This is a genomic window from Paenibacillus sp. J22R98 (genome assembly GCF_059383835.1).
Genome location: NZ_JBXENW010000005.1, coordinates 230,687 through 346,029 on the forward strand (window position 1 = coordinate 230,687; position 115,343 = coordinate 346,029).

114 protein-coding genes and 3 pseudogenes (2 of these 117 running past the window's edge) are annotated in these 115,343 nt (G+C 48.6%); 21 read left to right on the top strand and 96 right to left on the bottom strand.

Annotated elements, in window-relative coordinates; genetic code table 11:
* A protein-coding gene (locus tag AC50Y3_RS16525) for an extracellular solute-binding protein (protein WP_494819825.1) crosses the window boundary here: on the bottom strand, positions 1 to 577 show its 5' end (the start). It extends 1,049 nt beyond the left edge of the window; the window shows 577 of its 1,626 coding nt (coding positions 1-577); the start codon lies at positions 575 to 577; its stop codon lies beyond the left edge, outside the window.
* A 221-nt stretch (positions 578 to 798) separates the two neighbouring features.
* Here AC50Y3_RS16525 and AC50Y3_RS16530 point away from each other — a divergent pair, with 221 nt between their 5' ends.
* Positions 799 to 3,051 (top strand): helix-turn-helix domain-containing protein, encoded by a 2,253-nt coding sequence (locus AC50Y3_RS16530; protein ID WP_494819826.1) that lies wholly within the window; start codon positions 799 to 801, stop codon positions 3,049 to 3,051.
* 52 nt (positions 3,052 to 3,103) lie between these two features.
* On the opposite strand, the gene AC50Y3_RS16535 is transcribed toward AC50Y3_RS16530, so the two are convergent.
* The 5 genes from AC50Y3_RS16535 to AC50Y3_RS16555 all read right to left on the bottom strand — a co-directional run bounded on the left by AC50Y3_RS16535 (position 3,104) and on the right by AC50Y3_RS16555 (position 8,600).
* On the bottom strand, positions 3,104 to 4,078 hold the full coding sequence (locus AC50Y3_RS16535; protein WP_494819827.1) for a Gfo/Idh/MocA family protein: 975 nt from the start codon (positions 4,076 to 4,078) through the stop codon (positions 3,104 to 3,106).
* Positions 4,078 to 5,535 (bottom strand): hypothetical protein, encoded by a 1,458-nt coding sequence (locus AC50Y3_RS16540; RefSeq protein ID WP_494819828.1) that lies wholly within the window; start codon positions 5,533 to 5,535, stop codon positions 4,078 to 4,080. Before AC50Y3_RS16540 ends, AC50Y3_RS16535 begins: the two co-directional genes overlap by 1 nt.
* 176 nt (positions 5,536 to 5,711) lie before the next feature.
* Positions 5,712 to 6,959 (bottom strand): Gfo/Idh/MocA family protein, encoded by a 1,248-nt coding sequence (locus tag AC50Y3_RS16545; RefSeq protein ID WP_494819829.1) that lies wholly within the window; start codon positions 6,957 to 6,959, stop codon positions 5,712 to 5,714.
* 32 nt (positions 6,960 to 6,991) lie between these two features.
* Positions 6,992 to 7,717 carry a DeoR/GlpR family DNA-binding transcription regulator gene (locus tag AC50Y3_RS16550; RefSeq protein ID WP_494819830.1) on the bottom strand — a complete coding sequence of 242 codons (726 nt, stop codon included), beginning with the start codon at positions 7,715 to 7,717 and terminating at the stop codon, positions 6,992 to 6,994.
* Between the two features lie 16 nt (positions 7,718 to 7,733).
* Entirely contained in the window at positions 7,734 to 8,600 is an 867-nt protein-coding gene (locus AC50Y3_RS16555) for a class II fructose-bisphosphate aldolase (RefSeq protein ID WP_494819831.1), read from the bottom strand.
* A gap of 213 nt (positions 8,601 to 8,813) precedes the next feature.
* Between AC50Y3_RS16555 and AC50Y3_RS16560 the strand changes: the two genes are divergently transcribed.
* Entirely contained in the window at positions 8,814 to 9,860 is a 1,047-nt protein-coding gene (locus AC50Y3_RS16560; RefSeq protein WP_494819832.1) for an SIS domain-containing protein, read from the top strand.
* 321 nt (positions 9,861 to 10,181) lie between these two features.
* Here AC50Y3_RS16560 and AC50Y3_RS16565 read toward each other — a convergent pair whose 3' ends face one another.
* The 21 genes and pseudogenes from AC50Y3_RS16565 to aroA form a co-directional block, all read right to left on the bottom strand.
* Complete coding sequence (locus tag AC50Y3_RS16565; protein ID WP_494819833.1) at positions 10,182 to 11,129, bottom strand: hypothetical protein; 948 nt, start codon at positions 11,127 to 11,129, stop codon at positions 10,182 to 10,184.
* A gap of 202 nt (positions 11,130 to 11,331) precedes the next feature.
* Entirely contained in the window at positions 11,332 to 11,823 is a 492-nt protein-coding gene (locus AC50Y3_RS16570) for a 3'-5' exonuclease (protein WP_494820035.1), read from the bottom strand.
* A 168-nt stretch (positions 11,824 to 11,991) separates the two neighbouring features.
* The gene (locus tag AC50Y3_RS16575; RefSeq protein WP_494819834.1) at positions 11,992 to 12,168 is read right to left on the bottom strand and encodes a Spo0E family sporulation regulatory protein-aspartic acid phosphatase; all 177 of its coding nucleotides are present in this window, start codon (positions 12,166 to 12,168) and stop codon (positions 11,992 to 11,994) included.
* Positions 12,169 to 12,380: 212 nt separating this feature from the next.
* Entirely contained in the window at positions 12,381 to 13,127 is a 747-nt protein-coding gene (locus tag AC50Y3_RS16580) for a phytanoyl-CoA dioxygenase family protein (RefSeq protein WP_494819835.1), read from the bottom strand.
* Between the two features lie 240 nt (positions 13,128 to 13,367).
* Positions 13,368 to 13,766 (bottom strand): VOC family protein, encoded by a 399-nt coding sequence (locus AC50Y3_RS16585; RefSeq protein WP_494819836.1) that lies wholly within the window; start codon positions 13,764 to 13,766, stop codon positions 13,368 to 13,370.
* 113 nt (positions 13,767 to 13,879) lie between these two features.
* Entirely contained in the window at positions 13,880 to 14,194 is a 315-nt protein-coding gene (locus tag AC50Y3_RS16590) for a Rieske 2Fe-2S domain-containing protein (RefSeq protein WP_494819837.1), read from the bottom strand.
* Entirely contained in the window at positions 14,194 to 15,285 is a 1,092-nt protein-coding gene (locus AC50Y3_RS16595) for a fatty acid desaturase family protein (RefSeq protein ID WP_494819838.1), read from the bottom strand. The genes AC50Y3_RS16590 and AC50Y3_RS16595 overlap by 1 nt, the downstream gene beginning before the upstream one ends.
* Positions 15,286 to 15,349: 64 nt before the next feature.
* Positions 15,350 to 16,375, bottom strand: a complete 1,026-nt coding sequence (locus tag AC50Y3_RS16600; protein ID WP_494819839.1) for a LacI family DNA-binding transcriptional regulator — start codon at positions 16,373 to 16,375, stop codon at positions 15,350 to 15,352.
* A gap of 75 nt (positions 16,376 to 16,450) precedes the next feature.
* Positions 16,451 to 17,353 carry a sugar phosphate isomerase/epimerase family protein gene (locus tag AC50Y3_RS16605; RefSeq protein WP_494819840.1) on the bottom strand — a complete coding sequence of 301 codons (903 nt, stop codon included), beginning with the start codon at positions 17,351 to 17,353 and terminating at the stop codon, positions 16,451 to 16,453.
* Between the two features lie 30 nt (positions 17,354 to 17,383).
* Positions 17,384 to 18,478, bottom strand: a complete 1,095-nt coding sequence (locus AC50Y3_RS16610) for a Gfo/Idh/MocA family protein (RefSeq protein ID WP_494819841.1) — start codon at positions 18,476 to 18,478, stop codon at positions 17,384 to 17,386.
* A gap of 13 nt (positions 18,479 to 18,491) precedes the next feature.
* Positions 18,492 to 19,493, bottom strand: a complete 1,002-nt coding sequence (locus AC50Y3_RS16615; protein ID WP_494819842.1) for an aldose 1-epimerase — start codon at positions 19,491 to 19,493, stop codon at positions 18,492 to 18,494.
* 195 nt (positions 19,494 to 19,688) lie between these two features.
* Positions 19,689 to 20,675: a phosphotransferase enzyme family protein gene (locus AC50Y3_RS16620; RefSeq protein WP_494819843.1), complete on the bottom strand. Its 987-nt coding sequence runs from the start codon at positions 20,673 to 20,675 to the stop codon at positions 19,689 to 19,691.
* A gap of 311 nt (positions 20,676 to 20,986) precedes the next feature.
* Entirely contained in the window at positions 20,987 to 21,898 is a 912-nt protein-coding gene (locus AC50Y3_RS16625; RefSeq protein ID WP_494819844.1) for a phytanoyl-CoA dioxygenase family protein, read from the bottom strand.
* 179 nt (positions 21,899 to 22,077) lie between these two features.
* The gene (locus AC50Y3_RS16630; protein ID WP_494819845.1) at positions 22,078 to 22,692 is read right to left on the bottom strand and encodes a pentapeptide repeat-containing protein; all 615 of its coding nucleotides are present in this window, start codon (positions 22,690 to 22,692) and stop codon (positions 22,078 to 22,080) included.
* A 27-nt stretch (positions 22,693 to 22,719) separates the two neighbouring features.
* Positions 22,720 to 23,745, bottom strand: a pseudogene (locus AC50Y3_RS16635) (DUF2332 domain-containing protein).
* Between the two features lie 138 nt (positions 23,746 to 23,883).
* The gene (locus tag AC50Y3_RS16640) at positions 23,884 to 24,687 is read right to left on the bottom strand and encodes an ABC transporter permease (RefSeq protein WP_494819846.1); all 804 of its coding nucleotides are present in this window, start codon (positions 24,685 to 24,687) and stop codon (positions 23,884 to 23,886) included.
* Positions 24,688 to 24,689: 2 nt separating this feature from the next.
* Positions 24,690 to 25,499, bottom strand: coding sequence for an ABC transporter permease (locus tag AC50Y3_RS16645; protein ID WP_494819847.1), 810 nt, complete (start codon positions 25,497 to 25,499; stop codon positions 24,690 to 24,692).
* The gene (locus AC50Y3_RS16650) at positions 25,496 to 26,524 is read right to left on the bottom strand and encodes an ABC transporter ATP-binding protein (RefSeq protein WP_494819848.1); all 1,029 of its coding nucleotides are present in this window, start codon (positions 26,522 to 26,524) and stop codon (positions 25,496 to 25,498) included. Before AC50Y3_RS16650 ends, AC50Y3_RS16645 begins: the two co-directional genes overlap by 4 nt.
* Before the next feature lie 169 nt (positions 26,525 to 26,693).
* Positions 26,694 to 27,263 (bottom strand): GNAT family N-acetyltransferase, encoded by a 570-nt coding sequence (locus AC50Y3_RS16655; RefSeq protein ID WP_494819849.1) that lies wholly within the window; start codon positions 27,261 to 27,263, stop codon positions 26,694 to 26,696.
* Between the two features lie 45 nt (positions 27,264 to 27,308).
* Positions 27,309 to 28,364, bottom strand: a complete 1,056-nt coding sequence (aroC, locus tag AC50Y3_RS16660) for a chorismate synthase (protein WP_494819850.1) — start codon at positions 28,362 to 28,364, stop codon at positions 27,309 to 27,311.
* A gap of 18 nt (positions 28,365 to 28,382) precedes the next feature.
* On the bottom strand, positions 28,383 to 29,729 hold the full coding sequence (gene aroA, locus AC50Y3_RS16665) for a 3-phosphoshikimate 1-carboxyvinyltransferase (protein WP_494819851.1): 1,347 nt from the start codon (positions 29,727 to 29,729) through the stop codon (positions 28,383 to 28,385).
* Between the two features lie 109 nt (positions 29,730 to 29,838).
* On the opposite strand from aroA, the gene AC50Y3_RS16670 reads away from it, so the two are divergent.
* On the top strand, positions 29,839 to 30,723 hold the full coding sequence (locus AC50Y3_RS16670; protein WP_494819852.1) for a LysR family transcriptional regulator: 885 nt from the start codon (positions 29,839 to 29,841) through the stop codon (positions 30,721 to 30,723).
* Here AC50Y3_RS16670 and AC50Y3_RS16675 read toward each other — a convergent pair.
* From AC50Y3_RS16675 to AC50Y3_RS16735, 13 genes are all read right to left on the bottom strand, one after another.
* Positions 30,716 to 31,339 (bottom strand): polysaccharide deacetylase family protein, encoded by a 624-nt coding sequence (locus tag AC50Y3_RS16675; protein WP_494819853.1) that lies wholly within the window; start codon positions 31,337 to 31,339, stop codon positions 30,716 to 30,718. The two genes, AC50Y3_RS16670 and AC50Y3_RS16675, sit on opposite strands and share 8 nt — an antisense overlap.
* 90 nt (positions 31,340 to 31,429) lie before the next feature.
* On the bottom strand, positions 31,430 to 32,266 hold the full coding sequence (locus tag AC50Y3_RS16680; protein WP_494819854.1) for a phytanoyl-CoA dioxygenase family protein: 837 nt from the start codon (positions 32,264 to 32,266) through the stop codon (positions 31,430 to 31,432).
* 1,022 nt (positions 32,267 to 33,288) lie between these two features.
* The gene (locus tag AC50Y3_RS16685; RefSeq protein WP_494819855.1) at positions 33,289 to 34,266 is read right to left on the bottom strand and encodes a cysteine-rich CWC family protein; all 978 of its coding nucleotides are present in this window, start codon (positions 34,264 to 34,266) and stop codon (positions 33,289 to 33,291) included.
* 155 nt (positions 34,267 to 34,421) lie between these two features.
* Entirely contained in the window at positions 34,422 to 36,917 is a 2,496-nt protein-coding gene (locus tag AC50Y3_RS16690; protein WP_494819856.1) for a WG repeat-containing protein, read from the bottom strand.
* Positions 36,918 to 37,056: 139 nt separating this feature from the next.
* Entirely contained in the window at positions 37,057 to 37,494 is a 438-nt protein-coding gene (locus AC50Y3_RS16695; RefSeq protein WP_494819857.1) for a DUF1761 domain-containing protein, read from the bottom strand.
* Between the two features lie 195 nt (positions 37,495 to 37,689).
* Entirely contained in the window at positions 37,690 to 38,601 is a 912-nt protein-coding gene (locus AC50Y3_RS16700) for a DMT family transporter (RefSeq protein ID WP_494819858.1), read from the bottom strand.
* Between the two features lie 20 nt (positions 38,602 to 38,621).
* Positions 38,622 to 40,067 carry an MFS transporter gene (locus AC50Y3_RS16705; protein WP_494819859.1) on the bottom strand — a complete coding sequence of 482 codons (1,446 nt, stop codon included), beginning with the start codon at positions 40,065 to 40,067 and terminating at the stop codon, positions 38,622 to 38,624.
* 19 nt (positions 40,068 to 40,086) lie between these two features.
* Positions 40,087 to 40,536 (bottom strand): MerR family transcriptional regulator, encoded by a 450-nt coding sequence (locus AC50Y3_RS16710; protein ID WP_494819860.1) that lies wholly within the window; start codon positions 40,534 to 40,536, stop codon positions 40,087 to 40,089.
* Positions 40,537 to 40,681: 145 nt separating this feature from the next.
* Positions 40,682 to 41,110, bottom strand: coding sequence for a cupredoxin domain-containing protein (locus tag AC50Y3_RS16715; RefSeq protein WP_494819861.1), 429 nt, complete (start codon positions 41,108 to 41,110; stop codon positions 40,682 to 40,684).
* A gap of 20 nt (positions 41,111 to 41,130) precedes the next feature.
* Positions 41,131 to 41,328, bottom strand: a complete 198-nt coding sequence (gene tatA / locus AC50Y3_RS16720; protein ID WP_494819862.1) for a twin-arginine translocase TatA/TatE family subunit — start codon at positions 41,326 to 41,328, stop codon at positions 41,131 to 41,133.
* Between the two features lie 27 nt (positions 41,329 to 41,355).
* The gene (gene tatC, locus AC50Y3_RS16725; RefSeq protein ID WP_494819863.1) at positions 41,356 to 42,120 is read right to left on the bottom strand and encodes a twin-arginine translocase subunit TatC; all 765 of its coding nucleotides are present in this window, start codon (positions 42,118 to 42,120) and stop codon (positions 41,356 to 41,358) included.
* A complete protein-coding gene (locus AC50Y3_RS16730) occupies positions 42,117 to 43,838 on the bottom strand; it encodes a GMC family oxidoreductase (protein WP_494819864.1) in 1,722 nt (573 codons plus the stop codon). Before AC50Y3_RS16730 ends, tatC begins: the two co-directional genes overlap by 4 nt.
* 12 nt (positions 43,839 to 43,850) lie before the next feature.
* Positions 43,851 to 44,618 (bottom strand): gluconate 2-dehydrogenase subunit 3 family protein, encoded by a 768-nt coding sequence (locus AC50Y3_RS16735; RefSeq protein ID WP_494819865.1) that lies wholly within the window; start codon positions 44,616 to 44,618, stop codon positions 43,851 to 43,853.
* Between the two features lie 160 nt (positions 44,619 to 44,778).
* Here AC50Y3_RS16735 and AC50Y3_RS16740 point away from each other — a divergent pair, with 160 nt between their 5' ends.
* Positions 44,779 to 44,949: a hypothetical protein gene (locus AC50Y3_RS16740; RefSeq protein ID WP_494819866.1), complete on the top strand. Its 171-nt coding sequence runs from the start codon at positions 44,779 to 44,781 to the stop codon at positions 44,947 to 44,949.
* Positions 44,950 to 45,103: 154 nt separating this feature from the next.
* Positions 45,104 to 45,856 carry an SDR family NAD(P)-dependent oxidoreductase gene (locus tag AC50Y3_RS16745; RefSeq protein ID WP_494819867.1) on the top strand — a complete coding sequence of 251 codons (753 nt, stop codon included), beginning with the start codon at positions 45,104 to 45,106 and terminating at the stop codon, positions 45,854 to 45,856.
* Here the strand turns inward: AC50Y3_RS16745 and AC50Y3_RS16750 are convergent, their stop codons facing one another.
* The 5 genes from AC50Y3_RS16750 to AC50Y3_RS16770 all read right to left on the bottom strand — a co-directional run bounded on the left by AC50Y3_RS16750 (position 45,857) and on the right by AC50Y3_RS16770 (position 51,008).
* Positions 45,857 to 46,084 carry a hypothetical protein gene (locus tag AC50Y3_RS16750; RefSeq protein WP_494819868.1) on the bottom strand — a complete coding sequence of 76 codons (228 nt, stop codon included), beginning with the start codon at positions 46,082 to 46,084 and terminating at the stop codon, positions 45,857 to 45,859.
* An 849-nt stretch (positions 46,085 to 46,933) separates the two neighbouring features.
* Complete coding sequence (locus AC50Y3_RS16755) at positions 46,934 to 47,917, bottom strand: hypothetical protein (RefSeq protein ID WP_494819869.1); 984 nt, start codon at positions 47,915 to 47,917, stop codon at positions 46,934 to 46,936.
* A 5-nt stretch (positions 47,918 to 47,922) separates the two neighbouring features.
* On the bottom strand, positions 47,923 to 48,699 hold the full coding sequence (locus tag AC50Y3_RS16760; RefSeq protein ID WP_494819870.1) for an RNA polymerase sigma factor: 777 nt from the start codon (positions 48,697 to 48,699) through the stop codon (positions 47,923 to 47,925).
* A 181-nt stretch (positions 48,700 to 48,880) separates the two neighbouring features.
* Positions 48,881 to 50,575, bottom strand: a complete 1,695-nt coding sequence (locus AC50Y3_RS16765; RefSeq protein WP_494819871.1) for a M3 family oligoendopeptidase — start codon at positions 50,573 to 50,575, stop codon at positions 48,881 to 48,883.
* A 139-nt stretch (positions 50,576 to 50,714) separates the two neighbouring features.
* Entirely contained in the window at positions 50,715 to 51,008 is a 294-nt protein-coding gene (locus tag AC50Y3_RS16770) for a hypothetical protein (RefSeq protein WP_494819872.1), read from the bottom strand.
* 133 nt (positions 51,009 to 51,141) lie between these two features.
* Between AC50Y3_RS16770 and AC50Y3_RS16775 the strand changes: the two genes are divergently transcribed.
* The 3 genes and pseudogenes from AC50Y3_RS16775 (at position 51,142) to AC50Y3_RS16785 (ending at position 56,007) form a co-directional block, all read left to right on the top strand.
* Positions 51,142 to 52,554 carry a sigma-54 interaction domain-containing protein gene (locus tag AC50Y3_RS16775; protein ID WP_494819873.1) on the top strand — a complete coding sequence of 471 codons (1,413 nt, stop codon included), beginning with the start codon at positions 51,142 to 51,144 and terminating at the stop codon, positions 52,552 to 52,554.
* A gap of 150 nt (positions 52,555 to 52,704) precedes the next feature.
* A pseudogene (kamA, locus tag AC50Y3_RS16780) lies at positions 52,705 to 53,733 on the top strand (lysine 2,3-aminomutase); the annotation flags it as partial.
* Positions 53,734 to 54,372: 639 nt separating this feature from the next.
* Positions 54,373 to 56,007, top strand: coding sequence for a hypothetical protein (locus AC50Y3_RS16785; protein ID WP_494819874.1), 1,635 nt, complete (start codon positions 54,373 to 54,375; stop codon positions 56,005 to 56,007).
* Between the two features lie 558 nt (positions 56,008 to 56,565).
* Here AC50Y3_RS16785 and AC50Y3_RS16790 read toward each other — a convergent pair.
* The 7 genes from AC50Y3_RS16790 to AC50Y3_RS16820 form a co-directional block, all read right to left on the bottom strand.
* Complete coding sequence (locus tag AC50Y3_RS16790; protein WP_494819875.1) at positions 56,566 to 57,966, bottom strand: spore germination protein; 1,401 nt, start codon at positions 57,964 to 57,966, stop codon at positions 56,566 to 56,568.
* A gap of 182 nt (positions 57,967 to 58,148) precedes the next feature.
* Positions 58,149 to 58,502, bottom strand: a complete 354-nt coding sequence (locus AC50Y3_RS16795; protein WP_494819876.1) for a hypothetical protein — start codon at positions 58,500 to 58,502, stop codon at positions 58,149 to 58,151.
* Between the two features lie 218 nt (positions 58,503 to 58,720).
* Entirely contained in the window at positions 58,721 to 58,855 is a 135-nt protein-coding gene (locus AC50Y3_RS16800) for a plasmid mobilization protein (RefSeq protein ID WP_494819877.1), read from the bottom strand.
* Between the two features lie 76 nt (positions 58,856 to 58,931).
* A complete protein-coding gene (locus AC50Y3_RS16805) occupies positions 58,932 to 60,098 on the bottom strand; it encodes a phage major capsid protein (protein WP_494819878.1) in 1,167 nt (388 codons plus the stop codon).
* Between the two features lie 693 nt (positions 60,099 to 60,791).
* On the bottom strand, positions 60,792 to 61,013 hold the full coding sequence (locus AC50Y3_RS16810) for a hypothetical protein (RefSeq protein WP_494819879.1): 222 nt from the start codon (positions 61,011 to 61,013) through the stop codon (positions 60,792 to 60,794).
* Between the two features lie 79 nt (positions 61,014 to 61,092).
* Positions 61,093 to 61,860 carry a hypothetical protein gene (locus AC50Y3_RS16815; protein ID WP_494819880.1) on the bottom strand — a complete coding sequence of 256 codons (768 nt, stop codon included), beginning with the start codon at positions 61,858 to 61,860 and terminating at the stop codon, positions 61,093 to 61,095.
* Positions 61,861 to 62,714: 854 nt separating this feature from the next.
* Positions 62,715 to 64,256, bottom strand: coding sequence for a recombinase family protein (locus AC50Y3_RS16820; protein WP_494819881.1), 1,542 nt, complete (start codon positions 64,254 to 64,256; stop codon positions 62,715 to 62,717).
* Here AC50Y3_RS16820 and AC50Y3_RS16825 point away from each other — a divergent pair.
* Complete coding sequence (locus AC50Y3_RS16825; RefSeq protein ID WP_494819882.1) at positions 64,189 to 64,806, top strand: hypothetical protein; 618 nt, start codon at positions 64,189 to 64,191, stop codon at positions 64,804 to 64,806. The two genes, AC50Y3_RS16820 and AC50Y3_RS16825, sit on opposite strands and share 68 nt — an antisense overlap.
* Before the next feature lie 719 nt (positions 64,807 to 65,525).
* On the opposite strand, the pseudogene AC50Y3_RS16830 reads toward AC50Y3_RS16825, so the two are convergent.
* From AC50Y3_RS16830 to AC50Y3_RS16845, 4 genes and pseudogenes are all read right to left on the bottom strand, one after another.
* A pseudogene (locus tag AC50Y3_RS16830) lies at positions 65,526 to 66,782 on the bottom strand (peptidase); the annotation flags it as partial.
* A 21-nt stretch (positions 66,783 to 66,803) separates the two neighbouring features.
* Positions 66,804 to 67,466 (bottom strand): 3-oxoacid CoA-transferase subunit B, encoded by a 663-nt coding sequence (locus tag AC50Y3_RS16835; RefSeq protein WP_494819883.1) that lies wholly within the window; start codon positions 67,464 to 67,466, stop codon positions 66,804 to 66,806.
* Positions 67,409 to 68,134, bottom strand: coding sequence for a CoA transferase subunit A (locus AC50Y3_RS16840; RefSeq protein WP_494819884.1), 726 nt, complete (start codon positions 68,132 to 68,134; stop codon positions 67,409 to 67,411). Before AC50Y3_RS16840 ends, AC50Y3_RS16835 begins: the two co-directional genes overlap by 58 nt.
* The gene (locus tag AC50Y3_RS16845; protein ID WP_494819885.1) at positions 68,134 to 69,468 is read right to left on the bottom strand and encodes an aspartate aminotransferase family protein; all 1,335 of its coding nucleotides are present in this window, start codon (positions 69,466 to 69,468) and stop codon (positions 68,134 to 68,136) included. The genes AC50Y3_RS16840 and AC50Y3_RS16845 overlap by 1 nt, the downstream gene beginning before the upstream one ends.
* Before the next feature lie 153 nt (positions 69,469 to 69,621).
* On the opposite strand from AC50Y3_RS16845, the gene ablB reads away from it, so the two are divergent.
* Complete coding sequence (gene ablB / locus AC50Y3_RS16850; protein ID WP_494819886.1) at positions 69,622 to 70,500, top strand: putative beta-lysine N-acetyltransferase; 879 nt, start codon at positions 69,622 to 69,624, stop codon at positions 70,498 to 70,500.
* Here the strand turns inward: ablB and rpoN are convergent, their stop codons facing one another.
* The 5 genes from rpoN to AC50Y3_RS16875 form a co-directional block, all read right to left on the bottom strand.
* On the bottom strand, positions 70,501 to 71,835 hold the full coding sequence (gene rpoN / locus AC50Y3_RS16855; protein ID WP_494819887.1) for an RNA polymerase factor sigma-54: 1,335 nt from the start codon (positions 71,833 to 71,835) through the stop codon (positions 70,501 to 70,503).
* Positions 71,836 to 71,884: 49 nt separating this feature from the next.
* On the bottom strand, positions 71,885 to 73,312 hold the full coding sequence (locus AC50Y3_RS16860) for an aldehyde dehydrogenase family protein (RefSeq protein WP_494819888.1): 1,428 nt from the start codon (positions 73,310 to 73,312) through the stop codon (positions 71,885 to 71,887).
* Positions 73,313 to 73,326: 14 nt separating this feature from the next.
* The gene (gene gabT / locus AC50Y3_RS16865; RefSeq protein WP_494819889.1) at positions 73,327 to 74,688 is read right to left on the bottom strand and encodes a 4-aminobutyrate--2-oxoglutarate transaminase; all 1,362 of its coding nucleotides are present in this window, start codon (positions 74,686 to 74,688) and stop codon (positions 73,327 to 73,329) included.
* Positions 74,689 to 74,848: 160 nt separating this feature from the next.
* Positions 74,849 to 75,139 carry a chorismate mutase gene (locus AC50Y3_RS16870; RefSeq protein WP_494819890.1) on the bottom strand — a complete coding sequence of 97 codons (291 nt, stop codon included), beginning with the start codon at positions 75,137 to 75,139 and terminating at the stop codon, positions 74,849 to 74,851.
* Between the two features lie 141 nt (positions 75,140 to 75,280).
* Positions 75,281 to 76,081 (bottom strand): hypothetical protein, encoded by an 801-nt coding sequence (locus AC50Y3_RS16875; RefSeq protein ID WP_494819891.1) that lies wholly within the window; start codon positions 76,079 to 76,081, stop codon positions 75,281 to 75,283.
* Between the two features lie 333 nt (positions 76,082 to 76,414).
* Between AC50Y3_RS16875 and AC50Y3_RS16880 the strand changes: the two genes are divergently transcribed.
* Positions 76,415 to 76,780: an MmcQ/YjbR family DNA-binding protein gene (locus AC50Y3_RS16880; protein WP_494819892.1), complete on the top strand. Its 366-nt coding sequence runs from the start codon at positions 76,415 to 76,417 to the stop codon at positions 76,778 to 76,780.
* On the opposite strand, the gene AC50Y3_RS16885 is transcribed toward AC50Y3_RS16880, so the two are convergent.
* The 22 genes from AC50Y3_RS16885 to AC50Y3_RS16990 all read right to left on the bottom strand — a co-directional run bounded on the left by AC50Y3_RS16885 (position 76,777) and on the right by AC50Y3_RS16990 (position 94,977).
* Positions 76,777 to 77,370, bottom strand: a complete 594-nt coding sequence (locus tag AC50Y3_RS16885) for a YdeI/OmpD-associated family protein (protein WP_494819893.1) — start codon at positions 77,368 to 77,370, stop codon at positions 76,777 to 76,779. The two genes, AC50Y3_RS16880 and AC50Y3_RS16885, sit on opposite strands and share 4 nt — an antisense overlap.
* Positions 77,371 to 77,448: 78 nt before the next feature.
* Entirely contained in the window at positions 77,449 to 77,859 is a 411-nt protein-coding gene (locus AC50Y3_RS16890) for a VOC family protein (protein ID WP_494819894.1), read from the bottom strand.
* 20 nt (positions 77,860 to 77,879) lie between these two features.
* Positions 77,880 to 78,356: a DinB family protein gene (locus AC50Y3_RS16895; RefSeq protein ID WP_494819895.1), complete on the bottom strand. Its 477-nt coding sequence runs from the start codon at positions 78,354 to 78,356 to the stop codon at positions 77,880 to 77,882.
* 154 nt (positions 78,357 to 78,510) lie between these two features.
* A complete protein-coding gene (locus tag AC50Y3_RS16900) occupies positions 78,511 to 79,035 on the bottom strand; it encodes a DinB family protein (RefSeq protein ID WP_494819896.1) in 525 nt (174 codons plus the stop codon).
* Between the two features lie 87 nt (positions 79,036 to 79,122).
* Positions 79,123 to 79,851, bottom strand: a complete 729-nt coding sequence (locus AC50Y3_RS16905; RefSeq protein WP_494819897.1) for a hypothetical protein — start codon at positions 79,849 to 79,851, stop codon at positions 79,123 to 79,125.
* A 134-nt stretch (positions 79,852 to 79,985) separates the two neighbouring features.
* Positions 79,986 to 81,557: an MDR family MFS transporter gene (locus tag AC50Y3_RS16910; RefSeq protein WP_494819898.1), complete on the bottom strand. Its 1,572-nt coding sequence runs from the start codon at positions 81,555 to 81,557 to the stop codon at positions 79,986 to 79,988.
* A gap of 17 nt (positions 81,558 to 81,574) precedes the next feature.
* Complete coding sequence (locus AC50Y3_RS16915; protein WP_494819899.1) at positions 81,575 to 82,018, bottom strand: MarR family winged helix-turn-helix transcriptional regulator; 444 nt, start codon at positions 82,016 to 82,018, stop codon at positions 81,575 to 81,577.
* A gap of 250 nt (positions 82,019 to 82,268) precedes the next feature.
* The gene (locus AC50Y3_RS16920) at positions 82,269 to 82,925 is read right to left on the bottom strand and encodes an HAD family hydrolase (RefSeq protein ID WP_494819900.1); all 657 of its coding nucleotides are present in this window, start codon (positions 82,923 to 82,925) and stop codon (positions 82,269 to 82,271) included.
* 23 nt (positions 82,926 to 82,948) lie between these two features.
* Entirely contained in the window at positions 82,949 to 83,290 is a 342-nt protein-coding gene (locus tag AC50Y3_RS16925; RefSeq protein WP_494819901.1) for a DUF1801 domain-containing protein, read from the bottom strand.
* Between the two features lie 20 nt (positions 83,291 to 83,310).
* Complete coding sequence (locus AC50Y3_RS16930) at positions 83,311 to 83,787, bottom strand: cytochrome c biogenesis protein CcdC (protein WP_494819902.1); 477 nt, start codon at positions 83,785 to 83,787, stop codon at positions 83,311 to 83,313.
* Positions 83,784 to 84,446, bottom strand: coding sequence for an MBL fold metallo-hydrolase (locus AC50Y3_RS16935; protein ID WP_494819903.1), 663 nt, complete (start codon positions 84,444 to 84,446; stop codon positions 83,784 to 83,786). Before AC50Y3_RS16935 ends, AC50Y3_RS16930 begins: the two co-directional genes overlap by 4 nt.
* A gap of 111 nt (positions 84,447 to 84,557) precedes the next feature.
* The gene (locus tag AC50Y3_RS16940; RefSeq protein ID WP_494819904.1) at positions 84,558 to 85,415 is read right to left on the bottom strand and encodes an AraC family transcriptional regulator; all 858 of its coding nucleotides are present in this window, start codon (positions 85,413 to 85,415) and stop codon (positions 84,558 to 84,560) included.
* Positions 85,416 to 85,485: 70 nt separating this feature from the next.
* Positions 85,486 to 85,710 carry a hypothetical protein gene (locus AC50Y3_RS16945; RefSeq protein WP_494819905.1) on the bottom strand — a complete coding sequence of 75 codons (225 nt, stop codon included), beginning with the start codon at positions 85,708 to 85,710 and terminating at the stop codon, positions 85,486 to 85,488.
* The gene (locus AC50Y3_RS16950; protein ID WP_494819906.1) at positions 85,707 to 86,432 is read right to left on the bottom strand and encodes a phytanoyl-CoA dioxygenase family protein; all 726 of its coding nucleotides are present in this window, start codon (positions 86,430 to 86,432) and stop codon (positions 85,707 to 85,709) included. Before AC50Y3_RS16950 ends, AC50Y3_RS16945 begins: the two co-directional genes overlap by 4 nt.
* Positions 86,433 to 86,552: 120 nt before the next feature.
* Entirely contained in the window at positions 86,553 to 87,446 is an 894-nt protein-coding gene (locus AC50Y3_RS16955) for a LysM peptidoglycan-binding domain-containing protein (protein WP_494819907.1), read from the bottom strand.
* Between the two features lie 97 nt (positions 87,447 to 87,543).
* On the bottom strand, positions 87,544 to 88,104 hold the full coding sequence (locus AC50Y3_RS16960; RefSeq protein WP_494819908.1) for an FAD-dependent oxidoreductase: 561 nt from the start codon (positions 88,102 to 88,104) through the stop codon (positions 87,544 to 87,546).
* A gap of 90 nt (positions 88,105 to 88,194) precedes the next feature.
* Positions 88,195 to 89,073, bottom strand: a complete 879-nt coding sequence (locus AC50Y3_RS16965; protein ID WP_494819909.1) for a GNAT family N-acetyltransferase — start codon at positions 89,071 to 89,073, stop codon at positions 88,195 to 88,197.
* A 15-nt stretch (positions 89,074 to 89,088) separates the two neighbouring features.
* A complete protein-coding gene (locus tag AC50Y3_RS16970; RefSeq protein WP_494819910.1) occupies positions 89,089 to 90,453 on the bottom strand; it encodes a DUF6298 domain-containing protein in 1,365 nt (454 codons plus the stop codon).
* 526 nt (positions 90,454 to 90,979) lie between these two features.
* The gene (locus AC50Y3_RS16975) at positions 90,980 to 91,465 is read right to left on the bottom strand and encodes a hypothetical protein (protein WP_494820036.1); all 486 of its coding nucleotides are present in this window, start codon (positions 91,463 to 91,465) and stop codon (positions 90,980 to 90,982) included.
* 121 nt (positions 91,466 to 91,586) lie between these two features.
* Positions 91,587 to 92,867, bottom strand: a complete 1,281-nt coding sequence (locus tag AC50Y3_RS16980) for an erythromycin esterase family protein (RefSeq protein WP_494819911.1) — start codon at positions 92,865 to 92,867, stop codon at positions 91,587 to 91,589.
* Between the two features lie 476 nt (positions 92,868 to 93,343).
* Positions 93,344 to 93,955, bottom strand: a complete 612-nt coding sequence (locus AC50Y3_RS16985) for a nucleotidyltransferase family protein (RefSeq protein WP_494819912.1) — start codon at positions 93,953 to 93,955, stop codon at positions 93,344 to 93,346.
* A complete protein-coding gene (locus AC50Y3_RS16990; RefSeq protein WP_494819913.1) occupies positions 93,946 to 94,977 on the bottom strand; it encodes an aminoglycoside phosphotransferase family protein in 1,032 nt (343 codons plus the stop codon). The genes AC50Y3_RS16985 and AC50Y3_RS16990 overlap by 10 nt, the downstream gene beginning before the upstream one ends.
* 134 nt (positions 94,978 to 95,111) lie before the next feature.
* On the opposite strand from AC50Y3_RS16990, the gene AC50Y3_RS16995 reads away from it, so the two are divergent.
* The 4 genes from AC50Y3_RS16995 to AC50Y3_RS17010 all read left to right on the top strand — a co-directional run bounded on the left by AC50Y3_RS16995 (position 95,112) and on the right by AC50Y3_RS17010 (position 97,709).
* Positions 95,112 to 95,930, top strand: a complete 819-nt coding sequence (locus AC50Y3_RS16995; protein WP_494819914.1) for a DeoR/GlpR family DNA-binding transcription regulator — start codon at positions 95,112 to 95,114, stop codon at positions 95,928 to 95,930.
* Positions 95,917 to 97,212, top strand: coding sequence for a UDP-N-acetylglucosamine 1-carboxyvinyltransferase (murA, locus tag AC50Y3_RS17000; RefSeq protein WP_494819915.1), 1,296 nt, complete (start codon positions 95,917 to 95,919; stop codon positions 97,210 to 97,212). Before AC50Y3_RS16995 ends, murA begins: the two co-directional genes overlap by 14 nt.
* Positions 97,213 to 97,281: 69 nt before the next feature.
* Positions 97,282 to 97,623 carry an HAD family hydrolase gene (locus tag AC50Y3_RS17005; RefSeq protein ID WP_494819916.1) on the top strand — a complete coding sequence of 114 codons (342 nt, stop codon included), beginning with the start codon at positions 97,282 to 97,284 and terminating at the stop codon, positions 97,621 to 97,623.
* A complete protein-coding gene (locus tag AC50Y3_RS17010; protein WP_494819917.1) occupies positions 97,590 to 97,709 on the top strand; it encodes an HAD hydrolase family protein in 120 nt (39 codons plus the stop codon). Before AC50Y3_RS17005 ends, AC50Y3_RS17010 begins: the two co-directional genes overlap by 34 nt.
* A gap of 10 nt (positions 97,710 to 97,719) precedes the next feature.
* On the opposite strand, the gene AC50Y3_RS17015 is transcribed toward AC50Y3_RS17010, so the two are convergent.
* Together AC50Y3_RS17015 and AC50Y3_RS17020 are read right to left on the bottom strand one after the other, a co-directional pair.
* On the bottom strand, positions 97,720 to 98,610 hold the full coding sequence (locus tag AC50Y3_RS17015; protein ID WP_494819918.1) for a polysaccharide deacetylase family protein: 891 nt from the start codon (positions 98,608 to 98,610) through the stop codon (positions 97,720 to 97,722).
* A 13-nt stretch (positions 98,611 to 98,623) separates the two neighbouring features.
* Positions 98,624 to 99,490: a LysR family transcriptional regulator gene (locus AC50Y3_RS17020; RefSeq protein WP_494819919.1), complete on the bottom strand. Its 867-nt coding sequence runs from the start codon at positions 99,488 to 99,490 to the stop codon at positions 98,624 to 98,626.
* Positions 99,491 to 99,599: 109 nt separating this feature from the next.
* Between AC50Y3_RS17020 and dapA the strand changes: the two genes are divergently transcribed.
* Positions 99,600 to 100,484, top strand: coding sequence for a 4-hydroxy-tetrahydrodipicolinate synthase (gene dapA, locus AC50Y3_RS17025; protein ID WP_494819920.1), 885 nt, complete (start codon positions 99,600 to 99,602; stop codon positions 100,482 to 100,484).
* 11 nt (positions 100,485 to 100,495) lie between these two features.
* Here the strand turns inward: dapA and AC50Y3_RS17030 are convergent, their stop codons facing one another.
* Positions 100,496 to 101,233 carry a WecB/TagA/CpsF family glycosyltransferase gene (locus AC50Y3_RS17030; RefSeq protein WP_494819921.1) on the bottom strand — a complete coding sequence of 246 codons (738 nt, stop codon included), beginning with the start codon at positions 101,231 to 101,233 and terminating at the stop codon, positions 100,496 to 100,498.
* 147 nt (positions 101,234 to 101,380) lie between these two features.
* Here AC50Y3_RS17030 and AC50Y3_RS17035 point away from each other — a divergent pair, with 147 nt between their 5' ends.
* Positions 101,381 to 102,103: an SDR family oxidoreductase gene (locus AC50Y3_RS17035; protein ID WP_494819922.1), complete on the top strand. Its 723-nt coding sequence runs from the start codon at positions 101,381 to 101,383 to the stop codon at positions 102,101 to 102,103.
* Positions 102,104 to 102,128: 25 nt separating this feature from the next.
* Positions 102,129 to 102,770, top strand: coding sequence for a ThuA domain-containing protein (locus AC50Y3_RS17040; RefSeq protein ID WP_494819923.1), 642 nt, complete (start codon positions 102,129 to 102,131; stop codon positions 102,768 to 102,770).
* Positions 102,771 to 102,883: 113 nt separating this feature from the next.
* Here the strand turns inward: AC50Y3_RS17040 and AC50Y3_RS17045 are convergent, their stop codons facing one another.
* The 6 genes from AC50Y3_RS17045 to AC50Y3_RS17070 form a co-directional block, all read right to left on the bottom strand.
* The gene (locus AC50Y3_RS17045) at positions 102,884 to 103,567 is read right to left on the bottom strand and encodes an ABC transporter permease (RefSeq protein ID WP_494819924.1); all 684 of its coding nucleotides are present in this window, start codon (positions 103,565 to 103,567) and stop codon (positions 102,884 to 102,886) included.
* On the bottom strand, positions 103,536 to 104,486 hold the full coding sequence (locus AC50Y3_RS17050) for an ABC transporter ATP-binding protein (protein ID WP_494819925.1): 951 nt from the start codon (positions 104,484 to 104,486) through the stop codon (positions 103,536 to 103,538). The genes AC50Y3_RS17045 and AC50Y3_RS17050 overlap by 32 nt, the downstream gene beginning before the upstream one ends.
* A gap of 18 nt (positions 104,487 to 104,504) precedes the next feature.
* Positions 104,505 to 105,443, bottom strand: coding sequence for a sensor histidine kinase (locus AC50Y3_RS17055; RefSeq protein WP_494819926.1), 939 nt, complete (start codon positions 105,441 to 105,443; stop codon positions 104,505 to 104,507).
* Positions 105,436 to 106,149 carry a response regulator transcription factor gene (locus tag AC50Y3_RS17060; RefSeq protein ID WP_494819927.1) on the bottom strand — a complete coding sequence of 238 codons (714 nt, stop codon included), beginning with the start codon at positions 106,147 to 106,149 and terminating at the stop codon, positions 105,436 to 105,438. Before AC50Y3_RS17060 ends, AC50Y3_RS17055 begins: the two co-directional genes overlap by 8 nt.
* Before the next feature lie 75 nt (positions 106,150 to 106,224).
* Positions 106,225 to 107,004, bottom strand: a complete 780-nt coding sequence (locus AC50Y3_RS17065) for a DUF2705 family protein (protein ID WP_494819928.1) — start codon at positions 107,002 to 107,004, stop codon at positions 106,225 to 106,227.
* Positions 106,991 to 107,749: an ABC transporter ATP-binding protein gene (locus AC50Y3_RS17070; protein WP_494819929.1), complete on the bottom strand. Its 759-nt coding sequence runs from the start codon at positions 107,747 to 107,749 to the stop codon at positions 106,991 to 106,993. Before AC50Y3_RS17070 ends, AC50Y3_RS17065 begins: the two co-directional genes overlap by 14 nt.
* Before the next feature lie 359 nt (positions 107,750 to 108,108).
* Between AC50Y3_RS17070 and AC50Y3_RS17075 the strand changes: the two genes are divergently transcribed.
* From AC50Y3_RS17075 to AC50Y3_RS17085, 3 genes are read left to right on the top strand one after another with little or no spacing between them, the layout of a single operon-like run.
* Entirely contained in the window at positions 108,109 to 109,191 is a 1,083-nt protein-coding gene (locus AC50Y3_RS17075) for a tetratricopeptide repeat-containing glycosyltransferase family 2 protein (RefSeq protein WP_494819930.1), read from the top strand.
* Positions 109,192 to 109,210: 19 nt separating this feature from the next.
* Entirely contained in the window at positions 109,211 to 109,918 is a 708-nt protein-coding gene (locus tag AC50Y3_RS17080) for a glycosyltransferase family protein (RefSeq protein ID WP_494819931.1), read from the top strand.
* 14 nt (positions 109,919 to 109,932) lie between these two features.
* Positions 109,933 to 111,285 carry a glycosyltransferase family 2 protein gene (locus AC50Y3_RS17085; RefSeq protein WP_494819932.1) on the top strand — a complete coding sequence of 451 codons (1,353 nt, stop codon included), beginning with the start codon at positions 109,933 to 109,935 and terminating at the stop codon, positions 111,283 to 111,285.
* Here the strand turns inward: AC50Y3_RS17085 and AC50Y3_RS17090 are convergent.
* From AC50Y3_RS17090 to AC50Y3_RS17105, 4 genes are all read right to left on the bottom strand, one after another.
* Positions 111,272 to 112,087 carry a GNAT family N-acetyltransferase gene (locus AC50Y3_RS17090; protein ID WP_494819933.1) on the bottom strand — a complete coding sequence of 272 codons (816 nt, stop codon included), beginning with the start codon at positions 112,085 to 112,087 and terminating at the stop codon, positions 111,272 to 111,274. The genes AC50Y3_RS17085 and AC50Y3_RS17090 overlap by 14 nt on opposite strands.
* Before the next feature lie 182 nt (positions 112,088 to 112,269).
* Entirely contained in the window at positions 112,270 to 114,060 is a 1,791-nt protein-coding gene (locus tag AC50Y3_RS17095; RefSeq protein ID WP_494819934.1) for an AAA family ATPase, read from the bottom strand.
* A gap of 261 nt (positions 114,061 to 114,321) precedes the next feature.
* Positions 114,322 to 115,134, bottom strand: a complete 813-nt coding sequence (locus AC50Y3_RS17100) for an AAC(3) family N-acetyltransferase (protein ID WP_494819935.1) — start codon at positions 115,132 to 115,134, stop codon at positions 114,322 to 114,324.
* Positions 115,121 to 115,343: the final stretch of a proline iminopeptidase-family hydrolase gene (locus tag AC50Y3_RS17105; protein ID WP_494819936.1), read on the bottom strand. 677 nt of this gene lie beyond the right edge of the window; only the last 223 of its 900 coding nucleotides appear in the window; its start codon lies off the right edge, out of view — the gene reads right to left on this strand; the stop codon is at positions 115,121 to 115,123. Before AC50Y3_RS17105 ends, AC50Y3_RS17100 begins: the two co-directional genes overlap by 14 nt.

Sequence of the window (115,343 nt, forward strand, 5' to 3'; positions counted from 1 at the left end):
GCAAACCTAAATTGTCCAGCCAATCTTTGCGAATCACCGGTTGTTTGCCGTATTTCTTCGTAAACCATCTTGGAATCGCGTAGATATTCCCATCGACTGAAACAGATTGCCATACGTTTTGCGGGATTTTGGATAACGTCGGGTAATTCTTTATGAAGTCATTAAGAGGCAGGAACGCACCTTGCTTCGCCCATCTGATGAAACCGGCATCGGGATTCTCTAGACCGATCATATCCGGTAAATCGCCGCCTGCCATAGTGACCGCGAGCTTATCCGGGTATTCCTGCATGTAATAGAATTGAGGGTTGAAATCAATGCCGAATTTCTTGTTGATCGCTTGAACTGCGGGACCATCCGGAGAAGGAATGACTGCATCCCATAAGCCGTCCATATAGGATACGCGGACTGCATCGCCAGCCTTGGCTTCGGTGTCGGTCTCCCCAGACGTATTCGTCATTGCAGCTGCCTGTTTACTTGCAGAATCATGCATTTTCGTAGCATCTTCCTCACCATTACATGCTGCAAGGAGCGCGAACATGGTGATGATGAGCATGCCTGCTATCCCGTTCTTCTTCACACGATTGCCCTCCTTCAACCTAGCTCGGTGCTACCATTTTGCTATGGTATTCGACAGAATGTGCCCCGATCTCCTCCTATCTATCAAGGAAGTTTTCCTGTATAAGTAAATATTGTGCGGTTTTCCAATAAGATGTAATTACAAATTTCTACCTTGATTTAACAGTTTTACGATGCTACTATGGGGACATCTCATGTATTCCAAAGAATAGGAGGAAAACAATGGGAAAAATCGGGCTCCTCAAGCACGCTGCAGGTTCCCTGTTCATTCAGCTATTACTGAGCTTTCTAGCCATTGTCATCCCTCTCATCTCATTCTTTTTCTTCTCCTTCACCCTACTGAAGAATCACGCCACTGACGAAGTTATCAAATACAATACCTTAAGCATGAATAAAACCATTGAGAAATACGAGAATCATTTCAATCAAATTCGGAATATTGGATTTGATCTGCTGCTGGACGAGAAATTGACTACGCTGAACCGCCCCACACTCGACTATTTGAATGCACGGTCACTCATGCGATCCATTAACAGCTACTTAGGCCATAAAGATATCGCGGTGCAAAATATATTCATCTATTTCAAGAATAGCAACTTTGTCATATCAGGTGACCGCGGTGTAGGCGCTAATGAAATGTTTGCCCAATACTACCAAAGCGCGGACTATTCACCGGCGTTCTGGGCGGAACAATTCAGCAAGCCGGGCAGCTACAGCATTCTGCCTTCCTCCACGTTCAAAGAGAAGACAATCAATCAACTGACGGCCAAAGGCCGATATTTGCCGGTTATTGTCCGGAACAAATTCCTCCCGGATTATCAAGTGATCATTATGCTGGATGTAAACAAAATGCTTCGAGAGTTCCACGATTCCTCGCAAGACCAATTCATCCTCCTAGATGCAGCCGGTAATGCATTAGCAGCTGATAACGTCGACGAGAAGATTGAAACCTCTCTGCCTGCATGGGAGAAAGGCAAGAATTATGTGAACCAGAACGATATCTATTATTTCAACAAAACAGGCTTGGTCACCGGGATTCGATACGTCAAGATCGTTCCGGACAATCTGCTTTCAGCACAAATTAGCCATATCAACTCGTTTCTACTCACATTACTGATCGCGTTCGCCATTATTAGCATCTGTGCGGCTTGGTTCTTCACGAAACGATTCCATAATCCGGTCAAAAGCATCATGCAGTCCATCCAGACGCTAAACGCCCCCTCCGCAGTTCAGAGCAGCATTCACGAATTCAACTACATAAACGATCAAGTCAGACACCTCGTTCAGACCAACAACACGATCGATCAAGCCAATAGCCGCAAAAACTCCCTGCTCAGCTACTATGCTTTTATGAACAAAATCAAAAATATTAAGCTGAAGGATCAGGAGTTGTATGACTTCTCCATTCAGGAGCCGTATCGCCTTCTGCTGTTCCGGCTGCAGTTTACGCCCGCGTTCTTCCGTGACATTGATGCAGATGAAGGCAAAGCCTCCTTCTTTGTACGCGAGTATATCGACTCTCATTTGAAGACTTACGTGCAGACGCAAACGATACAGCTGGAGCATGATCTCATTCTATCGCTTGTCATCGGAGATTCAATTCAAGAGGAGATTCCGTCCTTTCTCAGCAGCTTGAAGTCCGTATTCGATCTGGACCAGCGTTATTGGTCCATTACGATCGGCGTCGGCAGCCTATATCGGAATTCATCTGATTTGACGCGGGCTTACGAACAAGTACAAGCTCTAATCGACTACCGTAAGCTTGATCATGTAACCCAAATCATAACAGCTGACGAGCCTCTGCCGGATTGGCAAGCAGCAATGACAGGCGGTCAAGAGCAGGAGCTGTATACGAATTTGTCAGCGGGAAATGAGGAATTCGTGCTTCGCATCATCTCCAAGGTACTCGGCCAGCTAGAGAAGAAGAACGCAACGGCAAATCAGTATTATGATTTTGCAGAGAACATCGTCCAAGTGGTAACCAAAACATTCGCCTCGCTTCATCTGGATATGCAAGTTCTTCAGAGCTATCTGGCGCTATCCGGCAAAGCGCGCAACTGTTCCAATCCAGATGAGCTGCAGCACTATTTGATCGAACTGCTCACCTTTGCAATGGCTCGCGTGAATGAGAAGAAGGCAGCGCGAGACAATATCATTGAGTTTGTGATGAAATATATGGAGCAGCATTACCGGGACGATATAACGCTTGATATATTGTCCGACAAGCTTAATATTTCCGCCAGCTATCTATCGACCTATTTTAAGACGAAGACGGGCATGAACTTTATCGATTACATCAACAATTACCGAATTGATCTGGCTAAGTCGCTTCTGAAAGGCGCTGATCTGCGCATTCAAGATGTGGCCTCGCAGGTCGGGTATCAGAACATTAATTCGTTTAACCGGATGTTCAAGAAAATTAGCGGCGTGACGCCAAGCGAATTCCGCAAACAGCAGTATCTCCTTGAAGGATAAGAAAAGCCGCTTCGATTCACGATAATCGTGAAGGAAGCGGCTTTCTGTTTGTTTATCCATGATACGTTTCTGCGCGATTACGAATGGCTTCCATGACTGCGACCGATTGAATCGATGAGCTCAGATCCTGATTCAAATTCGCTCCCGATTGCAACGCATCCAAGAAACCGGCATTCTCGTGATAGAAGCCAAATGCCGTCGTCCACTCCCGTTCTTCGCGGATGACTTCAACCTTCCCCTTCTCCGAACAAATGAGTCCGGCGAAGCTGCCTAGGCTCTCCATTAGCGGCAAATGTAGCTCATAGGAGAAGCCCTCCCCCCGAACGGTGACCATCTCTCGGGCTGACCCTGAATAGGGATAACAGTTCAGATTCACACGCACGCCGTTGCGGAAGAAGCCTTCTGCCATGATATTGATAAGCCCGGGAGCGACTCCTGACAAATCATCGTATTGAAATCGCAGCACCGCATAATCGGAGCCGGCGATAAACTTTGCGGCATCAATGGCGTGAATTGCCGTTGTAGAGAAATCAGCGTCCTTGCGATTAATTCGGATCATGTCGTAGGAGATACTGTAGATTTGTTTATCTTGCGCATGTGCCCGCAGTTTCTCGATGAGTAGGGCCGCCATCGGGACAAACCTGCGATTAAATGCTACACGGTGACGAATACTTAACTTAGCTGCAAGTTCTTTGAGCTGTATGACGTCTGAGGTGTTGATACCCGGCGGTTTCTCCAAGAAAACCGCCACACCGGTATTCATGACCTGCATCGAGATGGGTACGGTAAGATGCTCCGGAACGATGACCCATACGGCATCCAATTGTTCGTTCTCAAGCATCTGTGAAAGACTGGTATAGGCTCGTTCAAAGCCGAAATCCAACCGATAGGCCTCTGCTGCCACCAATTCTAAATCACAGCAAGCGGCAAGACGAACCCCGCCTATCGTTTCTTTGTATTGCTTTAAGCAAGGTCCATGCGTTGCCCTTGAATGCCAGCCACAGCCGATTATTCCGATCGTTAGCATTAGACTCCGCACCGCCAATCGGTATCCTCATGTGCTTTCAATTGAATCGACAACGAGCCATCCTTGTTTACTTTCTGGGCGCACGCCCAGTTCACTTGTTTAAACTGATCTGGCATGACTTCAAGCTCTATGGAAAGCCTAATCTCTTGATCTCGCCAAGATGGAGGGAGAATCATTGAAGCAAGACCCACTTTACCGGACAGCGGACTTCCCTTATCCAGCTTGCCGCGCACCTTTTCCCTTCCATCTGAGCTGACAGCCTCCAGCCACAACGTACCTGGAACACCGGAAACGCCGTCATTGGCGAGCGCGATGACAAGCTCATCTGTCCCCTGTCGTTTCCGCTGCCACACCCAGGATGGGCGAAGCCGGTAACCTAATCGGCGCTGAAGCGTCTCGATGCCCTCCGGGTACTTCTCATGATAGCTCGCTATCGCTTCGGCCTCTGTCCATAATCCCCAATAGTTCCCCCCGACATCGAGCGCATGCAGCATGGAGTTTGCAATAACATCGACGTTCCCGCTATCAAATTTAAGCTTATCCTGTTTGAAATGCCGGTAGTAACCATCCTCAATCACGGCTGCTGTCCAAGCCGCGCGACCTGTGATCACTTCGATTTGTTCCGGCTCTTCGATAATGATGCTGTCCGTCCGTACCCAACAATCCTCATTCATTGCGTACTCTCTAACTGTACGATTCCCGGTATGGCTAATGTCAGGCTGTGTGTTGACTGCAAGCGGGGTATACTTCCAACGCTCAATTTGCTGCCTCGTCATCGACATGAACGTGTGCTCTGCCGTTGCATAGTCAGGGAATGGATTCTTCAGATCATTCGTATGACCCTCACCCCAGAAGCCATACATCATCAGATCCACAAACTCGATGATCGGATTACCGTCGAATCGTTCAGCCAGCAGCTCATTCAACTCCGTGAATGCAGCTTGGAATGCAGGATGATCATAACGAGGCTCGTAATAATCAAAGTCCTGCTCATGGAATCGCCCGATATTGACCAGTGGCACTTGATCATGCAAGAAGTCCGGCATGGCAATCCTTGCCGGCTGGATATTCGGACTCGACAGCTGAATGCGGAAAGCAACACGGAGACCATTGCGTTCAGCGGCTGCAAACGTCGCTTCCCAGATCGGATGAAAGTCGAGCTGGCCGGGACGAGATTGTACATCCCTCCAATCACAGCGAATATAGAGTACATCGACATACGGAAGCTTTGCCAGCTTCTCTACATGTTCTTCAATTGTCTCCAGCACTTGCCTCGCCTTAATGGATGGCCCATTCTCCTCCCAAGCGTATGCGATCAATCCAAGCCCAGGATTACGGACAGGTTTGCTTGATGGGGTCGTCGTAAAGATCGTATACCAGCCGTCATCCTGTTCAATTTGAAATGGTCCTTGATACAAGCGACCCAAGTTAATCGCCTTCGCTGCCCCTTTTTCCACCAGCAGTTCAACTCCCCCGATTGGATGTAAAACCTTACTCCCTATTTCCAAAATATAAGAAGACTCGCGGAAAAGATATCTACGATATTTTCGCACCTTCATCATTTTATTGATTTTCACAATTCCTGTAGCAAAACAAAAAAAGCGACAAGCATCGCTTGCGCCTTTTCCCATCCCTATGCGTCTTTCAACTGTTCGATATAATCCTCGAATTGAACGGTCTTACCGGTTAATCGCGATTGTTCCGCAGCGAATACCAGCAGATGACTGTGTGCCGACTCCATACCCGAGCTGACGCCGTTGCTCTGCGTTTCCACTTGTCTAACAAAGCTCTGCATTAGCACCGAATCGGCCCCGCTGTGCGATCCTTCTTGCTGCTCCGGACGAATGATCTCCGTTCTTCCGGAGAAATGCCGGATTTCGATTTCATTGGTGCCCGAATGCCCGAGCATCTCACCTGTTGTTCCCATAATTTTGAACGAACGGCTGGTGTCCCGCGTAAAGGCGGTCATGGTGAAAGCAACGGTTACTTCATTATCGAAGAGCAGATTGACGACCTGATGGTCGACGACATCATTGTCGCAGCGATACACGCATCTGCCATAGGGTCCATGCTGCAGGGCATGAAGACGCGCGGCTAAGGTAGGCTCGAGAGAAACGACATTTTGCGGCCATTCGTCTTTCTCATTCAAGTACAGTTTAATGGCTGATAACGAACACTCATGCTCGACTTTACAACCATCGGTGCATCGTGCGGTTGACCCAACAGGCGCATTCTCCTCGCGGAAGTAGGACAAGCTGCCAAAGGAGGATAGGCTCTTGCAGTTGGCACCAATGATCCATTTTAGATAATCAAGATCATGGCAGCATTTTTGCAGCAGCATTGGACTGGATAAGGCCGTATTACGCCAGTTTCCCCGAACGAAGCTATGGGCTTGGTGTGCATACCCAACGTTCTCCGTCCACTGGATCGTCATTAATCGCCCGACAGCACCCTGATCCAATAATCGTTTCACGCTGCTAAAATAATTCGAGTACCGCATGCTATGGCAAATCGTCAGAATCCGATTGCGACGCTGTGCTTCCTCTGCCATTAGCAACGCTTCCTTCGGATCAGGCGACATGGGCTTCTCCAGCAATATGTGATACCCGACCTCGAGCGCCTTCATCGTCGGCTTGTAATGCTCCCTGTCCATCGTACAAATCAGCAACGCTTCGCAGAGCTTCGGTTGATTAAGCAGCTCCTCCCAGCTCGCAAATTGCAGTTCAGGCGCGATGCCATACATTTCAGCAAACTTGCGGCGTCGCTCTTCGTTTGGTTCTGCCACGGCAATGAATTTAATTTCATGGGGTTTGCGTAAAGCATAAGAGCCTAAGCCGAACATCCCTCTACTACCCGCTCCGATTACTGCAGCATGGATCATCGCAATGCCCTCCAATGAATTAGAATGTACTTCTATTCCTCTTCCAGATCTGTGATTACACCTGTCACTTTATCGTAGGGAATGATGGTAAACAGCGCTGTTTTCTGCAGCTTTGCCTGATCGTACACGGCGTACACTTTGCTGGAGCGCGCGATGAAGAGCTGCGCGATACGAGCCTCCAGCTCATTATGAGTCGTAAACCCATGCTCCTGCGAAACGCCGTCAACGCCGAGGAACATTTTCGTAATGTTCAGCTTCTCTATGACGCTCTCCGCAAGCGGGCCGATAAGCTCATAGCTCTTATGCCGCATCACTCCGCCCGATACAACAACCTGCACGCCTTCGGCATCGAACAATTCGTTCGCGATGTTGACCGCATTGGTGACGACGGTGATGTTTTGATGGTTTTTGAGCGCTCTGGCAATCATGAACGTGGTTGTGCCCCCGGTAAGGCAGATGATATCGCCTTCTTCCACTAAAGAGGCAGCAGCAGCAGCAATTCGCTCCTTACCTTCACGGCTGACATCCCGTTTCTCGGCAAAAGCCAGCTCTGCATTTCTGCCGCTGCCTTCATCATAAATCGCTCCGCCTATCGTACGGATGATTTTATTCGATTTCTCAAGCCATTCCAGATCCCGCCGAACCGTAGCAATGGAACTGTCCGTTGCTTCCATTAAATCTCCAATCGAAGCTTTGCCAGATTCCTTAATTCGCTCCAGCAGTTTAGTTCTGCGAAGCTCGCCTTTCGATTGCATCATGCTTTTTCCTCCATCATCAGCGCATATCTATAGCTTTGCCTACACAACCGCATAGCTGCATTTTCTCCATGGCGAGTCGCTTAACGGCTTGTTTGGCCGGCACCATGTAGGTGCGCGGATCATTCTCGTTTGGTTTATTTGCAAAAACATCCTTGATCGCATCCGAGAATACAATGCGAAGCTCGGTCGCTATATTCATCTTCGCCATGCCAAGAGAAACCGCCAGCTTCACTTGTTCTGCCGGAATGCCTGAACCGCCATGCAGCACAAGCGGTGCGGCAACGCGCTCTGCAATGGATGCGATTCTTGCAAAATCAATATTTGGCGTACCTTTATAAATGCCATGTGCGGTACCGATAGCAGGTGCGAGTGTATGGACACCTGTTGCTTCCATGAATTTTACGCATTCATCCGGATCGGCAAGGAATGCATCATGCTCATCCACGATAATATCGTCCTCTACGCCTCCAACCTTGCCTAACTCCGCTTCCACGTTAACGCCGGCCGCTTCCGCAATTTCCATCACTTTCTCGGTTCGCCGCACATTCTCTTCGAATGGATGCATGGAAGCATCCATCATAACAGAGGTGTAGCCTGCGCGGATACATCTGACAATGAGATTAAAATCCGTACAATGATCGAGATGCAGCGCAATCGGCAATCCGGTTTGATTGGCGGCAACCGTAGCTGCTGCGACGATGTATTCCGGGCCTAAATGTTTGACCGTACCTACCGTTGATTGAATGATTAGCGGTGATTGCGTCTCCATTGCCGCTTCGGTTACCGCTTGGAGCATCTCCAAAGTGTGCACATTGAAAGCGGCTACGGCGTAGTTACCTGCTCTGGCTTGTTGAAGCATGCGGGTAGATGAAAGAAGTGGCATAAGGAAGAGGCCTCCTGTCGTTTCTGAATGACTGCTGTACATACAAAAACTAGCATTGGAAGTAATGACTCTGATAAGGTAATCATATCGGGTTATTTTGATCTTTACAATCAATTTTTGATCGTTACAATCAAATAATGATTGATGACATCAGATAAACGATCTATTATAGAGGCATACCCATCGTCAACACCTATTAAGAGGAGGATTCCGATGAGCTTGACCTATGAGGAAATAAAATCGCAATATTCGGCCCTGCAGCAAACATACGACTATATGCTGAAGAATCGCACCGTGATTACCGATTTCTTTCATTCGCAAGGCAAACGCTCAGTTACGTTTATCGGATGCGGTTCGAGCTATACGCTCAGCAAATCGGCGGCGTTCTCCGTTCGCTTACGTGCTGGGATTCCCGCTACTGCACTTGCGGGCGGGGATTTGCTGCTCCATGCTGAAGCCTACGCCTCCCTTCTCAGCGGTACTCTTCTCGTTGCTCCATCGCGCTCGGGCTCGACAAGCGAGATCGTAGAGTCGGTTCGGCTGCTGAAAGCACGCGGCGATGCGCCGGTACTGGCGATCTCATGCAACATCATCGACTCCGCCTTATCCGAAATCGCAGATCTCACCCTTTCCCTGCCATGGGCGTTTGACCACAGCGTGTGCCAGACAAGAACCGTTACCAATTTATATACGGCTAATCTCATGATCGCCGCCTTTCTTGGCAACGACGAGCACGTTCTCGCCGACATCGCCGCAGCGATTAGCCAAGGGGAAGCTTATATGGAACGCGCCGAATCCGCAATCCGTGAGACGAGCGACTATGGCTGGACGAATGTTGTCCTCCTCGCCGACGGAGAGCTGCACGGCCTAGCGGCCGAAGGCGCAATCGCGTTGACGGAAATAGCTAAAGTGCAGGCTCACGCGTATCATGTGCTCGATGTACGCCATGGTCCGATGGTGACCGTTGGTCCGGACACGCTCGTAATTGCTCATCTCACTAGCGCAGGAAGCGAGCATCAACGTAAGCTGATGCATGATATTCGTGCACGCGGTGCGAAGGTAATCGCATTTGGCGATGCAACTGCAAGCATCTCAGCAGGTGATGTTGACCTCGCCGTCATGACAGAAACGCAGCTTCGTCTGCCGGTTCAAGGTATCCCGTTCCTATTCATTCCTCAAATCGTGGCCGTCTGCAGCGCGGAACGTCAGGGCATCAACCCCGATGAGCCGGACGGCTTAACGGCATGGGTTAAGCTTTAATGGTAGAAGCGCAGCGCCTCCTCACGAAATTCTAACGAACTCTGGAGGCCTTATTTGCCCCAAATTGGGCCATTTAAAAATCTAACGAATCCTACAGGCCTTATTCAGCCGATATCCCATGCCCAACTGCCTATTTGGGCTAAATAGCGTCTCTACGATTCGTTAGATTTTTCGTGAGGCCAATTTCACGAAAATAAGACCTGTACGGTTCGTTAGAATTTCTGATGTCGCAGCTGCCGCTTCCACAGCTACTTTCGCCCCATCTGAGCATAAAAAAAGATGGCCTTCACATCATGAAGGAGCCATCTTTCTTCAAATCCATTACCCGCTCGTCGTATCTTCAATCCAACTTTGACGCTTCGTGACGAAGCCGGCACGAGCCGCTTCAGCTTTGGAATACTCCGCTTCGAGCTGTTTGATTACTTGGCGAACGTTATGAATAGCGTCCAAGGTTTGTTGTTGCGAATCCTTGATGCGACCTTGGACAATCCAATCCGTAATCAGGCCGTCAAACCAATAGTCGGCCATCTTCAGCGTTCCGCTAATATCGATCACGATGTTCATGCTGCGATCAAGATCCTTTAACTCATCGCGGAAATCGAGCAATTGATGATTCGCTTGATGGATAAATCCTTTGGCATCATCTACATGGCCATGTTTGATATGCGTACTGATTGCTCCGCCGCCGCCCCATAAATCCCAGTTGCCCCAATTTTCCGCTTTATCCAAACTTTCCGAAGCATCCTCCAGCGAAGCCATGACACGTTTACCAGCCGTTACCGCTTCTTTAATTTCCTTTACTAAGAGAGTTTGTACGGCAATTTGATCCTCCATCTTTCTTAGCTCCTCAGATCCGAAACTGCCGCTGCGCAGTGCTTCTTCCTTCGCCTTCATCAGCTCTTGATACTCGTATTCTGCATTGCTAAATGCAGCAAGCGCATCGCCAATTAGCTTCAATTCTGCCTGCGTATCGGATAATCGCTGCTTTTCCTCCTGCAACTTGAGCGCGGCTTGCAACGCCTGCTGTCTTTCCATTTCAAGCTGTTCATCCTTGCTGCGAAGAATCGTATGAAAAATATTAGTCAACGTCAAACCCGTTAAACGCTCGACATCTGCTTGTTCAGATTCCAACTGTAATTCATATTGGATAATAAGACGTTCCTGCGAATGGAGTCTCTTCATGAGCTCCTCTCTTTTGCGCTGCGCCTTATGAAGATGATGAACGCGTTCCTTCGCTTCAAGCAATTGACGATTCAAGATTTCAGACATAAGATCTCCTCACTTCATCGTTTTTTCTTTGAATTGGCGGATAGCCATTTCTCTTACGATCGGGTGCCCATTGGTCACAGCGTATTTCTCATCCAGCATCGCTAATGATTTCCCATACGTTCAACGAGCGGTAGAAGTTTCAACCTCATCTAGGTCAAATACATCGGTGTAATAATGAACCTCCGCACTTTCAAACCTTCCGTCAGATCAAAATCGTGCGATATTCAGCTAGAATATGCATCAGTATGCGGCTAATCAGCACACAATCTCCTGCCGCATCATGACGTTTAATATCGTGATCATCGATGCGATGATAATCGATCAGATAATCTGTAGAGAACACATCATCAAGCTCCGGATGAATAGCAGCAAACAACGCTTTCGTATCGAGAACGGTGCGCTCCACATAGGGAATATCGTCCAGGAGACAATGCTTCTTCAGCATGGGGAGATCATACTCATAACCAGCCTGGGTAACCAGAACAGCATCCCCGCAAAAATCAACAAAGCGACGATAAACCTCCGAATACGATGATGCGTCTATTAAACTTTCATTTGAAATTCCGGTTAACTGCTGGACGGCATCCGGAATAAGCTTAGGGGACTTCACCAACGATGTGAGCGTATTTAGCACCCGGCCATTTTGAAATAAAATAGCACTCGATTGCCATCTACCAAATATTCTTCTTTTGATAGGAACCTTAAATTCATTAGCTGCTCCTTGTTTTGTAAAATAATAACAGCTTTAGTTTACCATTATTATTTCAGTCATTGCCAGAACTCGCGCGCCAACATAAAAAAACCCAAACCATGACCGACAACCGCTCGGTATAGTTTGGGGTCTATTCGACCAAATCGATGATTACGATTTGCGTTTATATCGTTTTCGCTGCAGCTTCTTCTGATAAACAAATATGTATCTGTCCAACTGTTGACTCACATAGACGACTCTCTCATCTGTGAGGCTTCCGTGCTGGCATGCCCGTTCATTCATTTCAAAACGTAATGATTCAATTTTCTCTTGCAAATAAGATTCCATTGCACCATTCTCCGTTCCATGATTTAGTTTGGGCAATGCTATTGCACCAGATATACATCCATAATAACAAGGAAATTTTAGGAATATATTAGAAGTTTATTAGATGGGGTCATTTATTTCATGCTAAGTTTCATTTATTTATTGATTTATAAACAAAGAAAAGCCGCCCGAATTAATGGGCGGCTTAAACAACACGATTATTTCGTTGCGGCTTAGAACTTCTTCAACCAATCATCCGTGCCTACCGGACATTTATCATAGTGTTTGACTCCATCTCCTTGAAGCTGCGGATTACTAGTTGCATTGTAACAAGAGACGAACGTACGGCGATGGTAATCCGACAGGTTTGGTGCGGAAGAGTGTAAGAGATTACTATGGAAAAACAGCGCAGAGCCCGGCGTCATCTCACAATGAACAAGTTCAAACATCGATAGTACATGATTAATGCGATTCACGTCGGCACCGGTTTGCCCGCCTACTTTTCCGTGTTCCAGTCGCCCGAGCTTATGTGAGCCCCGGAGTACCTGCAGGCAGCCATTCTCTTTGGTTGCCGCATCAAGGGCAATAAATACACTGATCATATTCGGATACATAAAACCTTGATCGTACCAATAGCCATAATCTTGATGCCATTCCCAAGCCCCGCCTGAATGAGCCTCTTTCAGCATGACTTTTCCATGAAAGAAAGCTGCATCTTCGCCTAGTAAAACACTTACATTATTCACTAGGCGCGGACAGGTCGAAACGGCTGACCACATGTCCGGGCCAAGCTCAAACCAGATCGCCAGTTTGGCTTTTAAGCCCGATCGATCATCGTTACTAAACGTTGAACCCGCTACCCGTTCGCCGCCTTCAATTTCGCGAATCATTAGATTAATTTCATCCCGATCAAACAGATTGTTCACAAGCACATATCCGTCTCTATGATATTGAGCGATCTCTTCCTGATTTAGGATCATTTAATCTCCTCCTTCAAAATCATATATATGACTTATCTTGGAAACCCATCCCCTTAGATGACAATATCAATATTCCAGTACTTAAGGAGAAACTCCTGCTAGAACTCACTCCATGTATTTAAGAAAGTCTTGCATCCGCATTACGTTTATTTGTTGCAAATAGATAAGCCGCCATCACCCATCAGGATGTAAGGCGGCCTAGTCTTAGGAAATTGACTATCAAAGCTGTTTTTTCAGCACCTACTCTATCTTCTTGCTAACTCCGCCGCCAAAAGTGATCCGATAACCATCCGTATCTTTTATCGTAAACTCGCTCCACTGCTCCGAGTAATTCGGACCATTGACGATTTCAACGCCTTGGGTTTGACATTCTTCAACCAGCAAGTCTACTGCGTCTGTATATGCAAATGCATCGAAATATAGTCCTCCTGCCACCGTTGAGAATGGTCTAACATCCTCAGGGTTGATGGCAGCATGCATAATGAAAGTAATATTTCCTCTGGCAACGTGTGCGTGTCCACCTATTTCTTCATAAGAAAATCCGAGTTTCTTGTAGAAATCTGCGGAAACTTGAATATCTCTAACTAATAGAACAATCGATGAACCGGAGATATTAGCGACAACTGCTCGCTCACTCATAGACGCACCTCTTCACTGGAATATTAAACCAATATAGGTTTATGATACATGAAAAGGCACCGAACGAACAGGAATTTCTCCCTATCCATTCGGTGCCTTCTATTGGTACGAAATTAGATCAGAATAAACACTTTATCGTCTTCTACTTTGACCTGGTAGTACTGCAAATCCACGCAAGCAGGTACTCGTACGGCTGCGCCGGTTGTAATATCAAAGCGACCGTTGTGCTTCGGGCATTCAACCTGCTTCCCCATCACAAGTCCCTCTGACAGATGGTACTTCCCATGTGTGCAGAAACCGTCAGTCGCGTGGTAATCCCCTTTATCTGTACGGTATACCGCGAAGGAACGATCATCCTGATCGAAGCGGATAACATCCTCGACTTCAATTTCATCAGCATCGCAAACTTCTACCCATACGTTTGACACTATGCTTCACTCCTTGTTTGATAGTCCATATTAGGACCGTAGCGATAAGGAAGGGCTGTATCTGGCAGCGGCTTAACAACTACATAGGACGGATCGTCCTTCTGCTTGCGAAGCGCTCCGATTACTTCTTTCAGTGCTGCCCATAAGCTCGGACGAGCTTGCGGACAATCGGACTTCATGACTTCATGCAGCTTAGGCAAGGCGTGGAACGGAACCATCGGGAACATGTGATGCTCGGTGTGATAGTTCATGTTCCAATAAAGGAAACGGAAGACCCGATTCATATAGATTGTCCGTGTGTTCAGCCGATGATCCAGCACATCCTCATAAAGACCCAAATGCTGCGTAATCCCGAACGTTAGCACGAGCAAACCACCATAAAAGGAAGGAAGAATGATGAACATAGCTGGCAAAATGCTGCCCATGTAGATACAAGCTGCAATAACAGCTAGAATAATCAGCATGTAAACGCGTGCTTCACGGTACACTTTATGATGCTCGGAAGCCGGAATATAATCCTTCTCCTGCTCATCCAGCTTGCCGAAAGTGTGCAGAAGAAAGCTTTTTATTGCAAGCGGGCCGCCATACAGGTGGAAAATTTGCATGTAAAGGATTTTCCAAACCGGCGGTCTTGCAGTAATGATCTCCGGGTCGCGGCCAACGATAATGGTATCCGTATGATGACGGGCATGGCTCCACCGCCATGGCGTTGCCGAGCGCAGTACAAAGAAAGAAGCAATGTGGTAAACGACATCATTCATCCAAGGTGTCTTAAATGCTGTGCCGTGTCCACATTCATGCCAGCGGGAATCGCCCGGTGTTGCGTATAGCAGTCCGTATAGGAAGAATGCCGGAACGGCCCACCATGTGCCCCAAGATTGATAAGCAAGGAAGCCAAGAATAATAAGACCGCCAAACCAGATCAGCGTATCTCGGATCGCCGGACCATCCTTCCGCTTCATCAATTCCTTCATCTTCGCACGCGGAATCGGGGTTTGATGCCACTCTGCGGAAGCCAAGCCTTTCTCATCCGCACGTTTGCTTTCGATGCCTTTCAAACTGTAATCTCTACGTTGCACGACAATTGCCATAATGACCGCCTCCTTAATTTAATATATTCGTGCGCGGGCACGAAATTCTCCAAAAAAGAAAGCCTTAAAGGCTCTCGGGAATATAAATATGCGTCTCTGTATAATGGTGCTCGGACTCCGGCTGCTTCCCTGCAAACACATGATCAAACAGGATACGCAGCGACAAGTACCCTTGTCTCTCCGGATTCTGCACGATCGTGAAATCAATAATCCGCTCACGCAGACCCTGAATGGCCGGCGGGATTAGATCGTTGCAGACAACTCGAATTGCGCCTTCTAGGTGATGCTGTTTAATAACGTCTACACATGCGCCGATATCGCCTGTCGCCATGTAAATGCCACCGATATCGGGATTCGTACGAAGTGCGCAATCCAGCTGCAAATGCGTATCGGCATAACGGTCGAAGCCCTCAATAACATGGAGTACTTCTAGTTTGCTCCCATGCTCCGCAAGTCCTTGCTTAAAGCCTTCGACCCGGGAACGATGCGCATGGAACTTCAAGTTCCCCGTTACAATCAACACTTTCGCATTTGCTTGCAAGACGCGGTTCATCAGACCGGCAGCAACCATTCCGCTCTTATGCAAATCCTGCCCAACAAAACAAATCCGTTTGCTGAGCTCCACATCCGAGTTGAACGTAACAATCGGAACGGCCCGTTCCGCAGCGTAATCGATGCTCGCGCGAATCAATTCATCGTCCATGACGGAGAACATAATCCCGCTTACGCCGGCTTCGACAAGCTCGCGAATGGCAGCAGCCCCTTCTTCGGGACTCTGGTTATCGACGAATCGATACTCCAAACGGACGCCAAGATCCTTAAGCTCCTCTGCCGCAACGCTGATGCCGTTCCGAATGGCTTCGAAGAATTGAATTTCTTGCGGCGGCATAATAATTCCGAATACAAGCGGTTTCTTCTGATACGCTAACGCTTTAGCAGCAATATTAGGTACGTAATTTAATTCAGCTACGATGCTTAGAATTCGATCGCGAACCTCTGGTTTCACGCCGGGCCGGTCGTTAAGCACCCGGTCAACGGTTCCTCGCGATACCCCTGCCTGCGTGGCAATTTCTCTAATGGTTACGGTCATAATTCGCTCCTATTGCTCAAGGTGTGCTCGGGCACCTACTATTATAGAGCGAATGATTTATTCTCACAAGAGCCTTTATACGCCAACTGATTTGAGTTTATTGTCAAGGAACGTTTTCGCACGCGGAATGTCCTCTTCTTCCAGATGCTCAATGATGATCGGAATGTTCGGGTGAAGCTTCGCCAAACGCTCCAGATACAGATCATAGTTCAAATTGCCAAGCCCCGGAGCCGGAAGCTCGACTGCGCCTGCACCGCGGAACGAATGAGATTCCGAAGCGTCGATATTCGCATGTTTCTCCAATGTATCTACAGCTCTCATGCAATCTTTGGCGTGCGCGATTTTGACTTTGTCGCCAAGCGCATTGAAGATCTTGTTCAACGTTTCATCGATATGATCAATATTGTTGTCTGTGAAATAGTTAGTCGGATCCATCAATAGGCCAAGACCCGGATGATTCACATCCGAGAGCAAACGCGATACTTGATCAACAGAGCCGATTACGTTGTTCACATAGTTCTCGATCAAGAATACGGAGCCGTTGTCATAAGCAAATTTCGCCAGATCTTCAATCGTAGTCGCTACTTCCTCATATGCTTCTTCAGTAGCGTTCTTCGGATCCCAAACCCAATCACTTTCCGTATTGAAAGTACCTGTTTCACTAACTACATACGGGCTGCCAAGGTCACGAGCGAATTCAAGAATTTTCTTCACGCCGTGGATGTTCTGTTTGCGTTTCACCGGGTCCGGATGAATTAGGTTCGTATACCCGGAGATACAAACGATCGGCAGATTCGCGTCACGGAATGCATCGCGAATGGTGCGGCATTTCTCTTTCGTCAAGGAATCGAAGGATAGATCCATGTCTTTGAAAGCCAAGTCCAGCTGTACGCAAGAGAAACCGTCCTTCTTCATTCTTGCGATCGATTCCTGAAGCGAATAAGGATAATAAGCATTGAAAATACCGACTTGTAACATATTGATGACCTCCGCGCGTTATATTTGGGGTTAAATGAATTCCGATAACTTTACTGTTCTGCCTTCAGCGATGGACTTGTAGCAAGCGTCGACTGCAGCCATCGTTTTAAGATTATCGCGTCCGCCGATCTCCGGCTCGCTGTTGGTTTCCACGGCGCGCAGCAGCTGTGCCATAGTGCCTTGGAAGGCGTCTGGGAACCAAACGGAATCCCATTCCGGGCGGATCCACTCGTTCGGTTGCTGACGAGTCGTGAATGCCAGCGTACTTGGCGAATGCTCCGGATAACGCGGCCAGCCGATCGTTCCTGTAGCCATGCCATCCAATCCTTCAACGCGCCATTTGATGTAAATGTCCTTCTCCGTACCTTCGCCCGGCCAAGCCCATACATCGTCCAAGCTGGTCGCCATCATCTCATCTGCATATTGGAAGGTGTATTGCGAAATACCATCGATATGAGAGAACTTCGTGCGCGGATCTCTGCGCGTTACGGCTGTGATTTTCTCAGGGTCGCCGAACAGGTAACGGAATGCATCAATATGATGAATACCCATGTTGAGAATTTCGATTTGCTCATATTGCTCAAGGAATCCTTGCCAATGCGGAATCGCGCGCATCTCGATCGTTGCAAGTACTGGCTGTCCCAAGTATCCGCCTTCAAGAATCGCTTTAAGCGCACGAATCGATTGGTCGTATCGCATGTTGGAGTTTACGGCGATTTTGATCCCTGCTGCCTCGCATAGCTCGACAATTAGACGTGCTTCCTGCGAATTCATCGCCAGCGGCTTCTGGCATAGAATGCCTTTAATATGCGACTGTTTGACCGCTTCGCGTACTACGTCAAGCTGGCGATCCGGAGGTAATGCGATATCGAGAATTTCGATCTCCGGATCGCGCACTAGCTCTTCCCAGGAACGGTGAACCTTTGGTATGTTACGAAGCTCCGCAACTGCCTTCGCATTCTCATACGTACGGGATGCAATGGCAACCGGGTTAAATCCGGCATCGCGATAAGCCACAAGGTGGCAATCCCGCATAATAAAGCCGGATCCGATACATCCTATCCGGTAATCCATCCGATTCGGCATCTCAGGTCGAATGATGGTTTGAAAATCAAGCTGTTTCATCCTTGTGCCTCCTTTATTGGCTTGTGTCTTTATTCGATTCGATCCAAAGTGAAGTAGTTATCCTGCGCTCTTCGCCAGCTTTTATACCTTGTGCACCGGTTAATTCTTGCTCATAAGGGAGATTGAATGCATCCGTTACATAGGTGTAAGGCTCGATCGAGAAAGCTTGGTCCCAGTTCGGACGGAACAACAGCACGAATGGGAATTGCGCATCCAGCTGGTAGGCTATCGTATAGCCCGCATTTGGTAGTACAAGTCGATTGATGAAATCCGACTCCGGATCAATCGTTAGCAGCGTGCATCCGAGCTCCGGATAATCGGCTAGTTCGATGCCTTGTTGAATGGCTTCGCTTAGTGCCGTGACCTCTGGGCGTCCCGTAACGAAAGATAAATTCGTAATCGGCCATTCTTCTTTGGCAGGCACCTGAAGCGTAAGGTTGGGGTCGCTTTCATAAGGCAGCGAGAAGTAAGGATGCAATCCATAAGCGAATGGCGCTTCGTCAGAGCCTTCATTCTTAATGCAGCTATCCATACTCAGCTTCCCGTCAAGCAGCCGGTATGTAATGGTAAACGTTAAATAATGAGGAAAATAATCTAGGATATCTGGGTGATCCTCGTACCGCAGTTGGCTAATAACCCATGCACCCTGTTCATCTGTGGCACCGTAATCAAACACTTCCCATGCTCTGATGCTTAATTCTCCATGCAAATGATAATCCGGCGGTTCATTGATTGGAAAATGGTACGTTTGATCTTGAAACGTAAATGTACCTTTATTAATCCGATTAGGCGGAGACAACACCGGTGTCCCGTATTTCGAACTGGCAAACTTCTCGTTCTTCAATGTCGCTAAACTTATGGAAGTCTTGATGATTTCGCGTCCATCAGTCGTAAAGCTATACAGATTGTTGCCCACTTCCGGCAGCAGCTCTGCGATACTCCCGCTTAACGAATCAGACAACTTAATAACGGTTAAGCCATCTTGCTTGAGCGTTTCAACTGCGTATCTGCTCATGTTCTCCCTCCGATGGTTCGCGGGATCGCGTGGTTTGAATCCGGCACGTTGGGAACGGTTTCAATCGTTATGTGCTCGGGCACATTTGATTATATAACGAGTTTTCGATAATCACAACAATAATTTATTACCCTTCTCCTTCTTTATGTAAGCGAAAGAGAGGCTCAAAGAATGAGCCTCTCTTTCTCCTGTCGTCTATGAAAGCTTCTTGCCGAATAACGTCGATTTGCTGCGCATGCTTTGCTCAAATCTCGTTCGCAAGTGCTGCATCCAGTCCGGCTCATGGTCCCATTTCTCCGCAACGGACCGAATTAGACGCGCATATCCATATACATTTGCGAAACGTTTCATCGCCGGTAATACGGATTCCAAATCCTCCGGTAATTCGAATGCCGTGCTATACCCCTCCAAGAAACACTGTTTCTTATGGTCGTACAGCTCTTCCGAAATGCAATCCTTCAAGCTGTCAAGCGCTTGCTCGATATCCATTGCATACCAATGATACATGGCGTCATCGAAATCAATCGCATAGAAGCGTTTCGATTCGTGATCGTAGAACACGTTATCGTATTCGAAGTCATAGTGGATTAAGCCGTAGTTTCGCTTATGAATGGGAAAAGAATCGAAATGTTCGCGAAGTAATTGGACTTCGGATCGGGCTGCTTCTTCATTCGGAAGCGCCTTGATCTGATCGTCAATCCAATCGAGCACCTCGATGTGGGACCATCTTCTTGCATCGCCTGGATCGTACTCGCTCGATAAAAGGTGGAGCTGCCCCAACGCTTGCCCATGGCTGAAGATGATCTCGTCGGTAAGTGCAGTCTGATTCATCGCTGTACCCGGAACTCTCTCAAACACCGAGGCGTAATAGTCGCCCCAAGGCGTTCGAATTTCTGCGAGTTCCTCGCCTTTCTTGGATTTCACGGCCACCAGCACGCCATAATGTTGCTCACGCAAATACTTAATAAATGCCAGTTCCGACCCGATATTTGATCTGCTCTTCTCTTCGACCGGAGCAAACCTTAATAGCTGCGTTTTGCCTGCCTTGCGAAACGGATAAATCGCATTCGATGAAATACGGTAATATTGGAACATCTCAATCGAGTCTGCATCATAATCCCAGTTCTTCAGTATCATTTCGGCTAAGTTTTCATTATGGAATAAATAGTTCAGCTTCAACATATTCGGTTGGCCTCCGCATCGTAATCCTGTTTTTGCGCGCAAAAAGACCGCACGGCATATTGCCTGCGGCCTCATCATTCCGATCGGTAAGATAAGCTCGCATGCGCGAACAAACCTATCCCGATACGGAAATAAAGTACAGAAACATCCTTCTTCACGGCAGACTCTCTGTGCCTGCCCACCTATTCAGTTCATGTTCACCTTAATTGTTTTAGTAGTCATCGTAGTCCGGCGTTTCATGCCGCTCACTCCCTTCGGTAACAAGTAACTTGATCGTATATGAGATTGCGATTGGAAGCAATTACTAAATTCTATAGCTTAAGCGCACGTTTAATGCTGAGCTCCAGCGGTGAATACGCACTGCCGTCTGTGCGATCGAAGTTCATCCGCTCTTTCAGAGGAGTCGTGCGATTGCATAGGAAGCGGGCAACGCCGCTATGATTTTGCGAGGAGGTATGATAGAGAAAAGGATGGCACAAGATGACGTCACCTGGCGAGGAAGTCGTCTCTTTCACCCGAAGCAAAGTGCCATGCTCATCCGTAAATGCGTTCGTCATAAATTTCTCAACACGATTCGCTCCAGCCAAGAACGAATCATCTGCGTTTCCGGTCAATGCAGCCAGCCAAGGATGCCACACATTACACTCCGCTATCGCTTCATGCGGATCCATCCCCTCCGGTTTTGTGGCTAGGTATCGGGCAACTACTTGATGCGAGCCCTCCGCGATTAATGTCCCCCCGCCATGCGTCCCTATCTCCGAGAAGACGCACAAACACAGCAAGCCCTGCTCGCGAGCGTCTACGAAATGGCGAAAATGTGACCCATCCCAGTGCCAGCCGGTTGACGGCACAGTCCACTCTTCGTTCGCACCAAAATTGAAATTGACCGGCCACCAGCCCCAGCCGGGATAATTCCGATTCTCATCACCGTTCCACAATACCTTCTGCGTCCAGCGATCCGCGCCGATTAAATCCTCGATGGCATCACCGAGGCGGTCCGTATTACACTGATCAAATGCCGCGTTGCGAAAGTTTTCTTTCATAAACAGTATAGGAGGATTCCACGTTTGTTTGTTGCCTCGGTCGATCTCGTAGCGTCTTAGCTGCTCCCACAGGAAGTCTTGGCATTCCAACGCAAGCGTCTGCGGGAACGCCTCTTCCACTTTAACCCAGCCCAGCTCCATAAATTGCTCAATCTGTGAATCCGTCAGCACCTTGTTCATCTCTGTTCAAAGCCTCCCATTACTGATTTTTCCATAATTGAAGCGCTTTCTCCAATATAACAGGCGACCAGCCATTTTCCTATCGGAATTTTGTCCTGATGGAGGGCAAAGCTGACCGAATAGGAAAAAAGCTGCCCCGAAAGTCAACTGATACACTTTCGAGGCAGCCTACGCTTCAATCAATCTTCATCGATCACTATATCCATGCCGTACAGCAGGTTAAGCGCCTCGGGCAGCATAAATTTCGCCTGGCGAATCCGATTCTGGCTAGGGTCAATCTGATAGTTCGACGCGTGGGAGAGGTCGGCACCGGATAAGTTCGTTTCACCAAACACACTTTCCGTGAAATCCGAGCCTCTTAAGTTAGCTTTCGAGAGATCCGCTTCTCTAAAGTCGACATCCTTAACGGAGCAATTCATGATTGTGGATTGCGGAAGGGCCACTCCGATAAAGGTCGAGTGATTCAAGGTGCAATCCTCGAACTTCAGCAGGCTTGGCACAGCGATTCGAGGCCACCCGGCCTCCGACCAATTGACGCCTACCAGCTTCGACTGCATGAAATACACCTGCGAGAAGTTACTGTCGGCTACTTTCATGAGGTTCAAATCACAGCGGATAAACGTGCATCCGGTAAATTTACATTCATCGAAGACCGTTTCACTAAACTCGCAATTCGTGAACGTACAATCGTGAAAATGAACCGAGACAACCTCTTCTTTCGAAAACTTGATATCCTTAAATTGCTCATCGAAATATTCGCTTTCCGTGAACACCGGATCACTTCCTTGTTTCATAATTCGTTAACCGTGGTCATCTCTGAACTAGAGTTTCCAATTCAACCATCTGGCATGCCCATCCGTTTCGGCAAGAGTCACGCTATCGTAGCAGCCGTTCCTATAGGAATCCAGATGCAATTCGGGATCCCACATATTATTGTAGAGGTGATAGACCTCTCTTGTCTCCCCCAATATTCGAACTCGTTCGCACAATTGGTGTTTATCAGCAAGACTAAGTTGATTAGCTACATGAGTATGAAAGATACATAAGGCATGCTTATCGGTGCTCCTAGCTGCTGCCGCATTCAAACCTACCAAGGCGTTGCCTTCAATCAGTTGAACAGCTTGATGATCAAAATGGCCTGCCGCCTCATCAAAATGCTGATTCCGTTCCCGGTGCTACGGCCAAATTAATGCTTTCATCCAAAGGCGACTATCCGAATGATGAAGCTGATTCACATGAAGATCGATCCCGATTCTGGACGTCACCGGAGGACTTTCTGAAAGAAGGTATGGCATATTCGAGCCGCGTAGAGAAGTAGTCAGTGTGAACTCCGATTGTTGATTCCCAAAGTATCCATCGACGGCATCATACGAATATCGATATTGATCCCAGAATAACTGCAGTCCGGCGCTCGTTCCAATCTCAATCAAAGCAAGCGGCTTGTTCGATAGACTGTAGATCAGGCAGAATGCCGGATACAGGTACGCACAACGGCGAACCTCGTTCGTCTGCACAAGCCTCGTAGTCAGAAGCTGAACAAGCTCATCGCGGTAGAGCAGACAGAAATCCTTGAACGATTCAAAAGCTGCTGAAGCGGCCTTAGGGTCCGGCACAATACTCGCATAATAATCGTTTAAGTCATGTTCGATCCCCCGCAGCAGCAAATAATGTACAGCACCTAGAAAGAGGTTCGGAATAGGCTGGCCCTCTCTGCTGGCAGAGGCAATACGCAATAGTTCTTCATCCGCCGCAATTCGGGCGGAAAGCTGCTCGTACAAGCGGCTTGACCCTCTGCACTCCTTCTCGGCAAATCTTCTGAAGCTCTCGGAAATGCTCGAAATCTCCATATGTCCACCTCCAGCAATGATCGTTTAGTTAGAGTGTAGCACTACCGATCGATTAACAGAATTTTCAATATTTTATCCATGCAATAAGCTTTGTTTATCAAAAAAAAGACTGCCAGATGGCAGCCCTGATGAATAACGCTAACTTCCCGTCCCCTGATACTTATTAAGTCCCATATTCCAAACTGCATAAGCCAGCAGGAATAGCACAAGTCCAACGACCGGCGCCACATATGGTAGAATCGGCGAGAACAACGTCTCTCCTGTCTTGTTCAAGATCAGCTGTGACGGGTAGAAGTTGACGAAAGCATAAGGTACAACGAAGGTCACGAGGATGCGAATAAATTTGTTATAGATCGATACGGGGTAATCCATAAACGAACGTATCCCGTGTACAACCATATCCATCAATGCACCTGAACGAGTGAACCAGAAGCACATCGAACCGGTAATGACGATGAAGGCAGCTTGCACAAGCGTTGCCCCGAGCAATACAACAATAAGGATGAGCAACTCGGTGAATCCCATATGCACATTCAGATGGTTAAAGCAGACGATAAACATCGTAATTCCGATGATCACATCACCTAAGTAGAAGTGGCCGAAAGTCCTTATGATCATATGGATGAACGGATTGACCGGTTTGACGAGCATGACGTCGAAGGTCCCCTGCGCGACCATATCTTCTACCTCCCACATCTGGAACGAGAAGAAGATCGATGCTACGCCAAACGTAAACATATTCATCGTGTAAATCAGCATGACTTCGTACATTCCCCAGCCATTAATCGTATTGAAACGATCGAGCATGACCCAGATGATCAAGAAATTGACGATATGCCCCATCGCGAAACCGAGGAAGTCCAAGTAAAACATGATGCCATATTCCGATTTGCTTTTGAAATAGATCGGGATAAAACGGGCATATAATTTCAGAAACCGCATGTTCAGCCTCCCTGCACGACCAGTTTTTTCACCGCGCTTGCCCACATCCGACGTTCCAGAAGAAGCAACGCGGCAATCCAGCCCACCTGCTGCAAAATAACGAAGCCAATGTCCATCAACCCCGTCGTTTTACCCAAATAGACGGAGATGGGATCGTAATAAATCAATCGAAACGGCAGGCAATAGGAAATTGTCGTCAGCGTTCCGGAGAAGAACCAAATCGGGATAAAGGCGCCGGAGAACAATCGTATCAGCCCGCTTAGCAGCACGTTAATTTGCCAGACGAGTACATACCAGAAGGCGATCAAACCGATGATGTAGTTGATGAGGAAGTTGAGCAGAAATGCATTGACGAGCATAATCGCGAATGCCACCGCATTCCAGCCGCTCGGCAACTCCAATCGAAAGAAGTACATGCTAATAAGGAGGAGCGGAATGAGTTCGAAGAGTATGCGGTATACGTTCTGTCCAAGCGAATGAAAGAAGGCGACGAAGCGAAAATTCACCGGCTTTAACAGCTCCATTGCAATTTCGCCGTTCCTTACTTTTCCCCCGACCCAGAAGATGACATTATTCGTTGCGAATACGGAGATGAATGAGCTGATGACTACATACGTGACCATTTCCTTCACTGAAATGCTGCCTGCACCCGAATCAACATTCGAATGTCCCGCAAATACGGCATACCAGATGTAAACCTGCACGAAAACCTTAATCAGCTGGCCGAACAGAAACATGAACACTTCCATTCGATAAGCCATATTTTGCCGAAGCGAATTGAGCGTCATTTCCCGATAGAGGGCGAGTCTCATACGAAAACACGCTCCCGATCCGCAGCAGCTTCAAGCGGAAGCTGCTCGACATACATCGTACGAATGATCTCTTCGATGTCGGTTTCCTTGACGACAAAGTCTTTCACTTCGTACCTGTCCATAATCCATTTGATCAGCATTGAAGAATTGATTAATTTCTTGTCGTAAACCAGCTGCGTCTTCTTACCGTCCACACTGCAGCTTGACACGCCGAGCTCGCTCAGTTCGTGGGAGGATTCGAACACACGATCCGTTTCCACCACCATCTGCTCCCCGGAACCAAAGTCATTTTTCAATTTCTCTAGGTTTCCGTCATACATCAGCTTACCCTGATCAATAACCATGACTCGGCTGCAAAGCTTCTCAATATCGGACATATCATGAGTCGTGAGTATGACTGTCGTTCCGCGATCGCGGTTGATCTCGAGGATAAAGTTACGAATCTTCTCCTTCACCACGACATCCAGACCGATCGTCGGCTCATCCAAATAGATAATATCCGGATCATGCAGCAGCGCCGCACATAGGTCTGCACGCATCCGCTGTCCGAGACTGAGCTGGCGGACGGCAACATGCTTGAACTCATCCAAACCAAGAATGTCCGTAAACCTCTCCATATTCTCGTTGAATCTTGCTAATGGAATATCGTACATATACCGCATCAGACGGAGTGAATCGATGACCGGCGTATCCCACCATAGCTGCGTTTTCTGACCAAAGACGGCACCTATGCGCATGGCGTTCAGCTCGCGGTTCTTGTAAGGTTCTATGCCATTTACGATAACGCGACCGCTTGTGGGTACTAGAATTCCGACTAGCATCTTGATGGAAGTTGATTTCCCTGCTCCGTTTGGTCCGATATAACCCACAATCTCGCCTTTGTCGATCGTGAACGAGATGTCATCAACGGCCGTCTTGGTTTCATATTCCCGGTAGACAAGCCCTTTGATGTTGTTCCATAACCCCTCTCTACTCTTGTTACGTTTGAACTCTTTGCGCAAATTCTCCACTTGGATGACAGCCATACAATCCCTCTTTTCTCTACTGAAAAGACTAATGACTCCTATCAATTCTAATAATTACCAGGAATGATTCGATTATCATATGGGTATTGCTTCCATGTCAATAGAGCTGAACGGCTATCGTAGGCCATTCGGCGGATTAACGCGTTTCATAAAAAAAATCAACGACGAATTAATCCATCGTTGATTTCTCCTGCAGCAATTCCTCATATTCGCTCTTCGTGAGCCCGTAGATCAATTCATCGTGATGTTTGCCTTTCGTGAAGATCATGTCACGCAAACGACCTTCTTGCTTGAAGCCGAGATGTTCTTGCAGCGCAATCGAACTGCTATTGAATGCATACACATGGGCATTGGCTTTGTTGTACCGCAGCTCTTCGAAATAGTAGCGAAGAATCAGCCTAACCGCCTCCGAGGCATAACCTTGGCGCCAATGCTCGCGGAAGATCGCAATGCCGTACTTGAATGTACCATTTCGAGGATCGCAATTGCTCGTACACATACTGCCGACCAGCACGCCTTCAAGCGTCTCGATGGATAGCCATATATTATCACCTTCCACCGGATGGTCGACTTTCTCCTCCGCCCATGCCTTCGTACCTTCTTCGGTTCTTGGAAAATGAATCATATCACATAGCCGAGCACCTTCAGAATCGCGATCATTCTGGTGATAGTCCTCCCAATCGCCAAACTCCAATGGCCGCAGTCTGACCTTACTGCCTTCCCACAAGTAGGATTTCATGGTTGCTCGCCTCCTTCGTTCTCAGGCGTATCGTACCATTTTTCGCTAGCCAAGCATAGCTGCTTGTCGCTTGTACATATCCTCCAAGACAAGGCAGGCCATCGCTTCCACAACCGGAACGATTCTCGGACATATGCAGGGATCGTGACGGCCGATCGTCTGAATCTCTTGTTCTTCGCCGTCCACGTTGATTGTCTGCTGAGGTACAGATATGGATGAAGTCGGTTTGACGCTGACGCGAAACACGATGTCTTGCCCATTGCTTATTCCGCCCACAATGCCGCCTGCATGATTGCTGAGAAAGCCGCTGCTGTTCATGCCATCATTATGCTCACTGCCCAGCATCCGGGCCGCCTCAAAGCCGGCGCCAAATTCGATCCCTTTGATTGCGCCAATGGAAAGCATCGCCTTCGCCAGTTCGGCATCTAATTTATCGAAAACAGGTTCACCGAGACCCGGGATCACGCCGCGAATCCGGCACTCTACAATTCCGCCGCAGCTATCGCCGATGGAAGCCAAATGCTCGATTTTGCGAATCATTTCCTTTGCTGCTTCAGCGTCGCAGGCACGAACCGCATTTTGCTCGATGATCGTTTCATCGAAGGTTTCGCATTTAATCCCGCCGATTTCGCGTGAGTAAGCAATGACGTCAACTCCGCGCCTCTCAAGCAGCTTACGCGCTATTGCACCACCGGCGACACGGGCCGCCGTTTCCCTGCCTGAAGCACGCCCGCTGCCGCGATGATCGCGAATGCCATATTTCTGCAAGTACGTAAAGTCCGCATGACCGGGGCGAAAAGCATGCTGAATCGAACCATACGCCTCCGGCCTCATATCGTGATTATGCAAAATAATGAAGAGCGGTGTCCCTGTTGTTTTGCCCTCGAATACGCCGGACTCGATATGAACGATATCATACTCCTTGCGAGGCGAAGTCACGGAAGATTGTCCCGGTTTGCGCCGATCCATCTGTTTCTGGATATAAGCCTCGTCAATGTCAACGCCCGGCGTAACGCCGTCTACAATGACGCCAACCGAAGCGCCGTGCGACTCTCCGTAGGTTGTGATTTTGAACCGTTCGCCGAATGTATTGCCTGCCATAAGATGGGCCTCCTCTCTTTAATATGCAACCTGAATACCAAGTCCGGCCAGCTGCTCGAAATACGCCGGACAAGTCTTGGATACGCAGCCAGGGTCAGAAATTCGGATATCGTGAACCCGCAGACCAATGAGCGAAAGCGCCATAGCCATACGATGATCGTCATGGGAGTCCACCAATGTCGGCACCGGAATACCCGGATTAACCGTGAGACCATCAGGATGTTCTTCTACGCGAATTCCAAGCTTAGTTAGCTCCGCACAAATCGCTGCGATACGATCGCATTCATGATGTCTGATATGTGCAGCATCCTTTAATGTAATTGGACCATCTGCGAAAACAGCCATTGCAGCTATCGTAAGCGTCTGATCGGTCCATTTTTTCATGCTGAGCGTGAATCCGCCTTTAAGCTGATCCGTTCCTTGCACCTCAACGAAATTCGCTCCATGCGCAACCGTACATCCCATCTGCTCCAAGATCTGCAGCATCTCGATATCAGGCTGACTTGTATGGCTTGCTTGGATGCCTTCTGTCCGAATTCGGCCTCCTGTCAATGCCGCTATCGCCCAGAAATAACAACAAGTGGAGACATCCGGTTCCAGCTGATAAGTCCTTGCCTCATACCTGCCTTGTGGGACGGTAATGGATTGACTATCTGCCGACACGTGAGCTTTTATACCGAAATCAGCCATCATAGCGAGCGTCATTTGCACATAATCCCTTTGAACAACTTCTCCATCAATACGTATCGTTAACTGCTCCTTCGCATAAGGGGCGGCGATTAACAGACCGCTAAGAAATTGACTCGACGTGTTGCCGGGGATCGTAACCTCGCCGCCGTTCAGTCCGGATGCCTGCAGCATGTAGGGTAGGCTGTGTTCGGAGTTTGAGTATTCGAATTTAGCGCCGAGCTTTGTTAAGGAAGCAAGCAATGGTGCTTGCGGTCTCTCACTCATCCGTTTACTTCCGCTCAATGTCCATTTCCCATAACCAATCGCAAGTGCACCGGGCAGAAATCTTGCCACCGTCCCCGCAGCACCGACATATAAGTTCGCCGAAGGATTCGGCCAAACTCCGCCACAGCCTTCAATGGAAGCTGTTTCTTGCTGCATAGCTGCAGCTACGCCAAGCTTCTGCAACGAATCGATGCACCAGTAGGAGTCATCACTTTTGAGAATGCCATGCAGCTCGGATTTTCCTTGAGCAAGTGCTGCGATAATTAACGCTCTGTTCGTAAGACTTTTACTGCCGGGTACACGAATCGTGCCTTCAACTGCTGCCCTCGGAGGACTGATTCTTACCTCGAGCCGATCGTTATTCGCCGACCACGGAGAACGCGCTTCAAAATCCGGATGTATCGTTACCATTTCCGTCCACCTCTTTACGAGTAATTGATCTAATCCGATTATAATGAGATACTTGAAATAAATGAAATCGGAATATTAGATCATTGCCATAAAGGTGGTTTATGTCAAAATGATTAATTTAGAGTGGTATCGGATCTTTCTCCATACGGCGCGTCACCGAAATTTAACGAAAGCCGCACAAGAGCTTCATGTCACACAACCCTCCGTTAGCTATGCCATTAAACAAATGGAGGAAGCGATGGGAATGCAGCTCTTTCACCGTTTTTCTAAAGGAGTCGAGCTCACAGACGAAGGCCGGGCTTTGCTGGACTATGTCGAGCAATCGTTCTCGATGCTGGATTCCGCGCAAAAGCATCTGTACAATCTGAAGCAGCTTCATGCCGGCGAAATTCGCATCGGCGCAAGCGATTCTCTCATTAAGCATTTGCTGCTTCCGCAGCTGAATGCATTTCACAGCGAGTATCCGGGCATCCGAATACGCCTCTCACACGGCAAAACACCTGACATCACGCGAAGCCTGCTGGATGGTGAGATTGATTGCGCGATGCTTCATTTGCCCATACAAGATCCACAGCTGCTTATCCATACGATGGCTACGATTGAGGATTGTTTTGTCGTTGGGGAGGATTATAAGGAGCTGGCCAAGCAGACACTTTCCATTCAAGAGCTTGCGGAGCTGCCCTTGATCTTACTCTCGCCGGGCAGCAGTACACGTGTGTTTGTGGATCACTGGTTTGCCGCGAAAGGTGTGACGGTGAAGCCGGATATTGAACTGGGAAGCGTCGATTTATTGGCGGAATTCGCACGGTTGAACTATGGGGCGGCCTTCATCAGCCGGTCTTTCGTAGAAGAGGAGCTGCGCAGCGGGAGGTTATTGGAGTTAAAGCTCGATGTGCCCCTGCCGACTCGGGGCATCGGGTTTGCGGTGAGGCGCGCTAAGAAGCTGTCCGTTGCGGCGGAAAGCTTCGTACGGCGAATTCGCGAAATTATTTGATCTCTGTGGCTAATAGTTCACTGATCGTGACAAGCTTGTACCCTTGCTCAATTAGCTCCGGTACCAGGATTTGAATAGCCGCCTGTGACTGCGAACGATCACCGAATCCGTCATGGAACAAGAGGATACTTCCCTCTCGCACTTCTGCTCGTGAAACATTCACGATATGATCGGTCCCGGGCATATCCCAATCGCGGGTATCGAGATTCGTTGCATGAATGATCGGATATCCGAATTGCCCGCAAACGGCAAGGAGGTCGTCGTTATATTCCAAATAAGGCGGACGAAACGTAGCCGGACGTTTTCCAATCGTATCGACAATGATTTGCTCGGCGCGTCGCAGCTCCTCTGTTTGCTCTTCTTTAGTCAAACTCGCCATATGCGGATGAGAGAAGCTGTGATTGCCGAACTCATGCCCTTCCTCGTCCATGCGTTTAGCGACTTCAGGGTATTTCTCCATATTCGTCCCCTGCACGTAGAAGGTTGCTTTCGCTCCATGTTGCTTAAATACGTCCAGAAATTGCGGTGTCCACTCCGGATTCGGTCCATCGTCGAAGGTGATAGCGAGCAGCTTGTCTGATGTTCTCACTTCATCGTAAATAGGTGCAATTCTCATTGTGTACTCCTCCTTGATTGGATACTACAAAAAGACGATAAAAAAAGGACTACAAAAATCATAACGATTTTGTAGTCCTTCTTCAATGATTTATTCGTGAGTCGGCTCGATAACCGGGTAGCCGATTTTCTGCCAGCGGAATAGGTGCTTCGCGCGATCCGACAGCTGCTCGTACGTTTCTTGCGGGATTTGAACGCGGTTATCGCGGTCCATCGCGCTGTAGATCAGAGCAAGGTTTGGACGGATTTCATCGCTGCGGTTAGGTGTGCCGCGGTGCCACATGCGAACATCGCGAATCAAGATCGAGCCTGCAGGCATATGAACTTTCATCGAATGCATATGCGGTGCAAGTTCTTCCGGATTCGGGCCGTTCGGACCGTAGTAGTTATCAGGCAGCAAGTGCGTGCCGCCCGGCCAAATTTCCATAGGGCCATTGCCATCGTGAACATCGACGAGCGGAATGTTGAACACGAGATCTGTAATCGGCAAGTGCGTTGTGCACAGATCGCCGAAACGAGCGCCGTAATCCGGGTGTACCGGCTGCGTTTTCTGACCGCCAGGCAGCGAAGTGTTCGATGAGAACAACGTTACGGAGTAATCTTTGCCCAGAATACGATCCATGATGGATAGCGCAAATGGGTGCTCGATAACCAGAGAATCGTTAAACGGCGCCGCAAACGGAAGGAAAATCCCCAAGTGGTTTGTGCCTTCGTTGAAGCCGGTTTTATTCAAATAAATTTCTTTACCATGTTTATCGATGAACCAGTTCATTGCCTCTGTGAACGCTTTCTTAAGTTCGGCAACTTTTTCCTTCGGCAGGACGCCTTCAAGGATCACATATCCGTTTACACGGATCAGGTTTACAGCAAGCTGAATGGTTTCTTCGTTAAGGGTTAGTGTATCAATTTCATGTTGACTTACTTTCACAATGATTCACCTCACGTAATGGATGTCGATAGTAGACTGCTAGTGTCTTTTATAAAATATCACTTCTGAATCAGAAATACTAAACTTATCTTCCGATTGATGCATCACATTGCAAGAATTTGTCGAATGCTCTTGCTCTGTTGTCGGGGAAGAGCAGCGTGCATGGAGGGGTTGTTTTGCTCCGGACGCTTCGTAATGGTACGCTGAGAGAGCCCTGAATTAGTATGGCTGTAATGCGGCATATCATTCGTAATCGCTTGAAAGGGTTGCGATATTTATGAAATGCTCCTCTTGAAATCACAACTGGAGTCCGCTCTACATTTTCGCTCAACAACCTATCTTCGGATGCTTGTGTTGAAGATTTGAGCGGAGAGTTGATGTAAGCGCTTGATGATACTGGATTAGTTAAAGGCTGCTGCGTGTGGCAAGTCATCGTCACTTGTGGTTGGTCATTCGATGCGAGGCTGCGGGAGTATGTTTCGCTTAGCGGTATTTCCGCTTACACTTAGTAAAAGCAGCGAGGTTGGAGCGATTTTAGCACAATTATGCTTCATTTAGCGGTATATCCGCTTACGAGCGCAAAAACCAACTAGTTTGTTCTTTGTAAGCGGAATACCCGCTTACACTTAGTAAAAGCAGCGAGGTTGGAGTGATTTTAGCACAATTATGCTTCGTTTAGCGGTATATCCGCTTACAAGCGCAAAAACCAACTAGTTTGTTCTTTGTTAGCGGAATATCCGCTTACACTATTTTCACACCGAATGCTTAAGATACGTTGCCCACTGAGAGTCGGATTTTCGAACTCTCAGTGTCCATTTTCTGCGGTTTTACCGTTTAGAGTTCGGTTTTGAGACTCTCAGCCTCTGCCAGACGGCATGTCGCCGCGTTCTTGGTACTGAGAGTTCGATTTTCGAACTCTCAGTATCCTTTTTCGGCGGTTTTGCATCTGAGCGTTCGATTTTAAGACTTTCAGCTTCTGCCAGACGGCGGGTCGCCGCGTTCTTGGTGCTTGGAGTCGCCTCTCAACCAGAAGCCACGGCTTCGATCAAATAATAAAACCCGGTCGTGCGGATCCCCTGCGAAGTGGCATGTTTCTCAAACTGCGAAACGATCCCCTCGAAACAGGTTTCCCGCACATATGCCGAGTAGCTATCGCGCTGACCGAAGCACAGCATCTTTAGCACATCTTCAGCCGTTGGAATCCAGACCGTCTCACTAATTCGTTCCATATGTATATTAATTAGTCCGCTGGTTCCAAGCCGTTCCTGCACGCGATCCAATATCGGCGTGCCAAGTGTTGGCGGTGCGAAGAGACCCGGAAAACACAATCCAAGCTCTCCGCCCTCTCCATTCTCATCACCGGGATGATAGAGGACCAGCTTCCCGCCTGGACGAACAACTCTGTTTCCTTCTTTGTACCAGCTGCCGGGACCTTTCTTGGTGTAAGCCACATCAAACGCATCGTCTGCAAAAGGAAGCGCATTATGCGTGTCACCTCTAACGAAACTTACATTCGGTTTCCGATGGAGAATTGCCGTCTCCAGAAAGCCTTCCGTTACATCCAGACCAACAACTTCATCAGCAAATGCTGCCCACCGATTCGTGTAGTCCCCGTGACCGCATCCCACATCGAGCACTTTTCCACCAATAATCGTGGCAAGTTTCTCCGACAGCACCTCTTCACCAGATACGCCTTCAACCACACCGCGCCAAGTAAACTCGTATTTACCTGTCTTTGCCGCAAGTTCCTTGCACCAAGCAAACGTTTGCGGACTTAAATAATCCGGATGTTTCGTAATCTCTGGAACCATAGACTTCACAAACGCTTTCAAACAATCCAAACAAATACAAGATTTATTCAGCTCTTCCGCTGGCACTAGCTCAAATATTCCGTTGGGGAACTGCTCCTTGCTGCACCAGCAGGTATGGCTTCCTTCACAAGCATTTTGCTTATGACAAATCGGACATTCCTTCGCTTTCCATACATCGTCATTCATCATCGATCACCAGTTCCTATTGTTTTCTCGCTAAGCTCCGAGTTATCGCACCAATGAAGCACGGTCCTGCCTGTTTGTACTCATTATACAAACTTACCGTCCACTTAGACAAAGAAAAAAGCCGCGAAATCGCGACTTTTCACACGGCACGGAACCGCTCAATGGAACGACCGCCAGAACGCTCCGTTCGTATCCAGGATCGATCTGATTTGGGCAAAAGGAATCGTGAACGTCGGGAAGCCTGCCGCATACGGTGCAATTTCATACGGTTCAAAATAAATATGCAGTGCGTTCTCGGAGACGAAGAACGGCTGATCCGCTCGAATGCCGTTATAGGTGTTCGGAAATACGTAGGAATATTGCGGATCTTCCTTGATTTGTTTGCCTATGATATCGCTAAGCTCCTTCACATAGTTGCTGTCAGGCTTAAACAAGTCCTTGAGCGCAAACATTTGGCCGGTCGATAGATCTATCATCGCGTATTTTTTAGTCGGCATCCCGTGTGCGGCTCCGAACGGAAAATTATAGCCCGTCAGCTCAAGCTGAAGCAGATTCTGCTTGTAGAAAGAGACATCGAAATCACCGGAGTACGAATAATCGAGCTTCTGATCCGCCGGAATCGGCTTCACCTGCGAAAGCTCGCGCAGCTTCGTATTGACCTTCTGCTGCGCAGCTCGATCAGCCATCCCTTCCACCTGCGGATAATAAACCAAATAATCTCGATTCGGTTTGAATTTTTCTTCTTTGACGAAGAAAGGCTGCTTCAGGGGAATGGTCGTATTTTGCTGCCAGATGACCCTGCCGCTGCGATCCAGATAGGAGAGCCGCTGATCCACGAAAGCCTTGATCAATCCGCCTTCTTCCAAAGTAAGCGAGCCGCTGCCGTTCACACGCGGATAGCCTGCAGCCGGATGCCCGTTGCGATCGATAAAGAATGTCTGCTTCGCATCCGATGCGGAAGCCAAGCCTTTGTTGAAATCAGCGACATCTGTGTACACGAAGTCCGTGAGCAGCTTTCCATCCCAATCTGCGATAGCATAGATGGAACCGATAAAAGGCTGCTGAGGATCGATTGCTTTGCCGACCGCAAACCGACCGCTTCCTAAGCTTCGGATGTCGTTATACTCTGCTTTGATAACAAACGTACCCTGCTTATTGATGACCCCATAATTCGACCTGAAATCATCGGAAGTGTTGACGATCGCACGGCCGTCTTCGAATGGAAAAGCAGAGTAAAAAGCGGGCTGAATCACGACATTCCCGCGTTCGTCGATATAGCCGCTTTTACCCGCCAGCTCGCGCTGGAACGATAACAAACCGTCGCCAAGCGGGCCGACCATGGCATAATTGTAGGTGTGGAGTTTGAGACCGTCCAGACCGATTAACGCATATTCGTTATCCTTTACTTTGACGAGCGCCTTATTTCCTTGAAAATCATTTGCTTCCTCATATTGAGCCGGAATCACTACGTTGCCCTGCGCATCCAAATAGCCATAGCGAATCGTACTCTCTCCAGAAGCTCCAGGCAGCGTATCATAGAATACCGCTCTGCCGTTATGCATATCAGAGATAAATGGGTACGCCTTCTTGGTCAACACCGTGCCGCTTTCGTTGATTAGCTTAAAGCCTTGGCTGTCAATCACGGAGGCGCGCTGCTCTGAGAATTTACCAATTGAATCGTAAATTGGTGGAACGATGAACTGAGCGGATGCGTTAATGATGCCATATTTCCCTTTCTCGGAGACCACTGCCAATCCGTTCTCCTGAAAGTCGCCGGCATCGTCAAACCGCGGCTCTATGGCCATCCTTCCCCGATTGTCGATATAGCCCCATCTCAAACCTTTTACGGTCTTCAACGAAGCTGGAAACAATCCCACTGCACGGGTTGCGACTGCCGGTTCCAGCACATCCCGGATCGACTGCTCCAGCTCAAGCAGAGTATCTCGTGTTGGCTGAGCGAAGGCCAGCGCTTGATGAACGGATACCAACGCAGGCTCAGCGAAACCCGAGCGATACTGGGCATCGGCGAGGTGGTACCAATACAGCGGATACTGCGGATACCTCCAAACGAGCCGTTCATAATACTTGACGACATGCGGAAAATAATAGCTGTACACGTCATGCGCAGGAACAAAGCTGCCATCTTGCCAGCGAAGGACGTCGATGTGGTAGGATTCCCCACTATTTTGCATCCAGATCGCAAGCTCCGCCCTGCCATCCAGCCCTTGATAGCCCGGCATATCCATCGCTTGCATAAAGCTGTAGCTCATGCCAGCCGGCGCGACATCTCTTAACCCTTCCTTGCTCCATTCATACACTGACAGCTTCGACCACTGCGCGTTGATTTGCCAGCCTACGATCAGATTGTTCTGACCTGCCCGCAGCACCGGCATCGCCATGAGCTGCACTACACCATGGCCATGCCCTTTGACCTCAGCCGCCCTCTTCCATTCACCTTTCTTCTCTTGCAGCACTACCAAATGAAGCTGGTTGCCCAACCGGTAGACCGCAGCAATCTCAGACAATCGATCTCCATTCAAATCTGCTGCACAAACCGCCGCATGCGCGGCAGACTGGTTGAGTAACATCAGCTCCGCACCACTTGGCAAATTTGCCATTGCGATTAGCGTCAGCTGCTGTTCGTTCGCGGCCATGTCAGCATCATCCCTCTCCTCGCATTCTTCGCCTAATCGTATGCGGAGCATCGGCAGATATGCCTTTCGCGGTGTAAATCGAAAAAATACCCGGCGTGAGCTTGTCCGCTCATTCACCGGGTATTTGCGCGTGATTCGATTAATGCCAGAACCAGAAGATAAGCAGCAGCATCGTGAAACGCAGCACTTCATAAGAAGTATCAACGGCGACAACGAGCCAGCTCTTGAATTGCCATACTTTCTTGCCAACCGTGAACGGAAGCGTATAGCCCGCTGCCAGAAGCATCGTGAACCAGAATGCACCGGCTAAGGAATCACCGTCATAATCGAAAGCTTGTCCGCCAGCCTGCCACAGCTGTAAGCATACGGCAAATGCGATCGAGGTCACGAACGAGACGAGAATGTAGATGATAAAGGACTGCATCTTGGCTGCATTACTCGGCTCAGTCGTAGGACTGCCATACATATCCCGTTGATATGGCTTCTTCCAAATAACGGCCATCCACAGAAATCCTAATGCCAAAGATAGCAAACCTGTCACTACTACCGCCCAATAATTAATGTCACTAAACAACATGCAATTTCCCTCGCTTTGTATGATTGTCGGTTGAATACGAAACCATTTGGTTTCGCTTTACGTTTCCGATTATATACAACCATTTGGTTTCCTGTCAATCCCTTGCATCTATAAAGTGGTCTCTACATAACAAAAGAACTGCTTCAAAAGTCAGCTGCACACTTTTGAAACAGTCCTTCCCCTAACGCTTATGCGCTACCCGTTCACATCAATGCCAGCCGTCCTTACCTGTGGCTGACGACGTTTCATATTGGTGATCGCGACACCGGCCAAGATCAGAATGCCGCCGGCAATCTGAGCGGCTTTAATCGGATCCCCAAGGACAAAGAAGCTTACAATAATGGCGACGAAAGGCGGAATGTTCATGAACATTGCACTAGTCGATGGACCGACTACGGCGATGCCTTGGTTCCACCAGAAACCGGCCAAACCTTGGCCGATAACTGCTACTGTAATCAGGAGCAGCCATACTAACCAGCTGTGGCTTCCATACAGGTTGCCGTTCCATGCCTCTACGCCAACGGCCGGAGACATCAGAATCGTGCCAATGACCGTGGAATAAATCGTTACTTCATACGATGACATCGAGACGGTTAGCTTGCGAATAAACAGCAAGCTGACCGACATTCCGAGCATGGCCATCAGCAAGTAAACATCACCTTTGGAGACGCCAAGCTCCTTGCCGCCATAGAGCACGATGCAAACGACACCGACAAGCGCAACGATCGCTCCTGTTATTTTCACCAGCGTAATCTCTTCTTTCAGGAAGATACGCGACAGCAACGTTGTCGCAATCGGCGACAACGCAATAATCAGCGCAGCGTTACCGGCCGTTGAATGCTGCAAGCCTGTAAAATAAAACAGCTGATTGATCAGCGTACCGGATATCCCTGCAAGCAGCAGCAGGCCAATCTCTCTTCGATTCGGCTTCCGCATGGAATGACGAACCATAGCAACACTGATTAAGAATAGCGACATGACGACGAGTCTTGCGAAGGACAGAAAAATCGGCGAGAAATCCCGCAGCATATAGGCACTGGCAACATAGTTGCCGCCCCATAGCAGCGAAACGCCCCATAGCTTCAATAATATCGTTCGATCCGGCATTTCAATGAAAGTCTCCCTACTTATCCATGATTAGTCATTTGTTTGTTCGCTCGCATATGAGACATGACCGTTGCGAGCACCATTAACGCTGCCATGAGCCAGAACACAGCATGCAGGCCGCTGATAAATCCATTCAACGACGAATCGGCACCTTTCATGCCAACCTGCGTACCCGAGAATATAGCCAGCATCGCTTCATGAGGAATGCTATGCGTCACAATCGGCATGGAGAACGCGATGCTGAGCATCATGCCCATGTTTGTCGTGAGCGAGCGAATCCCGGAAGCTTCGCCGCGATACTTGGCACCGGCCGCATTCATAATACTGCTGGAATTCGGTGAATTAAACAACCCCGAACCGATGCTAATGATTGTCATATAAAGCGCTAAATGCCAGAAAGGCGTTCCAAGATTCGTATCCAACGCAAGCCCGGCCAAGCCGAAAATACTTAGAAACAAGCCGACAGTTGCCGGTGTCGTTTCCCCATATTTGTCGCCAAGACTTCCTGCTAACGGCGATACGACGAGCATGCCTGCCGCAAGCGGAATCGTCATGATGCCGGCAACTAGAGCATCTTTCTCCAGCGCGCCTTGGAAGTAAAAGATGAGCATGAACATGACTGCCATACGTGCAATGGCGTTTAACGTAGCCGAAATAATACCGAATGAGAATATCTTATTCGTGAATAATGGCAAATGCAGCAGTGCGTTCGGATGCCTCCTTTCGAAACGGAGGAACACGGGGAATAGCACGACAAAGAATAAGCCGGATATCCAAACGACCGGAGACGTCCAGCTCTGAATCGGCCCCCAAGTCAAAGCAATTAGCAGCGCTGTAATGGAAACGACATAAGTAAGCACACCGCCGATGTCCAGTCCGCCGGCTTTAGGAGCGGCAAGTTTATCATCCTTGATCCCCATAACCGCCAGTCCCCAGACGACGCCGATAACACCGAACGGCACATTAAACCAGAAGGTCCACTCCCACCCAAATGCCGTCGTCAGCCAGCCGCCAAGAACAGGTCCGATAATTTGACCAACCGCGATGACCATGATGTTAATGCCAAGTGCCTTGCCCAGCTCTTCCTTCGGAAACGCATCTGCAACGATTGCCGTACTGTTGGCCATGACCATAGCGCCGCCGATGCCTTGCAAAATTCGAAACGCGATAAGAAGCGGAGCATGCTCGGCGAACCCTGAGATAAAGGATACGATCGTAAAGAGCAGCATACCCGCAATATAAATCCGTTTTCGTCCGAAGCGATCCGCAAGAGAGCCGGCCATAAGCACCATTACGGTCTGCGCCACCATATACGAGAGCATCACCCACATAGCCTGCAGCAGCGATGCTTGTAAGCCTTTAAGCAAATCCGGCAATGCAATGATGAGCGTGCTGAAGTTCAGTGCCGATAACAAGGAGCCCAGGCTCGTTACCGATAAAATCCACCATTTTCGAGAAGTATTCACGTTCGTTCTCCCCTCTCACTCAATCCGCTGGCGAAGCTGAAGCGCGATGCTTTAATCGATTCGCGCGATCAAGACGCTCTGCGAAACCTTGCTTCAACAGCTGAAGCTTCTCCATCCGTTCATCGATGTGGCCGATGATTTCCTGAAGACGGTCCGTCGCTTCATCCAGCACATTCTCCCGTTCGTCCTCCGTAAGCGCATCACCGTAAAACGTTGCTCGAAGGCGATCAAGATCAGCTTCCGCTTGCAAAATATCACGTATTTCTTGCAGCGATGCACCCAGCACTTCCTTCAATCGCAGGATGTGTTGAATGCGAAGCACCATCTCCTCATCGTAAACCCGGTGCCTGCCTTCCGTTCGGCTCACTGTCGGAAGCAAACCAATTTCCTCATAGTAATGAAGCGTTCTGGCCGTAATGCCGAGCCGCTCTGTGATGTCTTCCATCGTGAATTTGAGGTTTACTTCCATGTGGACTTCGTCCGTCTCCCTTCCCTTTCCAAATAACTTACGTTAACGTAATGTTATCCTAATGCTGTTGAAATCGTCAATCTACGATCGACGTAAGAACAGAAAAAAGCTGCCGTTCCCGGCAGCTTCTCTTGCAAGTTTCTAACTAATCCACAATCAGTTTCCCAACCATCTTCGCGTGGCCGGAACCGCACATCACAGAGCAATGAAAGGCATGCTCCCCGGCTTTATCAGCCGTAAATTCCGCGGTTCCGTTATTTTCATTGATATCTACCTTGAAATCATCAATCGCAAAGCCATGAACGCCTTCTTCGTCTACCAAGGTGATTTTCACTTTGTCGCCTTGCTTCACATGAATTTCCTCTTGATCAAACTTGAAATTGGAGGCTTTCACTGTAATCGTATTGCCGCCGCTGCTGTTGTTCGTGCCTGTGTTCGTTCCGGTATTCGTACCGGTATTGGTGTTGTTCCCAGTGTTGTTACCGGTGTTGTTGTTATCCTTGCCGCCGCAGCCTGTCAGCCCCATCGCCGCCATGGCCACTACTGCTGTGATGATCAGTAATCGTAGTTTCATTGTTGATCTTCCTTTACTCGTTAATGTTTGGATTCGATCTCGATAATGTTCGTTTTCTCTTCGGGGGTATCATCGACAATCCCCTTCGTGGAATTGCGGAATTCGCGCAGCGTATCCCCGAACGCACGACCGAGCTGCGGGAGTTTTGCAGGGCCAAACACGATTAACGCGATGGCGAAAATAATGATCAGCCCCGATATGCCAATATTGTTAAACATAGGAGCACCTCCGTTTGTAGAATTTTTTTACTGCGCCGGCTGCATGGCAATCTTCAGCCTCCGTCTGTAGTAGATCGAACATCCCAGCGCGCTAATCTCGAATAGAAGAATGAGCGGCACCGTGACGGACAGATGCGATACGAAATCCGGCGGCGAAATCAATGAACCGAGCACGGCTAAACTAACGTACGCATATTTGCGTATGGGCTTCATTTTCTCCGGTGTTAGCAGTCCGATTCGGGTTAGAAAGGTCATCACCAAGGGCATCTCGAAAGCGATTCCCATCGGCAGCAAGAAGCTGATTAGGAATGACATGTAATGCTGGATGCCATACACCTCGGCGGCTCCCATCGATTGATTGAGCTTGATCATAAACCGAATCATCATCGGCAGCGCGACCAGATACCCGAATGATCCTCCCAATAGGAAGAGCAGCACCGACATCGGTACATAGATAAGCGTTCCCCTTGCTTCCGATTCCGTCATCCCGGGTTTCGCAAATGCCCAGAAATGATACATCAGGAATGGCAGCGTTATGGTGATCCCGATCAGAAGCGCACACTTCATGTACACAACGAGCCCATCGGATAATGCAAAAACGCTCCATTCCACCTGAATGCCGCCCAGATGCGACTTGATGAACCGGATGATTCGCGGTGATTCGAACAAGCCGGCGCTAAAGGCGACCAGGAACCATCCTGCAACATAGATTAGACGTTTGCGAAGCTCGGACAAGTGAACAATCAAATCACGATCCAGCAGCTCAGTCGCCTGGCCTTTACCACTGCTCACACAAGAGATCCTCCTTTCTTCAGATAGGTTTTGACCCCTTCAGCAGCCCGATAGGCGAATGCGCCAACCGTTGCCGTCGGATTGTACCCGCTGTTATGAGCGAAGTTCGAAGCCCCGCAAACAAACACATTCTCGGCATCCCACATTTGCAAATAGTTGTTCACTACCGATGTTTTCGGATCACTGCCCATGATCGTCCCGCCTGTGTTATGCGTAGATTGGTACGGCACGATGTTATACTGCTTGAGCGCATCATGCATCTCTACCTTGGTGGCGTTCATGCCATCTGCGATGTCCTTCGTTTTCTGTGCAATAAATTTAACGAGCTCCCGATCTTGTTCTTCAAAATCAAACGTCATCCGCAGCAGCGGCTGTCCGAGCGCATCCTTGTATTCCGGATCCAAATCCAGAAAGTGGTAGCGATTCGGCATGCTCGCTCCTTGCCCGGTAACCGATAAGATTCGGTTCGCATTATGAATCGTAGCCTTCTTAAACTCGGCGCCCCATTTCGGAGCACCGGCCGGAACCGGTTGATACTGAATCGGACGAAGCCCCGTCTGAGTAAAGCGAATATTGGCTCCATGCAGAAACTTCAAATCGCTGTGATCGAAGTTGTCGCCATTGAAGTCGTCCAAGCTGCTGCCCAGAGCCCCTGCGCCCATTGCCAGATTGAATTCGCGGTCTTCATAGAACGCACTCGTACTCGCACCATTAACTTGATAAGCATAGTTGCGACCAATCGCGCCGGTATCGGAATCCGGATCATAAGGCTTCCCAAGCTTGGACATCAGCAATAGACGCACATTCGAGAAAACGTAGCTTGCCAGAATCACAACATCCGCCGGCTGAATGTACTCTTCTCCAGTCGGCGTGTTGACATAGGTCACTCCGGTTGCCTTCGAACCGTTGTGCAGAATGGATGTCACATTCGAATGGGTGCGCAGCTCGAACTTTCCTGATGCCTGGGCGACCGGAAGCACAGTGACGACAGGATCTGCCTTGGCGCCGTATTCGCAGCCGAAGCGTTCACAATAACCGCAATACTGGCAGGCTGCACGCTCGATGCCATCGGGATTTTTGTAAACCTCCGTCAAGTTTGCGGACGGAATCACATAAGGATGTAAGCCAAGCTTAGTGGCCGCATCCTCAAACAGCTTCATGCCCGGTGATTTCTTCATGGGCGGCGTCGCGAACGACTTAGACATAGCTCCAACGTTCGGAGGGGTTGTATTCTCCCCCGAAATCCCTGACATTTGCTCGTACATCACGTAATAAGGCTCAAGCTGGTCGTATGTAATTCCCCAGTCGCGGATCGTCATGTCTTTAGGAATCTTGTTCTTCCCATAACGCTCGACCGTCTTGCTGTGGATTTCAAAATCATAGGGCAGGAAACGATAATACTGGCCATTCCAGTGCACGCCCGCGCCGCCAAGTCCGTCCCCCAGCAGGAAAGACCCGTAGGTCCGCATTGGCAGTGCTCGCATTTTATAGGTGTTTCGGAACGTCACCGTTTCTTTGGACAAATCCTGCATCAGCTCATAACGTGCCGCATAGCGAAGCTCATCATGGACATGAAAATAATCCTGCGTCCCGCGGCCCTTCCCTCTCTCAAGCCCGACCACTTGAATACCGGCCTTGGACAATTCTGCGGCGATAATGCCGCCAACCCAGCCCATTCCGACGATAACGACAGGTACTTTCGGAAGTTTAGTCGCCATATTCCATCACTCCTAACCTAAATCGAGATGATCAGCCAGGCTAAGCGGTTCCATTTTGACGAATTCTTCCTTTTCGATCTCTTTGGAATAGCTCATTTGATTGCCCGGAAAATTCCTCATTTTCCACCCTTGCATGTTCTTATTGCCTCCATAGAGCGGATCCGAATAGATCCCTTCAAGCGTGAGATTCTGAAACATCGAGAAGAAAGTCGAAGCCGGCACCCCTTTTAAGTGGACTTCGTCTTTCTCGAATGCAGTCAGAACCGCATCCTGCTCTTCAGGGGTAATGTCCGCAAACTGCTTCTGATACTTTGAATTGCTATACAAGTTGAGGGAGTCGAGTCCTAAAGCCATGAGCTCCTTACGCTTAAAGGTAAGCTGATAGCCTTGCGACGCTTCCGCTTTATAGAATGGCGGTGACATGTAGTCGCGCGCATTGGTTCCGAATGCACTGGCCATTTGATGGTCGATGAAGAAAGCAGCGCCTAATTCTTTGGCCCCCGGACCCAGATCATCCTTCGGGAAAATCCGCTCCGATGCTGCTTCTGCTGTCAGAAACTGATCCTGCGAGAAGAACATCAGCGCATGATTGTAGTCCTTGCTTTCGACCGGCGTCGGCGCAGGTGCTGCTGGTTCCTCGTCCTTCGTTGTTTGTTTGACGCTCGAACCGATTAATCCGCCAATCACACCGCCTAGAACAACGCCTCCCAGTGCGGTGCCTGAATATTTTAGAAACCTTCGTCTGGATTCATCTTGTGGCTGTTTTGAATCCGTTGCCATCATGATCTCTCCTTTATGTTCACTTAAGCTAAGTAGGCTTTAGTATTTTCCACTTCATGAATAAACATCCAATTAATTATTAGAGTGCCGATTTGGCGATCGGGCGGCATAAGGTAGTAAGGAGCAGGTTAACAAGTGTCACGATTGGAGATGAAAAGCAATGAATGCCGGTAAAGCATTACGGATGTTGATGTTCGGTTTCATGATTGCTGTCCTTGCGATTGGGCTGCTGCCGTTCCTTGTCATTTACAATTGGAGTGATTTATATGGTTTGTCTGAAGTCGATAACACCTACTCACCGCTAACTTTCCTGCAGAAATATACGAGGTAATCTTTAAGTCATGAAAAAGGCTGTCTCCAAAGTCGCGTTCAGCGCTTTTGGGACAGCCTTGAGTTGTGTTTCGGACAACTATGCGTTTTGACAAAACCGCCTAATAATATACAGTTACAATATCAAGAATGTAGTAGAACAGGAGTGGATCATAATGAGTGCTCAGAACCAAATTGTGCTCGTCACTGGCGCAGGGAATGGGATTGGAAGGAGCGTGGCCGTTGCCTATGCACGGGAAGCGGCGACTGTCATACTCGTGGACAAGAATGAGGAGGCGCTTGAAGGAACGACAGAGATTATAGTAGCGGAAGGTTTAGAGCGACCGATTAGCCGCGTACTTGATTTAAGTGAGCCCGCATCCATTGAAGCCTGCTTCTCGGAGTTAACGGAGAGAGTGGGCCGACTCGATGTACTCATCAATAACGCCGGATTTGGAATATGGAAATCGGTCTTTGATCTTACGATCGAGGAATGGGATCGTGTCATCAATACCAATCTGCGCGGTACATTTGTATGTGCGCGAGAAGCAGCCAAATTAATGAGATCCGGCGGCAACGGCGGGGCAATCGTGAATATCTCATCCACGCGCGCGATCATGTCCGAGCCGAATTCGGAAGCTTATGCCGCGTCCAAAGGCGGGATTCTCTCGCTGACGCATGCGATCGCGGTTTCGCTGGGGCCAGACCGAATACGCGTTAACGCGATCAGTCCGGGCTGGATCGAGACAGGCGATTACGATAACCTTCGTCCCGAGGATCATCACCAGCATCCGTCGCACCGAGTCGGCAAGCCCGATGACATCGCCAGAGCCTGTCTATATCTGACAGATCCTCGAAACGATTTCGTGACGGGCACAAATATTGTCATCGACGGCGGGATGACGCGCAAAATGATCTATCTCGAATAGTCATCCACCCCAAAGCCCATCCTTCGTCTCTCTTGAAATACATAGCGTTATAAGCCACCAGATGGTGATGCCCAAACAAATATAGTGCATGGTATCGGCATGATAAAACACCGAGTAGAGAATCCAGCTTACGCACCCAACTGCAAACCAGAACCAGGAACTCACTATGAAGAACAAAACGCCGATTCCCGCCAGCAATTCGAGGAGCCCATCCCAAATTTCTTCCATTCCATCCACCCTCCCTTTAGTTGCTTATATAGCTACTATATGAGGAGGTAGAAGCTTTCGATCATTTTGGGTATGGGAAATAAATCCAATTTTTCGTCTTTAGCGGATATTCAGCTAAAGGTCATCAAGCCCGCTGCCAAACCGCTCGAAACTCGCATTATGCCTGGCGATTAGCGGATATTCCGCTTATCGCCTCCAAACTAACTCCATTTTGGCATCTTTAGCGGCTATTCCGCTAAAGATCCTCTATCCTGCTACCAAACCACTCGAAAAACGCATTATGAATGGCTATTAGCGGATATTCCGCTTATCGCCTCCAAACTAACTCTATTTTGACATCTTTAGCGGCTATTCCGCTAAAGAGCATCCAGCCAGGGCTGGGAATTTATGATTAAGAGCTGAGAGTTCAATTTCGCAACTCTCTGCTTCTTTTTTCTTTGGTTTCGCGGTGAGAGTTCGGTTTTCGGACTCTCAGCATCCGGTGCGGAGGGTTTTGGGTTAATTTGTTTGCTGAGAGTTCGATTTCGGAACTCTCAGCTTCTTTTTTCTTTGGTATCGCCGGTGAGAGTTCGGTTTTCGGACTCTCAGCATTCGGTGCGGAGGGATTGGGGTTAGTTTGTTTGCTGAGAGTTCGATTTCGGAACTCTCAGCTTCTTTTTTCTTTGGTTTCGGCGGTGAGAGTTCGGTTTTCGGACTCTCAGCATTCGGTGCGGAGGGATTTGGGTTAGTTTGTTTGCTGAGAGTTCGATTTCACGACTCTCAGCTTCTTTTCTCTGTGGTTTTGCTGATGAGAGTAGGTTTTTCCGACTCTCAGCTTCTTTTCTCATTGATTATCACGATGAGTGTAATCTAACTCAATGCTGCCAGCATCTGTTCCAGAACACGAACACCTTGAATTTCCGCCGCTTTCGCTTCTTGCAGCCGTTGAATCGCGCGAGTCGCTACAGCCTCATGATTCGGCTCGCCCCCTTGAGGGAAAGGGAACATACTGACTAATGCACCAAGCCGGTCTGCTACTATTCGATAATGAGAGGAAGCTTCAGATGCCAGCTTTCGCAATTGCGTCGAATCCTTCTCACTCTCGTCCGGCCAGTTTGCCACTACCTCATCCAGAAATTTCACGGCAAATTCGCGCGCATCCCAAACTTTCACGGTATTCACGCTGTTTCCGAAAGGTTCCACGCTCCGGTTCGTGAACGCTCTGATCCATGCATCATAAGCAGCGATCCCGTTGCGGTGAGGTCCTTTTTCCAGTTCCCGTTGGGGCACCTTGGCATGCTGCAGCGCAAGCTCCAGCGCTCCCTTCAACATCGTTCTCCGATCGACGGGCTGATAACCCGTAATCCCAAGCACATACAGCTCCGTTACTTCGCCTCGTCCCAGTTTCTCATAAGGCAGGTCGCCATCTTGACGGACATCTCTACACTTAAAAACCCGCCGATTATCGTCATAGCCGTAGATTACGCCCCATTCCGGTATAAAAAGATCCCAGCTAAGCGCGGGAATACCGCGGTCTATCGCCTGCTGCACAAGCGCGATCCCTTCCTCCAGCTCTTCAGGTGTCGGAGGATTGTTCGTCTGTTTGCCGGCATATTGAACGGAGAATCCAAGATTGTTCAAAGCTGCTTCATGATGCTGCTTCCAATCGAAGCAAGAATAACTTCCCACCTCTACAGCGTCTTGGTCAATTATGATTCGAAATGCATGCGCCGTGTACCCCATCACCTCAACCAAAGTCATGCCTGCCAGCTCCGTATATTGCACCATACTGTTCAAAGCTGTTGTGTCGGTATTGTGGCTCCAGCTGCAATCGGTTTTCGCTATCATTTCCATTGTTATCATTCCTTCCAAGTCATTTTGTACTGCGGTGGAGCGAGCAGCTTCACTGCCGGCTTTCCTAACTTCTTGCGACCGTCGATGTACAGGCTGATTTGAGTGCGAATCCGCTCCTGCTGCAGCTTCTGCCGAGCTCTAGAAATGCTGTTGTACACATTGGCGACCGCCGTGTTCATCAAGGAAGCGATATGCTGGGGCGGCAGCTGATCGAAGAAATACGCTTCGAAGATCCGTTTCTCCCGACTGGTTAAACAGTGCATCATGCCGCGAATGCCATCGACTAAATCTTTGCGCAGCAATGCCGCAGAGGGATCATTCGCCTGTTTCGCTTCATCAAGCGCAAGTTTTCCGAGACGGAACAGCACATGGTCGATGTTAAAAGGATCATCTAAGCCGACACGTGCACCTTCTACCGAGGCAACCTCACTGTTGCTCCAGCTGGTGAATGGACGCTCCCTGCGATGAGGCCCTCCGCGGCGCAGCTTCATGTTGGCTTCATTGCGCACGATGGTTTTGAGCCACGGGGCGAATCGGCTGCTGTCCACTAGCGATCCCAGATGAAGAAATGCCCGCACAAGCGCTTCCTGCACCACATCCTCCGCAAGATGGTGATCCTGCGTTAAGGAGTACGCAAGGTTAAACGCTTTGGCACGGCTTCTGCGGACAAGCTCCCCGAAAGCATCCGGATCACCGGTTCTCGCCAAGGCTACCAGCACCGCTTCATGAGCAGGCACTTTCTCATCCCGTTGCACTTGTTCAGCATGATTCGAAACCAACAATTCGCTACCTCCTACATCAACCTATATCTAGGGATGCCAGCCGAAGCGGCAATCTATCTGAATGGTTCAAACTTTTTTTAAATTACTCCTTACTCACTGTACTCTTATTCCTCACATCCATGCAGAACCCTGTTTAAAACACAAAAAAACCGCCATAGAGGCGGTTTTCTCTTATAAATTCTTATTCAACATTCGGAGCAGCTTCATCCAACCAGCTCTCAATGCTGCCAATGACAGAAGCTACGCAGCCATCTTCGAACGGGGAGTTCAGGCCGGCAACCTTCACTAGCTCCGTGAACGACAAGCTTCCGCCTTGGCGGCATAGATGCAAGTAGTCTGCCCATGCTTCCGGACGATCCTCGTGCATCTTCTTCCAGAATTGGAACGCGCAGATCTGTGCCAGCGTGTAGTCGATATAGTAGAACGGACTGTTGAAAATATGTCCCTGTTTATGCCAGAATCCACCTTGCTCCAAATACGTATTGTTCGCGTAGTTGCGATGCGGCAAGTATTTACGCTCGATTTCGCGCCATGCTTGCTTGCGCTCTGCAGGCGTTGCATCCGGGTTCTCATAGATGAAATGCTGGAATTCATCCACCGTTACGCCGTATGGGATAAAGATCAATCCGCTAGCCAGATGATCGAACCGGTATTTGTCCGCTTCGTCCTCGAAGAAGAGATCCATCCACGGCCACGTAAAGAACTCCATGCTCATGGAATGAATTTCACAAGCCTCGTAAGTCGGGAAACTATACTCTGGTACGGCGAAGCCTCTGCTCTCATAAACTTGAAAAGCATGGCCGGCTTCGTGCGTTAACACATCAATATCACCGGAAGTGCCATTGAAATTTGAGAAAATATACGGTGCGCTGTACTTGCTGATGTATGTGCAATAGCCGCCGCTTTGCTTGCCTTTCTTGGCCACCAGATCCATCAGATCGTTATCCTGCATAAAGCGGAAGAACACATCGGTTTCCGGAGACAGCTCGGCGTACATCTTCTCGCCGTTCTTCACAATCCACTCCGGATTGCCTTTCGGCGTTGCATTCCCCGTCTTGAACGAGAAATTCTCATCGTAATATAGCAGTTCATCGACTTCGATCCGATTCTTCTGCGCTTCCTTCAGCTTCGATGCAACGGGCACGATAAATTGAAGCACCTGTTTACGGAAGTTCGCAACCATCTCCGCGTTGTAATCCGTACGGCTCATTCGTGCATATCCAAGCTCAACATAGTTGCCGAAACCAAGCTTCTTCGCAATCTTCGTACGCACCTTCACGAGATCATCGTAGATACGATCGAAGGTTGCTTCGTTCTCAGCCATGAAACCAGATGAGGCTTCCATAGCTCGTCTACGCATATCGCGATCTTTGGATTGCTGGAACGGTCCGAGCTGGGATAATGTCCGTTCTTCGCCTTCGAACTGGATTTTGGCAGATGCGATCAGCTTCGAATATTCGGTCGTCAGCTTATTCTCTTGCTGCAGATCCTCAATGACCTCTGGGCTGAACGTCTTGAGCGACAGCACGGCCAATTGAAACAGCTGAGTGCCCCATTTCTGCTCCAATTCCGTTCTAAACTTGGAACCCACAAGTGCGCGATAGTAATCCGTTATGTATTCTTGCACGATCGGGCCGCTTTCGTCGAAGAAATCTTGCTCGGCTTTATAAAACTCGTCATTCGTATCAATGGAGTGGCGGATGCTCGCGATTTGCGCTTGCGAATCGAACTCACTGCGAAGTTGGTTTAGCTGTGTCATGGCAACGTCTTGCTCGTCATAGGTTTGCGCGGATAGGAACGATTCCAATTGCGACTTAAACTTCTGTTCAAACTCTTTAACATCCGGGCGTTCGTACCGGTACTCGCTAAATTTCATGAATACGCACCTAACCTTTCGTAAGAGGAATAATGTAAAAATGGCGTGACCTCCCAATTATAGCCTAAACGCACCCAGACCAAAAGAGGCCGTTCGGGGCTCGCCCCCTCGCAGCCCCCTACAGCATTTTTCTATGAAATTATGACGCTCGGAATCGACCGATGATATCCATCACGTACTTATACATGACAGAAGCCCCGCCTATAAAGAAAAGCACGATAAGCGTGTAACGGGTTGGGTCGATGGAAACCATCGAAAGCAAGAAATTCAAAGGAAGGACATAGAAGACAATGTCTTTCAGATAACCGAGAAATGTTGTATCGAAAGTCCCTTTCCAGAACGATTTGGAAAAGGCTATAACAAAATCAATGATCATAAGGGCAAATACTGCCCACATCGTGTAGGTCACCCATGCTGCAAGTGTAAAATCCATTTTTCATCACCACCTTCCTACACAGTATGCTAGGTTGCTTTCTGGGTGATGAATATTCGGCTTGGTGCATAACTTTTGTGTATAGCGTGTGAATTTATGCAGATTATCGCGGCGGCATGGAGGCGAGCAAACGATGTCCGATCGGAGCAGCATCGTGTCCGACTATTTTGAGAAGATCCTCAACACGATTGACGTAGGGGTTCATTTCATTGACCAGGAAGGCAATACCGTCTTCTACAACGATAAAATGGCTGAAATTGACGGGCTTGACCGAGAGCAAGTGCTCGGGAAAAATATTTTGCACCTCTACCCTTCCCTTACGCAGGAAACGAGTACGCTCGAGAAGGTGCTTCAAACCGGCCAGCAGCTGCCCGCTCATATTCAAACCTATTTCAACGTGACGGGAAAACGCATTATGACCATAAACAGCACCTATCCGCTCTATGACAACGGCAAACTGATCGGCGCACTGGAAGTCGCAAAAGATATTACGAGTATTGTACAGCTGCATGATCAGATTCTCGACCTCCGGCATCAGCTCTATCAAGCCAAGCAGAAGGAAAACAAAAATAAAGGCACGGCAAGATATGAGTTCAGCGACCTCATCGGCCGAAGCAAACCGTTCCAAGATGCTTTAACCCTTGCGAAAAAGACATCGCGGACGGTATCCCCTGTCATGATTTGCGGGCCAACAGGCACAGGCAAGGAATTGTTCGCGCAAAGCATTCACAATGCGGGAGCTAGACGGAACCGCCCTTTTATTGCACAGAACTGTGCCGCCGTTCCGGCTGATCTCCTGGAAGGCATCATGTTCGGTACGGCAAGAGGCGCGTTTACCGGTGCTGTCGATCGGGCCGGACTGTTCGAGCAAGCAAGCGGCGGCACGTTATTTCTGGATGAGCTGAGCAGTCTGGATGTTTATTTGCAAGCCAAGCTGCTTCGCGTGCTGCAAGATGGTATGGTCAGGCGAATAGGCGGAACCAATGAGCAGCAAGCGGATGTCCGCATCATTACCGCTATGAATATGGATCCCGCGCAGGCGCTCGAAGAGGGGCTGCTGCGGTACGATTTATTTTATCGGCTGAGCGTCGTGAAGATCGAGCTCCCTCCTTTGCAGCAACGAGCAGAAGATATTCCGCTGCTGGTGAGCCATTTTATCGAGAAGCTGAATCCGGTGTTCGGACTTCAAATCCGGTCCATCTCACCTGATGCACTTCGTAGATTGATGGAATATAGCTGGCCTGGCAATGTTCGCGAGCTGGGTCATGCGATTGAGTCTGCCTTTAATATGGTGGAAATCGATGAGGAAACGATTGAGGTGTGGCATTTGCCTAATGGGCTGATGGCGGATCGGGTGATCGCTGAGGTGGAAAGTGGTGAAAATGATCGACTGCCTGATCGGATGAAGCAGATGGAGCGTGAAGCGATCGTGATCGCTTTTCAGAAGAATGGCTACAATGTCAGCCAGACTGCGCAGGAGCTCGGGATGAAGCGGCAAGCCTTGCAATATAAACTGAACCGATATGGAATTTCAAAGAAACCTTGAATCAATGGGTGGCGTGATGATGGGGTGCGGGTTGGCTTCTGCATGTAGGCAGAGGCCTTTTTTGCATGGAATGGGCTGCGTTTGGCAAGGTTGGCATGTTTCTTGCACCAATAGGTGTGAGTAGCAAATATCCGTGGAGGTGCGCCAATCATGAGCAGGTTAAACGATAGCGGGACGGACAAGGTGCCCCTAAGCAGCAAGAGGCACTGGAAGCAAGTAGCGTTGTGGAAAGATGTGACGGATGAACAATGGGATGACTGGCTTTGGCAGCTCACCCATACGATCAAGACGCTGGATGAGCTGAAGCAAGTGGTCAATTTGACGCCTGATGAAGAGGCAGGTGTGCTCATTTCGACGCAAACGATCCCCCTCAACATTACGCCTTACTATGCCTCCCTCATGCATCCGGATGATCCGCGCTGTCCGATTCGGCTGCAATCGGTTCCGATCTCCGCGGAGCTGTTGAAGACGAAATATGATCTCGAGGATCCTCTCTATGAAGACGAAGATTCACCAACACCGGGATTGACCCATCGTTATCCGGATCGCGTCCTCTTCCTCGTGACGAACCAATGCTCCATGTACTGCCGTTATTGTACGCGCCGCCGGTTCTCCGGCCAAGTGGGCATGGGCGTGCCGAAGAAGCAGATGGACGATGCCATCGCCTATATCCGAAATACACCGGAGGTTCGGGATGTGCTGTTATCCGGCGGAGATGGGCTGTTGATTAACGATACGATTTTGGAATATATACTGAAAAACTTACGCGAAATTCCCCATGTCGAGATCATACGGATCGGCACTCGGGCGCCGGTCGTTTTCCCGCAGCGGATCACGGAGAACCTGTGCACGATGCTTCGCAAGTATCACCCGATCTGGTTGAATACCCACTTCAATCATCCGCTGGAAATTACAGATGAAGCGAAGAAAGCATGCGCGATGCTGGCTGATGCCGGCGTGCCGCTCGGCAATCAGTCCGTTATCCTCGCAGGGATCAACGATAGTACCCATATTATGAAAAAGCTCATGCATGAACTGGTGAAAATCCGCGTGCGGCCTTACTATATCTATCAATGCGACTTATCCGAAGGGATCGGCCACTTCCGGGCGCCCGTCTCCAAAGGGCTCGAGATTATTGAAGCGCTTCGCGGACATACGAGCGGGTATGCTGTGCCTACTGCATTTTTTATTTAATGTATAGAAAACGGCAAAAAAAAGACACCGTCTCAACTAGCACGCTGTCCCGATTTATATAAGTTTATGAGTGCTTGTGCGAACAATTTGTAATTTGGTTGATTAACTTCTCTGACATTCCCTTTCGGTCTGCTCATGGTGAATGCTCCTTTCGTGATGCTAGTATATTGTATGATTTCATTGGAATGTCCGATTACTGGGGTGGCGTTGTTGTCATACACTTTGCCCCTGCCGTATCTCGATATGAGAAGTAATTCACCAGTTGAACTTCTCCGCAACAATTAAAATCGATCAGCAGCTTGTGCTCTGTTCATGTCGTTTCCGTCTCCCCTCGTTTTGTCTTTTCACGAAATTAATCACAAGGAGACAGCCATTTTCACATAGGGAATATTTGCAATTAAATTCGGACGCAAAAAAAGGCCCCTGCACATTGCACGGACTTGGGTCAAGCTTTGTATAAGTTGGGCTATTTGTTTTCCTAATCTGTTATGAAACTGACAATTAATTACAAGATACTGATTTGCCAGTTAATTTAATGCAGCAGATCAATTGGAGACTCATCAATTATGCTATAATCTGGAAGTAGAGGATTCACTCACTTATTTTCGATAAAGGATGAATAATATGAATAAAACATTTTTGAAATTTGTAGGCACATATTCAACCATAAATGATATTTTTGGCAAAAAACTTCCTAAAGAACAAATTATTTCAATTATTAGTCAACTTCCTTTGGGTGGTATTTTAAATTTACTATCGCAATTACAGTACATTCCAAAAGAAGATAAAATAATAAAAGGTAATTTTATATTATTTGTCTCTGAAAAGCTTGGGATTGATAGTGAATTTATAGAGAATAAATTGCAAGACAGAATTCTCTACACTGAACAGGGGATCTTGTATCTATGGAAATGGTTACTTGCATATGGGGACGAATCAAAATTAAGCGAAGAGGTAGATATAGATATTGGAATTAATCAAATATTATTTCTTATCTTAGCGATTTCAGATTATTTGTATGAGAAACCAGAAAACCCAGAATCAGTATACTACGATTTCTTCTGCAATCTTGTCTTTAACTCTAGCATTGATTATCGATCTACAATCGCACGTTCATGTTATATTTTCGATAATCTATCAAAGAATGCAGAGTTATACAATGAGAAGGAATATGTGGATTTTAACAAAGACTTTACTGAGCATTACGGATATACAATAAAAGAATATCTAGCGGTGATATATGCGATTTCGGTGGGATTTGTAAATAAAAATGAAATTGGCACAATCTGGACCAAAAGACTCGAAACTTATTTCGAAGGTACTGAAGTTTTAGAAATTGCTAAAGTAATAGTTGAACCCTTACTTTTTAGTTTTACCGATGGTAAAAAATGGGCCATCGAAACTATTGATGAATCTTGGAATTATTTTATGTTAAGAAAAAAACCTTTATTTGCAATTAATAAAGAGGGTTTCTTTCCTATTTCCCCCAAATTAGTTTACGAATTAATGTTTGAGGAACTATTCCATAAAATTCGAATTATCTATCCAGAAAACGATTTGAGATTTAATCGTTTTTTTGGAAGACCATTTGAAGAGTATACAAATTCATACATGGCTGCGGCGCTTACTAAGTCAAGACTATCATATGAGCATTTTCCCGAATTCTCTTATGATGGAAGACGCTCACCAGATTGTATGATAAAGCTTGGTGATAAATTGTTAGCAATTGAATCCAAAAGCAAAAAGTTACGACTTAACTCAATCATTTTAGCTGATAAAGAATCAATTGATAAGGATCTAGACAGTATGATCGTGAACCCTTTGATTCAAGTAACTAAACGACTATCAGAATTGAGACAAATTCAGCATCCTTCAATGAATGGTGTCCGTGAAATCTATATTATGGTTGTTACTTTAGGTGATAGTCCAACACTTCAACCTTTTGAGCAGAAAATAAATGAAAAATTACGAGAAGAATCAGCGATTGAATTTAAACATTTCTTTCATTTAGATATCGAGGAGTATGAGCTGCTCTGTTATCAAATAAGTAGAAAGGATAATCATCCTGTTTTTAGACTGTTAGATAATAAAGCAAAATCATACCCTTATAACCCCTTTAAAAACTTCTTGTTTGCTAGTCACCTTCCTTCAAAACGATTGGATGATTATCATAATGAGTTCTTAAAACAGATTGAAGAGCTTTCTATATTATTATTCCCTTCATTTAAGATTCCTGAAAAGCTTCCGTCATCTCTTTGAGCCGTAATAGAATTTACAAGCAGATTTTATATAATGTTCATTTGTAGTCGAGGTGACTATTTTATCGTCATGGGTTTTAATAATGACTGCTGAATCCAGTAGTTCTCCTTCTTGAAAAATTACAATAGGTCGTGAAAAAACTCGCATTCTTTCAAAGTCTGCATGAGTGGTTATTTGGCGTATTTTAGTCATAATTCCTCCAAAGGGTATTTCGATTCAATCAAATATTAATGTACATTGTGATAGGATAGTGGTCAACCTTGATGGTGGCAACATAGACCAAGTATGACCCCAGATCCTGACCTCAAAAGGTTGGGATTCTTTGTTGTATCCTTAATTTTTCTGTATCATCAATTGTAATTATTACAATCTATAGGGTCGTTTTTTAGGGAGAACTTTTTGAACTAAGTAGAACGTGCGGTGGCAGGAAAAAACAGAATCGATACTTGAGGAGCGCGGGGGGATTGACACGCGTTTGAAGTTGTTTCAACACTAAACATAGTCACTCCTTGAATACACTTTCGGGCATAAAGAAAAGCACAATCGCTTGGATGTGCTTTATCGTAACTTGTCTTTATTGAACTTATATCGTCTACTTTTTTTTGTATAGGAGTGTTTGCTATTTATCAACTTTTTCAAATTTGAACGGAAAAATACATCGCGCAACTCTCTAGGTTTTAGCGGAATTAAGGGGCTGAAATACGGTACACCTATGCTTTTCAGCATCACAATATGGATGAATACTAACGTGGTAAGCACAATTACGCCTAAATGCCCCGTTAGCTTTGCAGTCAATAAATAAACGCTAAACAACGTGAGCATGGTCGGAGCTAATCCCCGACTTTGAAATATAGTGGTTACGACAAACGAAAAAGCTACTACACATAAGCAAAATGGGCTAAATATTTTTATTTTCAACATGTTTTCACTTATTAACACCGTAGATACGAACGCAAAGAAAGTAACGAGATTTTTGTTTATCTTAGACATCCCATCGACCAGAATTTTTAGAGTAATAATTAAGATAATCACCGAAACGAATGGTGAAAATAACATATCCTCGGGATATAGCATCTTGTGTGCTTTTTTAGAAATTAATTCGTTGCGCTCTAATAATATATATATCGCTGGCGCATGAGTCGCTATTATGAACGAGACAAACTTAATAATCCTGTTAAGGACGCTTCCGTATTTACTGTAGTATTCTTCTGGCGATTGAAAGTAACTAAGAAATAAAGTGGGACATAGAATTGCATGTGGTGAATTATCTACAAATACAACGACTTTCCCTTCCAAAATGGTACTTGCTGCAACGTCTGGCGCTTCGGTATTTGAAGTCAACGGGAATATAGTCCAACGATTCTTCGCAAGAGCCTCCTCAACAATGGCAGACTGTAATATGTACTTTACATCTATTTCATCCAACCGTTTCTTTACTTCTTGAAGAATTCCGTCATCTACAATATTTCTCATATATACAATCGAAATAGTTGTAGGTGTTAATGTGCCTTTTTGGATGGTTTCAACCGTCAAATCAGGTGTCTTAAGAATTCCTCGCAGAATACTAATATTTGTGTTCGCCTTTTCTGTAAAACCTACTAACATACCTGCTGAATTGCGTTCGGTTATTGATTCAGACACAGGGCGCTCTTTCCACATTGTCACATCAATACTAGTTAGGGTGCCTAATTGATATTGAAGAACAACCGCTTTGCCTTGCACGATCGCTTGAACGGCCTGCGCTGAACTGTTCATCACTGTTATGTCAGCCGAATAAAAACCCGCATTACTATTATGTACAAGTGGTTTGATTACGTGTTCCTCTAGCCTATCGGAATTAACCAATCCATCCATGTAGAAAATAGTTGCTTGTATTACACCGTTCTCTTCAATATTTCGTATTTTAAAATCGGAACTATGTCCTAATGCTTTTTTTATCTCCAACATATACTCCTGCACAGAAAACACCCCCAAAATGCAGTGTTCCCTTCTTTTTGTTATACTATTCTGCCCCAAAGCGTAATGAAGAAAATCAACATGAGTTTTTAAATTGCCTATGCTTTAAGACCGATTGAAAGCAAAAAGGATGGATCATACCAGACCTCAAAAATAGAGCTAAAAAAGCCAGTAAAATCAAGGGCTTAATTGATGCTATTTGACTTAATTTTGCCGTAATGTTTTCTATTCGTTTTGCTTCTTCTGATCGCCCTGCAAACCTCACCACAATAAGCCGAACGTCCAACACCTTTGAATCGCTTGTTACACTCATTGCAAGTACGGAAAGTTTGTTCAATCGATTTCGTTTCGTCCATCTTGTACAAAGGCGGCGCAACGTGTGTTTCAAAGTAGGTACATGGGCGGTCTGTGAAATGGGCAATTCTACAAAGAGAACCTGTAACCAAACATTTACCATTAGTAAAACTGGCACATTGAGCTGCCTGACTGTACCGTTCTTGATGGGTTACTTCCCTGTTATATCTTTCTTGATTCGTCATCTTTCCGTTCCTCCTAGGAATTTTGTATTTGAGCTTGCATCTCGTTTCTTCTTGTAACATCCTCTGCACCATCCTTGTAAAGTGTTGTGCATGAATGTGATAGGGACATACCGATTACACTGATAGCACTGTTCAGATCTCAAATCGTGCGACCCATTCCAGTCCGTTTTCCGTTCACTCAGATGACTGTATCCTTTGTTGCTCATGTACCCATCTCCTTATTTTTCATCTTGTAATTTCAATGCGTGTCGTACATATGCCGATACCGTCATGCTATGGGAATGGGCTAGTACTTTGATCTGTTCTAATTCTTCTTGATCAACTCGAAAGCTTAGGAATTTGTTCTTTGCCATTGTGGTCACCTCCCAGCTGTGTCACGTAATGTTTAAATAAAAGAGCCAACCCCGTGAAGGATTGACCCTGTGAAATCTACTTGCCTGTCAAAACTGCGAACTTGGAAGCATCACCAATAACGCTATCCAGTTCTAGGAACGATACGATACCCGTTTGGTACTCGGCTGCATAACGCTCAAGAAGTACCTTGACTTGGACGTTGGTAGTCATCTTGATATCAAGACCAGAGAAGTCACCGTAGAAGACACCTTTTGCATTCAGTGCCAATGCTGCTGGCATTGCGTCCGATAGCATCACGGGCTTCCCAAAGAGAACCAAACCGCCATCAGCAGAGATACCAGTGTCGTCACCGTTCAAGAGAAGGTTACCAGACGCTCCAGTCAAGGAACGGATTGCAGTCCATACAGCTGGATTCATCAACCATGCACAGTTGGCTTGGTGTACCTGAGGAACGGACATCTGCAGCTTGATCAGATCTGTTACGTTCTTTACATCAACTACAGCAGTAGTCGTGTTAGTCGAAGTGACCGAATTGGTTACACCGCTCTTAAGACCCTTCAGCTTTGCACCAGATTCGTTGATCAGTTCGTTCTCAAGGAACAGTGCAAGCGATAGACCGATCTGGCGGATGATGATCGAGACCACATCGATGTCAGCGCGATTGATCAAACTGTTGGAGATCTTGGTCAGTGAGCCAAGAATGAAGTTCTGCAGTTTCGGCCCAGTGAATGTACCGTTGCTGTCAGTTACTGCAGTGCCTTCTGTGACGTATTGGAATACGTTTTGTGTGTAGTCGTATGCGGGAAGCTGAAGGTCACCGCTCACATTCCAGATCGTAGCCTTTTGAACCAGAGGGCTGACGTTCTTTGCTACCTCGACCACTCGAGCTGCGATAGAAACAGGAATTACAACACCGTTACCCGATGCTGCCATACCACCAGTTGCACGGTTCTCTTTAACCAGTGTCATGAAAGCTTGCTCATCTGCTTTGCGTTGTTCTGCCTCTTTGTTTGCTTCCACGTCTTTTACCATTGTCATTTTTTCAACCGCTCCTCTGATTTCAACACCTGCTAAGATGCTATCGATTTCATTGATCCGTGCTTTTGCGTTGTTTACGGCTTTCTGTTCAGGAGCCTTGAAACCGCGCTTTTCTGCCTTTGCCGTTTCTAGGATGTTTTCCACGATCTCGATCTGATCCCAGCGCTCATCTTTCAAGGCTTTTTCGTTAATGTGTTCTGACATTGTCGTACCTCCTGTAAATTGGATTGTTTATGTGTCGTTTCGTGCTATGCGATTGTCGGATTCAGTTGTATAAGCCCTTGGACAGCGATCCGCCCAGATCAGTGCCAAGAACTCGAGTGGAACGGCAAAAAGCCCGCCAATGAAGGCAGGCAACTTGTCCAATCCATTGACAGCCCCAGCAGTAAACTCGGAGGAGAAAAACCTGCTAGGAAGGTCAATGCATGGGACAATAAAAAAGGAGTCGGTTATTTTCTCAATGTGGAAACCGACAAACCACGTACCCGTTTTGCTGAAATGTGGACAACAGGCAAACCACAGTCCAGTTATAGTTACTGGACGCAACTTGGAAAAACGAACGACCTCACCTAAAGAGGGGCGAGGAAGATCATCTGAAGAAGATCCTCGTTAGAAGAAATTCACAAGAGACCAGACATCGATGCAACACGAAAACTAGAGTCAACGTTGAAGTTGATTCCTTTCTGCTGTCTCTTGTGATCTAGTCACATTATGAGACGAGCGTGATCGTTGTGGCGTCAAAGGTGAAGCGAACTTAATAGGGGACATATCCTCATTTACGACATGCCCACTAAATGTGGTACTGAGCAGGACGAAACCTTGCTGTTCCCGTTTGTGCAAATTGCTTGCACCAGAAGGCCCACGATCAAAAGGTCATGAGCCATAGCTGAAAGCAATTTATTCTGGAAGTAGCTGCCCGCCGTATTGACGTTGATGGGCGTTGATTCGTTCCACAGCTTGTTCCAATCTCCGATCCTCTGAGGCAATGATCGCGTTGATTGCTGCTTTACGAATAAAACTCGGAAAATCAATATGCTCATTCTCAGTAAGGAAAGTATCGACAATGGCTTGATCTTTATCTGACAAAACACGGAAGGTAAATCGTTTGTTATTGGACATGTTGTCTGTCACTCCTCGGTATAGTTGGTTGTATTGTGCGGGCAAAAAAATGAATTCCGTTTTACCCTCTTAATATCTATTATCGAACTGAAATATCCACTTTTACCGTCATGTCGCCGAAAAGTGTAAAATTATTTTCTTTCGTAAATTCCCAATATGCCGCAACGTACTCTTTCCTCAGTTGCTTGATCTCATCTTCTTCTCGTCTGATCTCGTCATCTTCTGCTTGATCAAATCTGAAGTTGTAATCATTGGTCATGAGGTTTAGTTTGCTGGTCTTGAAATCCTGTTCACGCTTGTTGATGACCGTTCTCATAAACTTGACGAATGGCTGATAAGCAAGATCCAGATCCCGTGGGAAATCACCGTTAACCTTACCTGTCCACTTTGACCGATCGATGTCACCATTGAGCCACTTGACCAATTCCTTGACCACCATTGCCAACAGATACCGTTCCATAGCCATATCATTGACGTACCCTTTCTGGTAATCACGATAGGACTCGATTGTCAAAGTCATTGGTGAATAATCAGCATCTAGGACATCTGCAGAATAACCATCTGTGCGGTGTAGCCCACTGTCATGCCACACCAGACCTTTGTCTCTCGTAAAAACACGGTCTGCAACGCGCTTGTATATCATTCTCAGAGTCTCGTTAATGCATTGGGCAATGTACTCGTTCTGGTCAACAGGATTGACGTTGGTCATGACGTACTGCATGAAATCGTCTCGTTCAAATCTGTGATGTCTCATAATGCTTCTCTGTTCCCGTTCACGTTCCCATAGTGGTATGCTCCACCATCCAATTCGTCCTGTTGCTGGTCTGCCCACTTTGTTCTTTTCCATGATCTTTTCCCCTAGTTTAGTTTGGTGAATATTAGTTCCCAGTAATGACAGCCTACACCGTCCACTTTGGTGTCATTGGTGTCACCAGATGGATAAAAAAATATCTACCTCTTTCCACCTACTTAATCACAACTCAACTGGATTTTTCACAATCGATGGAAAAATAAATTTCAGAACGTGTGTCAGGATATGGACAGCAGCTCACAAACCATCTCAGACGCGTCAAGAAGTCATATACGGCGTTGTAGGCGTGTACAGGTATTTACACCAGAATAAGCGAATGGAGTCACAGTATGGCGCACAGGTGGTCAGGAGATGGACAGAGAGCATTGGACAGGCACAGGACAGAACAGGTCAAGGGATGGGTTACAAGAGAATTCGAAATATGTAACCTTTTCGTAACCCAAAACCCAGTAGTACCAAGGGGTGTTACTTAAGTTACAGGGTTACATATCTTTTTAAAATTATATATTTATATAGAAGACTGTAATGGTGAATGATCTATAGGGGAAAGCTTTTGGGGCAGGATAGTGTAACTATGACCATTTTGCTCAATCCCTTGTGTACCAAGGGTTTCAGCCGTTACAGAACCAAATCAGTTACAAGCCCAGAACCGTAACCATCCTTTTTGACCCCATTTTGCCCCCTGTCCTGACCTTGCCCAGCACCTTGAAATGGCTGCCCTTGGTTGGTCATTGGATGAAATCCAGCTCAAAACCATTTGAAAGCCACTGTCAGTTGCCCTCAGATCGATTAGATATTGCTTGTCCGTACAAAGTGCCCATGCTAATTCAACACAATGTCATAGATGCTGACATAAAAAGGAACGCTCCCTGTTCTGGGAACGTCCCTTGTCAAAAGTATTCAATAGCTAAATCATATGGGAAGTCGCGTCTGATCTGACTCCTTGTTGTCAGCTTCTTAACTTCAATAGGCATTTTACGTGTGAAATGTATCTTGTGAATAACTTGTTTCAACACAATGTTTTGCGCTTCTGCTGACAAAGAATCTAAGCCGTCCAACAATTTAAATAGTTGAGTAATCTGTTCAATGTGATTTGTAACATTGATGGACTCACCTTGTTCCAACAACTTCTGGCGACTTTGTTCCAACGCTTGCCCCATATCGATCAATGCTTGTCTTTTTGACTTCAACTCATCGTGCGTAAAGATACCTGAAACAGCTAATTCAATCAAATTGGCTTGTTGTCTTTGATTCTCACTGATCTGGGACTCCACGTGTGCTAATCTTTCTTGTAAATCGGCTTCAACGTTAGACAAATCCTGTTGCTCAAGCAGAGAAAGTTCATGTTTCATTCGTTCCTGATGTGACTTCAACGCCTCAAGAATATCGGACTCGACGTATTCCAGTTTGACACCGCTGTTTCCGCACTTCTCAGCACTATTGGGTAGTTGAAATCCACATGGCTTGATCGTATACCTCCCGTTTGGCTCTTTGGTTATAGTTGATTTCCGCCCACAGATGCCACAGTATAGCAAATCCTTAAGCATAGTCGTTCCTGTCTTTGGTGCCGGCTTGTTACGATATGCCCCAAATGTTTCTGCTCTGGCAACCCGTTCATGGTTTGCATTTTCCCACTCTTCAACAGGTATAATAGGTGGGTGGGCATCGTGGTATTCGATTGTGTTCAATACCTTGTAAACATACTTGCCACCCTCTTTAATGCGTTTCCGATCTTGGAAAGCGACTGTGCCCTTGTATGCAGAGTTCTTGATTATTCGTTTTACCGTGGGCGATTGGAATGCTTCTGATCGCTGCGGTTTGTAGCCTTCTTGGTTCAGGATGTCAACGATTTTGCGACTACCAAGCCCCTGTGAGTGAAGATCAAAGATATAACGTACAACTTTTGCTTCGGGTTCAAAGATTTCAAGCTTCTTTGTTTTCGTGTTCCGTCTATACCCGTATGGAATGCCACCTGCTATATGAAGTCCCTGTTTGGTCATAGCAATCTTATTATTCTTGGAACGTTTACCAATTAAGGCATGCTCTTGACTCGCTATTAATGAACCAAAACGGAATGTCAGAACGTCAGTGTTGCTGTTGGCAAGGTCGTAAGTCTTGTCAGGGGTCACGATAGGCTTGTCATAATCCTGACAGTACTTTAGAACGAGTTCCGATATATAACCATTACGGCTCAACCGTGACAACTCAATTACCAGTATTCCGTCAAAGCGTTCAATAGTATTTAACAGACGTTGCAGTTCTGGTCTTTGATCCATATCAGATGCCCCACCAGATAGTACTTCTGAAAACTCCTCAAAGGTGTGTCCAAATTTTTTGCAGAACTCGACGAGAATGTTCCTATGATTGGTTAGAGTTTCAACGCCCTCACCCTTTTTTTCTTGTGAGATACGCAAGTACATAGCTAAGTGCATTCCCGTTCACTTCCTATTCGTTGATTTCCCTCAGTTTATCATACATCATATAAGAAATGTAGTACCGACCTTCGTCGTCGATGCCCCTGGTGGAGGCGGTAAAATCGCACTTCAGCCGAACTATCTGATCTCGCAAAGTCAGGATAAAGTGATTTTGCGAAACTATGAAGGCGTCATCGTCGGTTATCCCGAGCCTAGCAATTATGTGCCCGGCCGTGCAGATGAATATTTCAACGAAATCTATGGCATCGAGAAGCAGCCGCCGAGCACCGGCATCATCTCGCTCATCAAGGATGAAAATTTCAACCTGGTGCCAGAAAATTTGCGCCGCATCGGCAGACGCAAGCTGTATGAGCAGGCGGCCGATCACCACTCGCTCAAGGACAAACGCGAGAAACGCGACGAGATGAAGCAAAAGCTCATGCGCGCGCGCCAGCAGGATCAGTCGGTTGGCGATGGTGCGAAGCAGCAGCCAGCGCCTGCCGGCGGGGATGGCGCGCCGGAGCAAGCGGCGGCGCCGAAGAGCGAGCCTGAAGGCACGAGCGAGTAAGCGCTGCGGCGACGCTAGCTGCCGTTAGACGTTTAACTACAGCAAAAAGCCGCTTCAATAGTGCGCAATGCGCTTTTGAAGCGGCTTTTGTCATGCTGTCACGGTGGCGTTCACCCTGTGAAATCTCTAACAAATCACAGAGGTCTTATTTAGGATAATTTCTATCATTTGAAATTCTAACGAATCCTACAAACGTTATTTTGTGTTAAAATGCCCTTTTGCGCTCCTATTGCCCCTAATAAGACCTCTACGATTCGTTAGAATAAATTAGCAGCTGTTTTCGAATGAATAAGGCTTCTACGATTCGTTAGCGCATTTTTATGGGTTTGTTCAGTACATGTAGCCGAAAATGGCCGCTTGGCCATTTAGTGCCGATGAATTTTTGTTACGGTTTGTTCATCTTGTTGTGCTCCTGCTCCTGCTCCTGCTTCTGCTTCTGCTCTTACTCCTGATTCATGCGCTTCATCTACCTCTATTGTAACTCCCTCTCGTACGTCAACTTCCGTTCCTACTCCAGTTTCCACAGCGTGTACCTGCACGACCACTCCCGCCGAATCCACACTAACTCCAACCTCAACCAGTACCACACCACCACTATCTTCATCCCCGACCAATCTAATCAACTCTTCTGCTTTCTCCTCATCCCTTAATGTTACATCACATGCTCCCGAGCCCCCACCTACGCCTACGACTTCACCTTCGCCATCACTTTCAACCTCAACCCCGCACCACTCCGTCAACGTGAGCGCGATGATCTCGGCTGCTTCGAACATGGCAGCGAGCTCGATATGCTCGTTCGGGTAATGGGCCATCTGCGTCAGGCCGGGGCCGAACACAATGCACGGCGTATCGGCCAGAACTGTCAGCAGCCCGCCATCCGTGCCCCACGGCGAAGCCTCCAATACTGCCGGTTGATTCGTCACCGACGTGTATTGCTCCGCCACGATCCGCACCAACTCATGGGCCGGATCTACACTTCCCGGCACCCACCTGGCGCCGAACCATTCGAGTTCCGGCGGTGCAGTGCGGAACCACTCGTCCTTCTCCTCGAGCAGCTCCAGCCAGTTGGCCATTTGCTCCTTGGCATGCTCAAGTGATTCTTCCGGCGCTACGCCCATGCGACCTTCCAATGTCACCGTGTCCGGCACGGAAGACGGCCAATTGCCGCCTTGAATCATGCCGATATTAATCGGGATGGGGATCGGATTATCCGCGAAGAGCGGATCATGGATCCCCGCATTACGCACCTGCTCAAGCTCCAGCACATGAGCGACCACGAGCATGCTTTTCTCAATCGCGCTAACGCCTTCATACCGCGTTCCCCCATGTGCGGCCCGACCCTTTACCACGATGCGGAACCACATGGACCCCTGCTGCTTCGGAAAAATCCGCATATTGGTCGGTTCCGGTATCAAAGCCGCATCCGCCTTATACCCTTTCACAATCATAGCCAGCGTTCCGGCTCCACCGCTTTCTTCCTCGACGACGCTTTGAAAGATCACGTCACCTTTCAGCGTAATACCCAAGCTCCTAATCGCTTGGATCGCAAGCAGCAACGAGACATTGCCGCCTTTCATATCCGATGCACCGCGCCCATACAGCTTCCCGTCCACGACTTCACCGCTATACGGCTGACTGCGCCACTGCGATCGATCGCCTTCCGGCACCACGTCCATATGACCGTTTAAGATGATCGAACGGCCGCCCCCGCTCCCTCGCATGATGCCCACGACATTCGGACTGCCCGCGAAACTTGTTCTCGGCGAATAGAAATAAGGATGCTTTTCCAGCAGGGCACCATCGGGCTCCCACAGATCCACATCCAGTTTCATCTCGAATAATTTGCCTGCAACGAGCAATTGCGCTTCCTGTTCATTGCCTTGCGTACTGGCGATTCGGACCAAGCTCTGCAGCAATCCAACGCCTTCCTCACGGTTCTGCAGCATCCATTCATGAATTTGCGCCTTCAGGTTCATGCTGTCCGCCTCCTTCATCGGCTACGTGATGTAATCAACCTTATCGGGTATGAGGAGTTTGGCCTCGGTGCAGTTGATTACTTCCTCAATCGTGAAAGGAGACATCACTTCTTTCAGCACAAGGCCCTCATCCGTAACTTCCATGACCGCCATTTCCGTAATGATAAAATCGACACAGCGCTGCGCAGTGAGCGGCAGCTCGCATTGCTTCTTAATCTTCGACTTGCCGTCGCGATTCACATGATTCATCACGGCAACGACGCGTTTGGCTTTCTGCGCCAGCTCCATCGCGCCGCCGATGCCAGCCGTCCGTTTACCCGGTACGATCCAATTGGCCAAATCCCCTTGCTCGCTGACCTCCAGCGCCCCGAGCACCGTCATGTCGATACAACCGCGGCGAATCATGGCAAACGCGATCGCACTATCGCAATAGGAGGCGCCGATAGCCAGTGTTACCGGATAACCGCCCGCATTGCACAGAAATCCATCCTCCTCGCCAACTACAGGTGTCGGCCCCGTTCCTAAAATGCCGTTCTCCGCATGGAAAGTCACATGGACGCCTTCCGGTATAAAATCAGCCACTCTCGTCGGAATGCCGATCCCCAAATTAACGACCATGCCATCCTTTATTTCACGGGCGGCTCGCCTTGCGATCCGGTCACGGCTTGTTTCTCCCACACCCATTGCCAGTTCACCCCTTTCCCTGTAACGACAGCATCTACAAAAATGCCTGGTGTCACAATACACTCCGGATCCAGCTCGCCTAACGGAACAATCTCATCGGCCTCCGCGATCGTCCGTGTGCCTGCCATCGCCACTAGCGGATTGAAGTTACGACCGCTTTTGTCATAGATTAGATTCCCATACAGGTCAGCCTTCAGAGCATGAACGATAGCGACATCCGCTGTGAGCGCCGGCTCGACCAGATAGGTTTTGCCATCCACGATGACCTTCTCTTTGCCTATTTCCAAATTAGTACCGATTCCGACATCAACGAGAATGCCGCCCAGTCCCACGCCGCCTGCCCTGATTTTCTCCGCCAACGTGCCTTGCGGATAGAAAACCACCTCCATCCGACCATCCTCCATCATGCGACCGGCATTCGGATTAGAGCCGATATGCGAGGTGATGACTTTCCGAACACGCCCTTCTGTAACCAGCCGACCGATACCAATCCATGGAAAGCCGGTATCGTTGCCGATCAGTGTGATGTCCCTTACGCCTTTATCCAATATCGCCTCAACAAGCGTTGGAGGAGTTCCGATCCCGCCGAATCCGCCATACATGAGCGTACAGCCATCTACGATCCACCCAAGCGCCTCATCGATCGCGATCATCTTCTGTTTCGTCATCAGACCATGACCTCCCCCATCACTTCGGCAATCGTTTCTTCAAGCAGTGAGGCTAGCAGGTCCATCTCTTCCGTTGTAATCACGAGAGGCGGCGCGATAATAACGGCATCGCCTTCACCGTTCGCGCCTCCCGCCGCTGGATAGATAAGCAGCCCTTTGCTCTGCGCGCGCTCCACGATCCGCGTCGTTACACCAAGCGAAACCGGGAATACTCGCTTGCTCGCACGATCGGCGACAAGCTCCAGCCCGAGCAGCAGCCCTCTGCCGCGAACATCGCCAATCATTGCACAGCTAGACGCGATCCTCTCCAGTGCTTGCCGCAAATAGCGGCCCTTCTCCTCGGCGGCAACTACCAGCTGTTTGGCATCGATGTAATCAAGTACGGCCAGCGCCGTTGCCGCAGATTGCGGATTTGCGCTAAACGTATGGCCGGACATGACAATCTGTGAGCCGGCCAGAATCGGCTCCATGATCCGGTCCTTCACCAAGGTAGCCGCGATCGGCGTATACCCCGCACTAAGTCCTTTACCTAAGGCGATCAAATCCGGCTCCACGCCCCAATGCTCCATTCCGAACATCGTCCCGGTGCGGGCAATGCCGGTCATCACCTCATCGGCGATGAACAGAATCTCGTATTTCTCGCAGATCGCTTTGATCCGTTCATAGTAACCGTCCGGGGGGACGACAGCCCCACCGGCCGCTCCGATAATCGGCTCCGCGATGAATGCCGCGATATGGTCGGCGCCGATTCGCTTAATATTCGTCTCTAAGTCATCCGCGCACGATTGCCCGCAGCTCGGTGCCGACAAGTGATACGGACATCGGTAACAATACGGCGCCGCTACAAGCGGCAGCTCCTCAAGCAGCGGAATAAACCGCCGTCTCCTCGTTACGTGACCGGACATCGACAATGCTCCGAGCGTGATGCCATGGTAGCTCATCCGTCTGGAAATGACTTTATTTTTGCCGAGCCGCCCTTGCTCCTGCCAATATTGAATGGCAATCTTCATCGCGGTTTCTGTTGCCTCTGAGCCGCTGTTCACGAAGAAGGACCAGTAATCATGACCCGGTGCCATGTCACTGAGTCGCTTCGCAAGCCGTTCCGCCGGTTCACTCGTAAATTGGGACCGATATACAAAAGACACCTTCTGCGCTTGCGCCTGCATCGCATCGATTACCTCTTGCACCCCATGTCCGATCCCTGCTGTTACAGCGCCTGACGAGGCGTCCAAGTAAGCTTTTCCATGCTCATCGTACAGAAATACGCCTTTACCATAGTCAATCATCGGATAGTGGGCACTTAGCAGCGGCTTGATCAAATGCTCCCGCGTCAATCGCTTCCCCTCCCATCAGCCTTTCTTCTCGCCCATACTTCATGCAATTTCCGTGCCAACTTGAGCAACACGCCTACAATTTCACTAAGCTGGCATTGATTTTGCATGCAATCCATGTAGAATAACGGAAACGGGATTGGAGGATCAGTCATCATGGAATCGAAGCCGAATGATAAGCCGTATTATGCAATGGAAACCGAACAGGGAAGCAGCTTTACCCTTCTATTATGCCGAGATGATTTCAACAAGCGGCTGCGGGTCGATGATTATAACTACGAGGACAATGTGGATGCACTGTGCAGCCGTCTCACGGAATTGCTAGACAATCCCCTGTATACGAAGCTGTTCGTAAAAGCGCGTGAGCAGGATATGCGATCCTTTATGGCCCGGGGGTATATGCTGGAGGGGATTTACAAGGGGTATTTCGATGGGCATGATGCTTATTGCATGGCCAAATACACCGACCTCACCAGACGCACGAGCGATCACTGGATCGAAGAGGATCATATTCTTGAGCAAGTGCTTGCCCTACAACCGAAGACGGAGAAAGAACCGTTAGCGGATGCGTTCTCCATCCGGAGTGCTGCTGCTCAGGATGCGCAGGAGCTTGCTTCCTTGTATGGGCAGATTTTCGAAACCTATCCGATTCCGATGAATGACCCCGCATACGTGGCTCATGTCATGGAAGAAGGTACGGTGTTTTATGTCGTAGAGCATGAGGGCCGGATCATCAGCGCTGCCTCCGCTGAAATCAACACCACCTATCGCAATGCGGAACTCACGGACTGTCTGACACTGCCCGCATACCGTGGACATGGTTTGATGCGACAGCTGCTTCATGTGCTGGAAGGGGACCTGCGGCAGCGGAATATTCGCTCTGCTTATTCGCTCTCGCGCGCATTGTCCTTCGGCATGAATGCTGCATTATTTCAGCTAGGCTACGACTACCAGGGCCGTCTGACGAAGAACTGCGATATTTACGATAAATTCGAGGATATGAATTTGTGGTGCAAAATGCTCCCGGAACATTAGTCACAGCCCTTGTTCCTTAGCGCGCTTACGTTTGAAGGAAGAGGCAATGCCAAGCTCCTCCCGATACTTGGCAACGGTTCGCCGGGAGATTGGAATGCCTTCCCCTTCAAGCAATACCGCCAGCTGTTGGTCGGAATACGGCGCACCGCCTGCTTCCTGCTCCACCATCTCCCGCAGCTTCGCCTTTACACGCTCCACTGTGGACGCATCTTCCTGCCCGCTGTTGAAGCCGGACGGAAAGAAGTAACCAAGCTCGTAAGTGCCCCATGGTGTCTGCGCATATTTTCCAGCAACCGCGCGGCTGACAGTGGATTCATGCAGGTCCACTTTCTCCGCAATTTGCCTAAGCACCATCGGTTTCAGGTGATCCATGCCTCCTCGAAAGAAAGCAGCTTGTTCTTCCACAATCGCCCGCGTTACCCGCAATAGAGTCAATCTGCGCTGCTCCAAGCACTTGAGCAGGAAAGCAGCGGCACTTCGTTTAGCCAAGAAAAAGCGGCTTGAATCATCCGATTTCCCCAGCTCCTTGGCGATCCCTTCATACTTCGTGTTCATGGTCAGTCTAGGCGCTGCCGATTCTTGTACGGAAACGACAAATTGATCGCCGACCAAACGAATGAGCACATCCGGGATGATGTAATCTGCGTGTTTCGGCTGAAAAGCAGCACCGGGTCTTGGATTCAGCGATTTAATGATGCCGATTGCCGACACGATCTCCTCATGCGAGGCATGCAGCAAGCGCGTTAATTTCTGAATGCGATAATCCGCAACCGCTTCCAGATGGGAAGTAATCAAAGTGACGACGAGTGGGCTGCAGCCCTTCGTTTTCTGTACTTGCAGCAGCAAACATTCCGCCAAATTTCTGGCACCCACCCCTGCGGGCTCCAAGCCTTGCACATAGCTTAACGCGCTCTCGAACTCAGCGGCCGAAATCTTCAGTTCCGCGGCAATTTGCTCCGGCGGGCAGTCCAAATAACCATTCGCGTCTAAATTCCCAATGATATAGGCGGCCGCTTTCTTCATGGAAACCGGGATCTCCGAATCGAAACGCAGCTGTTCGTTCAAGTGTTTCTCCAGTGTCAGCCCCTGATCTGCTGCGATGAAATCGAACGGAGCCGCGCTTCGCGGGCTTCGAGCCCAATCCACGCCTAGTCCGGCTCCTCCCTGTCCATCCAAGGCTTCCAGAAATGGATTCTCTTCAAGCTCATCCCTAATAAAATCAAGTAAATCCGACGTTGGCAGCTGCAAAATTTTGATCGCTTGCTGCAGCTGCGGCGACATATGCATATGGGACTTCTGCTGTTGATACATCCCGAACCCGTACCGGGAAGTCATAAGAATCACCTGCTTTGAGGGTGGATTCCTATAGTATATTCGGCATGGGCTAGGTCCGATTAATAATAACCGTTTTGATTTCCGTCATTTCATCGATGGCATATTTAACGCCTTCGCGTCCAAGCCCGCTTTCTTTCACTCCGCCATACGGCATTTGATCCACTCTGAATGTCGGGATATCGTTAATCATGACGCCTCCGACATGCAGCTTCTCCGCTGCATCAAGCGCCGTGTGAATATTGTCCGTATAGATGCCGGCATGGAGACCGAATCTGGAATCATTAATAAGCTCGATCCCCTCCTCCACGTTCCGGATCCGATTTATGAGCACGATTGGAGCGAATACTTCCTCGCAGCATACTTTGGCTGAACGATCTACTTCCAGCAGCACGGTAGGATGCAGAATCTGAGCAGACGAAGTGCCTCCTCCACTAGCTATCACTGCCCCTTGCTGCACGGCTTCCTCAATCCATGAGAGAGCCCGGCCAGCATCGCCTTGCGTGATCATCGCGGATAGATCCGTATCCGGATCAAGCGGATCACCGACCTTCAGCTTTGCCGCTGCCGCGCAGAATTGAGCCACGAAATCATCATAGCAGTCTGTATGCACATAAATGCGCTGCAAAGAAATACATACCTGACCTTGATAAGAGAACGCACCGACTACGCAGCGCGGAATGATTTTGGACACATGGACTCCTTTATCGATAATTAAAGCGGAATTCGAGCCCAGCTCAAGCGCAACACGCTTCAATCCGGCGCGATTGCGAATGCCTATGCCCACTTTCGGGCTGCCTGTGAACGAGATCGCCTTGACTCTGTCGTCCTTCACGATGACATCCCCAATAACGGAACCGGAGCCTGTTACCACATTCAGCGCGCCGGCGGGAAGTCCCGCTTCCTCAAGCAATTCGGCTAAGAAGAAGGCGGATAGCGGGGTTTGCGATGCAGGCTTGAGCACAATTGTATTCCCGGATGCAATTGCAGGTCCCACCTTATGTGCCACTAGGTTCATTGGAAAATTAAACGGCGTAATCGCACCGATGACCCCGATCGGCTCTTTCATCGTATACGCGATTCGACCTTCTCCGCCCGGAGCAGCATCGAGCGGAATCATTTCTCCGCTCAACCGTTTCGCTTCTTCAGCGGCAAACTTATAGGTCTGAATCGTGCGATCCACTTCAGCCTTCGCAGCTTTGAGCGGTTTAGCCGCCTCCATCGCGATAATACGGGCTGCCTCACCGGCACGCTCAGTCAGCAGGCGGCTTAATGTTTCCAAGATCGTAGCCCGCTTATGAGCAGGCAGCTTCGCCATTACGCCCCTTGCCAAGTAGGCGGCTTCGATTGCATGCTCCGTTTCCTCTCGGTCTGCGAGAGGAATTTCAGCTAATGCCTCACCGGAGTAAGGCGCCGTCAACGTCGTATAGGACTTGGCTTCCAGCCACCGTCCACCTATATAGAGCTGCTTCTTGATCATCTGCCAAGCCTCCTTTATATGGTCGGTAGTTCCTGCGTATAGAGTTGTTCTATGATATCAGTTAGGATGTCCAGTCCCTCTTGCAGCTGTTCAACTGTTATTACCAGCGGCGTTAAGAAACGAACCACATTCCCATAGATGCCCGCACTAAGCAAGATGACACCCGCTTCATAGGAAGCTTGAACAACCTTCGCTGTAAATTCCTTCATTGGCTTCTTAGTCGCAGGATCGATAAATTCAACGCCGCACATCGCACCTAAACCGCGCACCTCTGCAATGACAGGTACCCGTTCTTGTAGAGCCGTGAAGCAGTCAATGATTTGCTTCCCGATTTCCAGCGCGCGGTCGCAGAGCTTCTCGCTCTGGATCTTCTCGATAACAGCAAGTGCCGCGACGCACCCTAGTGGACTGCCTCCGTAGGTACCGCCGATTTCCCCGGAAGAAGGGGCATCCATTATCTCTGCTCGGCCTGTAACGGCGCTCAGCGGTATCCCCGCAGCAAGTGATTTAGACATTGTAAGAAGATCAGGCTCTATGCCAAAATAGCTCGATGCAAACATCGTACCCGTTCGTCCGAAGCCGGTCTGGATTTCATCACAAATAAACAGAATATGATGTTTACGGCATATTTCATAGATCCCCTGAACGAACGAAATGGGCGGAACGATGAAGCCCCCTTCGCCCTGCACCGGTTCCATAATGACAGCTGCCAGCTCTTCGGGGGCGGCTTCCGTCAATAGAAAATCCTCAAACTGCGAGACACAGTGGGTGGCATGCTGCTCTTCCGTCATTCCCTCAGGTCTGTGCAGCGGATAGGGATACATCGCCTTATAAGTAGCGGGCGCAAAGGGACCCATACGATATTTATACGGCCGAACTTTGCTGGTTAGTGACATGCCAAGCAGGGTTCGCCCATGAAACCCGCGTGTAAAAGACACAATCCCCGGCTTCCCGGTAAATTTCCGCGCAATCTTAACCGCGTTCTCAACCGCCTCTGCCCCGCTGTTCAGCAGAATGGTTTTCTTCGGATATCGCCCAGGCGTGATCTCCGCCAGTTTCTCCGCCAGTTGGACATAAGGTTCATACATGGCCACATGGAAGCTGGTGTGAATGTACTGCGAAGCTTGTTTCTTCACAGCATTTACTACCTCAGGCGGACAATGCCCGATATTTAGCGTGCCGATCGCACCGGCAAAATCAAGAAACACATTGCCGTCCACATCCGTCACCAGTGCGCCGCTTGCCTGCTCGACAAAGATCGGAGTCGTATTGCCAATGCCAAGCGGTACGAATTGCTTTCGCTTCGCCAGCAGCTCTTTCGCCTTTGGACCTGGGAATGGCTCCTCAACCGAAACATAGGCTCTATGCTTCCTCATTAACGCGCTCCTTCCGCGCCTTACGCGCGAGGTGGTTTTTTGCTCTTCCTTCTGCTTGCTGAATGAGCAATTCTCATGCCAACCCGGGCGAAAACAAGAAAAAGACGCCTCACTTTCCTTGGCGTCTGTTCCTTCTAGCTGCAAGTGTATCGCCGCGTCGTTACCGAGGCACACTCACATTTCGTAACTCTTCATGCCTAGCAATCACTTGATCCATTACACATCGGAATATAGCTGTTGCATAGGTAGCGTTTAGTCCGTGAGCTTCTGACAATTGCGCGATTTTGACAAACTGCTGTGCTTCACGGTTCGCATCTTGAGCGTTCAAATTGTGGATCGCCTTATAGTTGCCCACTTCTTCCGTTAGTTGGAACCGTTTAGCAAGCAGCGCAACCAGTTCATTATCAAGGCTATCGATGTTTTGTCTGAGTTCATCCAATCTAGTAGTCATTTATTGTCTCTCCTTAGTCGCATAGCAAGCGTCGCAGGTTCGAGGTTTCGCGCTTTGACGCTTTTTTGCAATAAAGCAATAATAGCTACTAGATTACCACAGATTGTATCGTTATGTAAGTGTAAAATGTTCTGAAATCACTCAATGAATGAGCCGAATCATCTGAACTACCGGCCTATTGTCGCCAGGAAGAACGGTTTCGGCAGCTTGCATCTGTGAGGATCCATCACCATCGAGGAAAATCCCGTCAGTCAGCTGGCCTTCTCCAATTTGCTCCATAATCGCCGCTCGAAAATCCGCCAACGTTCCCTTCGTACTGCTAACGATTAAGTAAAGCATTCCCGAGTTGTCATAAACGGCCGCGGTTCGGAGCCTCTCATCGTCCATGTTAGGCGCGTTCTCAAGCTGTGCTTTCATCAGCCAATCTTCGTCATGTCCAAGGCTCATGCTGATTCCGCCTTGCGCCCAGAAATGGGCTCGGTCCATGACTTGCAGCTCAGAAACGTTGGATACCACCTGCACGCTCATTTGATTAGCCGCCTCATCCCATACGAGCGTGCCGCGCGGGTATTTCGCATTTTCCGATCCGGAGCCGTATTGATTTAAGACGCCTGCCACGGGACTACCATTAATAACAGCCATGCTGAGTAGAGCGGATTCATAGAAGAAACCGCCGTTAATGCCGTAATAATCGGATAACGTAATATTATTACGTATCGTTTCAAAGGTAACATTCGAGGGCTGCGTTTGCAGCACATGGAGCTTGAATCCATTCGATGCTTCCCGCTCGAAATAATGATAATCATGCGCAGGGTATCGAACCACTCTCGGTGTGTGATGCGCATTTAACGCTTTCACCAGCAAGAGTAACATTCCGCCGAGAACCGCGAGGATTCCCAGCAGAATGGTTGAAGCGCGAATCATACGCCATCTGGTTGTCAATTGCAGGGCAGGTCACCTTCTCTTCACTTGCTCTATCTATAACTAAACGAAATCTGACTTAGATCGTTTGAACGACAATATAGCTCCACACGCCGGCTGCCAACACGACTCCACTAAGTAGACACATAAAGAGAACGGATGTTTTCATTCTCTAACCCCCTCATTAGTCAAGCTGCACTTCACTTATACTGACTCCGTTGCGTATCAAAAGGTTGCACCCAGCATGATCTGCTTGAAATGCGAACTCTTTCCTGTCATGTTTATATAAGGAGAATGCGGTGCTTGTCTGAAAGGTATGTGGACAGCCGGTCATTTCATAAGGAGGACACAGGAATGAATCATCCAATTGGCATGCAGACACCGGAAGGGATTCACATGCTGGAGCAGGTTAGGAAAATTTGCAGCAGCCTTCCCGAAACAACGGAAATCATCGACGGACATGGCCATACTACATTTAAAGTGAAAGACAAATCCTTTATTATCATGAGCGATTATGGCATCACGTTTAAGTCCGATCTGGAGAATCAAGAAATCATATTGCAGCAGGAGCAGTTCTATAAACCGAAGTATATCGGACATCGCGGCTGGGTCGGTGTAAATTCACCAACAGACTGGGATCAAATGGGCATTCTGCTCAAGGAAGCCTATTTGCACGCTGCGCCGAAACGTCTGATTAAGCAGCTCCTGGAAGTAAACTAATCATTTAATCCTTTGCCGCTGAGAATCTGCTCCGTATATTTCTCAACCCGTGACACGCGTGTTTTGGATTGTTTGGGTTCGGAGAAATGAAGTAGGTAAGCTCTTTGTCGTCCCGGTGTTAGCGCCTCGAAAGCTGCTTTCAATGCTGGGACTTCATCGAGTTTCGACTGAAATTCTTCAGGTACCGTATATTCGGTATTCTTCTTGTAAGCCACTTCCAAACCGGATTTCTCGACTTCAATGGCTTCGCGAATATAGGCTTTCAATGTAGCTTCCATGGCCACTATTTGCTGCACGCTGGTGAACCGAATCTGGCGCGCGGCTTGGACATTCTCAGTTTGCTGAATGAGGATGCCTTCGGGATCCTTTAACAATGCGCCTTTATGAAACAGCAGCGCGCAGTATTCTTTGAAGCCATGGATTAATACGATGTTTTTATCTTGGAATGTGTAACAAGGATGCATCCACTTAAACTCTTCGGTCAGCTCGCAAGCAAGAACGATATTTCGTAATTCTTCATACTCTTCTCGCCATTTCTTGGAACTGCTTATGAACACATCCGCTTTGTGATTCAATCTGCTATTGGCCATCTCCGTATACTCCTCGTCATCATATTGCAGGTATAGCACAAAGGCACTCCGACAAGGAGTGCCTTACCGGTCGGTGGATTAACCATTCATTTTGCTGAAATCCATGTAGAGCACATTCCACTTATGTCCGTCCAGATCCGCGAATCCGGCGCCATACATCCAGCCCGCATCGTGAGGTTTGCTATAAATAGTTCCGCCGGCCGCAGTGACCTTCACAAGCAGCTCGTCCACCTCTTCCTTGCTGTCAGCGCCGATGGAGAGCAATACTTCCGATGCTTCACTGGCATTTGCGATTGGGCTGCTTGTAAATGTGCGGAACGTTTCTTCGGGGAACAGCATCACGACAACGTTTTTCTCGCCAATGATCAGTCCTGCTTTATCATCCTGACCTTCGAACTGCTTGTTTAACGTAAAGCCAATTTCTTGAAAAAACGCACTTGACTTGCGGACATCCTTTACCGGCAGGTTGATCCAAATATCCTTCGGCATCAATTTCACTCCTCTGTAGTTTAATCGAACAGCCCTCTGCGAATGAGGTTGGCCGTGATCGGCTTCAATCCCAGCTCACGCGACCAAATCGACAATTGACCGATATGATGAATTTCATGCGCAATGACATGCCGCATAATTTCACCGTATTTAAAGCGCTCTGTTTCACCTTCATTATTCAGATCGGTCAGCAGCTTCTCTTCCAAGCTGTCGTTCCAGCCATATACGAAGGGGGCAATAGCTGCATGACATTGCTCCGAAAATGCTCTTATTTTCTGAATAGAAGCTAATTCTTCGAAAGGTGGTATCGGTGGTTCACCATTCCCTTGCAAACCGTTAATCCAGCTAAATTCAACATCGATAATATGAAACAAGGTATAGAGAATACTGCCCATTCCGCCAATACGTTTCTTAAGCAATTCCTCTTCTGTTGCATTCTCACACCATGCAAACCAGTCCTGGCGGACCTGCCAATTGTATTCAAACAGTTTCTGCATAGAAGTCGCTCCTTCATGACCAGAATTTACTATAAACACTACAACCTCCTACTAATTCGCCAAAGTGTTCGTAAATCCTGTCTCCAGAAGCGAACAGCATTGCCCAGCGCAGCTGAAAATAAATAAGCCGCGACTTTGATCGCGGCTACCTACATTAAGTTAGACGAGGCAAATATCGCTCATGTACGACATTCATGTGATGCTGAGCATGTCCAAGAATGAAATACGCACCGGCTGCAGCCGACGTTTTCGTTTCATTGAGGATGCAGAATTGCTGGATCTCCGATTCTGTCAATCCATGAACCAGGGATGCAGAAGATGCTCGCACAGTGCGATACTCTTCGACCAAGTCAATTAGCGGCCGACGATCAAAGTTGGTTAAGCTCACATATACATCTGCATGTCTAGGCAATGGCGTCAAATCGCCCCTGCCGGCAACGAGAATCCGATACGTCATCAAACGCTCGGTATCGATAATATGGCCCAGCACATCTTTGAGGCTCCACTTGCCTTCCGCATAGCGATATAGACTTTGTTCCTCCGTCAGCGAACTGTACAACTCGCAAATTTGCTTACCTTGGCTCACAAGAAGTTGAAGGATGTCGCCTTCATCAACCGTTGCATAGTAATTGTCCCATACGGAATTATATTCTCCTGCTTTGGGTTTCGGTATGTACATGCTGATCACCTCATCGGAAAATTGGTAATAAGCCGTATTATATCAGCTTCCGCAGCGTTTGTATGGATTTTTTTTCCACTGCTGATTTCAGCCCACTGCCTTCCGTTTGTTGAAGGACTCATTGACAGCAGTCAGCTTCTTCAAATGCGGGACAAGCTCTTGCAGCAGGTCCTTCTTTAATAACATAATGAAATCCAATTGCATGCCTACGTATCGATTACTCATTCTCATTTCGTTCGCACGTGCTTTGAACTGCTGCATGGTCTTATCAAGATTGGCCATCTCCACGGCGGCGTCACGATTGGCTTCGAGTGAAATTTGATCGATTACCTGCGGCTTGCTTAACCAGTACCTCGAGCTTGTGCTATATACGGTTCTCCAGAGATCGGCTTCAAAAGCAAGAATAGCTGCATCTTCCTGCTGCTGAGAGGTCATAATCAGGTTATTGACCCGATGTCGAAGTTCTTGGTCCTGCTCTTTGAGATCCGCGGCCTGAATCAACAGCAGCAGCTGATTGGTCACTTGGCTGGCCTGTTCTTTGGCGAGATCGAGTACCTTCTGGTTATGTTTGCGATCTTTCATATCACGGATGGCCGAGATTTCGGTCAAGGATTTCACAAGCGGCTGAAAAGAATTCACGTTTGCAAGCATTTCCAAAAAATAATCATTCGTTTTCTCCTCATAGAGTGCCTGCATCTCTTGCTGCTCGTTATGCTGATTGGTCAACGCTCTAAACTGCAGGAAGACAGTGCAAGCCAGCACCATACAAAGCGTTAACCAACCATAATGGATAACCCTGGATTTATAACTCCCCAATGATTCATCACCCCTATGTTAGTTTCAGTGGAAAACGTTTTTTTTACTCCTTACTTCTTCACAGAGCTATGCGGAATGTGATCCGATGCAAAGAAAAAAGCGGACAGTTATTTCAACTGTCCACCATGTGGCATCTAATGCATATTCAGTTCAGCTTTGACAGCTTTCGCGCCTTCTTCGCTTCTAGGCATACGGAGCTTGCCGAAGAAGATGGCCGCAACCAAACCGATCAAGACGACAACAATACCGATTACGAACACGGACGTGATCGCATCGCTCAGAATTCCTTGCAAAGCTGCAAGCAGCTTATCCGGAATTTGCGCCTTCACTTCGGGCTGAAGCAGCGCTTGTGGATTCGCAAACTGACTAAGCTTATCTGCCGGTATATCGGTGAAATCACCTTGAATATCTTTGATTCCGCTTGTCATGTTATTCGTCATGATAACGCCCATGATTGCAACACCAACTGTACCGCCAATGGAGCGTGTAAATTGCGTAGTAGAGGTCGCAACACCACGCAGGTCATGGCCAACCGCGCTTTGAGCTGCGATGGTGAGTACCGGCATAAGCGCCCCCATACCGAAGCCGATAATAATCATGTACAGAATCAGTTCTAGTCGGGTAGTATCTACATTCATTTGGGACATGAGGAAGTAACCGACCGTCATAATCGCCATAGCAGACATTACAATTGTACGGTAGCTCAGCTTCTTGATCAGAATCCCCCCGATAATGCTGGAGAGAATAAGCGATAGCATAAGCGGAGTGAGAATATAACCGGAATTCGATGCTGACGTACCGATAACAGCTTGTGAATAGAGCGGAATGTACGTAATCGCGCCGAACATGCCCATCCCCATCATGAAACCAACAATACTGGATACCGAAATCGCCTGAAGCTTAAACAATTTAAGCGGAATAATCGGCTCCTTCACTTTGGATTCGATCCAAATGAAGATCAGAATGAGCAGCAGGCTCGCTCCGAACAAACCGAGAATTTGCGGCGAATCCCAAGCGTATTTCGTGATGCCGCCCTCGGACGAACCGCTACCGCCCATCTCAATGGCAAGCAAGAAAGCTACTACCGCACCTGTTAGTGCAGATGCGCCGCCCCAGTCGATCGATTTTTTCTCCGAGCTTTTGGATTCTTTCAGAGCCATGGATAGAATAATCGCTGCGAAAATACCGAAAGGAAGATTGATGTAGAAAATCCACTGCCAAGCAATATGGTCAACGATAAATCCGCCTACTGCAGGACCGACAACACTGGACAAGCCGAATACCGCGCCGAAAATACCTTGCATTTTACCGCGCCGATCAGGCGGATAGATATCCCCGATAATGGTCATCGCGATTGGCATAAGCGCTCCTGCACCGATACCTTGAATCGCACGGAAGATAATCAGTTCCGTCATATTGTGGGACAGACCGCAAAGCGCGGAACCTACAAGGAACAGTCCCATCCCGATCAAATAAACAAGTCTTCTGCCGAACAAATCGGCAAGCTTTCCGAATATCGGAACAGCCGTTGTTGAGGTTAACATATAAATCGTAAATACCCAGCTATACAGGCTAAATCCGTCTAGCTCTGCAATAACATGCGGCATGGCCGTCGATACAATCGTTTGATCGAGCGATCCGAGCAGCAAGCCGAGCATAAGTCCCGTAACGATCCAGCGAAGCTGTCTTGGACTTAAATTTGTCATCGTACCACTTCCTTCTGTCATTTTTCCTCGAGTGCTTGCAATAGCAGCTTAAAAGCATCCGTGATGAGATCTACCTGATCCTCTTCCAGCTGTCCGACCAAGCTGGTGAACCATTCCATCCTCTGGTTACGAATCTGCTCAACCGTTTCCTTGCCCTTCTCCGTTAAGCTTAATTGTACGACTCTGCGGTCATCCTCCGGTCTCGTCCGTTCAATGAGTCCGAGTGTAACAAGCTTATCCGTCAATCCCGTAGCAGCGCCTGATGTAATGCCGAGGAGCTTCACGACATCATTCACCCGGCAAATTTCCGTACGTCTTAAGTACATCAATACGAAAACATGCCCGTTCGCGAGGTTGAACGGATTTTCAATCAGCTTGATCTGATTCTTAGCTCTCTGCGCAAATCGTTCCATGAGGAGCTGAAGCTCAGCAAGTTTATTTCCGCCTGAATGTGTAATCATTCTCCCTCCACTCTGAACAATGCGTTACTTCCCTCAATCAGTTGCTTACCCATTCATTATCTTACTGAATAAGATATTAGGCCTTTAAGAAAATACTACACAATGACGGCTGTCGTCAATAGTTTTCATATAAAAATTTTTACATAACGTCTTGTGATTCAAACAAAAAAAGCCTGAACTCTCGCGTAGGTACACGAAAGCTCAGGCTTTTCAACGAAAAGCTACTGGATGAAGAAGATTGCAGGAATCTTTATATTGCTAATGGAATTTGGAACAGCTCATGCAGCTCCTGTACGCTCCGCACATAATACTTCGGCGATTGTGCCCGTAACTCTTCTTCGCTTCCGTAGCCGTACTCTACTCCAATGGATGCAACTCCGTTACGATGAGCGCCGATCAAGTCATGCTTGCGATCACCGATCATCACTGCTGAATCCGCAGTGAGCTGCTGCGATTGTAGAATATGAGCGATAATTTCACCTTTATCCGACATCGTACCATCGAGATTGCTTCCGCATACATAGTCGAAATAAGAGTCGATTTCAAAATAGCTTAAAATTTTCTCCGCAAACACAGTCGGTTTGGAAGTGGCGACCATTAAGGTTCTCTTCTGTTCCGCGAGCATTTCAAGCAGTTCTCGTATCCCGCCATATAACTCATTCTCATAGATACCTTTATCGGTAAAATACTCGCGATAGTAATCCACCGCTGTTCGCGCTTCGGATGCCGAGAATCTATATCGTTCTTGAAAAGAATTCGCGAGCGGCGGCCCGATAAACGGCTCCAACTGATCCAAGTCTGGCTCAATGATCTCGTATTTGACCAGCGCGTACTGCACCGCTCTGGTTATGCCTTGCTTGGGATCGGTAAGCGTTCCATCCAGATCGAACAATATGGCCTTATACATGATGAGTGCTGACTCTCCCTCGACTACAGTGTGCTCGACGCCTCTGAAAGCACTTTGCCAAGCAATGGCAAATCAATCGGATCCCCTTCACGAAACTTCATCCATCTTCGTTCCACAGGCCCTTCAAATTTCCCGCCTGACAGATCGAGGTTCGTCGTATTGAAAATCATGAATGTAACCGTATCTTTCGCCGTGCTGATAACGGCCGCGTATTTGCCATCCTTCAGAAAATGCGGCTTTTTATACTGGATACGCTCATCGATCGATGGAACTGTTTGATGAACCAACTGACGGAGTTGATTACACGCCTCCACCTGCCATGGCTGTTTCAATTCCTCGATAAAGCTGCTCACTTCTTGATTCATTCCCCACACGCCTCCTACAGCTATTCGGATACTTGCATACTGCCTGTATACACCGTGCGAAATTTAATATAACTCGCGATACGCCAAGGAATGACGTAACCAACAGCCACAAGGATGAAAATAGCGCTTAGTTCATTCGGATCCAGATCAGATAAGTAGTCGCGCATGAAGAGTCGAATGAGCAGCAAGCCGACAAACGAGATCATGAACCCGATGCTCTTCTTCGCATAGATCTGGCCGTCTGCGCGTACTTCATAATTCGTCGTCAGAATTAGCGGTATCGATAGCAGAAGTCCTGCACCAACTGCTGCAGCCAATTCGCTCGCCGGCAGCTTGAAATCCGGATTAAACAATAACGAGAAGGCCGGAAGCAGGAAAATAAGCGGAAGCAGCAGGCGTCTGCCATTTCCTTTAATAGGCCGATACATACTGTTCCTTCTGCGCCAGATGACTAAACCTGCAACGACGATCAGGATCGTGATGACTTGTGGATTCATTTCACGATTTCCGCCAATCGCTCTTGCAGATTCTCCGTACACAAGCCGCCATGATAGACAATGACTGTGGCAATATCAAGTTTCTGGAACTTCTTAACGGACTCGATCGCAGTCGCCCAATCCGGGGTGAAATTCGGAGCAGGCGGCATCAGCGCGCCTTCGTTAGCGGTCAGTGAGTCGCCGGTAACCAGCGTCTTGCTCGGAATATGATACAGCGCGATATGGTCCGGCGAATGTCCCGGCGTATAGATGACTTGCAAACCACCGGCAACCGGCAGCAGATCCCCATCATTCAGAACAGTATCGACCTTGACAGGAGGCACCAATGTTTTGCTCTTCAGAAGTGGAAACTCGCCGGCGATGTAAGGGACGCCTACTTCGTGAGCAAGCACTTCCACCCGCCCCTCTAACAATTCCACAAGCTCCGGAAGCGAGCCGATATGGTCACGGTCTTGGTGTGTAATGATGATTTTGGTCAAATCCGCAAAATGGAAGCCTTCCTTCGCCATCGCTTCTCGAATCACTTCGACTTGTCCGGGGATTCCGGTATCCACGAGGATAAGCTCCTGCTCGTCCCACACAATAGCTGCATGGACAATGAAGTCATTCCCATTCGCCAACATGTTTAGCTGAAGCGCCTTAATTCCTGATTTCTCCATTGTTACTTACCACTCCTCTCAACTTTGCAACCTTGTAAACTCTACCTAATAATATAATCGTACCATTTGTGCCTCGTGAACAAAAGTCAGTTACTTTTACTTCACTAGTCTTTATTTCTTAGCCGCCATAAAATTCGTTTGCGCCGAACGAATCGTCTGCTTGTATTTGCCCGGCGTCATACCGAAAGTCTTCACGAACTGCCGGTTCAAATAGGCAGCGTCACCAAGACCGCATAGTTGCGCCAGCTGGCTAAGCGGCTCCTCTGTCGTCTCAAGCAGACGCTTCACTTTGTTCAGCCTCATCTGCCTCAGCATCTGCATCGGGTTAATGCCATAGGCTTCTTGGAAAGCTCGGTCAAAATAATTCGTATTCAAATGCACCTGCTCGGCGAGCATATCGCGCGATAGCTTCATCGCCATATGGTCAGCCATATAACGAATGATAGGAAAGAACCTCTCATATTTCGCGGAATAGGCTTCGCTGCGGCCAATTCTTCCATGTGCTTCCCAGCTCTCGAGCAGCATCGCAGACAATCGAAGGATGTCAGCCGTGAGTGACACCTCGCGAAAGGATGAGCTGCTCTTCCAAGTACGAAGCAGCGATTGAAACACGTGACTATACGCGTCTCCATCGAGCAGCTTCACAACGGGCTGGACTTGATAGAGCTGGAACAGGTCTACGTTGTAGCTCGTTTGGATTTGAACCGAAACCCATTCGTGTATGCCGGGTCGGTCCGCCCGTTCCGAGAACGGCAAAAAAGGAGGGTGCAGCATTACCCCTCCTTCACGTACCTCATGCTGCTCGCCATTCGTCGTTGTGATCACATGCCCTTGACGCACATGGCTGATGACCCAATTCGGATACATAATGCGCTGATGATTAAGCGTCTCGTATTTACCTTCATCCACCATGTAGACATTGACCTGCCACTGATCGAAGCTAGTGCTTGTAAGCGATCTGGTTTCCACCGGTTCCCCCGCCAATCCTATCAGCTAGTATATTTCTAGTTTACACCAGCTCATGTATGGTTTGGAAACGTTATTTCAACAGCTTCACGTCAACCTCATTACGAAGCGCTGCTTCATCGTTAGCACCGATCCATGACCCGTTGATCGAGAGTGCCGGTCCTCTTCTACAGCCGACGCACTGATTTAGGCAGTGGCTGAGCGAGACATCGTGGCCCTCTTGAACGAGCTGATCAAGCATGGTGCCATGACGATTCTCTTGCAAATTTCGCAAACAAACGACGATGACCGCACTCATTTGGTAATCAGTGCTCTACCGTCTTGAGCGATGAGCGGCCCATTGTCGAACACTTTGCCGGTTACCGGATTCCTCGCTCCTTCAACCGAATATTGAATGACATAGGCTTTGCGCGTACGGTCGCTTTGATTCGGCGTGCTGCGGTGGAAGAGAAGGGAATGGAAGATCACCATGCTGCCTTTAGGCAGTGGAACCGGTTGTCCCGGATCTTCGCCGAAATAACACTGCCAGCCCGTATCCGTCTGCACATGCTCCACATAACCTTGAAGATGCGAGCTTGGCTGAATCCAGATACAGCCATTTTCGATCGTTGCATCATCGAGTGCCAGCCAGCAGGTCATATAGTGAACCGGATCAGTCGGTACATAGCCGTTATCCTGATGCCATGGGAAGTCTTTCTTCGCTTCCGGACGTTTGTAGACGGATTGATCCCAATACAGCCGGATGTCCCCCCCTAGCACGCTAGTGGTCAGATCGACAAATCGCTGATCACCGATAAATTGCTCGAGTTCCTCATTTCGTCTGGCCAAATTGCAAGTGAAATTGATTTGATTGGGGATATTGTTAAACCCTTTGCTGCCCTGCTTAAGAGCCTCTTCGCCTTCCAAGTCAAAAACGTCAATAATCGTGCGAATTCGGTCCATTTCTTCTGCTGTAAATAGTTGATCGAAGATAACATATCCCAACTCATGATACTGCTTCAACTGTTCCGCATTCAGCATGTTTCATTTCACTCCTCGATAGTGGATGAAGGTGGTTTACCTTTATTATCAAGGAGTTTCGAGTAGCGGACAATGAACGGATTCCTGTAGTTGTTGTACTTTTTCCACCATTTTATCCGGTTAAATCAGTTGAGCATCGTTGAATCCTACCCGTCCCAAATAGCCGATCTGACCGGTGCTTCGAACTTGGACCTGATCGTAATATTCCAGTCCGCCTCTTGGGCCTTCTTCATTCGTACTGCTTGGAATGTTCCATCTCATCGAGAAGATCTCCGTACCGGCAGGTAACGCTGTCGACGTAGAACTCCCATTGGGCTCGGCATACAACCGTTGATCCGCCGTAAAGAGATGTACTCGTTTGGTCACTTCCGGCACTAATTTTGCTCGGCGCAAAGCCAGCTTCGCGAGCTCTGTCACGTACGGTGTTTGATCTTGCGTCGCCAACTCTAATGCAGCTTGGGTTGCATCACCTGTTGCGATCCGCCCTAAGCTCATCACGGTATAATAGCGAACGGTTTCACAGGGGTGCTTCAACAGCGGCACCAGAAACGGAACGGCTGCTTCCCCGAGTGTTTCCCATTGGAAGGAACCGATATAGTAAATGCCATGCTGCTGCATGGAATTTAGATTACAATCTGGGGATGTGGCGGTTTGCTCCCATTCGGATGCTAATCGCGCCGGGTCCGGGACTGTGAAGCCAGCAAGAAGCTCACTTCCAACCGCTAATGGTGCGGCTAACGATAGCCGATTACTCGCAGCTAATGCAGCCGGCGTTTGGTGAAATTGAGGGGCCAAGCAGGTTAAACTATCCCCATATTGAACGACGTAATAGGGATAACCGCCTGCCCTCTGGTAGTCAATGCCGGCATCCGGGATTAGAATAGGTTGACCTACCAGAATCAGTTGTGGATCACAGATCACATTCACTTCCAACAGCCGTGCGACACTAGAGCCGAAGCGGTCAGCGATTCGCTCTAACGTATCGCCGCCTTGTACGACATAGATCATGCGCATCTCTCCTCTCCTGCCTATACGGTATTCACGCGCACAAACAAAAGGAACTGCCCCTGGGAGCAGTTCCTTTTGTTAAATAGATTAGATTGGGTTTCGCTTATTTCAGCAGATCATGATCCACGTAACGTGTTCCGTTCAGCTCACTGATGACATTAATGGCAACTTTAGCACCATCGCCTGCAGTAATGATCGTATGCACGCTAACGCCAGCCGCCGTACCGGCTACCCAAACTCCGGCAACGTTCGATTTTCCGCTGGCATCCACATCGAATACTTGTTTAATACGCGGCTCCGTGCCTTCTTTTACCGACAAACCGATTTTCTCAGCCAGATCTGTCGAGATGCCCGTTGCCACAATGACATGGCTGCCTTCGAATTGCTGCGATTCCGTCGCTACGCTGAAACCGTTCTCACTCTTGGTTACATTAACTACTGTATCTTGAATCAGCTCTGCACCGAATTTAACTGCTTGCTTCTTGCCTGTCTCAACGAGCTCGGGACCTGTCGTTTCCAGCAGACCGTAATGGTTCTCGATCCATGCCTTCTTCGTCATGCTCTTGTCGCTGTCGATCAGAAGTGTCTTCTTGCCAGCCTTGGCTGCGAATAATCCTGCACTTGCTCCTGCAGGGCCTGCTCCGATAATGATAATGTCGAACATGAATAATCACTCCTTCATATGATTACAGATCATTGCAGCATTCCTACTCCCAATCATAAGCCATTCGATAGAGCGGTTGCAAGTTGTCCATTAGAGCCGGAGCGACATATGAACTTGTTCGATATAAGGCTTGAAACCAAGACGATCCAGCAGCTCAAGCAGCTCTTCATTGCTTTGCCTAATGTTAAGCGTCATTCGTTTATAGGGCATTTCCAGCGGGCTATACACTTCTTTGAGAAGTGCTTTGAGAATCTTCCCTGAATCCGACCTTCTTGGCGCCGCTTCACACTGATAGAGCACAATCGAAGCCAACATGCCGTCATCCCTATAATTTCGTTTGTATATCGCATATCCTACGAGCTCTTCTCCATCTGCGATGATGAGGCATTCTCCATCCTTCTGAGTATGCCAGCTCGTCTGCCAAGCGGCATCATGATTATAGAAGGATAGCATTCTAGCGTCTCGCGGCTTTGCATGCCTGACCACAAACCGATGCGGAAAGCTAGGCAGGAGTAAGCTCGGGTCTAAAGCGTCCTCATTGACGGAACAAACCAGTTGTCCGGTGATTTGATAACCGGCACCTTGATAGAGCTTGATTGCGGCCTCATTTTGTTTAATGGCTTCGAGGAGTGCAAGATTAGCCGCTTGTTCCCGGTACAGCTGCACATTTTGCGCCATGAGCTGTTTTCCGAAGCCTTTGCCTCGATGCGCAGGAGCAATTCCCGTACCGCCGTTCCAGGCTATTTTCACTCCGTTAACGGTCCGGAAGCCATTCATCACAAATCCGGCCGGTTCACCGTCGATCAGCATGGCCAGCGAATGCTCAAGCGACAACCCTTCACTGACTGTTCGAGCCATAAATCGATCGAGATCCATGGCGGCATTCGTGAAATACCCTTCGAATCCTTTGTTCCAAAGGGAGACGATCTCATTAGCCGGAAGTTGGCTGAAGCGGTTAAACGTAATCATGCTAAGTACCCCTCTCTAAAATAGGAATAGTACGGCTCCACCGGTGAATGGAATCGCAAAAGTCACTTTCGACCCGCCCTGAACGGACTCCGCTGGCAGGACAGCACCATTCACAGGATCAAACCATTCTACTTGCCAATTACCGGGAGCCACGCTTAAGTCGATGATTAACGGTTCGTTTGTTTGCTCGGCATAAATAAGAAAGCCGTTCTCCGGCGAAGCGAGACAATAACGGGAACTTGCGATTTCTTCATTGGGAATCGCTTGCTGAAGGCCGATTCGATCGGCATACCGCCGAATGTAACCCATATTACGGCGAAGCGGCTCCCAATCCGGATAGTCGCGCGAATTCAGCTGTACGTTACCCGGATAACCCGGCAGTGGAGCACCCGGAACCGGACACCATGAGTCCATGAATATGGGATTGAGCCCTCTAAGGAATGATTTCCACACCCAATGATAATTTCCTCCATGGCCCCACAAGTGATCGGTATCGGAAATGATGATCTTGCTTCCGTCGCCTGCAGGAGGATCAATTTGATATTCGTTATCTGGCCCTTTTCCCGGTGAAATCCAGTCGGCAGTGGAGTCAAATAAAAGGGTATTCTCTTGCTCCCCGCCAATTGCCGTCATCCCAACCGGATGCTGCTTCGGCAGTCCTGACTCGTATTCATACACGTACTGTATCATGTGAGTATGCCACTTTAGAGCCCGATCCGAGTTCTCGACTTCGTTAATGATTTCGAATAAAACATGGTCCAAATCATTCACGGTATCGATACATTTGCGGATAAATGCTTGCTGCAGCTCTACGATCGACGGAATTTCCAGGCTATATATATCCGTTCTACCATCGCCGCTGCTATCGCCATGAATCCCATTTCCATTATTAGCTCGGTTATAGGGATGCGAGAGCCACGGGTCGCTTCCCTCCCTCGCATTCTTCGGGCACCAGCCGTCGAAGAACATCACGGACACATAGATACCGCGTTCCCCGGCTTGCACAACTCGTTCCCGCAATCGTGCAAAATACGACTCATTCCACTTCGTTAAATCAAATTGCGGCAGCCCATCGTGAGCTGCCTGATCTCCTGTCCGCATGTACGGCATCGGATCGAAATATACGTTATCTAACGTCCACGGTGCATAGAGCGGGTGCCCCCACTGCCATAACCGCATGAAATTATGGTTATTCTCTGCCATCATGGTGAGATATTCCTCGTAATCAAACGCCGGTCCACTTTCTAAACGGAGATCCTGAAGGTTCGCCCACGTATGCGAGCCGGTTAACAGAATGATTTCGCCTGCCCCATCTTCAAAATACCTCGGATTCCGCTCACTCTTTCTTAATACCCCATTCGACATAATCGTAATCGTCATTGGATTTCACCCCTACCGATGATTATGGATTGATTATCCGGAAAGTATTGTCCCAATTATCTCCATCATAGCATACAAAATAGGCATGCAAGTCGCGTGTTATTCGGCGATTGGGAGAAAAAATAATGCGTTTGACGACAGGCTGGCTAATAGTGGTTGGAGTTAGTACAAGTGTGGCTGCTAGAGCTACACTTTAGCGGAAAGTGAGCGGTTTGGGGGTATGTGTGGCTCCTAGAGCAATACATTAGCGGAAAGTGCGCGGATATCGTGAAAGTGTGGCTCTCAGAGCAACACATTGGTTGAAAGTGAGCGGTTTGGGGGTATATGTGGCTCCTAGAGCTATACATTAGCGGAAAGTGCGCGGATATCGTGAAAGTGTGGCTCTCAGAGCAACACATTGGTTGAAAGTGAGCGGTTTGGGGGTATATGTGGCTCCTAGAGCTACACATTACAGAAAGTAATCTTTCCTTCAGATAAAACAACTCTGATAAACGAATCATTCACTATCCAGCTATACTTTAAAAACCTAAATGAGCTTCTTGAAATCATCAATCAATCCTATTGAATGTTCTACGTTATTAAGGCCCCAGCGAGCAAACATGGCCGCTTCAGCATTATTTCCAAAAAAAGCATGTGTACGAGCGACTAATAAAGCCATTCTTAAATCCAGAGGAGCTCCATAACTGTCTAAACGCTTTGAACGATTGATTATTTCGTCCATCGTGATTGAGGTTACTATATTTGGAAAATCATTAAACTGAGAAAAATAACTCATTCCCTGATGCAGAATCTGTTTCTTCATTTTTTCTATTACGGTTATTGCCTCGTCTTCAGTATCTCCATACGAGAACCAAATGTCACGTTCCCTCATTAGAAAGAGATGTCTTTGAATCCAACTAACTTCAGTGAGCAGTCGTCTTCTGAATTCACAGTCATAAACGGTTATCTTATGTATAGGACTATTCTCACCACTACCAATCGGAAGGAAATCAAAATGGACCCCACATTCAATAACGCATGAACCCCCTTATTTATCAGCCTGAATGACGATCGCGTTTTAAGCGATCAACTTTTACGAACCTAGCAAAAGGACCTCTGATAGGTCCTTTTGCTTAGCTCCTACCTTATTCACCTTACACCGTAATCGGAACTATCGGCTGCAGCGCGTTCGATCGGTCGATGAACACGAAAGCATCATACCGTTCCGCCATGACGCTAGGGACATAATTTCCTCGCTCATAATGCGGATGATAAACCACGCCGATTGCGCGATGGCCGTACGTATGGTGAAAGACCTCTGTATCCGTCCCTCGGAAAATCAACCATTGATCATATGCACCTGCATCGTGCATCAGATCCTCCCAGCTGCCGCGCCGCGCTTCCGGCACACGAAGCACCTCAAGCGGAGATTCCCAGGCATCGGCAGCGTTTACTGTACCGCTATGCGTCCCAAATCCAATGGCGTACACTTCAATCTCTTCGCCCTGCTCACGGAGCAGCTGACCCACATTCACCATGTTATCGGCTTCCATATCTGTAGCACGCGCATCCCCGATATGGGTGTTGTGCTCCCATACGATTGCTTTTGCATCCGGACCGTAGAAATGCATCACCCGATTGAGCGCTTCAACCATATGCCGATCGCGAATATTCCATGAGTCAGGGCCCCCCTTCACCATGGCCTCATAATAACGCTCCGCATTAACCGCAACCAACGCATTGATTTCATCATTCAACAATGCTTCATGCGTACCGCCGGCCCGACTTCGTTTCGCTTCCAGCTCCCTCAGCAGCTGAAGCACCTCATCCTGACACAGCTCGGAGAAGAAGGCAGCAGACATGCCATAGTTCTGCCCCTCCCGGCTATGCGGTTCGAAACACGAGAAAGCATTGAGCGCTGCAGCAAGCTCCGGCGAATTTGTCTTCTTCAGATGCTTAATAATCTCATCCATCGACTCCCAGAGACTATACACATCAAGACCATAGAAACCTATCCGATATTCCGCAGGAAGCTCACGATTGTATTCGCGCAGCCAAGTAATGAGCTCCCTCGTTTCCCGATTGGCCCACATCCACGATGGCCAGCGATCGAAGGATTGAAGCACTTCGTCGACGGAACCTTTGGCCTCGGGGTGATGCTTGACGTATTTGTTCACCTCATAACAGGATGGCCAATCGCCTTCAACCGCAATAAAACTGAATTGATGCTGTTCGATCAGCATTTGAGAGAGCGCTGTCCGGTTCGTGTAAAACTCACTCGTTCCGTGGCTCGCTTCGCCCAGCAATACAAATTTCGATCCGCCGGCTGCGTTCGCAAGATGTAGAAGATCGGCCGGCTGCTCCAAGCGGTTTGCCCGTTGCTTTATCGCATCGACTACTTTCTGTCGATCGTTCGATTGTCTAATAACGCTCATCCTCGAAAGTCCCCTTCCCACAAGCTAGAAAATAATGTGTTTATATTTTCCAATTTGTGCAAGAGTTATGAGCCGGGTTAACTAAAGCCGTTTCACAAACACGACATCTACGTTCCCGCCCAGCAATGTTGGACCGGATAAACGCAATCGAATACCACGTTCGCTTTCATCCTCTTCGAAGCGAACTACCCTCGAATCCGCTCAACTGATGTGCTTGACCATATTTGGACTTTGTGGCCGCTTCAATGAACTGCCTGTCTGTATTGCCTAGCCTGCGAGCGAAAATTCGTGCCAGCGCATCCCCGACATCCTGCTGATGAAAATAAATCAACTGCGGATTACACCCTGCAATGATGCGCTCCACTTCCGCAACTTAGCGAATGATTTCTTCAGGCGGAACCAGCTGCGGAAATAAGCTCCAGCTCAGATAACCGAGCTTCGAATTCGTCGTCACCAAGCTTCTCTCCTCCGCTTTGCTAATCCCCCCATGGAATAACCGTCAGTTCCGGCCATTTCGCCTTCCATTTCTCTGATTTCTTCAAATAGAAGGGTTGCGTGATCTGTGCCTTATTGGCTCGTACGACTAGCGCGAATAGATCATTGAATCCAAATGGCGCATACACTTTCCATGTGCCTTCCACATCTCTTCTTAGGCCAATTGCCGTAGCAGTCGCGGGCCATTTATTAACGGCTTCCTCTAAAGAACGATACGGCTGAATCGGATAGCCATAATGATCTTCATACCAGAGATGAACGCGAGCTTGATTCTTCACATCCAGTTGATAGGGCAGTTCACCGAACGTTTCTCTGACTCTGTCGATGACCTCCCCCTCTTTGTCGTACGACAAATCCTCATCGTAATACACAAAGTCCAGATCCTTAATTCCCTCATTCAGCGGTCGCCCGCAGAGATAATTCCAGACCGTCTGCGTAACGGCGCCTGCCCCTATGTAATAGTGCTCCAATTGGAGCGACGGTGCCTTGGTTAATACTCGTTCCAGAACGGGATTCATTTGAACGATCTGAATAAGACAGTTCATTTGACTTGCGATATCTTGATTGTGAGCAAAATAGGTCTTCACGAACATCCGCCTTCCTGCCCCTTCTTTTCAACCGAATATAACCTCAAATACTCCGGGTAAGCGCGCAAATGTGTTGCTTGTGCCCTAGCCTGCGTCTTCTCTCTCAGCTCCGGGATCGACTCCGAATCCACGTAATCAGCCAGAATGTCAATGACATCATCTAGCAGACTAGCTCGAAAATAAATCGACAGCCGCTCGTAAAGCTCCTCGCCTGCCTGCTCGATCACTTTCGCCTGCCAATAAGGCCAATCAGCCGTGCGATACAACGGCCAGAGCAATACGGAATAATCCATCGCCGCGTCTCCGTTTGCTGATAAGTCATCCCAATCTATCATCCAGATCCCATCACGCTCATCCACCAGGACATTGTTCCAACCTAGATCATTGTGCACAACATCATTCGCTGTTTTCTGGAAACTCGGATGGGCATACACTGTATCTCGCAACACCTGTATCTCAGCATCAAACCAATGGAGCGTTTCTTCCGTCACAAAATGAAGCAAATGCTTCCCTTCTCTAATCGTAACCATATCTCCCTCGAAACGAGAGATGTACGCTTCAGCGAAGGCATCTGCATATGTATACGTTTCATCGCCGCGATCGAGCGCCGACGCGAGCTCTAGATCACCATGCAGCCGTTGCAACTTGTTCAGCACGTTCGGAATCGCAGCCGATGGGTTCGAGATCGATGTCAAAGATTCGCCATGAATATATTCGAACACCAGCCCATATCGATAATCGGGTATGATCTCTTCCCGTATTTCACGGATTAACCGCGGAGCGTTATATCGGCTCGACAGCTGCTCGCTGACGACAGCCCATTGCTGAAGTCGATGCCTTTTATGATCAGGTGCGAGCTTGAGATGTCTCATCGTCTTCCCATCTGAAATCCGGTAGGACTGATTCACAAATCCGCCAGGATTGTAAATATAAGTAACCTTCACTTCAGACCCCTGCAGCAGTCCTAATGTGGCCGCATTCGACTCCGCCCACTGCCGGATTCGTGATTCATTGTGTTCTATATTCATGTTCTTCTCCCTCTCTTCAGCAATCATGAACAACCATGAAGAAAACCGAATATTTCGATTGACAATAATGAACAATACGGAATAGGATATAGGCAAAAGAGTTCTATTATTTAGTAAAAGCCGTGGAGGTCACAATGCTCGCTGAGGAACGCAGGCAGCGCATCCAAGAGATGCTTGCCAAGGATGGAAGAGTTGTCGCACAAGAGCTGGCTCAGCAATTTCAGCTTTCCATAGACTCTATTCGTCGAGATTTAACGATCATGCAGGAGCAAGGCCTCCTTCAGAAAACATACGGAGGCGCGATACCGCTAGCTCCGAACGAGCCGCATAAAGTGCGTGCCAAACCGCAGCCGAAGAACATCCGGTACGGGGAAGGCGCGCCTCATCAGAATGCCATTTCCAAACTAGCGGCCTCTTACATTCAACGGAACGATACGATCTTTATCGGCGGAGCCGGTATTCAATACGGCATGTTGAAATATCTGCCTACCGACTTTCCGTTTACCGTTGTTACGAATTCACTTATGATTGCAGAATCCATACGATCCATGACTCATATTGAAGCGTATCTTGTTGGAGGTAAGCTTCGGGCTGCCGGTGAAAGCTTAATCGATGTCATCGCCGTCGAAATGATCGGAAGATTTAATTTCGATATCGGATTTATTACCGGTGGCGGCATTGCACAGAACGGCATCTGTGTCGCTACACCTGAGAATGCCGCTTTAATCCGAGCCGTAGCCGATGCCTCTCAGCGTAGAATTTGTCTTGCGCCGCATGAGAAAATTGGCGTCCGAAGCTTCGCCACCTCTGTCCCCTTGCAGCAGATTAACTTGCTTATTACCGACCAGAAGGCTCCCGATCCCTTTATCCAGGAATGTGAGAACCGTAACGTCAATGTCATCATTGCCGATGAACAATATTCAAGCGGAGGCGTAATCGATGAAAGCAATTAAAGTGGAATGGTCCAACTCTCTTCATGGCAGCGTTCATATCCCCGGTTCCAAGAATAGCTCACTGGCCCTGCTGGCAGCAGTTTGTTTGGCCGATGAGCCGGTCACGCTGCATGGTATACCGGATATTGCTGATTTACGGGTTATCTATGAAATGAGCCGTGAAATCGGACTTCAGGTAGAGCGTCATGAATCAGGCGCAATTACAATGGACCCTCGTCCTATAACGAGCACTGTACTCGATCCTGTCAAATCATCCTCTTTCCGAGCTGCCTATTATTTCGTCGGTTCGCTTCTTGCTAAATTCGGCAAAGTTTCCGTCGGTTATCCCGGCGGGGATGATTTCGTCAGCCGTCCCATGGATCAACATATTAAAGCCCTCCAGATGATGGGCGCAACGTTCACGTTTCAACCGACTTCTTACACCGTAGAAGCGAAAGAACTGCATGGTGCAACGATTTACTTTGACATGATCACATCCGGCGCGACGATTAATGTCATGATGGCAGCTGTTCGCGCGAAGGGTACGACCGTGTTGCTCAATGCGGCACGCGATCCCGAAGTGACGGATACGGCGAATCTGCTTAATTTATTAGGCGCCAAAATAACCGGTGCCGGCACGGATACGATTCGAATTGAGGGCGTTTCTTACCTGCACGGCGGTTCCTATACCGTAATTCCGGATCGATTGATTGCCGGGGCATTCTTGATGGCTGCCGGGGTTACGGGCGGCTCGGTTACCGTGGACAATGTGATTCCCGAGCATCTCTCCTCCTGCTTAGCGAAGCTGCGCGAAATCGGAATGGAGCTGGATGTGCACGATAACGCCATTACCGCACATTCTACCGGCATACTTCGTGCAACCAGAGTGCGCACGGCGATGTATCCGGGGTTCGCGACCGATCTGCAGCAGCCATTGACTGCATTGCTCACCCAAGCCCGCGGCAAAAGCATCATCGGCGAGCGGATTTATCCGGCTCGTTTCAATCATGCCCATCAGCTTATTCGCATGGGTGCGGATATTAAGATCCGCTCAGGCGTAGCCTCCATCAATGGCGGCAGCGTGCTGCACGGCACGCTGGTGCATGCTTCCGATGTGAGAGCCGGCATTTGCTTGATTCTGGCCGGACTCCGCGCGGAAGGCACAACTACAATTGCCGGCGTCCAGCATATCGATCGCGGTTACGAGGATGTTGTTGGCTCCTTCCGCTCGCTTGGCGCGAACATCAGCATGTATGATAGCAATGAAATGCCAGCTCAGAGCGTAATCACTGGCATCAAATAATCAATCTATCCCAGAGCAGCTTGCCGAGAATGGCTTGCTGCTCTTTGTTGAATGGAGGTGGGAGAAATCATGCGGGCAGCTGCTATCGTTCTCGACCTTGACGGCACACTTTTGAATTCGAATAAAGAAGTAAGCCCTCGTAACCTGCGGGCTGTGAAGCAGTGCCGCGAGCGTAATATCCCTGTCATTATTGCTACCGCAAGACCACCTCGCGCGATCATTCAGCTGCTGCCTGCGGAATTATTAGATCTGGGGATAATGATTTATTACAATGGAGCTCTGGTCGTTAGTGAGAGTCTAGAGGTTCATGAACATTTTCCACTTGATCCATTGCTTCTCAGTGAACTCATCACGTATTTCGAGTCGTTCCGATCGCCATGGGGAACGCCATTCGCGAGCTTCACGAGCTAGCTTACCGAGTAACGGATACCAACGATAATGATGGCGTCGCACTCGTATTGGAACAGCTTCTGTTAGAAGCAGAAGCAGCCCAGTAGCCGTTTATTACTAGCCTCTCTGCAATTCTCTTATCTGTTTCCATGATACGAGATGAATGCCTTCTCTCGTCAAGAGACGTCCGACATCCTCGTCCAATAGCAATCGATATTCGATCTCCCTTTCACGAGCACAGGTTGTGAACGTTTCAAGCTCAGGTGTGCGTATGGAAGGGTGAACCGTCCATTGTGTGACTCCCGGTTTTATATTCGTAATCAGCTTCATGAGTTGATCTTTGGCTTGCTCGTATCCCGTCGATTCATCCATGCAGTATGGCAAAGAGATCATATCATGGATTAGCACGATGCCCCGTTGCCTAGCAGCATCTATACTCGTCTGAAACATCATCCTCAGCTCCGAAGGGATGAATGACTGCTCCACGATGCGTGTCGGCAAGTTGAATGGCAGCTCGTACTTCTCGCATAAATCAAATACAATTTCAAGAAAATCCCGCCCTCCTGCCAATCCCAATACCGCTCCCCCATGACTGTCCAGATGGGTAGGATCGATGCCAAATGATAGAGCTAGCAGAATCTGCGCTTCTAGCTCGCAGCGGACTTCTTCCGGGTCGGCATGCTGCTCGATATACGAATAGTCGCGATGCAAGTAACCGTCCGCTGTCACTAAACTGGACAAGCTCCCGGTTTGGTACACAGGTCGATATGGATGGGTTTGCTCGCTGGATAAAGTTAGATGAATGCCGATATGACTAGTGGTATCCTGTGAGCATAGCTGAACAGCCTCTCTTGCGGATGGACATGGCATCATGATGGAAGCCGAAGTTATGGAGCGGCTTGCGAACAGGTTCGAGACAGCCTCATTCGTTCCCTTCGTGATACCCAGATCATCCGCATTAATGATTAACAATCGATCCTCGGCTGCAAAACCTAACCTGTGAAGCACTTCAGCCAGCCCCTTAGTGCAACAATTTGATAAAGTCTTGTAAGGCGTGAGATATCCATTTCTTCGGGTGAAGAATAAGCTGCAGGTCCAGCCTAATATCCGAATGCGAGAAAGGCAGAACCGCCAGCTCTCCGCGTACAATCTCTTCTTGTACCGCCATGCGGGGAAGCAGGGCAATGCCGGAACCGGACTTTAAGCAGCGCTTGATCGCTTCCGGATTGCCGAGCTCCAGTCCCACACGGTAGGAAATACCTTGCTCCTGCAAAACCCGTTCCAGCATCATTCTGTAATTGCAGCTTGGCTCGGACATCAGCCATTCCGCGTCTTGAAGATGCTCGAGGTTAATGGCTTCAACCGTTGTAAACGGATGCTCAGCGCCGGTTACCAGAACTAGCGGCTCTTCGCGTATAGCTGTCCAAGCTAACGGGGTATGCGCTGGTTTGTTTTCCAGCAATAATCCGAGATCATACTCCCCTTCGCGCACCTTCTCCACAATGGCAGCTTCGCGATCCGGCTGAATTCGGATTGTAAGTGACGGATATTGCTGCCTCATATGCTGAATAAAAGGCGGGAGATAATACGATGCAAGGGAATCAATCGTGCCGATCGTCAAGGTTCCTCCGCCTTGAACGGCCAGCATCCCCTTCGACTGTTCAAACAAATTCAGCATCTGAACGGAAATCTTGAGCAGTTCTTCTCCTGCCAGTGTCAGACGCAATCCTCGGCCAAACCGTTCGAACAGCTTTACCCCGTACATCTGCTCCAGCTTCTGGATTTGCATCGTAACGCTCGACTGCGCATAACCCAGCTCTCCCGCCGCTTTGGTGTAGCTCTGATGGAATGCAACCTCGCGAAAAGTCTGAAAATAAGTAAGATCCATGTTGTCACCGCTTCAATATTATTGATAACACTCATCACTTATTATAGATAACTATGATGCGAAAGAACATGGTAAAGTGATAGCAATGAGATCTGAGGAGGATGCTGTCATGCTGAATGAACGTGATTTAACCGGAACCTTTGTGCCTACTCTTACACCATTCTTACCTACGGAAGAGCTGGATTTGGACTCCTACCAGCGTTATCTGGCGAATCTACTGCAACATAACATACAAGGCATCGTCATTAACGGAACCACCGGCGAAGCCCCGACCGTTACATGGGATGAAGTTGCTGAAATCTTCACAGCGACCAGACAGACGATGATAAGGTGCAACCGCGAGCTGCCGATCATTGTCGGTACGGGAACGAACAGTACTCGCTCCACCGTACAGCGGACCGAACTAGCCGCTGAGCTTGGCGCAGATGCCGTCCTCATCGTAACGCCGTATTACAGCCGTCCTTCGCAGGAAGGCGTTATCGAGCACTTTCGTAGAACGGCCGAAGTCGGAATTCCCATTATTGCCTACGAAGTCCCGACTCGTACCGGGCTGCAGCTAACATCGGAAACCGTAAGAACCATCCTCGATTTACAAGGCGTGATTGGATTAAAGGACAGCACCAGCAGCACGCAGCTCCTTACCCAGCTTGTACAATCCGGTACGAAACCGATCCTCTGCGGCAATGATCAAACGTACTTGGAAATGTTAGCTAGCGGAGCATCCGGCGGAATATTAGCTTCAGCGAATGTTCGCACCGAGCAGTTTGTGCAATTATTCCAGCACGCTTCCCAAGGAGACATGACTGAAGCGCACAACCTGTTCCATACGCTCTCCCCATTGATTCATGCCCTGTTTCAAGAATCCAATCCCGCTCCATTGAAATGGGTACTAGCTGAGCAAGGTCTTCTATCATCACCTTCGCTGCGTCTGCCCATGAGTCCGATTAGCTCTGGTTTAGCTCAACAATTGAACCGTTTACTGCTTCGGAGCTAGGGCACACAGCCTTAGCTCTTCTCCTTATACGTCAAAGCCCGAATGGCAAAACGCGGCAAAATCAGCTGTCTGCGCCATCTGGACGGTTGATTGAGCAATCGGTACAACCATTCCACATTCCACTTCTGCCAGATCGCCGGCGCCCGCTTCACGGTTCCGGCGATAATATCCAAGCTGCCGCCGACGCCAATGGCAATCCTCGCATTAAGCTTCTTCTTATAACGGTGAATCAGCCGCTCCGATCTAGGCGCTCCTAACGCAACAACCAAGATATCCGGACTAAGCTTCTCAATCTCCGCAATAATGCGTTCCTCTTCCTGTTCGGCATAGAAACCATGCTGTCTGCCTATCACGACAGCTCCAGGATATTTCCGTTCAATCTCTTCCGCTGCTAAGTGATTCGTCTCAACACTTGCGCCAAGCAAGTAATACGTTCTGGTATTTAGACCGCTTGACTGCAGCAGCTGCAAGAGCAGATCGCAGCCGGTTACGCGCTCAGGAAGCGGATTTCTCTTCAGCTGAGAAACCATTACGATGCCAATGCCATCAGCTGTGAGCAGCCCCGCTTCATCGACAATATTGCGCAGCTGCGCATCATGCTGGCAGGCCATCGTGATTTCGGGATTAAGCGTAACGACATGGAATAATTCAGATCGGCGCTCGTCTATCACTTGATTCATTATAGCTATCGTTTCTTTCATCCTTAGCTTAGGAACCGGAATACCCATAATGCTCGAATAGGTCGTCAATTGTGCAGCCACCTTTTGCCGAAAGTTAGAATTCGCTTACATATCCAATATTACCCTTTAGCGGCAGCCTGAAAAAGAGTAAAATGGAAATGGGTAACGATTATTTGCACGACTACGACTCGATCGCACAAGGAGATGGCTGCTTAGATGAAACGATATGCCTTCGTGACAGGCGCTGATCGCGGACTTGGCTTTGCGCTTGCGAAAGGACTTCTTCAAGAACAGTATCACGTTATTGCAGGTCACTATATGGATCAAAGTTCGCAGCTCGAACAGCTGGCTTCTGAAAGTCCGAAAGCACTCAGCCTAGTGAAACTGGACGTGGCGAGTGATTCGAGCGTTGCCGAGGCAGCAGCACAAATCGCCGCCATCACAGACACCCTGTATCTGGTGCTCAATAATGCGGGGATATTAGGCGATATTCATTCGACCATTATGGATCCGCTTCCATTCGCCGACATGCAGCAGGTGTACAATGTAAACACGCTCGGACCGCTGCGCGTTACTAATGCGCTTGCTCCTCTTGTGCTTCGCAGCGAAGCGAAGCTGTTCGTCACGATCTCCTCGGAAGCAGGCAGCATTGCCGATTGTGAGCGTACAAGCTGGTTTGGCTATTGCATGTCGAAGACCGCCCTGAATATGCAAGGAGCACTTATTCATAACGAAGTGAAGAAGAAAGGCGGGCAAGTCCTCCTGCTCCATCCCGGCTGGGTTCAATCGTATATGAGTGGTACGTTGAATACCGAAGCGACCCTCACCGCTGATCAATCTGCAGCTCATATCATCGAACGCATCCGTGAGCTCAAGCCTAATGAACCGTCCGATAAGCCGCTGTACAGAGACTACTTAGGGAATGCAATGCCTTGGTGAGAACTAGAAAGCGAGGGATAATGCGATGACTGCACAGAAGCATGTGCTCGTGCTTGGTGACAATACACGGGCGCCTTACCATCCACTGATCAACATCCAAGAGGAGCTCACCGCCATTCTTGGCGAGGAGCAGTATGAGATCAGTTACACCGATAATTACAACTCGCTCGATGCCGATATCCTGCATGCATGCGATCTGTTTATTTCATACACAGACTGCTGGAGCTTTCCAATTGAATTGGAGCAAGCCGCTGCATTAATGCAATTTGTACAACAAGGCGGCAGTCTGTTGGTCATTCATAACGGGATTTCGCTTCAATCCAGAGAAGAATGCGTCGAGCTCCTTGGTGCACGTTTCACTGGGCATCCCGACTATCAAAGCCTGGATTTTCATTTCACTAACGAGGAGCATCCGATTACGCTTGGCGTATCCCCCTTCTCCTTAGAGGAAGAACCGTATCGGTTCGATTTCCATCCGGCCAGCAGCGTCAACGTGTTGATGGAATATGCGATGGAGGGCCAACGTTATCCAGCCGCATGGACTGCTCTGCGTGGTAAAGGCCGACTGGTTTACCTAATGCCCGGGCATCATAAGCCGTCTTTCCTGCATCCGGCTTGCCGGCAATTGATCCGCAATAGCGCAGATTGGCTGACTAAACCGCTCTAAGTGACATCTAACCCACTGACGAGCCGGAGGGGTACACACTCGCATATCGATCATCTTCACGATCGATCATGCGAAGAGCGTTCCCCTCCGGCTCCCTTCATTACCGCAATCCCCTACAACTCACCGCTTCGCCTTACCCCGAAATAAGCCATCAACGAACCGAATCCAACGCTAACTAAAGCCAGAATCGACATGGTCTGCAGGCTTTGATACAGGGCATCGTTATTCAGAACGACCATCCCCGAATTCGAGATGATAAACGAGCTGACAATCAGCGCCGGCATTGTCTTCCGAAGCATCCCGAAGAACAGCGGAACGAGAGACAAACCCGCAGCCGTAACGGCGATAATGACGATCCGAGCCGCTTCCTCCCAGAGTCGATCTCTCGTTAAAGGCTCCGTAATATAGTGATAATGAGAATTGGCAACCAACAGCGCGCCGGATACGACGAGATGCCCAGTGATAACTGTCAGAAACGTCCAGACACCGATAATCATCAATTTAGCCGTGAAGATCATGTGGCGCGGTACCGGATAAACGAACAGAATCGTCACGGTTTTGTTGCGATATTCATCGATGACCATTCTCGACATCAGCACAGACGCGAAGATGACAAACGTAATGCCCACGTAATTCATGATGCTTTGAAAAGCGCGATCATACGTATCCACATCATTATTGGGTACATCGCTGCCTACCACCCAAAGCACCAGCATCAGAACGGTAACCAGTGCAGAGAGCAGCAGTCCACGCCAGCGCGTCTTCTTAAGCTCGAGCTTGATCAGCTTCCATAACATGCCCGCCGCCTCCTTCGATCAATCCGAGGAAGTACTCTTCCAGCGAACGCGACTTCTTGTTCAGCGCTTCAACGCCAATGTCGTGCTGTACCAGCAGTCGATTCAGCTCAACAGGTGATACGCCGGAGTCATAGATGCGAATCGCCCCTTGACCCATCACTTTATAATTGACGATGGACAGCTTGTCTTCCAGAACGAGAACTGCCTGCTTGCTGTCCGTTACCGTTACTTCCACGTATTCATTTTGCCTCTCCCTAACCCGCTCCATCGACACTTCTTCGATCAAACGCCCCTGATTGATCACGCCGATCGTATCCGCCAACTGTTCAATTTCCTGCAAAATATGACTGGAAATCAGCAAGGTCATCCCATATTCCTTGCTCAGCATCCGAAACAGATCACGCAGCTCCCTGATTCCTGACGGGTCCATGCCATTGACCGGTTCGTCGAGAATAAGCAGCTCCGGCTTCGTGCATATCGCTCGCGCGATGCCAAGCCGCTGCTTCATGCCAAGCGAGAAATGGTTGACCGGCTTGCCCCGTTCAACCCCGGATAAACCAACGAGCTCCAGCGCATTTAAGATTGCGGTTTTGTCATAGTAGCCCATATACTCGCAGTGCAGCTCCATATTGGCGTGCGCAGACAGATGCTCATAGAAGATCGGATATTCAATAATACTTCCCATCCGTTTCATCCATTCATACGAGCCTGGTGTCTGCTTCTCGCCGAACAGCTCGATTTCACCGCTTGTCGGCTGCACAAGTCCTGTCACCATCCGCATGACGGTCGTTTTGCCTGCTCCGTTCGGTCCGAGAAAGCCGTAGATTTCACCTTGCCGCACGCTCATGTTGACGCCGGAGATGACTTCTTTCTTCTTATAGGTCTTCGATAGCTGTTTCGTTTGCAAAATAATGCTCAAGTCTGTCTTCCCCCCTCGTTAGAAGCGGAATTTCGTAAATCGAATCGTAAATACCGTCTTCTCATCCGGAATACTCTTCAATGAAATTTCTGCTTCCATCAGCTCCACAAGCCGTTTCGTAATCGTTAAACCAAGCCCGCTCCCTTGATGCGATTGATTCCTGGAATCCGATAACGTATACAGCCGCTCGAATACACTGGCCTGATCCTGCTGCCCGATCCCTTTCCCTCGATCCCACACCTCAATAAGTACATCGTCTCCTTGCTCTACTAGCGAAATGCCAACGACACCGCCGTCATGTCCGTATCGGATGGCATTGGAAATGAGATTAGTTAATACGCGGCCAATCGCGTCTTCATTGCCATAGACATAGATCGGCTGCTCCGGAATATCCGCCTCCACTTGAAGTCCTTGCGCATCAATTTCCTCATAATAGAACAGGATACTGCCGCGACAAGCAGCACTTAGGTTGATTTTGGACAGAGGAACGGGTCGATCACCGGATTCCAGCCTTGCCAGATCGAAGAATTGATTCGTCAGATTGATGATATCGAGCGTCTTCTCATGAACTTTCAAGGAGAGCCTGCGCTGCTCTTCAACATGATCCGAAGCTCCTTGCGCCATTGTTTCCGTCAAGCCAAGAACTACAGTCAGTGGCGTCTTCAAATCATGCGACATGTTGGCGATCATTTTCTTCAGCGCATTCTCCATGCGGATGTAGTCTGCCTTTGTTTTCCGATTGGCGTCAAGAAGGCGGTTAACGGCAATTAACAGCCCTTGAACCTGCCTGCCTTCCGTATGCCGAAGCACCTTCTCCGCAGAATCCTGATCGATAATGGCATTTAGTTTGTGCTGGATATAACGAAGATCACGAGTGACGTCCGTTCGGCGCTTGTACTGAATGAGGACGAATACAAGAAGCACCACGATGAGTCCAACAAGAACGAGATCAAGCATTATGCTGGAACTCCCCCATTTTGTAGCCGATCCCCCAAACCGTCTTAATGTATTTCGGACTCGCAGGCTCATCCTCGATCTTCTCCCGGAGGCGTGAAATATGAACCTGGATCGCATTGACATCGTTAAAATAATCATCATTCCACACCGCACGGTAGATTTGTTCCTTTGAGAACGCGCGTTTCGGATATGTCATCAATAGCTTCAGAATGAGCAACTCTTTGGCTGTTAGATTCACAGGCTGGCCGCGTTTCGTCACCAAATGCTCCTCGGTATGCAGCGTAAGCTCATGTACGCGAAGCACCTGCTGCGGTGCCGTAACGGCTGCTGCTCCAGCATATTGCGATGCCCGTCTCAGCGCCGCTTTGACTCTGGCTGTAAGTTCAATCAGCGAGAACGGCTTGGACAAATAATCGTCCGCCCCAAACCCGAGCCCGAGCGCTTTATCGACGTCGCTGTCTTTGGCAGAGAGGATCAACACCGGAACCGTGCTGCTTCCCCGCACGTGGCGCAGTACTTCCATGCCATCGACGCCCGGCAGCATCAGATCAAGCAGGACGAGCTGATACGTTTCATTAGCCATCAGCCGAATAGCCTCTTCTCCATCTGCCGCATGGCGGATAACAAAGCCCTCTTTCGTCAAATGCTGCCGGACCATATCTGCAATCGCGTAATCATCCTCAATGAGTAATAATTGACTTTGCATGCTGCTACCACCTTGATTATTAGTTGCTACAAGTATACCGTTTTCTGGCAATCCATGAACAGTCCGGCGGAATCGTCAGTTCGCGACATCCCGCTTGGAGAAAACAACCCATGCGAGCACGCCGAATACGGCCATATACCCTGCAAGAATGAACAAAGAGAAGCTCAGCGTCATATCGCTGAGAAACGGTCTGCCTGAGGTATACGAATACAAATCCAGATTGGCAAAGAGCAGATATTTGGTCCAGCCGAATGATTTCAGCATATAAGCCAGCTGTCTTCCGCTAAGCAGGAAGAACAGCGATACACCAATCGCGACGCTGCTTGAGCGAAGAACGGATGAGGTCATGAACGCGAAGGTTGCCATAACCACGAGTTCAATCACGCCGTAGGCCGCTGCTTTCAGCACATTGCGAGCGACCACCTCCGCACCGTCGCCTGCTCCGAAACCGAATAATAAACCGCCGGAGATAAAAGCCGTGATCACCATAACAAGCGCAATCGACAGCCCAAACAGGAGCACCGCCGCGTATTTAGCCAGTAAGATTTGCGAACGATTATACGGTCGAATGAGCAGCAGCTTTATCGTGCCGCCGGAGAATTCCGATGCCACGATCCCTGCAGCAACGATGATCGTAAACAACGTCACAATGTTCATGAGGTTCGGCACGGCAGTAAGCACGAGATCGAGAAACGCCATACCGTCCTGCATTTGAATCTCCTGTTCGCTCGAATAGAAACAAAGCAGTCCTGCAGCAATAACCATCACAGGAACAAGCAGAACCATGATCCATGTACCCATCTTCGCATAGAGCTTATGGAGCTCGTTAACGAGCAAGTTGTTAAATTGTCGCATAGCTGTCGCCCTCCGTAAGCTGTATATATTTCTCCTCTAAAGTTTGAGGCGGTATAGTTGGATCCCCGGCCGATGCTCCTGCTAAATCCTCGAGCGCAAAAGTCGCACGTAATCGACCCTCCATCATGACCCCGAATCGATCACACAGCTGCTCCATCTCCGCCAGTAAATGGGAAGATACCATAACCGCGATGCCATCTTCATGAGCAAGCTTGCGAACCAGTCCCCTCATCTCGCGGATGCCTGCGGGGTCAAGGCCGTTTGTCGGCTCATCGAGAATGAGGATGGATGGCTTATGCAGCAGTGCTTGCGCAATGCCAAGTCGCTGGCGCATGCCAAGCGAATAGGTTTTTACTTTATCTTGGATGCGGGGAGTGAGTCCGACAAGTGCGACAACCTCCTTGATTCGGCTTTGTGTAATCCCCTCGCCCATGCGGGCATACTGCTTCAAATTTTGCATACCTGTGAGATGCTTATAGAACTCTGGGTTCTCTACGATCGCACCAACATGCCTAACCGCATCTTTAAACTGGCTTCGAATACTGCTTCCGCCTATTCGGACATCGCCGTCACTCATCGCGATTAAGCCGACCAACATGCGGATCGTCGTCGTTTTGCCAGCTCCATTGGGGCCGAGCAGCCCGAAAACTTCGCCTCGATGCAGATTAAAGCTGAGATGATGCACAATTGATTTACCGCGTATGTTCTTCGTCAAATTATGGACCTCAACAATAGGGTGGTTCATTACGTTTCCCTCCACTACTCATTCATTGCTCTAAGTGTAATGGAGAAACCATACCTGACCCTTTCCCAAATGTTACGAAAGTCTTTCGAAATGCTCCGCAAATGGCTGTACGCAAACGATCTTATCACTCATACACTATCAACAATATTGATACGGCGATGCCGCAGAATGCCCTGCACACCGACCAATGGGGCGGTTTATGCTGCTTCCGAGTGTTACTGAAGAAGAAGGCAGCCCGCTAAGTGAATTTCCATTTAATCCCTTGTGCCCTTGCAACTGACATAAGAAGAGCATAGTTATAAATGAGCACTATCGAAAGCTGTCTATGGGCTGAATAAAGGAGGAAGCAGCGCGGAGAAATGGTTACGATAAGCCTTTGTATGATCGTGCGTGACGAGGAGCAGGCACTGGAACGATGCCTATTATCGATTCATGATCTCGTAGATGAGATCAATATCATCGACACGGGATCAATTGACCGTACGAAACAAATTGCACGGAAGTTTACGGAGAATATTTATGATTTCGATTGGATCGATGACTTCGCTGCTGCGCGCAACTTCGCTTTTCAGAAAGCAACCAAGGAATTCGTATTGTGGCTGGATGCCGATGACACCATCGAAGAAGAAGATCGGATCCGCTTCAGGCTGCTGAAGCATGCGCTAACGTCTGCCGTTGATCGAGTAACGATGCCCTACAATCTAGGATTCGATAATGCCGGCAAAGTAACATCCAGTTTACGACGCAATCGACTTGTACGAAGAGCATGCAGCTTTCAGTGGATAGGACCTGTTCACGAATATCTGAATGCTTGGGGACCTGTGCTGGATAGCGATGTTTGTGTGACGCATAAGAAGGAGAAAACATACACCGATCGGAATCTGAAAATCTATCAGAAGCGTCAGCAAGCGGGCGAGGAATTCTCCATTCGGGATTTGTATTATTACGCCAATGAGCTTCGTGACCATCGCTTGGATGCAGAGGCCGTCGAATTTTATGACAGAATGTTGAAGTCCGGCCAAGGCTGGATTGAGGACAACATCCAAGCTTGCCTCAAGATGTCGGATTGCTATCAACGATTAGCGAATAAAGAAATGCAGTTCAACTCGCTTACTCGAGCTCTTCTATACGAACGTCCGCGACCCGATGTGTCCTGTGCGATCGGGGCATATTTCTTCGAGGAGAAACAATATGAGACCGCGATTTATTGGTATCGTCAAGCAACTGAAGTACCCCAGCCTGCGACGATGGGCATGGTGAACAATGCAACCTCGACATGGTTTCCGCATCTGCAGCTCTGCTTGTGTTATGACAGACTTGGGCAGTATGAGGCCGCGTATGCTCATAATGAGACTGCGCTAAGTTACAATCCGGCTCACCCGAGTTTATTGTATAACCGCGATTATTTTGCAGATGTTCGCAAGCTCGGTGGGATGTCTTAAACGAAGGGGGTTATGTCAAGTGACAGAGAGACTGGGGCGTATAACGCTTTCTATGGTTGTACGAAACGAAGCAGGACGTTATCTTCGCAGAGCGCTCATGCAGCATCGTGAGTTTATTGATGCAGCCGTCATCATTGATGACTGCAGCGACGATGAGACCGTTGCGATATGCATGGAGATGCTGTCGGGTTTACCGCTCAAAATTGTGAGCAACAAACATTCGGAGTTTAGCAACGAAATCGAGCTTCGCAAACGGCAATGGGATGAAACGGTGGCTACCCGGCCCGAGTGGATATTGAATCTGGATGCCGATGAAATCTTCGAAGCCAATATGCGCGATTATGTGCCTGCCATGGTTAATCAACATGCGATTGATACGTTTGGGTTCCGCTTATACGATATGTGGAGTGAAACGCATTACAGGGAAGACAGCTTCTGGCAGGCTCATCTCTTCTATCGTCCCTTCCTAGTCCGATACCGGCCGGACATCGTTTATAGATGGAAGGAAACGCCCCAGCACTGCGGGCGCTTTCCGCTCAATGTTCTGGAATTTCCTTTTGCCATCCACGAAGCTAGGTTGAAACATTACGGCTGGGCGACTCCGAACGATCGACAACACAAATATGAGCGCTATATGCGGCTTGATCCCGATGCAAGATATGGGTGGAAAGAGCAGTATGATTCCATTCTCGACCCGGCTCCGCTGCTTAAGGAATGGTTGGATTAAGGAGAGTGACTCTATTGAGTAAGAAGCGTGTGCTGATCGCCAGTCCTGTCAATCAGATTAAGAACATATTGGAACCATTTTTGGAATCGTTGATGGCACTGGAGAAAGGCGAACTCATCGTTTGCTATCTGTTTATCGACGATAATCAGGATCCTGCGTCGAGCCTCCTCTTGCAGGAGTTTCATCAGACCGCAGGTCACACCGAGCTTCTGCCCTACACTAGTCTCAGCTCTCCAGACTTTCGAACTCCACTCTATCACAAAGACGAGAATACCCATTATTGGAAAGAAGATTTGATTTGGAAGGTCGCTGACATGAAGGACTTTATGATTCGACGAGCGATCGAGCAACAGTTCGATTATATCTTCCTAATCGATTCTGATCTGGTCCTGCATCCCGGCACGCTGGAGCAGCTCGTCCTGGCACGGCGAGATGTGGTATCCAACGTATTCTGGACGAAATGGGAACGAAGCGGCATGGAGCTGCCTCAGGTGTGGTTGTCGGATGAATACATCCTATACGATAAGAAGCGTGAGGAACATTTGCTGCCAACTGAAATTACGGTCCGTACGCAGCAGTTTCTGGAGCGACTTCGGGAACCTGGGGTGTATGAGGTCGGCGGATTAGGCGCGTGCACGTTGATCAGCCGGCATGCTCTTTGCGCTGGACTTCGATTTGCCAAAATTCCCAATCTCAATTTCTGGGGAGAGGATCGGCATTTCTGTATTCGTGCGGCGGCGATGGGCTTTTCTTTGTATGTAGATACGCATTATCCGGCTTATCATATCTATCGAGAAACCAACTTAGCTGGGGTAGAGGCCTTTAAAGCGAAGGGGTGCCGAACGGTGAGGGATCGATTGGGTAATGCGCAGTGGCTGCAGCAGCAGCAATGCTTTGACTTGGCTATTGTGCAATATGCGGCTTATTTGGAAGAGGAGATCGGTCTACCCGAGCAGAAGGTCGATGCAGCAAAGAGCCAGGCAGCGTGCTGGGAGAAACTAGGGAATAAGGCCAATCAAGTGCGATCGCTGCGCCGCGCGCTCGAATTCGGACTACAGCTTCCCGATTGCTATTGCCAGCTTGGAGCCATATACGTGGCCAATCAGGAATGGCAGCAGGCGATTGAAGCTTACACCGCTGCCGCGAACATGAGCGATCAAGAAATACCGCCAGACATATGGAACACCTATTGTACATGGCTCCCTCATTTGCAGCTAAGCCTGTGTTATGACCGTCTGGGATTGCTGGAGGCCGGCCATCGGCACAATGAAATCGCCTTTACCTATAAGCCCGAGCATCCTTCCATTCTGTACAACAAAGCTTATTTCGCGCAAGCGATGCAAGGAAAGGCTCTCAGTTCGGACTAAATCCAATATCCGAAACTTGCCCGTTTGGCACAAACCCGATGTTTCGATAAACTTTGTTAGATCCGGGGTTACGCACATCTGCATATAACATCGGTGTTAAATTTTCTGACAACAGCTGTTCGGAAACCGCGGCAACTACCGCACTCGCATATCCTTTATTTCGCAGCCGCGGCGGCGTAAAAACAGCATTAATACGTCCATGTCTCGGTGAACGATGAGCAATGTTAGCCATCGAAACCGCTTCGCCATCAACGCGCCACATAGACAACCTGCCAGTTTCGATCAATCCCCGCGCTGACTCCAACTGACTCTCCGGTTCAACTGCCCTTCCATAGGCATCTTCCGAGAATCCGGCTAGAAAATGCGCAACCACTTCAACATCATGCAGCGTCGCGACACTCGCTTCTCCTTTCACATTCGACGGCTTGTACACCTGAGGGCAATGGTAAGACTCCATCGTCATTTGAGTCGAGTGGCGCAAATTGTTCGTCCTGCAATATTCCACGGCAAAAGGATATGCGGTTTGCGGAGCTCCGGAAATACCGGGCAATGAGTGACCCTCCAGGTGATTTACCAGCTCCAGAATCATCTGCTTCTCTTCATCCCCCACTAACGATCTGGCCATCCATAACCAACCGTTGTGTCCCTGCGATTGTGCAAACAGCAGCTGACCGTTATCGGATCGAATGCATAATGCATCTTCTATCTCTGTAATACGATGAAGCAGATTGTATCGGACTTCATCGTGAATAAACGGAAGTGTCTCCAAAACGTTGTCTTTTTGACCCAATCGAGCAAACATGATTGACCTCCCAGAGGATTTTAATCTTGCAGCGTTTTACCTACATATTACATTCGTGCTTGGATCTTACTTTTCCTTTGTCGTTTTCTCTTCTATTTCCTTAAAATACGACAGCAAACAAGCAACAGCTGCTCACGAGCAGCCGTTGCTTGTTTGGGTTCACGTTCACGTATTCGTCAGTCTTACGACTCTTCCGGTTTCTCCGTATCGTCGTCGCCCTCTTCTGTGCCTTCCTTCAATTCCTCTACAACTTCGTCTTCGATTTCCTCGGGCTTCTCGATTTCTTTATTCTTCGAAGGCTGATCGAAGATGATCGTCCGAATGATCGACGGCTCCGGCCGATTCTGATCGTACAGCCTGATATAGATTTGCTCAATTTCTTCTCCGGTTAGGTCTTCCTGATTCAGCAGCTCTTCCGCAATGGCATGCACAAATTCGGTATGATCCGATACGAGCTTCTTCACCTGATTCATCATATCCTTGAGCAGCTCGTTGATTTTCGGACGAAGCGACCGAAGCGCGTCCGCTTGGGAACCGACAGCGAGGAAGCTGAACAACTCATCGCCCATACCAACCGCTCCCAAATACGCACCTGCCATATTCGTAGCTTGCTGCAAGTCGGAGGTCACGCCGTTTAGCTTCTTGCCTAAGAACAGCTCTTCCACCGCCCTAGCCGCCAAACTGACTTGGATGCTTGCCAAAATCTCGCTGTCGCTGCGGTTATAGCGCTCATGCGTCGGCTTGGTGGCTGCAAGTCCGAGCGCATTCCCGCGCCGCACGATTGTTACTTTCCAAACCCGATCATGTGGCTTCAGCAAATACTGGGCAACCGCATGACCTGCTTCATGGTAAGCCACGTTACGTTTCTCATCGGGACGCATGGAGCGAAGCGGCTGTTTAAGGCCCCACTCGTACGTTTCCATGGCAACGCGAAAATCTTGATATTCGGCAACCAGAACACCGCGTTGATGGGCGATAACAACCGACTCATTGACGATATGTTTAATTTGAGCCGGGCTGTAACCGATCGTATCGAGCGACGCCTTCTCCGGTGTTAAGGAAGAATCATGTTTCACTTTCTTCAGATAATATTGGAAGACGTCCACACGGCCGTCATAATCTGGCGTATCGATCCATAGCTGTCTGTCAAACCGACCCGGCCTCAGCAGCGCGGAATCGAGCACATCCGGCAAGTTCGTCGCGGCTACCGTGAGCACCGCAGGGCGATCTGCCTTCTTACGGCGCAGCCCGAGCATACGCATCATTTTCGCGATTCGGGTATTATCGATATTCGGCGGATCCATTTGAAGGAGCAGCTCATTGAGCAGTCCTGAGCCCCCGCCCATGCCCATCATTCCGCCCATGCCCATTGCGCCGCCGCCACCTTGGCGTTTCATACCGATGGCGTCAATTTCGTCGATGAAGATGATACAGGCGCCGTACATTTTGGCAAGCTTCCGAGCCTTCTTATAAATACGCATGACTTTGAGGTTACCAACCCCAAAGAACATGTTTTGAAAGCTTGGTGCCGATGCATAAGCGAAGGGAACCTGCGCCTCATTCGCAATAACTTGAGCCAAGTAGGATTTACCTGTACCCGGAGGACCGCATAGCAGAAATCCCCGGATCGCCTCTCCTCCCATCTCCTTGAACTCTTTGACCCCTTTGAGCAGGATCACGATCCGCTTCGCGTTCTCTACGATTTCCGGGTTCCCCCGGTAATCGTCCCAGGTAGCACCTGTCTCACCCGGCAGAATCCAATACGTTCGCCCCCTCGCGAGAAACCAGAACAGAGCCGCGAATTGAATAATCATGAACATCATGGCAAACAAAAGCTGGAATAAGAGACTGACAATGCTGAGCGTAATCCCCCAAACCTGGGGCCCCCCTGTCCACACCAACACGCCAATGATGACGATGACGGTGAGCCTTATGAGGAATTTGCGCCACTTGATCCACTGATAACTCCTCATGGCTACACTTCCTTTTCACACGAAATGTGCTCGCTCGTAATTATTGCGATACTCATTTTTACTTAGTAATATTTGAAAATATGCTTGGAATCAAGAGAAGAAAGTCCGTCGCATGCATCTGTAATATAAATGAAATACTAGATACCTGACATTGAAAAATAGAACGGGAACGGTAAAATAAGCTAATATTGACATATACGAAAAACCCTCTATCCACTTATGGATAGAGGGTAAATGTGGTTCGTATTCGCATAGTCTTGGCTACTGTTTGCGGAAGCTAGTAAGCCACTGAATACCGAAATCAACAAGCTCCCGCTGCGGCATTAATTTAACCTCAGCATCTCCCAGGAGGCCCGACTTCATAGAAGAGCCGGCGTGTGTCTCAAAGGCTGCGCCAAGCTCAGCGAAGTCATCCGAATTGAGATTAATATCCGGGAAAGTGACCCACTCTCTGACGCCATCCACCTCGATCGGCGCTCCTTGCGTAACTTCGTTCTTGCCCGGGTAGCTTGTCCGATACTCCGATAAATGCAGCGAAGTATTGTTGCTATGTCCAACACCGAGCAGAAGGACAAACGCCTCGCATTCGTAAAGTTTGGCAAGCGGCGAACGTTCTCCGAGGCCGAAAGCTAGTGAATGGTTTTCTATAATAAACGCCGCCTTGGGACCACGTGCCGCGAAAGACACCTGCGGATGCTGACTCCGCAGCGTCCCGAATTGTTTGCGGAAACATTCCACCAGCTGGCCCATCCCCCGCGTTACCGTAAGATCCGGTGAGAAAGCAGGCGTTTCTTCCCGAATGATTGGCCACCACTCCTGCGGTACCGGTGGATTCGCCCATAGCGATGGATCGGATAAATCCGAGGTGTGTGTCGGCATGACCAGCGTTCCTTCTTCTCCAATAGCATCTTCGAGTCCCAATACAACGGCTTCAGCTCCGCCAACAATCCATCTATTGCATGCTTTCAGCGAGGAATGAACGAGTAGGGTCATCCCCGGTTTAACGCCAATTTGCATGAGTGCTTTAGCGATGGACGCGCGAGTCAGTGGAAGCTCCGATTCATTGATGACCATGATTGCTGTCCTCGTCCTCTGCTTCGCGAATAAATTGACGAACAACCTTCAAGTAAGCATCCGTTTCTTCCAAGTACCCCATATGCGAGCTTTCTTCGAACACATGCAGCTTCGCACCAGGGACGAGGGATTGATAGTACTGCGTCGCCTCCGGAGTCGCTTCATCATATCTGCCGCAAAGGAACAACGTCGGAGCGTTAATTTCATGC

Bases quoted from the DNA above. Each gene is read 5' to 3' on its own strand.
- AC50Y3_RS16575 (WP_494819834.1), bottom strand. From the start codon at position 12,168: ATGGAATCTTATTTGCAAGAGAAAATTGAATCATTACGTTTTGAAATG.
- AC50Y3_RS16945 (WP_494819905.1), bottom strand. From the start codon at position 85,710: ATGAGTGCGGTCATCGTCGTTTGTTTGCGAAATTTGCAAGAGAATCGT.
- AC50Y3_RS16805 (WP_494819878.1), bottom strand. From the start codon at position 60,098: ATGTCAGAACACATTAACGAAAAAGCCTTGAAAGATGAGCGCTGGGAT.
- AC50Y3_RS16860 (WP_494819888.1), bottom strand. From the start codon at position 73,312: ATGATCAAGAAGCAGCTCTATATAGGTGGACGGTGGCTGGAAGCCAAG.
- AC50Y3_RS16555 (WP_494819831.1), bottom strand. From the start codon at position 8,600: ATGCCACTTCTTTCATCTACCCGCATGCTTCAACAAGCCAGAGCAGGT.
- AC50Y3_RS17070 (WP_494819929.1), bottom strand. From the start codon at position 107,749: ATGAACCACCCTATTGTTGAGGTCCATAATTTGACGAAGAACATACGC.
- AC50Y3_RS16630 (WP_494819845.1), bottom strand. From the start codon at position 22,692: ATGAAACAAGGAAGTGATCCGGTGTTCACGGAAAGCGAATATTTCGAT.
- AC50Y3_RS16765 (WP_494819871.1), bottom strand. From the start codon at position 50,575: ATGAAATTTAGCGAGTACCGGTACGAACGCCCGGATGTTAAAGAGTTT.
- AC50Y3_RS16990 (WP_494819913.1), bottom strand. From the start codon at position 94,977: ATGAATATAGAACACAATGAATCACGAATCCGGCAGTGGGCGGAGTCG.
- AC50Y3_RS16715 (WP_494819861.1), bottom strand. From the start codon at position 41,110: ATGAAACTACGATTACTGATCATCACAGCAGTAGTGGCCATGGCGGCG.
- AC50Y3_RS16910 (WP_494819898.1), bottom strand. From the start codon at position 81,557: ATGACAAATTTAAGTCCAAGACAGCTTCGCTGGATCGTTACGGGACTT.
- AC50Y3_RS16840 (WP_494819884.1), bottom strand. From the start codon at position 68,134: ATGACGAAACAGAAGATGATCGCGATCGATGAGGCGCTTGGGTGGATC.
- AC50Y3_RS16795 (WP_494819876.1), bottom strand. From the start codon at position 58,502: ATGACGAATCAAGAAAGATATAACAGGGAAGTAACCCATCAAGAACGG.
- AC50Y3_RS16985 (WP_494819912.1), bottom strand. From the start codon at position 93,955: ATGTTCGTGAAGACCTATTTTGCTCACAATCAAGATATCGCAAGTCAA.
- AC50Y3_RS16550 (WP_494819830.1), bottom strand. From the start codon at position 7,717: ATGATGCAATCGAAAGGCGAGCTTCGCAGAACTAAACTGCTGGAGCGA.
- AC50Y3_RS16545 (WP_494819829.1), bottom strand. From the start codon at position 6,959: ATGATCCATGCTGCAGTAATCGGAGCGGGTAGTAGAGGGATGTTCGGC.
- gabT (WP_494819889.1), bottom strand. From the start codon at position 74,688: ATGAGGAAGCATAGAGCCTATGTTTCGGTTGAGGAGCCATTCCCAGGT.
- AC50Y3_RS16950 (WP_494819906.1), bottom strand. From the start codon at position 86,432: ATGCTGAATGCGGAACAGTTGAAGCAGTATCATGAGTTGGGATATGTT.
- AC50Y3_RS16895 (WP_494819895.1), bottom strand. From the start codon at position 78,356: ATGCAGAAACTGTTTGAATACAATTGGCAGGTCCGCCAGGACTGGTTT.
- AC50Y3_RS16655 (WP_494819849.1), bottom strand. From the start codon at position 27,263: ATGAAATCCTACTTGTGGGAAGGCAGTAAGGTCAGACTGCGGCCATTG.
- AC50Y3_RS16960 (WP_494819908.1), bottom strand. From the start codon at position 88,104: ATGTTCGACATTATCATTATCGGAGCAGGCCCTGCAGGAGCAAGTGCA.
- AC50Y3_RS17010 (WP_494819917.1), top strand. From the start codon at position 97,590: ATGGGGAACGCCATTCGCGAGCTTCACGAGCTAGCTTACCGAGTAACG.
- AC50Y3_RS16885 (WP_494819893.1), bottom strand. From the start codon at position 77,370: ATGGCCAATAGCAGATTGAATCACAAAGCGGATGTGTTCATAAGCAGT.
- AC50Y3_RS16580 (WP_494819835.1), bottom strand. From the start codon at position 13,127: ATGATCCTAAATCAGGAAGAGATCGCTCAATATCATAGAGACGGATAT.
- dapA (WP_494819920.1), top strand. From the start codon at position 99,600: ATGCTGAATGAACGTGATTTAACCGGAACCTTTGTGCCTACTCTTACA.
- AC50Y3_RS16585 (WP_494819836.1), bottom strand. From the start codon at position 13,766: ATGAGTGAGCGAGCAGTTGTCGCTAATATCTCCGGTTCATCGATTGTT.
- AC50Y3_RS16700 (WP_494819858.1), bottom strand. From the start codon at position 38,601: ATGCCGGATCGAACGATATTATTGAAGCTATGGGGCGTTTCGCTGCTA.
- AC50Y3_RS17005 (WP_494819916.1), top strand. From the start codon at position 97,282: ATGCGGGCAGCTGCTATCGTTCTCGACCTTGACGGCACACTTTTGAAT.
- AC50Y3_RS16690 (WP_494819856.1), bottom strand. From the start codon at position 36,917: ATGGCCGCGAACGAACAGCAGCTGACGCTAATCGCAATGGCAAATTTG.
- AC50Y3_RS16755 (WP_494819869.1), bottom strand. From the start codon at position 47,917: ATGGAAATGATAGCGAAAACCGATTGCAGCTGGAGCCACAATACCGAC.
- AC50Y3_RS16965 (WP_494819909.1), bottom strand. From the start codon at position 89,073: ATGATTACGTTTAACCGCTTCAGCCAACTTCCGGCTAATGAGATCGTC.
- AC50Y3_RS16600 (WP_494819839.1), bottom strand. From the start codon at position 16,375: ATGACCGTAACCATTAGAGAAATTGCCACGCAGGCAGGGGTATCGCGA.
- tatA (WP_494819862.1), bottom strand. From the start codon at position 41,328: ATGTTTAACAATATTGGCATATCGGGGCTGATCATTATTTTCGCCATC.
- AC50Y3_RS16745 (WP_494819867.1), top strand. From the start codon at position 45,104: ATGAGTGCTCAGAACCAAATTGTGCTCGTCACTGGCGCAGGGAATGGG.
- AC50Y3_RS16925 (WP_494819901.1), bottom strand. From the start codon at position 83,290: ATGAATCAAGAAGTGAGCAGCTTTATCGAGGAATTGAAACAGCCATGG.
- AC50Y3_RS16645 (WP_494819847.1), bottom strand. From the start codon at position 25,499: ATGAGACTCGCCCTCTATCGGGAAATGACGCTCAATTCGCTTCGGCAA.
- rpoN (WP_494819887.1), bottom strand. From the start codon at position 71,835: ATGACTTCCCGGTACGGGTTCGGGATGTATCAACAGCAGAAGTCCCAT.
- AC50Y3_RS16625 (WP_494819844.1), bottom strand. From the start codon at position 21,898: ATGAACAAGGTGCTGACGGATTCACAGATTGAGCAATTTATGGAGCTG.
- AC50Y3_RS16560 (WP_494819832.1), top strand. From the start codon at position 8,814: ATGAGCTTGACCTATGAGGAAATAAAATCGCAATATTCGGCCCTGCAG.
- AC50Y3_RS16970 (WP_494819910.1), bottom strand. From the start codon at position 90,453: ATGACGATTACGATTATGTCGAATGGGGTATTAAGAAAGAGTGAGCGG.
- AC50Y3_RS16800 (WP_494819877.1), bottom strand. From the start codon at position 58,855: ATGGCAAAGAACAAATTCCTAAGCTTTCGAGTTGATCAAGAAGAATTA.
- AC50Y3_RS17060 (WP_494819927.1), bottom strand. From the start codon at position 106,149: ATGCAAAGTCAATTATTACTCATTGAGGATGATTACGCGATTGCAGAT.
- AC50Y3_RS16980 (WP_494819911.1), bottom strand. From the start codon at position 92,867: ATGAGCGTTATTAGACAATCGAACGATCGACAGAAAGTAGTCGATGCG.
- AC50Y3_RS16820 (WP_494819881.1), bottom strand. From the start codon at position 64,256: ATGCACTTAGCTATGTACTTGCGTATCTCACAAGAAAAAAAGGGTGAG.
- AC50Y3_RS16615 (WP_494819842.1), bottom strand. From the start codon at position 19,493: ATGAGCAGATACGCAGTTGAAACGCTCAAGCAAGATGGCTTAACCGTT.
- AC50Y3_RS16650 (WP_494819848.1), bottom strand. From the start codon at position 26,524: ATGGCTGTCATCCAAGTGGAGAATTTGCGCAAAGAGTTCAAACGTAAC.
- AC50Y3_RS16955 (WP_494819907.1), bottom strand. From the start codon at position 87,446: ATGCGCATGATCTATGTCGTACAAGGCGGCGATACGTTAGAGCGAATC.
- AC50Y3_RS17045 (WP_494819924.1), bottom strand. From the start codon at position 103,567: ATGTTATGGAAGCTGATCAAGCTCGAGCTTAAGAAGACGCGCTGGCGT.
- AC50Y3_RS16535 (WP_494819827.1), bottom strand. From the start codon at position 4,078: ATGCTAACGATCGGAATAATCGGCTGTGGCTGGCATTCAAGGGCAACG.
- AC50Y3_RS16930 (WP_494819902.1), bottom strand. From the start codon at position 83,787: ATGAATCCACAAGTCATCACGATCCTGATCGTCGTTGCAGGTTTAGTC.
- AC50Y3_RS17075 (WP_494819930.1), top strand. From the start codon at position 108,109: ATGGTTACGATAAGCCTTTGTATGATCGTGCGTGACGAGGAGCAGGCA.
- AC50Y3_RS16915 (WP_494819899.1), bottom strand. From the start codon at position 82,018: ATGATTACACATTCAGGCGGAAATAAACTTGCTGAGCTTCAGCTCCTC.
- ablB (WP_494819886.1), top strand. From the start codon at position 69,622: ATGGAATCGAAGCCGAATGATAAGCCGTATTATGCAATGGAAACCGAA.
- AC50Y3_RS17100 (WP_494819935.1), bottom strand. From the start codon at position 115,134: ATGGTCATCAATGAATCGGAGCTTCCACTGACTCGCGCGTCCATCGCT.
- AC50Y3_RS16710 (WP_494819860.1), bottom strand. From the start codon at position 40,536: ATGGAAGTAAACCTCAAATTCACGATGGAAGACATCACAGAGCGGCTC.
- AC50Y3_RS16565 (WP_494819833.1), bottom strand. From the start codon at position 11,129: ATGTCTGAAATCTTGAATCGTCAATTGCTTGAAGCGAAGGAACGCGTT.
- AC50Y3_RS16620 (WP_494819843.1), bottom strand. From the start codon at position 20,675: ATGTTGAAGCTGAACTATTTATTCCATAATGAAAACTTAGCCGAAATG.
- AC50Y3_RS16995 (WP_494819914.1), top strand. From the start codon at position 95,112: ATGCTCGCTGAGGAACGCAGGCAGCGCATCCAAGAGATGCTTGCCAAG.
- AC50Y3_RS16530 (WP_494819826.1), top strand. From the start codon at position 799: ATGGGAAAAATCGGGCTCCTCAAGCACGCTGCAGGTTCCCTGTTCATT.
- AC50Y3_RS16890 (WP_494819894.1), bottom strand. From the start codon at position 77,859: ATGCCGAAGGATATTTGGATCAACCTGCCGGTAAAGGATGTCCGCAAG.
- AC50Y3_RS16695 (WP_494819857.1), bottom strand. From the start codon at position 37,494: ATGTTGTTTAGTGACATTAATTATTGGGCGGTAGTAGTGACAGGTTTG.
- AC50Y3_RS16870 (WP_494819890.1), bottom strand. From the start codon at position 75,139: ATGACTACTAGATTGGATGAACTCAGACAAAACATCGATAGCCTTGAT.
- AC50Y3_RS16595 (WP_494819838.1), bottom strand. From the start codon at position 15,285: ATGGCAATTGTCGTGCAACGTAGAGATTACAGTTTGAAAGGCATCGAA.
- AC50Y3_RS16670 (WP_494819852.1), top strand. From the start codon at position 29,839: ATGATTAATTTAGAGTGGTATCGGATCTTTCTCCATACGGCGCGTCAC.
- AC50Y3_RS16610 (WP_494819841.1), bottom strand. From the start codon at position 18,478: ATGAAACAGCTTGATTTTCAAACCATCATTCGACCTGAGATGCCGAAT.
- aroC (WP_494819850.1), bottom strand. From the start codon at position 28,364: ATGGCAGGCAATACATTCGGCGAACGGTTCAAAATCACAACCTACGGA.
- AC50Y3_RS17035 (WP_494819922.1), top strand. From the start codon at position 101,381: ATGAAACGATATGCCTTCGTGACAGGCGCTGATCGCGGACTTGGCTTT.
- AC50Y3_RS16685 (WP_494819855.1), bottom strand. From the start codon at position 34,266: ATGATGAATGACGATGTATGGAAAGCGAAGGAATGTCCGATTTGTCAT.
- AC50Y3_RS16785 (WP_494819874.1), top strand. From the start codon at position 54,373: ATGAATAAAACATTTTTGAAATTTGTAGGCACATATTCAACCATAAAT.
- AC50Y3_RS17040 (WP_494819923.1), top strand. From the start codon at position 102,129: ATGACTGCACAGAAGCATGTGCTCGTGCTTGGTGACAATACACGGGCG.
- AC50Y3_RS17095 (WP_494819934.1), bottom strand. From the start codon at position 114,060: ATGAGGAGTTATCAGTGGATCAAGTGGCGCAAATTCCTCATAAGGCTC.
- AC50Y3_RS16735 (WP_494819865.1), bottom strand. From the start codon at position 44,618: ATGGCAACGGATTCAAAACAGCCACAAGATGAATCCAGACGAAGGTTT.
- AC50Y3_RS16815 (WP_494819880.1), bottom strand. From the start codon at position 61,860: ATGGAAAAGAACAAAGTGGGCAGACCAGCAACAGGACGAATTGGATGG.
- aroA (WP_494819851.1), bottom strand. From the start codon at position 29,729: ATGGTAACGATACATCCGGATTTTGAAGCGCGTTCTCCGTGGTCGGCG.
- murA (WP_494819915.1), top strand. From the start codon at position 95,917: ATGAAAGCAATTAAAGTGGAATGGTCCAACTCTCTTCATGGCAGCGTT.
- AC50Y3_RS16740 (WP_494819866.1), top strand. From the start codon at position 44,779: ATGAATGCCGGTAAAGCATTACGGATGTTGATGTTCGGTTTCATGATT.
- AC50Y3_RS17055 (WP_494819926.1), bottom strand. From the start codon at position 105,443: ATGCTTGATCTCGTTCTTGTTGGACTCATCGTGGTGCTTCTTGTATTC.
- AC50Y3_RS16775 (WP_494819873.1), top strand. From the start codon at position 51,142: ATGTCCGATCGGAGCAGCATCGTGTCCGACTATTTTGAGAAGATCCTC.
- AC50Y3_RS16810 (WP_494819879.1), bottom strand. From the start codon at position 61,013: ATGTCCAATAACAAACGATTTACCTTCCGTGTTTTGTCAGATAAAGAT.
- AC50Y3_RS16920 (WP_494819900.1), bottom strand. From the start codon at position 82,925: ATGTATAAGGCCATATTGTTCGATCTGGATGGAACGCTTACCGATCCC.
- AC50Y3_RS16730 (WP_494819864.1), bottom strand. From the start codon at position 43,838: ATGGCGACTAAACTTCCGAAAGTACCTGTCGTTATCGTCGGAATGGGC.
- AC50Y3_RS16750 (WP_494819868.1), bottom strand. From the start codon at position 46,084: ATGGAAGAAATTTGGGATGGGCTCCTCGAATTGCTGGCGGGAATCGGC.
- AC50Y3_RS16880 (WP_494819892.1), top strand. From the start codon at position 76,415: ATGAATCATCCAATTGGCATGCAGACACCGGAAGGGATTCACATGCTG.
- AC50Y3_RS17090 (WP_494819933.1), bottom strand. From the start codon at position 112,087: ATGTTTGCTCGATTGGGTCAAAAAGACAACGTTTTGGAGACACTTCCG.
- AC50Y3_RS16605 (WP_494819840.1), bottom strand. From the start codon at position 17,353: ATGTTACAAGTCGGTATTTTCAATGCTTATTATCCTTATTCGCTTCAG.
- AC50Y3_RS16900 (WP_494819896.1), bottom strand. From the start codon at position 79,035: ATGTACATACCGAAACCCAAAGCAGGAGAATATAATTCCGTATGGGAC.
- AC50Y3_RS16835 (WP_494819883.1), bottom strand. From the start codon at position 67,466: ATGGGTGTGGGAGAAACAAGCCGTGACCGGATCGCAAGGCGAGCCGCC.
- AC50Y3_RS17020 (WP_494819919.1), bottom strand. From the start codon at position 99,490: ATGGATCTTACTTATTTTCAGACTTTTCGCGAGGTTGCATTCCATCAG.
- AC50Y3_RS16640 (WP_494819846.1), bottom strand. From the start codon at position 24,687: ATGCGGTTTCTGAAATTATATGCCCGTTTTATCCCGATCTATTTCAAA.
- AC50Y3_RS16935 (WP_494819903.1), bottom strand. From the start codon at position 84,446: ATGGAGAAATCAGGAATTAAGGCGCTTCAGCTAAACATGTTGGCGAAT.
- AC50Y3_RS16770 (WP_494819872.1), bottom strand. From the start codon at position 51,008: ATGGATTTTACACTTGCAGCATGGGTGACCTACACGATGTGGGCAGTA.
- AC50Y3_RS16675 (WP_494819853.1), bottom strand. From the start codon at position 31,339: ATGAGAATTGCACCTATTTACGATGAAGTGAGAACATCAGACAAGCTG.
- AC50Y3_RS17065 (WP_494819928.1), bottom strand. From the start codon at position 107,004: ATGCGACAATTTAACAACTTGCTCGTTAACGAGCTCCATAAGCTCTAT.